113 protein-coding genes and 1 riboswitch (2 of these 114 cut by a window edge) are annotated in these 111,129 nt (G+C 70.7%); of the genes, 81 read left to right on the top strand and 32 right to left on the bottom strand.

The window, feature by feature from the left end:
* Positions 1–173, top strand: the 3' portion of a protein-coding gene (locus IW245_RS31090; protein WP_197006677.1) for an adenylate kinase. 481 nt of this gene lie to the left of the window's left edge; the window shows 173 of its 654 coding nt (coding positions 482–654); its start codon lies off the left edge, out of view; it ends in the stop codon at positions 171–173.
* Positions 174–204: 31 nt separating this feature from the next.
* Entirely contained in the window at positions 205–1,026 is an 822-nt protein-coding gene (gene map, locus IW245_RS31095; RefSeq protein ID WP_197006678.1) for a type I methionyl aminopeptidase, read from the top strand.
* 326 nt (positions 1,027–1,352) lie between these two features.
* Here map and IW245_RS31100 read toward each other — a convergent pair whose 3' ends face one another.
* Positions 1,353–1,862 (bottom strand): DUF1707 SHOCT-like domain-containing protein, encoded by a 510-nt coding sequence (locus IW245_RS31100; RefSeq protein ID WP_231398993.1) that lies wholly within the window; start codon positions 1,860–1,862, stop codon positions 1,353–1,355.
* Between the two features lie 140 nt (positions 1,863–2,002).
* Here IW245_RS31100 and IW245_RS31105 point away from each other — a divergent pair, with 140 nt between their 5' ends.
* From IW245_RS31105 to truA, 9 genes are all read left to right on the top strand, one after another.
* Positions 2,003–2,779, top strand: a complete 777-nt coding sequence (locus IW245_RS31105; RefSeq protein ID WP_197006679.1) for a class I SAM-dependent methyltransferase — start codon at positions 2,003–2,005, stop codon at positions 2,777–2,779.
* Positions 2,780–2,961: 182 nt separating this feature from the next.
* A complete protein-coding gene (infA, locus tag IW245_RS31110; RefSeq protein WP_007073013.1) occupies positions 2,962–3,183 on the top strand; it encodes a translation initiation factor IF-1 in 222 nt (73 codons plus the stop codon).
* Positions 3,184–3,227: 44 nt separating this feature from the next.
* Entirely contained in the window at positions 3,228–3,341 is a 114-nt protein-coding gene (gene rpmJ, locus IW245_RS31115; protein ID WP_197006680.1) for a 50S ribosomal protein L36, read from the top strand.
* Between the two features lie 180 nt (positions 3,342–3,521).
* Entirely contained in the window at positions 3,522–3,902 is a 381-nt protein-coding gene (gene rpsM, locus IW245_RS31120; RefSeq protein WP_197006681.1) for a 30S ribosomal protein S13, read from the top strand.
* A 36-nt stretch (positions 3,903–3,938) separates the two neighbouring features.
* The gene (rpsK, locus tag IW245_RS31125; RefSeq protein WP_197006682.1) at positions 3,939–4,343 is read left to right on the top strand and encodes a 30S ribosomal protein S11; all 405 of its coding nucleotides are present in this window, start codon (positions 3,939–3,941) and stop codon (positions 4,341–4,343) included.
* Between the two features lie 19 nt (positions 4,344–4,362).
* The gene (gene rpsD / locus IW245_RS31130) at positions 4,363–4,989 is read left to right on the top strand and encodes a 30S ribosomal protein S4 (protein WP_197006683.1); all 627 of its coding nucleotides are present in this window, start codon (positions 4,363–4,365) and stop codon (positions 4,987–4,989) included.
* An 83-nt stretch (positions 4,990–5,072) separates the two neighbouring features.
* The gene (locus IW245_RS31135) at positions 5,073–6,161 is read left to right on the top strand and encodes a DNA-directed RNA polymerase subunit alpha (RefSeq protein ID WP_197006684.1); all 1,089 of its coding nucleotides are present in this window, start codon (positions 5,073–5,075) and stop codon (positions 6,159–6,161) included.
* A 30-nt stretch (positions 6,162–6,191) separates the two neighbouring features.
* The gene (gene rplQ / locus IW245_RS31140) at positions 6,192–6,716 is read left to right on the top strand and encodes a 50S ribosomal protein L17 (RefSeq protein WP_197006685.1); all 525 of its coding nucleotides are present in this window, start codon (positions 6,192–6,194) and stop codon (positions 6,714–6,716) included.
* Positions 6,717–6,875: 159 nt separating this feature from the next.
* The gene (gene truA / locus IW245_RS31145; RefSeq protein ID WP_197006686.1) at positions 6,876–7,835 is read left to right on the top strand and encodes a tRNA pseudouridine(38-40) synthase TruA; all 960 of its coding nucleotides are present in this window, start codon (positions 6,876–6,878) and stop codon (positions 7,833–7,835) included.
* Positions 7,836–7,865: 30 nt separating this feature from the next.
* Here truA and IW245_RS31150 read toward each other — a convergent pair whose 3' ends face one another.
* A complete protein-coding gene (locus tag IW245_RS31150) occupies positions 7,866–9,005 on the bottom strand; it encodes a hypothetical protein (protein WP_197006687.1) in 1,140 nt (379 codons plus the stop codon).
* 113 nt (positions 9,006–9,118) lie between these two features.
* On the opposite strand from IW245_RS31150, the gene IW245_RS31155 reads away from it, so the two are divergent.
* A complete protein-coding gene (locus IW245_RS31155) occupies positions 9,119–9,673 on the top strand; it encodes a class I SAM-dependent methyltransferase (RefSeq protein WP_197006688.1) in 555 nt (184 codons plus the stop codon).
* Between the two features lie 16 nt (positions 9,674–9,689).
* Complete coding sequence (locus tag IW245_RS31160; RefSeq protein WP_197006689.1) at positions 9,690–11,366, top strand: ABC-F family ATP-binding cassette domain-containing protein; 1,677 nt, start codon at positions 9,690–9,692, stop codon at positions 11,364–11,366.
* Between the two features lie 233 nt (positions 11,367–11,599).
* Here IW245_RS31160 and IW245_RS31165 read toward each other — a convergent pair whose 3' ends face one another.
* Positions 11,600–11,947, bottom strand: a complete 348-nt coding sequence (locus IW245_RS31165; RefSeq protein WP_197006690.1) for a hypothetical protein — start codon at positions 11,945–11,947, stop codon at positions 11,600–11,602.
* Positions 11,944–12,120, bottom strand: a complete 177-nt coding sequence (locus IW245_RS31170; protein ID WP_197006691.1) for a hypothetical protein — start codon at positions 12,118–12,120, stop codon at positions 11,944–11,946. The genes IW245_RS31165 and IW245_RS31170 overlap by 4 nt, the downstream gene beginning before the upstream one ends.
* A 211-nt stretch (positions 12,121–12,331) precedes the next feature.
* Between IW245_RS31170 and IW245_RS31175 the strand changes: the two genes are divergently transcribed.
* The 9 genes from IW245_RS31175 to IW245_RS31215 all read left to right on the top strand — a co-directional run bounded on the left by IW245_RS31175 (position 12,332) and on the right by IW245_RS31215 (position 19,233).
* Positions 12,332–13,201, top strand: a complete 870-nt coding sequence (locus IW245_RS31175) for a hypothetical protein (RefSeq protein WP_197006692.1) — start codon at positions 12,332–12,334, stop codon at positions 13,199–13,201.
* Positions 13,202–13,278: 77 nt separating this feature from the next.
* Positions 13,279–13,388, top strand: a riboswitch (TPP riboswitch).
* Entirely contained in the window at positions 13,383–13,991 is a 609-nt protein-coding gene (thiE, locus tag IW245_RS31180; RefSeq protein WP_197006693.1) for a thiamine phosphate synthase, read from the top strand. Its footprint overlaps the riboswitch before it by 6 nt.
* Entirely contained in the window at positions 13,988–15,016 is a 1,029-nt protein-coding gene (locus IW245_RS31185; protein ID WP_197006694.1) for an FAD-dependent oxidoreductase, read from the top strand. The genes thiE and IW245_RS31185 overlap by 4 nt, the downstream gene beginning before the upstream one ends.
* Complete coding sequence (gene thiS, locus IW245_RS31190) at positions 15,013–15,195, top strand: sulfur carrier protein ThiS (RefSeq protein ID WP_197006695.1); 183 nt, start codon at positions 15,013–15,015, stop codon at positions 15,193–15,195. The genes IW245_RS31185 and thiS overlap by 4 nt, the downstream gene beginning before the upstream one ends.
* A complete protein-coding gene (locus IW245_RS31195) occupies positions 15,188–15,955 on the top strand; it encodes a thiazole synthase (RefSeq protein WP_197006696.1) in 768 nt (255 codons plus the stop codon). The genes thiS and IW245_RS31195 overlap by 8 nt, the downstream gene beginning before the upstream one ends.
* A 108-nt stretch (positions 15,956–16,063) precedes the next feature.
* The gene (locus IW245_RS31200; protein WP_197006697.1) at positions 16,064–16,603 is read left to right on the top strand and encodes a thiamine phosphate synthase; all 540 of its coding nucleotides are present in this window, start codon (positions 16,064–16,066) and stop codon (positions 16,601–16,603) included.
* Positions 16,600–17,373: a bifunctional hydroxymethylpyrimidine kinase/phosphomethylpyrimidine kinase gene (gene thiD, locus IW245_RS31205; protein WP_197006698.1), complete on the top strand. Its 774-nt coding sequence runs from the start codon at positions 16,600–16,602 to the stop codon at positions 17,371–17,373. Before IW245_RS31200 ends, thiD begins: the two co-directional genes overlap by 4 nt.
* A gap of 1 nt (position 17,374) precedes the next feature.
* On the top strand, positions 17,375–18,985 hold the full coding sequence (thiC, locus tag IW245_RS31210) for a phosphomethylpyrimidine synthase ThiC (RefSeq protein ID WP_197006699.1): 1,611 nt from the start codon (positions 17,375–17,377) through the stop codon (positions 18,983–18,985).
* Positions 18,986–18,993: 8 nt separating this feature from the next.
* Entirely contained in the window at positions 18,994–19,233 is a 240-nt protein-coding gene (locus tag IW245_RS31215; protein ID WP_197006700.1) for a DUF397 domain-containing protein, read from the top strand.
* Between the two features lie 71 nt (positions 19,234–19,304).
* Here the strand turns inward: IW245_RS31215 and IW245_RS31220 are convergent, their stop codons facing one another.
* On the bottom strand, positions 19,305–19,448 hold the full coding sequence (locus IW245_RS31220) for a hypothetical protein (RefSeq protein WP_197006701.1): 144 nt from the start codon (positions 19,446–19,448) through the stop codon (positions 19,305–19,307).
* Between the two features lie 393 nt (positions 19,449–19,841).
* Between IW245_RS31220 and rplM the strand changes: the two genes are divergently transcribed.
* From rplM to glmS, 4 genes are all read left to right on the top strand, one after another.
* Positions 19,842–20,285 carry a 50S ribosomal protein L13 gene (rplM, locus tag IW245_RS31225; protein ID WP_197006702.1) on the top strand — a complete coding sequence of 148 codons (444 nt, stop codon included), beginning with the start codon at positions 19,842–19,844 and terminating at the stop codon, positions 20,283–20,285.
* A gap of 14 nt (positions 20,286–20,299) precedes the next feature.
* Positions 20,300–20,797: a 30S ribosomal protein S9 gene (rpsI, locus tag IW245_RS31230; protein ID WP_197006703.1), complete on the top strand. Its 498-nt coding sequence runs from the start codon at positions 20,300–20,302 to the stop codon at positions 20,795–20,797.
* A 75-nt stretch (positions 20,798–20,872) separates the two neighbouring features.
* Complete coding sequence (gene glmM, locus IW245_RS31235) at positions 20,873–22,213, top strand: phosphoglucosamine mutase (RefSeq protein WP_197006704.1); 1,341 nt, start codon at positions 20,873–20,875, stop codon at positions 22,211–22,213.
* Positions 22,214–22,489: 276 nt separating this feature from the next.
* The gene (glmS, locus tag IW245_RS31240; RefSeq protein WP_197006705.1) at positions 22,490–24,337 is read left to right on the top strand and encodes a glutamine--fructose-6-phosphate transaminase (isomerizing); all 1,848 of its coding nucleotides are present in this window, start codon (positions 22,490–22,492) and stop codon (positions 24,335–24,337) included.
* Between the two features lie 182 nt (positions 24,338–24,519).
* Here glmS and IW245_RS31245 read toward each other — a convergent pair whose 3' ends face one another.
* Positions 24,520–24,903 carry a DUF5615 family PIN-like protein gene (locus IW245_RS31245; RefSeq protein ID WP_197006706.1) on the bottom strand — a complete coding sequence of 128 codons (384 nt, stop codon included), beginning with the start codon at positions 24,901–24,903 and terminating at the stop codon, positions 24,520–24,522.
* Positions 24,900–25,322 (bottom strand): hypothetical protein, encoded by a 423-nt coding sequence (locus IW245_RS31250; protein ID WP_197006707.1) that lies wholly within the window; start codon positions 25,320–25,322, stop codon positions 24,900–24,902. The genes IW245_RS31245 and IW245_RS31250 overlap by 4 nt, the downstream gene beginning before the upstream one ends.
* 128 nt (positions 25,323–25,450) lie before the next feature.
* Here IW245_RS31250 and IW245_RS31255 point away from each other — a divergent pair, with 128 nt between their 5' ends.
* From IW245_RS31255 to tsaB, 7 genes are all read left to right on the top strand, one after another.
* On the top strand, positions 25,451–25,825 hold the full coding sequence (locus IW245_RS31255) for a holo-ACP synthase (RefSeq protein WP_197006708.1): 375 nt from the start codon (positions 25,451–25,453) through the stop codon (positions 25,823–25,825).
* Between the two features lie 88 nt (positions 25,826–25,913).
* Positions 25,914–27,344, top strand: coding sequence for an NAD(P)H-hydrate dehydratase (locus IW245_RS31260; protein ID WP_197006709.1), 1,431 nt, complete (start codon positions 25,914–25,916; stop codon positions 27,342–27,344).
* A gap of 4 nt (positions 27,345–27,348) precedes the next feature.
* Complete coding sequence (gene alr, locus IW245_RS31265; RefSeq protein ID WP_197006710.1) at positions 27,349–28,458, top strand: alanine racemase; 1,110 nt, start codon at positions 27,349–27,351, stop codon at positions 28,456–28,458.
* Positions 28,459–28,540: 82 nt separating this feature from the next.
* Positions 28,541–29,608, top strand: a complete 1,068-nt coding sequence (locus tag IW245_RS31270) for an alpha/beta fold hydrolase (protein WP_197006711.1) — start codon at positions 28,541–28,543, stop codon at positions 29,606–29,608.
* Positions 29,598–30,170, top strand: a complete 573-nt coding sequence (locus IW245_RS31275; RefSeq protein WP_197006712.1) for a uracil-DNA glycosylase — start codon at positions 29,598–29,600, stop codon at positions 30,168–30,170. The genes IW245_RS31270 and IW245_RS31275 overlap by 11 nt, the downstream gene beginning before the upstream one ends.
* Positions 30,167–30,634, top strand: coding sequence for a tRNA (adenosine(37)-N6)-threonylcarbamoyltransferase complex ATPase subunit type 1 TsaE (tsaE, locus tag IW245_RS31280; protein WP_233472766.1), 468 nt, complete (start codon positions 30,167–30,169; stop codon positions 30,632–30,634). Before IW245_RS31275 ends, tsaE begins: the two co-directional genes overlap by 4 nt.
* Positions 30,615–31,259 (top strand): tRNA (adenosine(37)-N6)-threonylcarbamoyltransferase complex dimerization subunit type 1 TsaB, encoded by a 645-nt coding sequence (gene tsaB, locus IW245_RS31285; RefSeq protein WP_197006713.1) that lies wholly within the window; start codon positions 30,615–30,617, stop codon positions 31,257–31,259. The genes tsaE and tsaB overlap by 20 nt, the downstream gene beginning before the upstream one ends.
* Here tsaB and IW245_RS31290 read toward each other — a convergent pair.
* From IW245_RS31290 to IW245_RS31300, 3 genes are read right to left on the bottom strand one after another with little or no spacing between them, the layout of a single operon-like run.
* Positions 31,240–31,494 (bottom strand): hypothetical protein, encoded by a 255-nt coding sequence (locus tag IW245_RS31290; RefSeq protein WP_197006714.1) that lies wholly within the window; start codon positions 31,492–31,494, stop codon positions 31,240–31,242. The genes tsaB and IW245_RS31290 overlap by 20 nt on opposite strands.
* Positions 31,495–31,505: 11 nt before the next feature.
* Positions 31,506–31,943, bottom strand: a complete 438-nt coding sequence (gene rimI, locus IW245_RS31295; protein WP_197006715.1) for a ribosomal protein S18-alanine N-acetyltransferase — start codon at positions 31,941–31,943, stop codon at positions 31,506–31,508.
* A gap of 2 nt (positions 31,944–31,945) precedes the next feature.
* Complete coding sequence (locus IW245_RS31300; protein WP_197006716.1) at positions 31,946–32,860, bottom strand: NADP-dependent oxidoreductase; 915 nt, start codon at positions 32,858–32,860, stop codon at positions 31,946–31,948.
* Positions 32,861–32,944: 84 nt separating this feature from the next.
* Between IW245_RS31300 and IW245_RS31305 the strand changes: the two genes are divergently transcribed.
* The 3 genes from IW245_RS31305 to IW245_RS31315 all read left to right on the top strand — a co-directional run bounded on the left by IW245_RS31305 (position 32,945) and on the right by IW245_RS31315 (position 36,850).
* Positions 32,945–33,334, top strand: a complete 390-nt coding sequence (locus IW245_RS31305; protein WP_197006717.1) for a winged helix-turn-helix transcriptional regulator — start codon at positions 32,945–32,947, stop codon at positions 33,332–33,334.
* A 76-nt stretch (positions 33,335–33,410) separates the two neighbouring features.
* Positions 33,411–35,105 (top strand): ABC transporter transmembrane domain-containing protein, encoded by a 1,695-nt coding sequence (locus tag IW245_RS31310; RefSeq protein ID WP_197006718.1) that lies wholly within the window; start codon positions 33,411–33,413, stop codon positions 35,103–35,105.
* Positions 35,102–36,850 (top strand): ABC transporter ATP-binding protein, encoded by a 1,749-nt coding sequence (locus tag IW245_RS31315; RefSeq protein WP_197006719.1) that lies wholly within the window; start codon positions 35,102–35,104, stop codon positions 36,848–36,850. Before IW245_RS31310 ends, IW245_RS31315 begins: the two co-directional genes overlap by 4 nt.
* A gap of 225 nt (positions 36,851–37,075) precedes the next feature.
* On the opposite strand, the gene IW245_RS31320 is transcribed toward IW245_RS31315, so the two are convergent.
* A complete protein-coding gene (locus IW245_RS31320; protein WP_372445273.1) occupies positions 37,076–38,272 on the bottom strand; it encodes a THUMP-like domain-containing protein in 1,197 nt (398 codons plus the stop codon).
* 168 nt (positions 38,273–38,440) lie between these two features.
* Between IW245_RS31320 and groES the strand changes: the two genes are divergently transcribed.
* From groES to IW245_RS31340, 4 genes are all read left to right on the top strand, one after another.
* Entirely contained in the window at positions 38,441–38,749 is a 309-nt protein-coding gene (gene groES / locus IW245_RS31325) for a co-chaperone GroES (RefSeq protein ID WP_497198472.1), read from the top strand.
* 63 nt (positions 38,750–38,812) lie between these two features.
* Entirely contained in the window at positions 38,813–40,441 is a 1,629-nt protein-coding gene (gene groL / locus IW245_RS31330; RefSeq protein ID WP_197006722.1) for a chaperonin GroEL, read from the top strand.
* A gap of 114 nt (positions 40,442–40,555) precedes the next feature.
* A complete protein-coding gene (gene shbA / locus IW245_RS31335; protein WP_197006723.1) occupies positions 40,556–41,128 on the top strand; it encodes an RNA polymerase sigma factor ShbA in 573 nt (190 codons plus the stop codon).
* Complete coding sequence (locus IW245_RS31340) at positions 41,125–42,204, top strand: hypothetical protein (RefSeq protein ID WP_197006724.1); 1,080 nt, start codon at positions 41,125–41,127, stop codon at positions 42,202–42,204. The genes shbA and IW245_RS31340 overlap by 4 nt, the downstream gene beginning before the upstream one ends.
* Positions 42,205–42,325: 121 nt before the next feature.
* On the opposite strand, the gene IW245_RS31345 is transcribed toward IW245_RS31340, so the two are convergent.
* Positions 42,326–42,709, bottom strand: coding sequence for a DUF5319 domain-containing protein (locus tag IW245_RS31345; protein ID WP_197006725.1), 384 nt, complete (start codon positions 42,707–42,709; stop codon positions 42,326–42,328).
* 185 nt (positions 42,710–42,894) lie between these two features.
* Here IW245_RS31345 and guaB point away from each other — a divergent pair, with 185 nt between their 5' ends.
* The 6 genes from guaB to guaA all read left to right on the top strand — a co-directional run bounded on the left by guaB (position 42,895) and on the right by guaA (position 51,019).
* Complete coding sequence (guaB, locus tag IW245_RS31350; protein ID WP_231398995.1) at positions 42,895–44,397, top strand: IMP dehydrogenase; 1,503 nt, start codon at positions 42,895–42,897, stop codon at positions 44,395–44,397.
* Positions 44,398–44,407: 10 nt separating this feature from the next.
* Complete coding sequence (locus IW245_RS31355; RefSeq protein WP_197006726.1) at positions 44,408–45,520, top strand: GuaB3 family IMP dehydrogenase-related protein; 1,113 nt, start codon at positions 44,408–44,410, stop codon at positions 45,518–45,520.
* Between the two features lie 76 nt (positions 45,521–45,596).
* The gene (locus IW245_RS31360) at positions 45,597–47,252 is read left to right on the top strand and encodes a GMC oxidoreductase (RefSeq protein ID WP_197006727.1); all 1,656 of its coding nucleotides are present in this window, start codon (positions 45,597–45,599) and stop codon (positions 47,250–47,252) included.
* 84 nt (positions 47,253–47,336) lie between these two features.
* On the top strand, positions 47,337–48,875 hold the full coding sequence (locus IW245_RS31365; protein WP_197006728.1) for a DHA2 family efflux MFS transporter permease subunit: 1,539 nt from the start codon (positions 47,337–47,339) through the stop codon (positions 48,873–48,875).
* Positions 48,872–49,471, top strand: a complete 600-nt coding sequence (locus IW245_RS41110; protein ID WP_197006729.1) for a TetR/AcrR family transcriptional regulator — start codon at positions 48,872–48,874, stop codon at positions 49,469–49,471. Before IW245_RS31365 ends, IW245_RS41110 begins: the two co-directional genes overlap by 4 nt.
* 9 nt (positions 49,472–49,480) lie before the next feature.
* Positions 49,481–51,019, top strand: a complete 1,539-nt coding sequence (gene guaA / locus IW245_RS31375; protein ID WP_197006730.1) for a glutamine-hydrolyzing GMP synthase — start codon at positions 49,481–49,483, stop codon at positions 51,017–51,019.
* Between the two features lie 221 nt (positions 51,020–51,240).
* Here the strand turns inward: guaA and IW245_RS31380 are convergent, their stop codons facing one another.
* On the bottom strand, positions 51,241–52,365 hold the full coding sequence (locus IW245_RS31380; RefSeq protein ID WP_197006731.1) for a PspC domain-containing protein: 1,125 nt from the start codon (positions 52,363–52,365) through the stop codon (positions 51,241–51,243).
* 308 nt (positions 52,366–52,673) lie between these two features.
* Between IW245_RS31380 and IW245_RS31385 the strand changes: the two genes are divergently transcribed.
* From IW245_RS31385 to IW245_RS31395, 3 genes are all read left to right on the top strand, one after another.
* Positions 52,674–53,606: an NUDIX domain-containing protein gene (locus IW245_RS31385; protein ID WP_197006732.1), complete on the top strand. Its 933-nt coding sequence runs from the start codon at positions 52,674–52,676 to the stop codon at positions 53,604–53,606.
* On the top strand, positions 53,603–54,520 hold the full coding sequence (locus tag IW245_RS31390) for an NUDIX domain-containing protein (RefSeq protein ID WP_197006733.1): 918 nt from the start codon (positions 53,603–53,605) through the stop codon (positions 54,518–54,520). Before IW245_RS31385 ends, IW245_RS31390 begins: the two co-directional genes overlap by 4 nt.
* Before the next feature lie 311 nt (positions 54,521–54,831).
* A complete protein-coding gene (locus tag IW245_RS31395) occupies positions 54,832–55,713 on the top strand; it encodes a CDP-alcohol phosphatidyltransferase family protein (RefSeq protein ID WP_197006734.1) in 882 nt (293 codons plus the stop codon).
* A gap of 194 nt (positions 55,714–55,907) precedes the next feature.
* Here the strand turns inward: IW245_RS31395 and IW245_RS31400 are convergent, their stop codons facing one another.
* The 3 genes from IW245_RS31400 to IW245_RS31410 form a co-directional block, all read right to left on the bottom strand.
* Positions 55,908–57,113 carry a phosphatidylserine decarboxylase gene (locus tag IW245_RS31400; RefSeq protein WP_197006735.1) on the bottom strand — a complete coding sequence of 402 codons (1,206 nt, stop codon included), beginning with the start codon at positions 57,111–57,113 and terminating at the stop codon, positions 55,908–55,910.
* 85 nt (positions 57,114–57,198) lie between these two features.
* Positions 57,199–57,423, bottom strand: coding sequence for a hypothetical protein (locus IW245_RS31405; RefSeq protein ID WP_197006736.1), 225 nt, complete (start codon positions 57,421–57,423; stop codon positions 57,199–57,201).
* Positions 57,420–58,631: a PspC domain-containing protein gene (locus tag IW245_RS31410; RefSeq protein WP_197006737.1), complete on the bottom strand. Its 1,212-nt coding sequence runs from the start codon at positions 58,629–58,631 to the stop codon at positions 57,420–57,422. The genes IW245_RS31405 and IW245_RS31410 overlap by 4 nt, the downstream gene beginning before the upstream one ends.
* 135 nt (positions 58,632–58,766) lie before the next feature.
* On the opposite strand from IW245_RS31410, the gene IW245_RS31415 reads away from it, so the two are divergent.
* The 3 genes from IW245_RS31415 (at position 58,767) to IW245_RS31425 (ending at position 61,911) form a co-directional block, all read left to right on the top strand.
* The gene (locus IW245_RS31415) at positions 58,767–60,002 is read left to right on the top strand and encodes an ATP-binding protein (protein ID WP_197006738.1); all 1,236 of its coding nucleotides are present in this window, start codon (positions 58,767–58,769) and stop codon (positions 60,000–60,002) included.
* Positions 60,003–60,007: 5 nt separating this feature from the next.
* Entirely contained in the window at positions 60,008–60,649 is a 642-nt protein-coding gene (locus IW245_RS31420; RefSeq protein WP_231398996.1) for a response regulator, read from the top strand.
* A 143-nt stretch (positions 60,650–60,792) separates the two neighbouring features.
* Complete coding sequence (locus tag IW245_RS31425) at positions 60,793–61,911, top strand: thioester domain-containing protein (protein ID WP_197006740.1); 1,119 nt, start codon at positions 60,793–60,795, stop codon at positions 61,909–61,911.
* Between the two features lie 64 nt (positions 61,912–61,975).
* Here IW245_RS31425 and IW245_RS31430 read toward each other — a convergent pair whose 3' ends face one another.
* From IW245_RS31430 to IW245_RS31445, 4 genes are all read right to left on the bottom strand, one after another.
* Positions 61,976–63,127, bottom strand: coding sequence for an epoxide hydrolase family protein (locus tag IW245_RS31430; protein ID WP_197008777.1), 1,152 nt, complete (start codon positions 63,125–63,127; stop codon positions 61,976–61,978).
* 144 nt (positions 63,128–63,271) lie between these two features.
* A complete protein-coding gene (locus IW245_RS31435) occupies positions 63,272–63,565 on the bottom strand; it encodes a chorismate mutase (protein WP_197006741.1) in 294 nt (97 codons plus the stop codon).
* 226 nt (positions 63,566–63,791) lie between these two features.
* Positions 63,792–65,135, bottom strand: a complete 1,344-nt coding sequence (locus IW245_RS31440) for a M28 family peptidase (RefSeq protein ID WP_197006742.1) — start codon at positions 65,133–65,135, stop codon at positions 63,792–63,794.
* 68 nt (positions 65,136–65,203) lie between these two features.
* Positions 65,204–67,198, bottom strand: coding sequence for a M4 family metallopeptidase (locus IW245_RS31445; protein ID WP_233472758.1), 1,995 nt, complete (start codon positions 67,196–67,198; stop codon positions 65,204–65,206).
* 131 nt (positions 67,199–67,329) lie between these two features.
* Here IW245_RS31445 and IW245_RS31450 point away from each other — a divergent pair, with 131 nt between their 5' ends.
* The 3 genes from IW245_RS31450 (at position 67,330) to IW245_RS31460 (ending at position 71,427) form a co-directional block, all read left to right on the top strand.
* Positions 67,330–68,484 carry a helix-turn-helix domain-containing protein gene (locus IW245_RS31450; protein WP_197006743.1) on the top strand — a complete coding sequence of 385 codons (1,155 nt, stop codon included), beginning with the start codon at positions 67,330–67,332 and terminating at the stop codon, positions 68,482–68,484.
* A gap of 32 nt (positions 68,485–68,516) precedes the next feature.
* Complete coding sequence (pcrA, locus tag IW245_RS31455; protein WP_197006744.1) at positions 68,517–70,817, top strand: DNA helicase PcrA; 2,301 nt, start codon at positions 68,517–68,519, stop codon at positions 70,815–70,817.
* 199 nt (positions 70,818–71,016) lie between these two features.
* Positions 71,017–71,427 carry a ribosomal maturation YjgA family protein gene (locus tag IW245_RS31460; RefSeq protein WP_197006745.1) on the top strand — a complete coding sequence of 137 codons (411 nt, stop codon included), beginning with the start codon at positions 71,017–71,019 and terminating at the stop codon, positions 71,425–71,427.
* A 203-nt stretch (positions 71,428–71,630) separates the two neighbouring features.
* On the opposite strand, the gene IW245_RS42435 is transcribed toward IW245_RS31460, so the two are convergent.
* The gene (locus tag IW245_RS42435; protein ID WP_197006746.1) at positions 71,631–72,428 is read right to left on the bottom strand and encodes a M23 family metallopeptidase; all 798 of its coding nucleotides are present in this window, start codon (positions 72,426–72,428) and stop codon (positions 71,631–71,633) included.
* A 56-nt stretch (positions 72,429–72,484) separates the two neighbouring features.
* On the opposite strand from IW245_RS42435, the gene IW245_RS31470 reads away from it, so the two are divergent.
* The 5 genes from IW245_RS31470 to IW245_RS31490 all read left to right on the top strand — a co-directional run bounded on the left by IW245_RS31470 (position 72,485) and on the right by IW245_RS31490 (position 77,126).
* Complete coding sequence (locus tag IW245_RS31470) at positions 72,485–72,661, top strand: hypothetical protein (RefSeq protein ID WP_197006747.1); 177 nt, start codon at positions 72,485–72,487, stop codon at positions 72,659–72,661.
* Positions 72,662–72,674: 13 nt separating this feature from the next.
* On the top strand, positions 72,675–73,079 hold the full coding sequence (gene icmB, locus IW245_RS31475) for a coenzyme B12-dependent isobutyryl CoA mutase small subunit (protein WP_197006748.1): 405 nt from the start codon (positions 72,675–72,677) through the stop codon (positions 73,077–73,079).
* A 564-nt stretch (positions 73,080–73,643) separates the two neighbouring features.
* Positions 73,644–74,822, top strand: a complete 1,179-nt coding sequence (gene sucC, locus IW245_RS31480) for an ADP-forming succinate--CoA ligase subunit beta (protein ID WP_197006749.1) — start codon at positions 73,644–73,646, stop codon at positions 74,820–74,822.
* Positions 74,823–74,824: 2 nt separating this feature from the next.
* A complete protein-coding gene (gene sucD / locus IW245_RS31485) occupies positions 74,825–75,712 on the top strand; it encodes a succinate--CoA ligase subunit alpha (protein WP_197006750.1) in 888 nt (295 codons plus the stop codon).
* A gap of 154 nt (positions 75,713–75,866) precedes the next feature.
* The gene (locus IW245_RS31490; RefSeq protein WP_197006751.1) at positions 75,867–77,126 is read left to right on the top strand and encodes a cell division protein PerM; all 1,260 of its coding nucleotides are present in this window, start codon (positions 75,867–75,869) and stop codon (positions 77,124–77,126) included.
* Between the two features lie 49 nt (positions 77,127–77,175).
* Here IW245_RS31490 and IW245_RS31495 read toward each other — a convergent pair whose 3' ends face one another.
* The 3 genes from IW245_RS31495 to IW245_RS31505 all read right to left on the bottom strand — a co-directional run bounded on the left by IW245_RS31495 (position 77,176) and on the right by IW245_RS31505 (position 78,786).
* Positions 77,176–77,889: a DUF4190 domain-containing protein gene (locus IW245_RS31495; protein ID WP_197006752.1), complete on the bottom strand. Its 714-nt coding sequence runs from the start codon at positions 77,887–77,889 to the stop codon at positions 77,176–77,178.
* 87 nt (positions 77,890–77,976) lie between these two features.
* Complete coding sequence (locus IW245_RS41120) at positions 77,977–78,426, bottom strand: CD225/dispanin family protein (protein WP_231398997.1); 450 nt, start codon at positions 78,424–78,426, stop codon at positions 77,977–77,979.
* Between the two features lie 81 nt (positions 78,427–78,507).
* Positions 78,508–78,786, bottom strand: a complete 279-nt coding sequence (locus IW245_RS31505) for a CD225/dispanin family protein (protein WP_197006753.1) — start codon at positions 78,784–78,786, stop codon at positions 78,508–78,510.
* Between the two features lie 100 nt (positions 78,787–78,886).
* On the opposite strand from IW245_RS31505, the gene purN reads away from it, so the two are divergent.
* From purN to IW245_RS31530, 5 genes are read left to right on the top strand one after another with little or no spacing between them, the layout of a single operon-like run.
* The gene (gene purN / locus IW245_RS31510) at positions 78,887–79,516 is read left to right on the top strand and encodes a phosphoribosylglycinamide formyltransferase (RefSeq protein WP_267919962.1); all 630 of its coding nucleotides are present in this window, start codon (positions 78,887–78,889) and stop codon (positions 79,514–79,516) included.
* The gene (gene purH / locus IW245_RS31515) at positions 79,513–81,057 is read left to right on the top strand and encodes a bifunctional phosphoribosylaminoimidazolecarboxamide formyltransferase/IMP cyclohydrolase (protein WP_197006755.1); all 1,545 of its coding nucleotides are present in this window, start codon (positions 79,513–79,515) and stop codon (positions 81,055–81,057) included. The genes purN and purH overlap by 4 nt, the downstream gene beginning before the upstream one ends.
* Before the next feature lie 10 nt (positions 81,058–81,067).
* Positions 81,068–82,642 carry a Na+/H+ antiporter gene (locus tag IW245_RS31520; RefSeq protein WP_197006756.1) on the top strand — a complete coding sequence of 525 codons (1,575 nt, stop codon included), beginning with the start codon at positions 81,068–81,070 and terminating at the stop codon, positions 82,640–82,642.
* Complete coding sequence (locus tag IW245_RS31525) at positions 82,632–82,895, top strand: UBP-type zinc finger domain-containing protein (protein ID WP_197006757.1); 264 nt, start codon at positions 82,632–82,634, stop codon at positions 82,893–82,895. The genes IW245_RS31520 and IW245_RS31525 overlap by 11 nt, the downstream gene beginning before the upstream one ends.
* 2 nt (positions 82,896–82,897) lie before the next feature.
* Positions 82,898–84,046: a DNA glycosylase AlkZ-like family protein gene (locus IW245_RS31530; RefSeq protein ID WP_197006758.1), complete on the top strand. Its 1,149-nt coding sequence runs from the start codon at positions 82,898–82,900 to the stop codon at positions 84,044–84,046.
* Here the strand turns inward: IW245_RS31530 and IW245_RS31535 are convergent.
* Complete coding sequence (locus IW245_RS31535) at positions 84,043–84,903, bottom strand: bifunctional methylenetetrahydrofolate dehydrogenase/methenyltetrahydrofolate cyclohydrolase (protein ID WP_197006759.1); 861 nt, start codon at positions 84,901–84,903, stop codon at positions 84,043–84,045. The two genes, IW245_RS31530 and IW245_RS31535, sit on opposite strands and share 4 nt — an antisense overlap.
* A 119-nt stretch (positions 84,904–85,022) precedes the next feature.
* Here IW245_RS31535 and IW245_RS31540 point away from each other — a divergent pair, with 119 nt between their 5' ends.
* From IW245_RS31540 to IW245_RS31565, 6 genes are all read left to right on the top strand, one after another.
* A complete protein-coding gene (locus IW245_RS31540; protein WP_197006760.1) occupies positions 85,023–86,615 on the top strand; it encodes a peptide ABC transporter substrate-binding protein in 1,593 nt (530 codons plus the stop codon).
* Between the two features lie 400 nt (positions 86,616–87,015).
* The gene (locus IW245_RS31545; protein WP_197006761.1) at positions 87,016–88,617 is read left to right on the top strand and encodes a peptide ABC transporter substrate-binding protein; all 1,602 of its coding nucleotides are present in this window, start codon (positions 87,016–87,018) and stop codon (positions 88,615–88,617) included.
* A 97-nt stretch (positions 88,618–88,714) separates the two neighbouring features.
* Positions 88,715–89,641, top strand: a complete 927-nt coding sequence (locus IW245_RS31550) for an ABC transporter permease (protein ID WP_197006762.1) — start codon at positions 88,715–88,717, stop codon at positions 89,639–89,641.
* Between the two features lie 84 nt (positions 89,642–89,725).
* Positions 89,726–90,688 carry an ABC transporter permease gene (locus IW245_RS31555; RefSeq protein ID WP_197006763.1) on the top strand — a complete coding sequence of 321 codons (963 nt, stop codon included), beginning with the start codon at positions 89,726–89,728 and terminating at the stop codon, positions 90,686–90,688.
* A 2-nt stretch (positions 90,689–90,690) separates the two neighbouring features.
* Positions 90,691–91,674 carry an ABC transporter ATP-binding protein gene (locus IW245_RS31560; protein WP_197006764.1) on the top strand — a complete coding sequence of 328 codons (984 nt, stop codon included), beginning with the start codon at positions 90,691–90,693 and terminating at the stop codon, positions 91,672–91,674.
* Positions 91,667–92,668 (top strand): ABC transporter ATP-binding protein, encoded by a 1,002-nt coding sequence (locus tag IW245_RS31565; RefSeq protein WP_197006765.1) that lies wholly within the window; start codon positions 91,667–91,669, stop codon positions 92,666–92,668. Before IW245_RS31560 ends, IW245_RS31565 begins: the two co-directional genes overlap by 8 nt.
* Positions 92,669–92,738: 70 nt before the next feature.
* Here IW245_RS31565 and IW245_RS31570 read toward each other — a convergent pair whose 3' ends face one another.
* The gene (locus tag IW245_RS31570; protein WP_197006766.1) at positions 92,739–96,668 is read right to left on the bottom strand and encodes an endo-alpha-N-acetylgalactosaminidase family protein; all 3,930 of its coding nucleotides are present in this window, start codon (positions 96,666–96,668) and stop codon (positions 92,739–92,741) included.
* Between the two features lie 174 nt (positions 96,669–96,842).
* Here IW245_RS31570 and IW245_RS42440 point away from each other — a divergent pair, with 174 nt between their 5' ends.
* Complete coding sequence (locus IW245_RS42440) at positions 96,843–97,958, top strand: peptidoglycan DD-metalloendopeptidase family protein (RefSeq protein WP_197006767.1); 1,116 nt, start codon at positions 96,843–96,845, stop codon at positions 97,956–97,958.
* Positions 97,959–97,972: 14 nt separating this feature from the next.
* On the top strand, positions 97,973–98,923 hold the full coding sequence (gene mdh / locus IW245_RS31580; RefSeq protein WP_197006768.1) for a malate dehydrogenase: 951 nt from the start codon (positions 97,973–97,975) through the stop codon (positions 98,921–98,923).
* A gap of 79 nt (positions 98,924–99,002) precedes the next feature.
* Here the strand turns inward: mdh and IW245_RS31585 are convergent, their stop codons facing one another.
* Positions 99,003–99,941, bottom strand: coding sequence for a GlxA family transcriptional regulator (locus IW245_RS31585; protein WP_197006769.1), 939 nt, complete (start codon positions 99,939–99,941; stop codon positions 99,003–99,005).
* Between the two features lie 75 nt (positions 99,942–100,016).
* Here IW245_RS31585 and IW245_RS31590 point away from each other — a divergent pair, with 75 nt between their 5' ends.
* Positions 100,017–100,610 carry an MBL fold metallo-hydrolase gene (locus IW245_RS31590; protein WP_197006770.1) on the top strand — a complete coding sequence of 198 codons (594 nt, stop codon included), beginning with the start codon at positions 100,017–100,019 and terminating at the stop codon, positions 100,608–100,610.
* Positions 100,611–100,673: 63 nt separating this feature from the next.
* On the opposite strand, the gene IW245_RS31595 is transcribed toward IW245_RS31590, so the two are convergent.
* On the bottom strand, positions 100,674–101,246 hold the full coding sequence (locus IW245_RS31595; RefSeq protein WP_197006771.1) for a TetR family transcriptional regulator: 573 nt from the start codon (positions 101,244–101,246) through the stop codon (positions 100,674–100,676).
* 54 nt (positions 101,247–101,300) lie between these two features.
* On the opposite strand from IW245_RS31595, the gene IW245_RS31600 reads away from it, so the two are divergent.
* From IW245_RS31600 to IW245_RS31630, 7 genes are all read left to right on the top strand, one after another.
* Complete coding sequence (locus IW245_RS31600) at positions 101,301–102,479, top strand: MFS transporter (RefSeq protein ID WP_197006772.1); 1,179 nt, start codon at positions 101,301–101,303, stop codon at positions 102,477–102,479.
* Positions 102,480–102,570: 91 nt separating this feature from the next.
* Positions 102,571–103,785, top strand: a complete 1,215-nt coding sequence (locus tag IW245_RS31605; RefSeq protein ID WP_197006773.1) for an NADP-dependent isocitrate dehydrogenase — start codon at positions 102,571–102,573, stop codon at positions 103,783–103,785.
* A gap of 183 nt (positions 103,786–103,968) precedes the next feature.
* Positions 103,969–104,427 (top strand): LppU/SCO3897 family protein, encoded by a 459-nt coding sequence (locus IW245_RS31610; RefSeq protein WP_197006774.1) that lies wholly within the window; start codon positions 103,969–103,971, stop codon positions 104,425–104,427.
* Positions 104,428–104,494: 67 nt separating this feature from the next.
* Positions 104,495–105,586: a hypothetical protein gene (locus IW245_RS31615; protein WP_197006775.1), complete on the top strand. Its 1,092-nt coding sequence runs from the start codon at positions 104,495–104,497 to the stop codon at positions 105,584–105,586.
* Positions 105,587–105,636: 50 nt separating this feature from the next.
* A complete protein-coding gene (locus tag IW245_RS31620) occupies positions 105,637–105,954 on the top strand; it encodes a PadR family transcriptional regulator (protein ID WP_231399000.1) in 318 nt (105 codons plus the stop codon).
* Positions 105,951–106,766, top strand: coding sequence for a hypothetical protein (locus IW245_RS31625; protein ID WP_197006776.1), 816 nt, complete (start codon positions 105,951–105,953; stop codon positions 106,764–106,766). Before IW245_RS31620 ends, IW245_RS31625 begins: the two co-directional genes overlap by 4 nt.
* A gap of 35 nt (positions 106,767–106,801) precedes the next feature.
* Complete coding sequence (locus tag IW245_RS31630; protein WP_197006777.1) at positions 106,802–107,317, top strand: NADPH-dependent FMN reductase; 516 nt, start codon at positions 106,802–106,804, stop codon at positions 107,315–107,317.
* Between the two features lie 57 nt (positions 107,318–107,374).
* Here the strand turns inward: IW245_RS31630 and galK are convergent, their stop codons facing one another.
* The 4 genes in view from galK to IW245_RS31650 are tightly spaced (at most 34 nt apart) and all read right to left on the bottom strand, a layout consistent with a single transcriptional unit that may run on beyond the window.
* Positions 107,375–108,445 (bottom strand): galactokinase, encoded by a 1,071-nt coding sequence (gene galK / locus IW245_RS31635; protein ID WP_197006778.1) that lies wholly within the window; start codon positions 108,443–108,445, stop codon positions 107,375–107,377.
* Positions 108,429–109,388 carry a UDP-glucose 4-epimerase GalE gene (galE, locus tag IW245_RS31640; RefSeq protein WP_197006779.1) on the bottom strand — a complete coding sequence of 320 codons (960 nt, stop codon included), beginning with the start codon at positions 109,386–109,388 and terminating at the stop codon, positions 108,429–108,431. Before galE ends, galK begins: the two co-directional genes overlap by 17 nt.
* The gene (galT, locus tag IW245_RS31645) at positions 109,385–110,416 is read right to left on the bottom strand and encodes a galactose-1-phosphate uridylyltransferase (protein ID WP_197006780.1); all 1,032 of its coding nucleotides are present in this window, start codon (positions 110,414–110,416) and stop codon (positions 109,385–109,387) included. The genes galE and galT overlap by 4 nt, the downstream gene beginning before the upstream one ends.
* Positions 110,417–110,450: 34 nt before the next feature.
* Positions 110,451–111,129, bottom strand: partial view of a DeoR/GlpR family DNA-binding transcription regulator gene (locus tag IW245_RS31650; protein WP_197006781.1) — the 3' portion only. The gene runs 95 nt beyond the window's last position; the window shows 679 of its 774 coding nt (coding positions 96–774); its start codon lies off the right edge, out of view; the stop codon is at positions 110,451–110,453.

Consider the following 111,129-nt stretch of genomic DNA (forward strand, 5'->3'; position numbering starts at 1 on the left):
ACGACGACAATCCGACGACGATCGCCAACCGGTTGCGGGAGTACGCGGAGAAGACCGCGCCACTGGTCGACTTCTACGGCGCCCAGGGCAAGCTGGTGGGCATCGACGCGACCGGACCGGTCGAGGACATCACGAACCGGGCGATCGACGCGCTCCGGTCCTACGGGGGCTGACCAGCCTCCGCCAAGTAGCGGGGATTCGAACTTGTACGGCGACGATATCCAGATCAAGTCCGTCGAGCAGTTGCACAAGATGCGGGCGGCTGGCCTGATCGTTGCGGACACGCTCGCGAAGCTGCGGGCGGCGGTGCGCCCGGGGATCTCGACCGGCGAGCTCGACGCCATGGCGGAGGAGCACATCCGGTCGGTGGGCGCGGTCCCGTCGTTCAAGGGGTACCACGGCTTCCCGGCCACGATCTGCGCCTCCGTGAACGAGCAGGTCGTGCACGGCATTCCGTCGACGAAGCAGGTCCTCCGCGAGGGGGACCTGGTGTCGATCGACTGCGGGGCGATCCTCGACGGCTGGCACGGCGACTCGGCGATCACGGTCCCGGTCGGCGAGGTCCGCCCGGAGTTGCTCACGATGATCGAGGCCGCCGAGTCGGGCATGTGGGCCGGCATCGCCGCCGCCCAGGCCGGCGCCAGGCTGTCGGACATCGGGCACGCGGTGGAGACCGGCGTCCGCAAGGTCGGCCGGTACGGCACGGTGCGCGGCTACGGCGGCCACGGCATCGGCACCGAGATGCACCAGGACCCGCACGTGCACAACTACGGCCGTCCGGGCCGCGGTCCGGTGCTCACGGCGGGCATGGCGCTGGCCATCGAGCCGATGATCACCGAGGGTTCCGCGAAGGTGGTCGAGCTGAACGACGGTTGGACCGTCGTCACCAAGGACGCCTCGATGGCGGTGCATGTGGAGCACTCGATCGCGATCTTCGACGATGGGGTGTGGGTGTTGACGGCGCATGACGGCGGGGTGGGCAAGCTCCCGGCCGAGGCGCTGAGCGCCGCCGCTACCAGCGCCTGAGCCGCTGGTCGGGGACTCTGGCCTGTCGGCCGGCGGTGGACCCGCCGGAAGGTGGTCGGACCCGGCGTGACGCCGCACCGGCCGAGGACCCTCATGGGTCCGGGTCAGCTGTTCCTCGGAACTGGTCGCCGCTCCCCCGGAAGAGTCCGCCGGCGCGCGGACGGGTCCGGACCTTCTCGCCGAGGTGCCGCCTGGCGGGGAGCAGTGGCGCGGCGTAACCAGATAATGTTCTTGAATGTCCGCTGAGGGCACCCGTGCGCCGGCCTCAGGGGGACACAGAAGGGCCCCGGGGCCCTGACGGGACTCCAGGGCACGGTCCGGGCGGATCAGTCGCGACGCTCCCGGCGGTGCTCGTCGCGGAGGGCCCGGCGCTGTTCGCGCTCGCTGCGCTCCCGCTCCTCGTGGTCACTGCCCTTGATCAGCTTGGCGACGACCGCCGCGCCCATCGGGATGATCACCCAGATCGGCCAGAAGTAGGACGGGTGGCCGCTCGAGATGCTCGTCGCGGCCCAGATCCCGGTCGTGATCATCGAGGTGCTGGCCCAGCCGGCGATCGCGTTCCTGGCGAAACCCGATTTTCTGGGTACGACCGGGGCGCCCAGCGGCACCGGCGCACCCGGCTGCGGAACGGCCAGCTGTGCCTGGGCCACCGGCACCGGTCCGGGCAGGTCCGCGGTGATCGGGGCGAGCTCCGCGTAGGTCTTCGCCGCGTAGACGGCCTGGAGGCGCTCGTCGAACTCGGAGAGGTCGAGCCGCCCCTCGTTGAGGGCGGTGCGAAGTTTCTCGGCGACCCGCTCGCGGTCCGCGTCGGCGGCGCGCAGCTCCGGCTGCTCCAACGTGTGCTCCTTCGTGACTTCCGCCGGCCGCCGGGGTCGATCCGGACGGTGGGCGCGGGAACGCGACAGGCGCCCCCACACAGGATGCACCGTGCTCGTCGGTGGCGGCAACCGTGGGGCCGCTGGCAGGATCGGGTTCCATGAGCGCACTGACGAGTAGGGACCTCAACGCCGGGCAGTATGCGGACAAGGGCAATCTCGCCGCCCGCCAGTCGGTCTGGGAGTACCGGTCGGGACCGGCGATCTTCGACGTCGCCCTCGACCTGGCGGACCTGGCCGGCGACGAGTCGGTCCTGGAGGTCGGGTGCGGGAACGGCCGCTACCTCCAGACCCTCGGCGAGCGCGGCCACCGGGGCCGGGTGCTCGGCCTGGACTACTCGCCGGGGATGGCGGCCGAGGCCGGGCGGTTCGCGTCGACCCTGGTGGCGGACGCGCAGCGGCTTCCGATGGCCTCCGGACAGTTCGACCTCGTGCTGTGCATGCACATGCTCTACCACGTGCCGGACGTGTCGATGGCCGTCGCCGAGCTGGCCCGGGTGCTCCGGCCGGGTGGGACGGTGCTCGTGGCGACCAACGGGCTCGCGCACTGCCAGGAGACGATGGGGATCCTCCGGCGGGCGACCGAGCTGGTCGGGGTGGCCCACTGGCCGCTCTGGAACCGCGAGTCGTTCACTGCCGAGGCCGCCCCGGCGCACCTCGCCCCGGTGTTCTCGTCGGTGGTGGCGCACCCTGAGCTGGAGGAGGTGCTGATTCCGGACGTCGACGCCGTTCTCGGCTACCTCGCGAGTCTCGCGTCGACCCAGAGCTACGGCCCTGAGGTCATGAGGGCGGCAGAAGTGCTGGTCCGGGAGGAGTTCGACCGTCGCGGGCATTTCGCCCTGACGCGCTCGATGACCGTCTTCGCGTGTAAGCCTTGACACGCCCGACCCCGGGTGTCGGCCCCGGTTTGGTGTTACGCCCCGGTGGTGGGTAGACTCATCAATCGGCGCGTCGCGTCCACCCTGCCATGTCTTCGAGCGCTTCTGAGGACATGAGGGGCCGCGGCTGGCAGGACAGGCGTGCCACCTGCAGTAGACCCTACGTCACGTTAGCGGAGGACATGCCGAAGAAGGACGGGGCCATCGAGATCGAGGGCCGAGTCATCGAGCCACTGCCGAACGCCATGTTCCGGGTGGAGCTCGCGAACGGTCACAAGGTACTGGCTCACATCAGCGGCAAGATGCGGCAGCACTACATTCGTATTCTGCCGGAGGACAGGGTTGTCGTGGAGCTCTCGCCCTACGACCTGACCCGTGGTCGCATTGTCTACCGTTACAAGTGACGTGCGGTTGAATTCCGTGTCCGTCTTTGAAGTAAGGCGCAGCCGTGAAGGTTAAGCCGAGCGTTAAGAAGATCTGCAACAAGTGCCGCGTCATCCGCCGCCACGGCCGGGTCATGGTCATCTGTGACGACCCGCGCCACAAGCAGCGCCAGGGCTAAGCACCAGATTCTTCTACCGCCAAGGTAGTAAAGGCTCGTCCCAGCCGCGGGGGACCATCGAAGCGCATTGCGTGACGACTCCTCGTGGCCGAACCCCCGGTCGGAGGCCGGGGCCCCGCCCGGGCAGGTGGGGATGGGATGGGCGCAGACCTCCGAGACTGACGAGGAGCACGCCCACATATGGCACGTCTAGTCGGCGTCGATCTCCCCCGCGACAAGCGGCTCGAGATCGCGCTCACTTACATTTACGGGGTTGGTCGCACCCGCGCTATCGAGCTCTGCTCGGCGACGGGTATCGACCCCAACAAGCGGACCAAGGACCTCACGGACGAAGAGGTTCTCGCTCTCCGCGATCACATCGAGCAGAACTTCAAGGTCGAGGGTGACCTCCGCCGCGAAGTTGCGGCCGACATTCGCCGTAAGATCGAGATCGGCTGCTACCAGGGTATCCGGCACCGTCGCGGCCTCCCCGTGCGTGGTCAGCGGACCCGCACCAACGCTCGTACCCGCAAGGGTCCGAAGCGCACCGTGGCTGGCAAGAAGAAGCCGGGCAAGAAGTAACCCTTAGCAGTTCGAGTCTCTAGGAGCGCATAGCTAATGCCGCCGAAGGCACGCGCTGGGGCCGTCAAGAAGGTCCGGCGCAAGGAAAAGAAGAACGTGGCCCACGGCCACGCCTACATCAAGAGCACGTTCAACAACACGATCGTGTCGATCACGGACCCGAACGGTGCCGTCATCTCCTGGGCCTCTTCCGGCCAGGTGGGCTTCAAGGGTTCGCGTAAGTCGACCCCGTTCGCCGCGCAGCTGGCCGCCGAGGCCGCCGCTCGTCGGGCGATGGAGCACGGCATGCGCAAGGTCGACGTGTTCGTCAAGGGACCCGGCTCGGGCCGCGAGACGGCGATTCGTTCGCTGACTGCCGCAGGCCTCGAGGTCGGCACGATCTCCGACGTGACGCCGCAGCCGCACAACGGTTGCCGTCCGCCGAAGCGTCGTCGGGTCTAGGTAGCGGAGGAATAGGTCAATGGCTCGTTACACAGGTGCTGACTGCCGCCGCTGCCGGCGCGAGAAGGTCAAGCTGTTCCTCAAGGGCAGCAAGTGCGATGGTCCGAAGTGCCCGCTGGAGTCGCGGCCGTACCCGCCCGGCCAGCACGGGCGCGGTCGGCCGAAGGAGACGGAGTACCTGCTCCAGCTCCGTGAGAAGCAGAAGGCCCGCCGCATCTACGGCGTACTGGAGAAGCAGTTCGTCCGGTACTACGAAGAGGCCAACCGGCGCACCGGCAAGACCGGTGAGAACCTGCTGCAGATCCTCGAGACCCGTCTCGACAACGTCGTGTTCCGCGCGGGCCTGGCCCAGTCGCGTGACATGGCGCGTCAGGTCGTCAAGCACGGCCACGTGCTCGTGAACGGCAAGAAGGTCGACATCCCGTCGTACCGGGTGGCCGAGCACGACATCGTCGAGATCCGCGCGAAGTCCCGCGAGCTCACCCCGTTCGTGGTGGCCCAGGCCCAGGCCGGCAGCAAGACCGTGCCGGCGTGGCTCGAGGTCATCCCGGCCGCGCTCAAGGTCCTCGTGCACAACCTCCCGGTCCGTCAGATCATTGACACCCAGGTCCAGGAGCAGCTCATCGTCGAGCTCTACTCCAAGTAGCAGCTCAACAGGCCGGCCCGGGCAACCGGGCCGGCCACCCCAACATTCGGCGTCAAATAGCGGACGCCCGTTTTGGAGGCATAGTGCTTATCACCCAGCGGCCGACCCTCTCCGAGGAGTCGATCACCGAGGCGCGGTCGAAGTTCACGATCGAGCCGCTCGAGCCGGGTTTCGGCTACACGCTCGGCAACTCGCTCCGGCGTACGCTGCTGAGCTCGATCCCGGGCGCGGCGGTCACGAGCATCAAGATCGACGGCGTGCTGCACGAGTTCACCACGATCCCCGGTGTCAAGGAGGACGTGGTTGAGCTGGTGCTCAACGTCAAGCAGCTCTGCGTGAGCTCCGAGCACGACGAGCCGGTCACCATGTACCTGCGCAAGCAGGGCCCGGGCCCGGTCACCGCTGGGGACATCCAGCCGCCGGCCGGCGTGTCGGTCCACAACCCGGACCTGCACCTGGCGACCCTGAACGGCAAGGGCCGGCTCGACATCGAGCTGACCGTCGAGCGGGGCCGCGGCTACGTCAACGCGGCGCAGAACAAGCAGGCCGGACAGGAGATCGGGCGCATTCCGGTCGACTCGATCTACACCCCGGTCCTGAAGGTCACCTACCGTGTCGAGGCGACCCGTGTCGAGCAGCGGACCGACTTCGACAAGCTGATCATCGACGTCGAGACGAAGAACTCGATCAGCCCCCGCACGGCGCTGGCCTCGGCCGGCTCCACCCTCGTCGAGCTGTTCGGCCTGTGCCGCGAGCTGGACGAGACCGCCGAGGGCATCGACATCGGCCCGTCGCCGCAGGACGCGCAGCTCGCTGCCGACCTGGCGCTGCCGATCGAGGAGCTGGACCTCACGGTCCGGTCCTACAACTGCCTCAAGCGCGAGGGCATCAACACGGTTGGTGAGCTGATCGGCCGCACGGAGGCTGACCTGCTCGACATCCGCAACTTCGGTCAGAAGTCCATCGATGAGGTCAAGCTGAAGCTCATCGGCATGGGCCTCGGCCTGAAGGATTCCGCGCCGAACTTCGACCCGTCGACCATCGTGGGGGACTACTCCGACGATGACTACGACGAGGAGCTCGACGAGGACGCCGCCGGTTCTGTCGCCCCCGTGGCGGCCGACGACTCCGACGACGACGGCAACGACTACCGCGAGACCGAGCAGCTCTAAGCGCTGCGGCTTACCTGAGGAGCTACACCGATGCCCACGCCCACTAAGGGTGCCCGCCTTGGCGGCAGCCCCGCGCACCAGCGGCTGATCCTGGCCAACCTGGCGACGCAGCTGTTCCAGCACGGCAAGATCCAGACGACTGAGGCCAAGGCCCGTCGCCTGCGCCCGTACGCGGAGACGCTGATCACCAAGGCCAAGCGCGGCGATATCCACGCGCGCCGCCTGGTCGCGCGGGTCGTCCGGGACAAGGACGTCGTCTACCGCCTGTTCGACGAGCTGGCCCCGACCTGGTCCGAGCGTCAGGGTGGCTACACCCGCATCATCAAGAACGGTCTCCGCAAGGGCGACTCCGCCCCCATGGCGATCATCGAGCTGGTGCTCGAGCCGGTCTCGCCGAAGGCGAACAAGAAGACCGCCGCCCGCAAGGCCGCCAAGGTCGAGGCCGTCGCGGCCCCGGTCGAGGACGCCCCGGTCGCCGAGAACGTCCAGCACGCCGACGACGCGCCCGCCGACGAGGCTCCGGCCACCGAGGTCGCTGAGAAGGACGAGAAGTAATTCTCGAGTTCGACACCGACGAGCCCGCTCTTCCCCCTGGGGAGGGCGGGCTCGCCCGTTTCCGCCAGGGAGGCCGATGTGGTCCAGACGCCAGCTGAGGTTCCGGCTCCGGACCCGGTGACGGGTACCGGGGAAGCCGGGTCGTCCGGGGTCGCCCGGATGACCGGGAGCGCAGGTCCGGCCGGGGCCAGCGGGGCGTCCCGGCATCCTGGTGACCCGGAAGGCCCGGCTCCCGTCGGGACGCCGCCCGGCGCGCCCCGCATCCCGCAGGACTCCGTCCGGCTGCGGCTGTCCGTTTCCTACGACGGGACCGACTTCTCCGGCTGGGCGCACCAGCCGACCCGGCGCACCGTCGCCGGGGTCCTGCTCGGCGAGCTGACCCGGGTGTTTCGGACCGTGGACAACCTGACCGTCGCCGGGCGGACCGACGCCGGGGTGCACGCCACCGGCCAGGTCTGCCATGTCGACGTGCCGGCCGCCGCGTGGGAGGCGCTCGCGCCCAGCATCGTCCGCAGGCTCGCCGGGCTGCTGCCGGGGGACGTCCGGGTGCTGGCGGTCGAGGTGGCGCCCGAGCACTTCGACGCGCGATTCGCCGCCCTGCGCCGGAGGTACGAGTACCGGGTCTGTGACGGCCCCAGCGGGCCCGCGCCGCTCGCGCGGCGTAACACCCTCGGGTGGCCCCGGCCGTTGGACCTGGAGGCTCTCAGTGCCGCCTCGCGCGGGCTGCTGGGCGAGCACGACTTCGCCGCGTACTGCAAACGCCGCGACGGCGCGACGACCATCCGCAACCTGCTCCGCCTGGACTGGCGGCGCGACCCGGACGAGGTGCTCGTCGCCACGGTCGAGGCCGACGCCTTCTGCCACTCGATGGTCCGCAGCCTGATCGGGGCGCTGATCGCGGTGGGCGAGGGACGGCGGCCGGTCGGGTGGCCCGGGGAGCAGTTGACCAGCGCGGTGCGGGTCGACGCGGTGGGGGTCGCGCCGGCGCACGGGCTGACCCTGGTGAACGTGGACTATCCGGCGCCGGGGGAGTACCTGGCCCGGATGGCGGTGACCCGCAATATGCGGGCGCTCACCCCGCAACCTCCTGAGGTTCACGCCGGGCCGCCGGCTCCCTGACGCGGACCCCTGGGGCGGGCCGGGTGCGGCTCAGGCCTCCGCGCGGAGCTTCAGTTGGCCCTTGAGATAGGTCTCGGCGGTGTCGGTGAGCACCTGCTGTACCGCCGGGTCCGCCGGGTCCGGCTTCTTGCCGTCGGCGCGGGCCACCACGCAGTACGCCAGGTAGTGGCCGACCGGCAGCCACGACAGGTAGGTCTCCGAGGCGGCGATCACGTCGGTGCCGTTGCCCACCGCCCAGCCGGCGATCGCGCCCTTGCCGGAGCCCAGCAGGGTTTTCGTGTCGGCCTTCGCGCTCGCGGCAGCCGTGGCGTCCTTGAAGTTGAGCACGCCGATCGTCGCCACGAACGTCTTCCCCGGGGTGAACAGGGTGGCCCGGACGAGCTGGGTGCACCCCCCCTTGGTGTACGCCGGCCCCAGGTCGCCCGTCGTCGCCAGCTTGCAGTCGGTCAGGGACTGGGTCTTCTGAATCGCGTACGCCCGGCCGTCGATGGAGACCGTGGCCGCCGGGAACAGCTCGACCTCCGTGAGCGGCAGCGGGTCGGTGGCCTGGGAGTTGATGTCCTTCTTGCCGGCGACCGGGGAGGCAGTGGCGCTCGGGTCGGCCGGGGCTGACGCCGGCGCGGACGGGGCCGGCTCCTTGGCCGCCGGCTTCTCGTCCTCGATCAGGAAGAACGCTCCGACTCCGAAGCCGAGCAGCAGGAGCACGGCGAGCACCCCGGCGAGCGCGCCCAGCCAGCCCTTGGAGGACCGCCGGCGGGTCGGGGGCGGCGGGTCGAGGACCGGCGGCGGGGCGGAGACGGGCTCGTAGGCCGGCTGGGGATACGGATCCTCGACCGGCGGGGGCTGCTCCCAGCCGTACGACGCGTACGGGTCCGCGTACGGATCGGTGGTCTGCTGGCCGAACGGGGTGCCGCCCGGCGGGGGGCTGTAGGCCGGCTCGGTCCGGTAGTCCGGGGCGGCGTGGCCCGGCTCGGTCCGGAACAACGAGTCGATCTGGAAGTCGTCGGTGCCGATGCCGGTCGGATAGCCCGGCTCGGGGCTGTAGCCGCCCTGTTGGCCATACTGACCGGGGACATACTCGTAGGAGTCGTCCGGCTCAGCGGCTCGCCGCCGCCGGGGCTGGCGCTGACCGGGGTCAGGGTCGTCGTAGCCTCGGTCGCCGTAGGTCATGCCCGCCAGGTTACCCAAGTGGTGCCACGGACAGCATCAGCCGAAGATGTCGGGAGAATAAGCGCGTGGACCATTTCTTCAGCGAGACACCCGCTACGCCGGATAAGCGTCGGATGATTGACATTTCGGTGGACTCGACGGCGTACCAGTTCACGGTGTCTTCAGGGGTTTTCTCCGCCAATCGCCTCGACCCCGGCACCGCCGTGCTGTTCCGGAAGGCACCCCGCCCCGGTCGCGGGGTGTTCCTCGACCTCGGCTGTGGCTATGGCCCGATCAGCTGTGTGTTCGCTCACCAGTCACCCAAGGTGACCATGTACGCGGTGGACGTGAACGAGCGCGCGCTGGAGCTCGTACACGAGAATGCTCTCGCTCTGGGGGTCACCGACCGGGTGATCGCGGCCAAGCCGGACGACGTGCCCGCCGACGTGGTGTTCGACGGGATCTACAGCAACCCACCCATCCACGTGGGCAAGGAGGCGCTACACGAGATGCTGCTGCGCTGGCTGCCCCGGCTCGGGCCCGACGCCGAGGCGTGGCTGGTCGTCGCCCGGCACCTCGGTGGGGACTCGCTGCGCGACTGGCTCGTCGCCCAGGGTTGGTCGGCGGAGAAGCACGCCAGCCAGAAGGGCTACCGCATCCTGAAAGTCGGTCGCGCGGAGACCGAGTAGGCCGGAGGATGCCACCGTGGGATACATAGACGTCGCAGGGGTCGGGTACACGCTGCCGGACGGCCGTGAGCTGTTCAAGGACGTGTCCTTCCGGGTCGGCGAGGGCGCCAAGGTCGCGCTCGTCGGGCCCAACGGGGCCGGCAAGACCACGCTGCTGCGGATGGTCGCCGGGGACCTGCCCTCCCAGGAGGGCGGGATCGCCAGGGTCGGCGGGCTCGGCGTGATGCGGCAGTTCTTCCGGCCCGTCGCCGGCCGGTTCGACGACGACGTGCCGTGGAGCATGGTCGACCGCGAGGACGCCACCCTGGCCGAGCTCGCGATGACCCTCGCCCCGGTCCGGGTCCGCGCGGCGGGCCTCGCGCTCGCCCGCGCGGAGGCCGCGCTGTCGGAGACCGAGAAATCCCAGATGAGGTACGCCACGGCGCTGTCCGCCTGGGGCGAGGTCGGTGGGTACGAGGCCGAGGTCGCGTTCGACACCGCGAGCGTCTCCGTCCTCGACCTCGACTGGGAACGCGCCCGGCACCGGCTCGTCCGCACCCTGTCCGGCGGCGAACAGAAACGTTTCGTCCTCGAACTGTTGCTCCGCGGCCCCGACGAGGTGCTGCTGCTCGACGAGCCCGACAACTTCCTCGACGTGCCCGCGAAACGCTGGCTCGAACAGCGGCTCAAGGAGTCCCCGAAGAGCGTCCTGTACGTCAGCCACGACCGCGAACTCCTCGCCAACACCGCCGACCGGGTGGTCGCCGTCGAGGGCGGGTCCGCGTGGACGCACGTCGGCGGCTTCGCCAGCTGGCACGACGCCCGGGTCAACCGGCACGACAGCATGGAGGAGACCCGGCGGCGCTGGGACGAGGAGCACCAGAAGCTCAAGGACCTCGTGCTGATGTACAAGCAGAAGGCCGCCTACAACGACGGTCTCGCCTCCCGCTACCAGGCGGCGAAGACCCGGCTCGCCAAGTTCGAGGGCGACGGGCCGCCACCGCTGCCGCCCAAGGACCAGGACATCAAGATGCGCCTCGACGGCGGGCGCACCGCCAAGCGCTCGGTGATCTGCGAGCAGTTGGAGCTCGACGACCTGACGTTCCCGTTCGACTTCGAGGTCTGGTACGGCGACCGGGTCGCCGTCCTCGGCGCCAACGGCACGGGCAAGTCCCACTTCCTGCGGCTCCTCGGCCGCGGTGGCACCGATCCGCTCGAGGTGCCCCTGGTCGACCTCGCCCCGGTCGCGCACGGCGGGGTCGCCCGGCTCGGCGCGCGGGTCCGGCCCGGCCACTTCTCCCAGGTCCACGACCGTCCGGAGCTGCACGACAAGACCCTCGTCGAGATCCTCTGGCGCGGGGACGACTACCGCACCGGCAAGACCCGGCACGACGCGATGAAGGTCCTCGACCGGTACGAGCTGGCCGGGCAGGGCGACCAGACCTTCGGCACCCTGTCGGGTGGCCAGCAGGCGCGGTTCCTCGTGCTGATGCTGGAGCTGTCCGGGGCCACGTTGCTGCTGCTCGACGAGCCGACGGACAACCTGGACCTGGCCTCGGCCGAGGCGCTCGAAGAGGGGTTGAAGGGCTTCGAGGGGACGGTGATCGCGGTGACGCACGATCGGTGGTTCACGCGGGGGTTCGATCGGTTCCTCCTGTTCGGGACGGACGGCGAGGTCACCGAGGTGCCTGAGCCGGTGTGGGACGTGCGCTGACTGCTCCGTGACGCTCCGACGTGCGATGACGCGGTGACCCGGCGGGGCCGCCCGTGACGCTCCGACGTGCGCTGCCTTCCTCGACCGGTGGTGACCCGGCGCGGGTGACCCGCGCTGCCTTCCGACCGGTCCGGTGACCCGGCGCCGCGACGCGTGACGTGCTGGCCCGCGCTGCCTTCCGCCGCGCGGTGACCGGCCGCCCCCGCTCGGGGTCGGGGGCGACCGGTCGGTCGTCAGTTCAGGCGCCAGAGTTCCCAGCACTCCGGGCCGTGGTGGGCGATGTAGGCGCACTCCGGATCCAACGGCTCGTCGCCGTGCAGCATCGGCACGGCCGTCGCCGGGTGACCGTCGTCGAGCAGGCGGTAGGTGTGGCCGGGCTCGGTCCACGCGCCGCCCGCCACGGTCCAGGTCACCCCGTCGTGGTGGATGCCGTAGGTCTCGCCGGGGACGAGCCAGTAGGCGTACACCCCGTCGCCGTCGGCGCAGAACTCGTCGTGCAGGCAGAGGCCGATGATCCGGTACAGCCCGTCGGCCTCGTGGGTGTCCAGCGTGCCCAGCGCCGTCGCGGTCTCCCCGGTCACCGGTACACCGCCAGCACCTTGACCCGCGCCGTGCCGTCGCACACCGCCTGGCAGGCCGACCACTCCCTTGCGGTGGTCAGCGCCTGCACGCGGGTGTCGAAGACGGCCATCCGCGTGACCGGCTCGGGAAACTCCCCGGTCACCTTCGACATCAGGACTTGAAAAGTCGTCATGGATTCACCCTGCAACACAATGGGGTGACATAGCTACGTCATAGGGGGCGACATTGGGACGACATTGCCACGCCTCTTCATGTCCACCATGGTCGGAGGAATGTCGCGCCGGGTAATGTCCGATGCGGCGGCTACGGAAGGCGGGGCGGTGGACCGGACTCGACTCGAATATCTGATTCGTCGAAGCGAGAACACGCTCGAGGAATGGTGCGTGCGGTTCCGCAGCGAGGCGCGGATGCTGGGCCAGGAGACGACCCTCTCGGTCCGCCAGCTCCAGCGGTGGATGTCCGGACGGACCGGCAACGCCCGGCCTGGAGCGCGCCGCGTGGCCGCCTCGCTGTGGAAACAGCCCTTCGCGTCGCTCGTCGGGCCGCCTGTCCCGGTGTCGCCGACCGGTCCGGTGCCGCCGCGCACCGCGGTGCACGAGGCGGCCGGGGAATCCGCGGCCCACGCCGGCCGGACCTGGGCCCGGGTGGACGACTGGAGCATCGAACACCTCCGTGCGGAGGTGCGCCGACTGGCCTACGGCTATGTGGAGATTCCGCCGCTGTACTTTCTCGAAGAGGCGCGTCGTGCCCGCGACTCCGCTTACACACTTCTAGAACGTACGCACCGGCCGGCCCAGTTGTCGGACCTGTATCTCGTCGCCGGTCAACTCTGTGGGCTCATGTCGTCGGCGTCGTTCGACATGGCGGCGTGGGATCCCGCGGTCGCCCAGGTCAGGGCCGCCTGTTCCTACGCGGACCTGATCGACCACCCGGCACTGCGTTCGTGGGCTCGGGGGAACCTGGCGCTGATGGCCTACTGGACCGGCGGCCCCGACCAGGTGGTCGTACCGATCGACGCTGCCCTGGCGCGCAGCCCGGTAGGAACCGCGGCCGCCGGGCTGCGATGCGTCGAGGCGCGCGCCTGGGCCTTCCCCGACGCCGCCGACCGGGCGCCGCTCGCGATCGCGGAGGCCGAGCCGCTCCTGCGTCTCCGGCAGGCGCTGGGCGGCGCGCGCTGGCTCCACGACCGGCGGGCGACGGAACTCCGGGACCGGGTGCTCGCCTTCCATCGCGGGCTGCCCGAACCGTGGTGAACGGGACGTAGCCGTGCAGTGAGGCATCAGTTACGCGGTGCTTCCCTCTGCGCGTGAGGTGCGCTAACGTGTGCGGCAAGAGAACCCACGGGAGTCCGGTAGACCGGGCTGAGAGGGCGGATGTGAGCCGCCGACCGTAGAACCTGATCCGGATCATGCCGGCGCAGGGAGGAGATTCACCATGCTCGGTCGCCTCCATGTCCTCACCGACGCCCGCCCCGGGCGCGACGCCGTCGCCGTCGCGCGGGCGGCGTTGGCCGCGGGTGCACCCCTTTTCCAGGTACGGGTGGAAGACGGCGTGCACGACCGCGACTTCCTCGACTTCGCCGCGGAGGTCCGCGCGCTGTGCCGGGTCTACGGCGCGACCTGCCTGATCAACGACCGGGTGGACATCGCGCTGGCCGTGCAGGCCGACGGCGTCCACCTCGGCGCGTTCGACCTGCCGGTTTCCGTCGCGCGCCGGCTGCTCGGCTCCTCGGCGATCATCGGGGCCACGTCCCGGGACGCCGCCGGGGCGCGTGCGGCCCTGGTCGACGGGGCCGACTACGTGGGAGTGGGGCCCTGCTACCACACGTCCACGAAGGACGGTCTGCCCGACCCGATCGGCCCCGCCGGGCTGGAGTTGGCCGCGCACGTGGGCCTGCCGGCCATCGCGATCGGCGGCGTGACCCTCGAACGGGTCCCCGAGCTGTTGGAGGCCGGGGCCTACGGTGTCGCGGTGGTGGGCGCGGTCAACTCCGCCGACGATCCCGGCGTGGCGACGAAGGCGCTGCTGAAGGCCCTGTCATGAGGGTCGCGGTCCAGGGGGCCGGGATCATCGGGCTGTCGATCGCGTGGCGCGCCCTGTCGGCCGGGCTCGATGTCACCGTCCACGACGACAACCCCGCCCGGGGTGCCTCGAACGTCGCGGCCGGCATGCTCGCCCCGGTCGCCGAGGCGTACTTCGGCGAGGCCGACCTGCTCCGGCTGTCGCTCGCCAGCGCAGCCCGGTGGCCGGAGTTCGCCGCGGGGCTCGGCGAGGTCGGCTACCGCGACGACGGCACGCTGCTCGTGGGCCGGACAGGCGATGACCTGCGGGAACTCGCCCGACTCTTCCAGTTGTACGCCGACTGGCGGCTGCCTGCGGAAAAGGTCGACCCCCGCGCGCTGGAGCCGGCGTTGACGCCCCGGCTGCGGGGTGGCCTGCTGACGCCCGGCGACCATCAGGTGGACCCCCGGCGGGTGCTGGCCGCGCTGCGCGAACGGGTGCCCGTGAGTGCGACGCCGCCCGGGAAGGTGGACGTCACGGTCGTCGCGACCGGCGCCTGGACCGGTCAGCCGCGCGGTTCGGCCATCGGGCTGCCCGGCGGCGGGGCGGTGGTCGGGTTGCCCGTGCGGCCCGTGCACGGCGAGGTGCTGCGCCTGCGGGGCGAGCCGTCGATCCGGCACGTGGTCCGCGGCTACATTGACGGGAAATATGTCTATATTGTGCCGCGAAAGGACGGGGAGGTCGTCGTGGGCGCCACCACCGCCGAGCGCGGCTTCTCCACCCGGGTCACGGCCGAGGGGGTCCGCGACCTGCTGGACACCGCGATCGAGGTCCTGCCGGAACTGGCCGACTACGAGCTGGTGGAGGCGCGGGCGGGGCTGCGGCCCGGTACCCCGGACAACGCCCCGCTGATCGGCCGGCTCGACCCCCGCACGATCGTGTCGACCGGCCACTACCGGCACGGCGTCCTGCTCGCCCCCATCACCGCAGAGGTGGTCACGTCGCTGCTCCTCGACCGGGAGCCCAGCGTCGACCTCGCGCCCTTCGCCCCAGGGAGGTTCTCGTGAAGATAGTCGTCAACGGCGTGGAGACGGAGTTCGAGGGGACGGTCTCGGCGCTCACCGGGGACCGGCGCGGGGTCGCCGTCGCGGTCAACGGGACCGTGGTGCCCCGCAGCACGTGGACGTCGACGGCGCTGGCCGACGGCGACGTGGTCGAGCTGCTCACGGCGGTGCAGGGTGGATGAGTTCACCATCGCCGGCGAGACGCTCTCCTCCCGGCTGATCCTCGGCACCGGCGGCGCGGCCAGCCTGACGGCGTTGCGGGAGGCCGTCGAGGCCTCCGGGACCTCGATGGTCACCGTCGCCCTCCGCCGCCTCGACCCCGACGCCCCCGGCGGCCTGCTGGAGATGCTCGACGGGACCGGGGTGCGGATCCTGCCGAACACCGCCGGCTGTTACACCGCCACCGAGGCCGTCAAGCTCGCCCACCTCGCCAGGGAGGCGTTCGAGACGCACTGGGTGAAGCTCGAGGTGATCGGGGACGACCGGACCCTGCTGCCCGACGCCGTCGAGCTGGTGGCCGCGGCGGCGAGGCTGGTGGAGGACGGGTTCGTGGTGCTGCCGTACACGACGGATGATCCGGTGCTCGCGCGGCGGCTCGTCGACGTCGGGTGCGCGGCCGTGATGCCGGCCGGCGCGCCGATCGGGTCGGGGGCCGGGATCCGCAACCCCTACAACCTCGCGCTGATCCGGGAGCTGGTGTCCGTACCCGTCATCCTCGACGCCGGGATCGGCACCGCCTCGGACGCGGCCCTGGCCATGGAGCTGGGCTGCGACGCCGTGCTGCTGGCCAGCGCCGTCACCCGGGCGGCGGACCCGACCCGGATGGCAGCGGCGATGCGGCACGCGGTGCTCGCCGGCCGGTTGGCGGCCGGTGCCGGGCGGATCCCGCGCAGGGACTACGCGACCGCGTCCACCAGCCCGGAAGGGCTCCCGTCGTGGTGAGCCGGCGGCACCACGTGCCGGGCTCGCGGCGCGCGACCGCTTCTTCGCGCACGTGCCACCCGGGCTCCCGGCCCGCGACCCGAGCCCACCTGTTGATGGAGGCGTCCGATGAGTGACCGGCTGATCGTCGTCCTGGAGACCCCCGACCTGGAGCTCGCCCGCGTCGTGATCGGCGCCGGCGCGACGCTGCTCGCCGGGACCTTCTTCGACCTGGAGTTCGACTGGCGGGTGGAGGAGTTCGGCGGTCGGGTGCTCACCCTCGGGCCGGCAGCCACCCCGGTGCACGGCCGCCGGGACATGCTCTGGCGCTGCCACGGCCTCGACGAGCTGCCGACGGCCGCCGACGCGGAGTTCGTCAGCCTGTCCCCGATCTTCGAGACCGCGACCAAGCCCGGCTACGGCCCGCCGCTGGGCGTGGACGTGCTCGGCCGCGCCGGCCGTCCGGTCTACGCCCTCGGCGGCGTGGACGGGCCGGCGCGCGCCGCCGAGTGCGTGGCCGCCGGTGCGTACGGGGTCGCCGTCCTGGGCGCGGTGTCGCGGTCGAGCGACCCGGCGCGGGCCGTGCGAAACCTGCTCACCGCGGTCGGCACCCCGCCGGCCTCGGGGCCGGTCGAGCCCGGCCCGGTGCCCCAGGGTGGCCACCGGTGAAGCAGCCGCCGATCGCGCTGACCATCGCAGGCTCCGACTCCGGCGGCGGCGCGGGCATCCAGGCCGACCTGAAGACGTTCGCCGCGCACAAGGTCTTCGGCACGTCGGTCGTCACCGCCTTGACTGCACAGAACACCTCGGGGGTACTCGGCGTGCACGCCACCCCCCTGCACTTCCTCGCTCTCCAGCTCGACGCGGTCCTGTCCGACCTGCCCCCGGTGGCGGTGAAGACCGGGATGCTGGCGAGCCCGGAGGTGATCGCGTACCTGGCGACCCGGGACCTGCCCAACCTGGTCGTCGACCCGGTGATGGTGGCGTCCACCGGGAAGCCCCTGTTCACGGGTGCCGCCGACGCGTACCGGGAGCTGTTCGCCCGGGCGCTGGTCGTCACCCCGAACCTGCCGGAGACCCGCGAACTCCTCGACCGCGACGTCGCCACCGTCGAGGACATGGCCGCCGCGGCCCACGAACTCGCCGCGCTCGGCCCGCGCTGCGTCGTCGTCAAGGGCGGGCACCTCGCCGGGGACGCCGTGGACGTGGTCTGGCACGGCGGGGAGCTGTCGTATCTGCGGGGGGCCAGGGTCAGTACCCCCAACAACCACGGCACGGGCTGCACCTTCGCGGCCGCGGTGACCGCGCATCTCGCACTCGGGTCCTCGTTGCCGGCCGCGTTGCGGGCAGCGAAGACCTACGTCACCCGTGCCCTCGCCGGCTCGGCCGACTGGCGGCTGGGCTCGGGACACGGTCCCCTCTCCTGGAAGGAAATCTGATATGCGTCGCAAGGTCTATGTGGAGGGTTCTCGTCCCGACATCCAGGTGCCGTTCGCCGAGGTGCACCTGACCAACGACGACCCGCCGGTCCGGCTGTACGACACCTCGGGCCCCGGCTCGGACCCGGAGGTCGGCCTGCCGCAGCTCCGGGCGCACTGGATCATGGAGCGGGGCGACGTCGAGGAGGTGCCCGCCGAGGGCACCGCCACGGTCGGCCAGACGGTCCGCAAGGCCAAGGACGGCAAGCGCCCGACCCAGCTCTACTACGCGCGCCAGGGCACGGTCACGCCGGAGATGGAGTTCGTGGCGATCCGCGAGGGCGTCACGCCGGAGTTCGTCCGGGACGAGATCGCGGCCGGCCGGGCGATCATCCCGAACAACGTGAACCACGCCGAGAGTGAGCCGATGATCATCGGGTCGGCGTTCCTGGTGAAGATCAACGCGAACATCGGCACCTCGGCCGTGTCCTCCTCGATCGCCGAGGAGGTGGACAAGCTCACCTGGGCCACCAAGTGGGGCGGCGACACCGTGATGGACCTGTCCACGGGCAAGCACATCCATGCCACCCGCGAGGCGATCGTGCGCAACTCGGCGGTGCCGATCGGCACCGTGCCGATCTACCAGGCCCTGGAGAAGTGCAACGGCGACCCGCTGGGCCTGACCTGGGAGCTGTACCGCGACACGATCATCGAGCAGGCCGAGCAGGGCGTCGACTACATGACGGTGCACGCCGGGGTGCTGCTCGCCCACGTGCCGCTGGCGGCCGACCGGGTGACCGGCATCGTGTCCCGCGGCGGTTCGATCATGGCAGCGTGGTGTCTGGCCGGGCACCGGGAGAACTTCCTCTACACCCGCTACCGGGAGCTGTGCGAGATCTTCGCCCAGTACGACATCGCGTTCTCCCTGGGCGACGGCCTGCGCCCCGGCTCGATCGCGGACGCCAACGACGAGGCCCAGTTCGCCGAGCTGAAGACCCTGGGCGAGCTCACCAAGATCGCGTGGGAGTACGACGTCCAGGTCATGATCGAGGGCCCCGGGCACGTCCCGATGCACAAGATCAAGGAGAACATGGACCTGCAGAAGGAGTGGTGCATGGACGCCCCCTTCTACACCCTCGGCCCCCTGACCACCGACGTCGCGCCCGGCTACGACCACATCACCTCCGCGATCGGCGCGGCGATCATCGGCAGCATGGGCACGGCGATGCTGTGCTACGTCACGCCCAAGGAGCACCTGGGCCTGCCGAACCGCGACGACGTGAAGGCAGGCGTGATCGCGTACAAGATCGCCGCGCACGCCGCCGACCTCGCCAAGGGGCACAAGGGCGCACAGGACTGGGACGACGCGCTGTCCAAGGCCCGGTTCGAGTTCCGCTGGGAGGACCAGTTCAACCTGTCCCTGGACCCGGACACCGCCCGGGCGTTCCACGACGAGACGCTGCCGGCCACCGGGGCCAAGACGGCGCACTTCTGCTCCATGTGCGGCCCGAAGTTCTGCTCCATGAAGATCAGCGCGGAACTGAAGGAATACGCGGCGAAAGGCATGGCGGACAAGTCGGTAGAGTTCGTCAACAGCGGCGGAAAGGTCTACCTGCCGGTGGTGGCGAGCTAGGAGCTCACATGGTGGAACATCCCCTGAAGGGGCAGTTTGACGAGACCCGTGCGGTCTGGCAGCGCGCCGAGAATCCGGACGGGTCGCCCGGCCGGATCGGGGTCGCCTTCGTGGACGACCTGATCGGCATGCGCGACATGGCGGAGGAGAACGGGCCGATCTTGGTCTTCACGCCGGCGGAATGGGACGCGTTCATCGGCGGGGTGCAGGACGGCGAGTTCGACATCGAGATCGACGACGAGCAGTAGTCGCCCCGCAGGGCGACAGGCGGGAAAAAAGGAATGCCCCACCGAGGGGGTGGGGCATTCCTTCGCGTCGTTCAGTCCTGGGAGTCCTGATCCAGGACCATGTCTAGTGCCTCTTCGCGGCTACGACCCTCGACCGTGTGCAACCACACCCGGGTGAGGAAGTCGAGCCGGATCTCCTGGTCTTCGTCACGTAGCGCGACCGCCAGCTTCTCCACGATGCCTCCTGATCGCTGCCGCCGTGTTCCAGAGTAGTCGGGCGGGGGCTTTCCGGGGGAGGGTGCGAGCGGTTGAGTCGCAGGTCACCCTTACGGTCAAATCGGGTTAATTTATGCGAGGGTCCTGTGAATCCGCTCCCATCGGCGCGCACGGGTGCTCCTCGATACGTCATACTGGCAGCCGTGCGCGGCCCCCATGGCGCGTTCGGAAACTCCGGGTGCGGCGGCTCGTTTTGACCAATGCGGAGCCCGCCCGATATCATCAGCGACTGTTGTGCGACAGTTGCAAGGCGGACCCCCACGGGTACGCTTGTCGCCTATGCGCCGCCGCCGGGTCTCACGCCGGGCCAGCGGTACCCAGGCCCTAGACCCACGACGAGACAAGGTAGACCTGTGCGTACGTACAGCCCGAAGCCGGGTGAGATCGAGCGTCAGTGGCACATCATCGATGCAGCTGACGTCGTGCTTGGCCGTTTGGCGACCCACGCCGCCACTCTGCTGCGCGGCAAGCACAAGCCGACTTTCGCGCCGCACGTCGACACCGGCGACTTCGTGATCGTCATCAACGCAGGCAAGGTTGCCCTGACGGGCAACAAGCGGGCGACCAAGGTCGCCTACCGCCACTCGGGTTACCCGGGCGGTCTGCGCAAGACCTCCTACGAGGAGCTGCTGACGAAGCGCCCCGACCGGGCCGTCGAGCTCGCCGTCAAGGGCATGCTCCCGCACAACAAGCTCGGTGCGAAGCAGATCAAGAAGCTCAAGGTCTACGCGGGCGACGTGCACCCGCACGCCTCGCAGCAGCCCGTGCCTTTCGAGATTAAGCAGATCGCGCAGTGACCGAAGGAAGCAGCATGACCGAGAGCGTCGACACCGTGCTCGAAGCGGTTGTCCCGGAAGCCGTTGTCGCTGAGGCCGTTGTGGCCGAGGCCGTCGTGTCCGTGCCGAAGGCCGCCCCGCGTGGCGACCGCCCGGTGCAGACCGTGGGCCGCCGCAAGCAGGCGATCGTCCGCGTCCGCCTGGTGCCGGGCACCGGCAAGGTGACCTGCAACGGCCGCGCTCTGGAGGAGTACTTCCCGAGCAAGGTCTCCCAGCAGCTCGTCAAGGAGCCGCTGGTGATCACCGAGCGTCTCGAGAGCTTCGACGTGATCGCCAACCTCAAGGGCGGCGGCATCACCGGTCAGGCCGGCGCGCTGCGTCTCGGCATCGCCCGGGCCCTGATCGAGGTCGAGCCCGACGACCGTCCGGCCCTGAAGAAGGCCGGCTTCCTGACCCGTGACGCCCGCGTCACCGAGTCGAAGAAGTACGGTCTGAAGAAGGCCCGTAAGGCTCCGCAGTACTCGAAGCGCTAAATCTTTCTCACCACGGCCGGGCCGCCTTTTCCAAGGTTGCCCGGCCGTGGCATTTGTGTACCAGGGGAGATGTCTATGGGACGGCTGTTCGGCACCGACGGGGTTCGCGGTCTGGCCAATGCCAGCCTCACGCCCGACCTGGCTCTGCGGCTGGGCGCGTCCGCCGCGCACATCCTGAGCCAACGGGACCGGACCCATCCGCCGGTGGCGATCGTCGGCCGTGACCCCCGGGCGAGCGGGGAGATGCTGGAGGCCGCCGTCGTGGCCGGCCTGACCAGCGCCGGTGCGACCGTGGTGCGGGTCGGCGTGCTGCCGACCCCGGCCGTGGCGTTCCTGGTGGGCCAGACCCGTGCGGACCTGGGCGTGATGATCTCCGCCTCGCACAACCCGATGCCGGACAACGGGATCAAGTTCTTCGCCGCCGGCGGCCACAAGCTCGCCGACGAGCTCGAAGACGCCATCGAGGCGCACCTCGAGGAGGACTGGGTCCGGCCTACGGGTGCGAACGTGGGGCGGGTGCACGACCTGCTCGACGGGGCCGAGGCGTACATCACGCACCTGGCCGGGTCCGTGCCCGTGTCGTTGGAGGGCCTCAAGGTCGTCATCGACTGCGCGAACGGGGCGGCGTTCGAGGTGGCCCCGGAGGCGTACCGGCGGGCCGGTGCCGAGGTGATCGTCATCCACGGCGAACCCGACGGGCTGAACATCAACGAGGACTGCGGGTCGACGCACCTGGCGGACCTGCAGGCCGCCGTCCTGGAGCACGGCGCGCACGCCGGGGTCGGCCTCGACGGCGACGCCGACCGCTGCCTGGCCGTGGACGCGGACGGCACCGTGGTCGACGGCGACCAGCTGATGGCGATCATGGCGCTGTCGATGCGCGACGCCGGCACCCTGGTCAAGGACACCCTGGTCGCGACAGTGATGAGCAACCTCGGGCTGCGGATCGCGATGCGCGAGCACGGCATCACGCTGCTGGAGACCAAGGTCGGCGACCGGTACGTGCTGGAGGAGCTGCGCAACAGCGGACTGTCCCTCGGCGGCGAGCAGAGCGGACACGTGATCGTGCCGGAGTACGCGACGACGGGTGACGGGTCGCTGACCCTGCTGCAGGTGCTGGCCAGGATGGCCTCGACGGGCCGGACGCTGGCCGACCTGGCCTCGGTCGTGACGCCGCTGCCGCAGGTCCTGATCAACGTGCCGGTGGCCGACCGGGCCGCCGCCGCCGTGCACGCGGACGTGCTGGCCGCCGTGGCGGTGGCGGAGGGCGAGCTGGGCGAGTCCGGCCGGGTGCTGCTGCGCCCGTCGGGTACCGAGCAGCTGGTCCGGGTCATGGTCGAGGCGCCCAGCGCCGAGGTGGCCGGCGAGGTCGCCGAGCGGATCGCCGCCCTGGTGCGGACGTCCAGCCCGGTCTGACCCGCTGTCGGGGGCTCCGAGAACCGGCCGGTGCCGGGGCAGGTGCCACTCGTAACCGCATAGTCCTTCAGACGTCGCTCCTTCCGGGAGCGGCGTCTGTTTTGTCTCGCCAGACGGTTTCAGCCGCCTTAGCGAATGAGCAGATGAATGATGGGGATATCTGATGATCCTCGGGCGCGGAGGTGGCCGGAGTGGCTCCATTTCAATCACATGCTCTGCGCAAAGGTGCACCATTCGAGCATGCATTTTGCTTGAAACTCGGCTAGGCTTCCGGGCATGTGTGGCATCGTCGGTTATGTAGGGGGCCGTTCGGCCCTGGGTATCGTGGTGGACGGCCTGCGACGGCTGGAGTACCGGGGTTATGACTCCGCCGGCGTCGCGATCATCGAGGGCGACGTCCTCCGGTCCGTCAAGAAGGCCGGCAAGCTGGCCAACCTGGAGAAGGAGCTCGGCGAGGTCGAGCTGACCGGCTCCACCGGCATCGGGCACACCCGCTGGGCCACCCACGGCGGGCCCACCGACCGCAACGCGCACCCGCACCTGTCGACCGACGCCCGGGTCGCCGTCATCCACAACGGCATCATCGAGAACTTCGCCCACCTGCGCGCCGAGCTGACCGCCGCCGGGATCGAGTTCGCCTCCGACACCGACTCCGAGGTCGTCGCGCACCTGCTCCAGGCCGCGCTGGCCGATGGCGCCACGGACCTGACCCACGCGATGCGGACCGTCGTCGCCCGGCTGGAGGGCGCGTTCACGCTGCTCGCGGTGCGGGCCGAGGAGCCCGGCGTCGTCGTCGGGGCCCGGCGCAACTCGCCGCTCGTCGTCGGCCGGGGCGTCGGGGAGAACTTCCTGGCTTCCGACGTGTCGGCGTTCATCGAGCACACCCGCGACGCCGTCGAGCTGGGCCAGGACCAGGTCGTCACGATCACGGCCGACTCGATCGAGATCACCGACTTCGACGGTGCGGCCTCCACGGGCACCGACTTCCACGTCGACTGGGACGCCAGCGCCGCCGAGAAGGGCGGCTACGACTGGTTCATGCTCAAGGAGATCGACGAGCAGCCGCACGCGCTCGCCGACACGCTCCGGGGCCGGCTGACCGACTCGGGCGAGATCATGCTCGACGAGGTCCGGCTCACCGACCAGGACCTGCGCGACGTGGACAAGATCTTCATCGTGGCCTGCGGGACGTCGTTCAACACGGGGCTGGTCGCGAAGTACGCGATCGAGCACTGGACCCGGATTCCGTGCGAGGTGGAGCTGGCCAGCGAGTTCCGGTACCGCGACCCCGTCCTCGACCGGTCCACGCTGGTGATCGTGATCTCCCAGTCCGGCGAGACCATGGACACGATCATGGCGCTGCGGCACGCGAAGGGCCAGAAGGCCCGGGTGCTGGCCATCTGCAACACAAATGGGTCGACCATCCCGCGCGAGTCCGACGCCGTGCTCTACACCCGGGGCGGGCCCGAGGTGGCCGTCGCGTCCACCAAGGCGTTCCTCACCCAGCTCGCCGCGTGCTACCTGGTCGGGCTGCACCTGGCCCAGGTCCGCGGGGTCAAGTACGCCGACGAGGTCGGGGCCGTGCTCGCCGAGCTGCAGGCCACCCCCGACAAGGTCGCGCGGCTGCTCAGCGAGATGACCCCGGTCCGCCAGCTCGCCCGGGACCTGTCCGCCGCGCCGACCGTGCTGTTCATCGGCCGGCACGTGGGCTACCCGGTGGCGCTGGAGGGCGCGCTGAAGCTGAAGGAGCTCGCGTACATCCACGCCGAGGGCTTCGCGGCCGGCGAACTCAAGCACGGCCCGATCGCCCTGATCGACGAGGGCACCCCGGTGATCTGCGTCGTGCCGTCGCCCCGCGGCCGGAGCATCCTCCGCGACAAGATCGTGTCGAACATCCAGGAGGTCCGCGCCCGCGGCGCGCGGACGATCGTCATCGCGGAGGAGGGGGACCTCGACGTCGCCCAGTTCGCCGACGACCTGATCTACGTGCCGGCCACGCCGACCCTGCTCGCGCCACTGATGACCGCGGTGCCGATGCAGGTCCTCGCCGCCGAGATCGCCGCCACCCGGGGGCACGACGTCGACCAGCCCCGGAACCTGGCCAAGTCGGTCACCGTCGAGTAGCACGCGCTGATCGGGGCCCCGCACGCGTGACGTGTGCGGGGCCCCGTCGTGTGCGGCCCGGGCGTTCGGTCGGCAGGTCAAGAACGAAGAAACTTCAGACGGTTACGCCGCGCACCTGGGCCGGCGCGCATCGGCACTTCCGCGAGGCCTCCCAGCCCGGCCAGGGCGGGGTGCTGGGCCGGTCAGGCCGGGTCGGTGGAGGGGGCCGGGCGGGGCGGTTTCAGCCAGGCCTCCGAACCGGCCGCGTGCGGCGCCCCGATCCACGCCACCAGCGCCTCGATGAACGGCGTGAAGTCCCGCCGGCTCCGCTTGAACGTCCGACTGCTCGTGTACAGCAGCCGGGTCCTGGGCGCCCCCGTCTCCTCGGCCCGCGCGTGCAGCCGCCGGAAGTCCTTCACGTTCTCCGTGACGATGCACCGGTCGTGGGCGACCGCGTACAGATACACCTCGTCGTCGGGGAGGGACCGCAGCTCCGGGTGCTCGGCGATCGCGATGGCGTCGTGGTGCAGGGCGCGCAGGGCCCGCGCGACGGCCGGGGAGTGCATCTCGTCGAGGAGGATCTTCACGCGAGCAGCCGCTGCTCGGCCTCCCAGGCTGCCTGGGCCGCTGCGGACTCTGCGTCTGCCTGGGCGATCTCCGCGTCGATCTCCGCGGTGTGGTCCGCGTAGTACCGGATGGCTGTTCTGATCTGGGGTTGCTGCAGCGACAGGATCTCCGCGGTGGCCGTGACGGCGGCCGGGCCGCGCTCGTCGACCTCGCGGAGGACCTGGATGACCTCCCAGACGTCGGGGCCGGCGACGAGGGCCGCGCGCCGCCCGCTGGGGCCGTCCTTGAACACGATGCCCGGGTGTTCGGCGAGCCGGAGCCCCTCGTCGACGAGCCGTTGGACCAGCCCGGACACGCTCGCACCGGGGGTGCCGGCGGCGCGGCGGCGCAGTCGGGTGAGGAGCTGGTCCTCAAAACGCACAGAGAGAGGCGTGGACATGCACTACACCGTAGCGCGTTCACTACATCGCTGACCACCCTGGGCGGCGTGAGTGAAGGTCCCACCAGATGGCGCGGGGGCCACACCGGCCCCTCCCGCGACGAGGCGGAAGCAATAGGGTGAACGGCATGATTGTCGGGGTTGGGATAGACGTCGTCCTGGTCGAGCGGTTCACCGCCGCGCTGCACCGCACACCCCTGCTCGCTGAGCGGCTGTTCACCGAGTCCGAGCGGCTCACCTCCTCCGGCAATCCGCGGGCCCCGGAGTCCCTCGCCGTCCGGTTCGCCGCCAAGGAGGCTGTGGCCAAGGCGCTCGGCGCGCCGAGCGGGCTGATGTGGCACGACTGCGAGATCGTCACCGATCCCGACGGCCGGCCCTGGCTGACCGTGTCGGGGACCGTCGCGGCGGCGGCCACGGCGCGCGGGGTCGCCCGCTGGCACCTGTCCCTGTCGCACGACGGGGGGATCGCGTCGGCGATGGTGGTCGCGGAAGGGGAGCTGTGACCGGCCGGGGTGGTGGGTCGACAGGGGCGGGGCGGTCCCGTGCCCTGGGCCTGCGGCCCGGGGTTTCCGCCGGCTGCGGCGGTGCGGCGTGAGGGGCGTCTGGGGGGTCGCCGAGGTGCGGGCCGCCGAGGCCCCGTTGCTGGCCGCCGGGGTGCCGTTGATGGCCCGGGCCGCCGCCGGCCTCGCCCGCCGCTGCGCCGGGATGCTGCCGCGGGTGTACGGGGCGCGGGTCCTCCTCCTCGTCGGCTCCGGCGACAACGGCGGCGACGCGCTGTTCGCCGGCGCGCTGCTGGCCCGGCGGGGTGCGCAGGTGTCGGCGCTGCTGCTGGGCTCCCCGCTGCCGACGGGCGCTGGCGGTGCTGGGGTGGTGGGTGTGCGGGTGCATGAGGCCGGCCTGGCGGCGTTCCGGGCGGCCGGCGGCCGGGTGGTGACCTCCCCCGGCCGGCCCGACCTGGTTGTGGACGGGATCGTCGGGATCGGCGCGTCCGGCCCGTTGCGGGTCGAGCTGCCGGAGCTGCCGGACGTGCCGGTGGTGGCCGTCGACCTGCCGAGCGGGGTGGACGCCGACACCGGGCACGTGCCCGGCCGGGCGCTGCGCGCGGACGTGACCGTGACCTTCGGGGGCCTGAAGCCGGGCCTGGTGGTCGGCGAGGGCGCGCGGTACGTGGGGCAGGTCGAGGTGGTGGACATCGGGCTGACCCTGCCGCCGACCGACCTCAATATCGCGGACATGGCGGATATCTGCGCCCACTGGCCCCGGTCGCGCAGCTACGACGACAAGTACACCAGGGGCGTGGTGGGCGTGGCCGCCGGTTCGCGGCGGTACCCGGGGGCCGGCGTCCTCGCCGTCGCCGGTGCGTCGGCCGGCCCGACCGGCTACATCCGGTACGCGGGGGCAGGGGCGCACGCCGTCCGCGACCGGCACCCGCACGTCGTGGTCACCGACCGGGTGTCCGACGCCGGCCGGGTGCAGGCGTGGGTGGTCGGCCCCGGGCTGAGCCTGGACTCGCCGGCCCAGGCGGACCTGCGCACGGCGATCGCGGAGCGGGTGCCGATGTGCCTCGACGCCGACGCGCTGACCCTGGTCTCGACCCACCCGGACTGGCTCGCCGGCCGGGAGGAGCCGCTGGTGCTGACCCCGCACGACGGGGAGTACGAGCGGCTGGCCGGTGCCCCGCCCGGCCCCGACCGGGTGGCCGCCGCGCGGGGCCTGGCGAAGGCGATGGACGCCACGGTGCTGCTCAAGGGCCCCCGGACCGTCATCGCGGCCCCGGACGGCACGGCGTTCGTCAACCCGACCGGCACCCGGGCCCTGGCCACGGCAGGTACGGGCGACGTCCTGGCCGGGCTGCTGGGTTCGCTGCTGGCCGGCGGGGTGGAGCCGACATGGGCGGCGGTGTGCGCGGCGTACGTGCACGGACTCGCCGGGCAACACGCCGCGCGCGGCGGCCCGGTGACGGCGTCCGACGTGGCCGGCGCGCTCCGGGAAGTGGTCGCCGAGGTGCTCAGCTACGGTTAACGGCATGTGGCAGGCCGAGGCGAGCATCGAGTTGGGCGCGATCCGGGCCAACGTGGCGCGGGTGTGCTCCGGCACGTCGGCGGAGGTCATGGCGGTCGTGAAGGCCGACGGGTACGGGCACGGGGCCGTCCCGGTGGCCCGCGCGGCCCTGGAGGCCGGCGCGACCCGGCTGGGCGTCGCCACCCTGTCCGAGGCCCTGGAGCTGCGCGACGCCGGGATCACGGCCCCGGTCCTGGCCTGGCTGCTGGCCCCCGGTCAGCCCCGGGAGCAGGCCGTCGCCGCCGACGTCGAGCTGTCGGCGGCCTCTCTGACGGAGCTGGCCGAGGTGGCCGCCGGGGCCGTGACGGTCGGCCGGACCGCCCGCCTGCACCTGAAGGTCGACACCGGGCTGGGCCGGGGCGGCGCGCAGCCCCGCGACTGGCTGGAGCTGGTCGAGGCGGCGGCGAAGGCCGAGGCCACCGGGTTCGTCGAGGTCGTGGGCGTGTGGAGCCACTTCGCGTGCTCGGATGAACCCGAGCACCCGGCGAATGATTCCCAGCTCGAACGGTTCGCCTGGGCACTGGACGTCGCGGCCACCGCCGGCCTGCGCCCCACCCAGCGGCACATCGCCAACTCGGCGGCGATCCTGACCCGGCCGGACGCGCACTACGACGTGGTCCGCCTGGGCGTCGCGATGTACGGGCTGACCCCGATCGCCGGCCGGGACTTCGGCCTGCGCCCCGCGATGACCGTGCGGGCCAGGGTCGCGCTCACCAAGCGGGTACCGGCCGGCCACGGGGTGTCCTACGGCCTGACCTACACCGCGCCGGCGGAGACGACGCTGGCGCTGGTACCCCTCGGATATTTCGACGGGTTGCCCCGGGCCGCGTCCAACGTCGGTCCGGTGCAGCTCGGCGGGGTCCGGCGCACGATCGCCGGCCGGGTGGCGATGGACCAGTTCGTGCTCGACTGTGGCGACGACGACGTGCACGCCGGGGACATCGCGGTCCTGTTCGGACCGGGCGACGACGGTGAGCCGACGGCCGACGACTGGGCCGACGTCCTGCACACGATCAACTACGAGGTGCTGACCAACTTCGGCAGCCAGCGCCGCATCCCCCGGGTGTACAGGTGACCCCGCGCGACCCGGCAGCGCCGCGCCTGCCGGCCGTCCCCTGTGGGGCGCCCGCCCGCGCCCGGACCACCGGGGTGCCCGCATGAGCCGGAAGAACAAGGTCGGGGTCATCGGCGCGCTCCTCGGTGTCGCCGCCGCCGGTGTCGCCGCGGGGGTGGCCGCCGAGCGCGTCCTGGTCCGCCGCACGCGCCGGGTGGCGGAGGACCCGTGCGCCGGCGAGCCGTTCGACCGGCTGCCGTTCGACGAGCAGCGCACGATCGTCACCGAGGACGACGTCGACATCTACGTGGAGATCTGCAAGGCGGACAAGCCCCGCAAGGGCGAGCCGACCCTCCTGTTCGTGCACGGCTTCTGCCTGGACATGGGCACGTTCCACTTCCAGCGCAGGGCGCTGTGGCGGCGGTACCGGATGGTGTTCTTCGACCAGCCGGGGCACGGCCGTTCCGGGCGGCTCGCCGCTGGCGACTACGACCTGGCCGCGCTGGCGGCGACCCTGCGCCGGGTGATCGAGGAGACCGTGCCGACCGGCCCGGTCGTGCTGGTCGGGCACTCGATGGGCGCGATGGCCATCATGGCGCTGGCGGAGCAGTGGCCGGAGCTGATCCGGAAGCGGATCGTCGGCGTGGCCCTGGTCAACACGTCGTCCGGCAAGTTGGACGAGGTGACGTTCGGGCTGCCGGCATTGCTCGGGGTGCTCCGCAAGCCGATCCTGCCGGTGATCTCGACGGCCGGCCGGCTGACCCCGGGTGCGATCGACAAGGCCCGCCGGGCGTCGACGGACCTGTTCTGGCTGCTGACCCGCAAGTACGGCTTCGGGAGCGCCAAGCCCAGCCCGGCCCTGGTCTCCTACGTGGAGCGGATGATCTCCCGCACCTCGGTGGAGATCATCGCCGGGTACCTCAAGACGCTGATGAGCCACTCCCGGGCCGAGGCGCTGGTCGCCTTCGCCGACAAGGAGGTGCTGGTCGTGGCGGGGGACAAGGACCTGTTCACGCCGCGTACCCATGGGGAGGAGATCGTGAGGCTGCTGCCGCACGCCGAGTTCGTGGCGATCGCCGACGGCGGGCACCTGGCGCTCCTGGAGCACCCGGTGCCGGTCACCGAGGCCCTGACCGAGCTGCTGAGCCGGGTGTCGCGGCGTGACCGGTGACTGGGACGACCTGACGGCCCGGATCAGGGCCTGCGTCCTCTGCAAGGATCTCGTCGCCTCCCGCAACACCGTCGTGCCGGGCGAGCCGGGCATGTTCACCCGCCGGCTCGCCGTCGTCGGCGAGGCCCCCGGGGCCCAGGAGGACGCCGCCGGCCGGCCGTTCGTCGGCCTGTCCGGCCAGCTCCTCGACCAGTTGCTCGCCGACGCCGGCCTGGCCAGGCACGAGACGGCGGTCCTCAGCGCGATCAAGTGCCGGCCGCCGGGCAACCGCACGCCCCGGGCCGCGGAGGTGGACAACTGTCGGCCCTGGTTGGCGGCCCAGCTGGACCTGCTCAACCCCCGTCTGATCGTGGCGCTGGGGCTGACCGCGGCGACATGGTTCCTGGGACCCAGGACTACCCTGGCTGGGGTGCGTGGAGTGGTGCACGAGGTCGACGGGCGTTCCGTGGTCGCGACCTACCACCCGTCGGCCGCCATCCGGTTCGGCCCGAACGGCAAGCCCCTCGCCGCGCTCCGAGACGACCTGGCCCTGGCCGCCCGACTGCTGGGAGACGCGCTGTGAGCGAGCACGTTCTGGTGAAACTTCCGACCGTGGACGACACCCGGGCGTTCGGCGTCCGGTTAGCCCTCTACCTCCAGCCCGGTGACCTGCTCGTGCTCACCGGGCCGCTCGGCGCGGGCAAGACGGCGCTCGCCCAGGGCGTCGGTACCGGGCTCGGGGTGTCCGGCGCGGTGACCAGCCCGACGTTCGTGATCGCCCGGGTGCACCCGGGGCCGCTGCCGATGGTGCACGTGGACGCCTACCGGCTCGGCTCGATCGGCGAGGTGGACGACCTGGACCTCGATGCCACCCAGGAGGAGGCGGTCACCGTGGTCGAGTGGGGGCACGGGCTGGTGGAGCGGATGGTCGAGGAGTACCTGGAGATCCGGATCGACCGGCTGGACGACGACACCCGGATCATGACGCTGGAGCCGCACGGCGACTCCTGGACGGAGAGGCTGACCAGTGCTGACCTTGGTGATTGACACGGCGACCCCGGCGGTGACGGCGGGCGTGCTCGAGGTCGGGGAGTCGGTGACCGTGCTGGCCGAGAAGGTCACGGTCAACGGCAAGGCGCACGGCGAGCTGCTCGCCCCGTCGATCCGGCTGGCCCTGTCCGAGGCCGGGTTCGTGACGAAGGACCTGAAGGCGATCGTCGCCGGGGTGGGTCCGGGGCCGTTCACCGGTCTGCGGGTCGGGCTGGTCACGGCGACGGCCCTGGGCCACGCGCTGGGCATCCCGACCTACGCCGTCGGCACCCTCGACGCGTTGGGCCACGGCACCGCCGGCCGCCTGCTGGTGGCGACCGACGCGCGCCGCAAGGAGCTCTACTTCGGGGTGTACGCCGACGGCGTCCCCGTCTCTGGCCCCTCCGTCGCCAAGCCGGCCGACATCTCCGGCGACTACGAGGCCGCGGTGGGCGCTGGCGCGCACCTGTACCCGCTGGGCGTGCCGGTGCTCGACGAGCCGCTGTACCCGTCGGTGCGCGCGTTCGGCGAGCTGGCCGCCGAGCGGATCCGGTCGGGGGCGCCGGACGAGAAGCTGACCCCGCTCTACCTGCGCCGGCCGGACGCCGTGCCGCCCGGTGCGCCTAGAACTCCACGGGGGTGAAGTCCCACGAGTGCGGCGGCCGGGCCACGAGTCGGGCCGGCGGGCTCGGCAGCGGGGCCGGCAGTCCGCGCCACCGCGACAGCCACACGATCCGGTCGTCGGTGGAGCTGAACACCTCACTGTCCAGATGGGACGGGTGGTGCTCGACGTTGGGGACGGCGTACTCACAGATCCAGGCCAGCAGCTCCTCGAACCCGTCCGGCTGGGCCCTGACCTCCCACATGCGCACCATCACGTCTGTTGACACTAGGGCCGCCCCCTCAGCATGACCAGAGCGTCTTTGCCGCTCGGCTGGTAGTAGCGTTTGCGGACCCCGACGGTCTCGAAGCCGTACTTCGCGTAGAGGTGCTGGGCCGGGTTGTCCGAGGCGACCTCCAGGCCCACCGTCCGGTCGCCGGCAGCGGCGAGCAGGTCCTCCAGGAGCAGCCGGCCGACCCCCTGGCCCTGACTCGCCGCCCGGACCGCGATGTTCTGCACCCAGGCCTCGGTCTCGTCGACGACGGCCAGCCCTGCGTACCCGATCAGCTCGCCGTCGCGGATCGCCGCCCGGTAGTGGTGGTTCTCGTCCAGCTCGCTCTGCACCATCCAGCGGCTCCAGGCCTCCGCTCCGAACAGCTCCTTCTCGATGACGAGAACGGCCGGCACGTGGTCGCGGGTGAGTGGTACGAGGTGCACTGGTCCCATCCTCAGATCGTAAGCACCACCTTGCCCCGGGTCCGACCGGTGGCCACCAGCTCGTGCGCCTTGGTCACATCCTCCAGGGCGAGCACCTCCGCGACCTCGACCCGCAGCGCCCCGGCGTCGACCAGCGCGGTGAGGCGGCGCAGCCCGGGGCCGTCGGGGAACACCAGGTGCCCGGTGGCGCGGACCCCGGCCCTGTCCGCGGCCTCGGCCATCTCGGCGGTCAGCCCCGCGGGCAGGGTCACCAGGACGCCGCCCGGGGCGAGCGTCGCGACCAGGGCCGGGTCGTTCATCCCGTCGAGGACCACGTCGACGGTGATCCGGTCCAGCCAGCCGGGTTCGGTGTAGTCGACGGGCTCGTCCACGCCGATCGAGCGGAGGAAGTCGTGGTTGGCGGCCCGGCCGGTGCCGATCACGTACGCGCCCCGCGCCTTCGCCAGCTGCACGGCGAGGTGACCGACCCCACCTGCGGCGGCGTGCACGAGCACCCGGGTTCCGGCGGTGACTCCGGCCAGGTCGAGGGACTGCTGGGCCGTGAGCCCGGCCAGGGGCAGCGCGGCGGCGGCCGTGTGGTCGAGCCCGGCCGGCCGGGCCGCGATGGTGTCGACCGGGGCGGTGACGTACTCCGCGTAGCCGCCGACCAGGTCGGGGAACCGGGGCATGCCGTAGACCTCGTCGCCGGGCGCGAATGCCGTGACCCCCTCGCCGACGGATTCGACGGTGCCGGAGACGTCCCAGCCCCACACGTACGGGCCGTCGTCGAACCAGTCGGGGATGTGGCCGGCGTGCGCCTTCCAGTCGACCGGGTTCACCCCGGCCGCCGCCACCCTGATCAGCACCTCGCCGGCGGCGGGGGTGGGGACGGGCAGGTCCACCAGGGTGATCGTCTCGCCGTACTTCCGGGCCTGCATCGCACGCATCTCGTGCTCCTCTCGTTCCGAACCCATCCTGATTGAGCAGGTTTCCGTTGGGAAGTAGGCAGCTTTTTGTGCTATAGGTACCTGATGGAAACCGACTGCGGAGTGACCTGGCACGACAGCTTCCTCAAGGCGTGCCCCTCGCGACAGGTGCTCGACATGATCGCGGACAAGTGGGCGCTGCTGGCGATCTGCGCGCTCACCGACGGCCCGATGCGCTTCGGCGAGCTGCGCCGCCGGCTCGACGGGATCAGCCAGAAGGTGCTCACCCAGACGCTGCGCACCCTGGAGCGCGACGGCCTGGTGCACCGCCGGGTGTATCCGACCACCCCGCCCAAGGTGGAGTACTCGCTGGCGGCCCTCGGCCACAGCGTGCTCGGCCTCACGGTCCAGCTGCGGGCCTGGGCCGAGGAGCACACGTCCGCCGTGGAGGCGGCGAGGGTGGCGTACGACGAGCGGGAACTGGTAGCGGTGTAACCGCCGTTCGCTCCTTACGCGTCACACCAAAAACCGGAGGCGATCACGGGCGGCGCCGCGTAGCGTCGGGAACGCCATGCGAAAACTTCCCGAAGCCGATCCCGGCGAACCCGATGTCCGTTCGGCCACCCGCTACCTCTGGTGGGTGGTCCGTATGCAGGGCTCGGCGATCGCCGGCCTGGTGGCCTTCGGCATCGTCTGGATGGTCGCCCAGTCCCTGCTGCCCTACACCGTCGGCAAGGCCATCGACAAGATCGGGGCCAAGGACATGTCCGGCCTCCTGACCTGGACCGGCATGATCCTGGCCCTCGGCCTCGTGGTCGTGTTCTCCGGCCTGGCCAGGCACCGGTTCGCCGTGACGAACTGGCTGTCGGCCGCCTACCGCACGATCCAGGTCACCGGCCGGCAGGCCACCCGGCTCGGCGCGACGCTGCCGAAGCGGCTCGCCGCCGGCGAGGTCGTCGCGGTCGGCAACTCCGACGTGTCCCGGATCGGCAGCGCGATCGACGTGCTCGGCCGGGGCAGTGGGGCCGTGATCGCCATCTTCGTGGTCGCGTCGATCATGCTCAGCACCTCGGTCAAGCTCGGCCTGCTGGTGCTCGTCGGGGTGCCGCTGCTGTTGTCGCTGATCGGGCCGCTGTTCCGCCCGCTGCACCGCCGGCAGAGCGCCCAGCGCGAGCTGTACGGCGGCCTGACCTCCCGGGCCAACGACATCGTCGCCGGGCTGCGCGTGCTGCGCGGGGTGGGCGGCGAGCAGGCGTTCAACGAGCGCTACCGGGCCGAGTCCCAGCGGGTCCGGCACTCCGGGGTCCGGGTGGGCAGGGTCCAGTCGCTGCTGGAGGCCGCCCAGTTCCTGATCCCCGGCGTGTTCCTGGTGGTCGTCACCTGGGTGGGGGCCCGCCTGGCCCTCGCAGGCGACGTGACCCCTGGCCAACTGGTCTCCTTCTACGGGTACGCGGCGTTCATGGTCACGCCGATGCGCACCCTGACCGAGGTCGCCGACAAGATGATCAAGGCGAATGTCGCGGCCAAGCGGGTCGTCCGGATCCTCAGCCTCGAGCCGGAGATCGTCTCCGGCGGTGACGCCGTCCTGCCGACCAGCGGCGAGTTGCACGACCCCGAGTCGGGCACCGTCGTCGGCCCCGGCCGGTTGACCGCGATCGCCGCGGCGACACCGGAGGAGGCCGCTGCGATCGCCGACCGGCTCGGCCGGTACACGGACAGCGCCGCGACCTGGGGCGGCGTCCCCCTCCGCGACGCGCCCCTCGCCGCGGTCCGGGAGCGGATCCTTGTCGCCGACAACGAGTCGTTGATCTTCGCGGGTGAGCTGCGCGCCGAGCTGGACCCGACCGGCACGGCCGACGACGCGACCCTCGACGACGCGCTGCACGTGGCGAGCGCCGCCGACATCGTCGAGGCGCTCCCCGGCGGCCTGACCGAGGACGTCGCCCAGCGCGGCCGGTCGTTCTCCGGCGGCCAGCAGCAGCGGCTCCGGCTGGTCCGGGCCCTGCTCCTCGATCCGGACGTCCTGCTCCTGGTCGAGCCGACCAGTGCGGTCGACGCGCACACCGAGGCCAGGATCGCCGACCGGCTGCGGGGCGCCCGCGAGGGCCGCACGACCGTGGTGTGCACGACGAGCCCGCTGATGCTCGACCGCGCCGACCGGGTCCTCTACGTGGAGGACGGCAAGGTGGTCGCCGAGGGCGCGCACCACGAGCTGCTGAAGACCGAGCCCAGGTATCTGGCGACTGTGACGAGAGGTGAGGCGTGAAACAGCTCCTGCCGATCGCGGACGGTCCCGAGGTCCGGCGCTACGCGCTGGTCCTGATGCGCCGGCACCCGGGCGACCTGCTCCTGACCGTCGGGCTCTACGCCGCGGCGGCCGTGTCGGGCCTGTTCGCGCCCCGGCTGCTCGGCGACCTCGTGGGCGAGGTGTCGAAGCACGGCAGCAAGGTCACCGTGGACAGGATCGCGATCGCCATCGCGGCGTTCCTCGTGGTCCAGGCCCTCCTGATCCGGTACGCGCGGCTGGCCAGCGCCAAGTTCGGCGAGAAGATGCTCGCCGAGCTGCGCGAGGACTTCATCGAGCAGACCCTGGCGCTGCCGCTGTCCACGGTCGAGAAGGCCGGCTCGGGCGACCTGCTGACCCGCAGTTCGCGGGACGTGGACGAGATGTCGGAGGCCGTGCGGTACGCGGTGCCGGCCACCCTCGTCGCCATCGTCACGGTGCTGCTCACGATCGGCGCGCTGGCCCTGGTCAGCCCGATCATGGCCCTGCCCTGGCTGGTCACGGTCCCGCTGCTGTACTTCGGCACCCGCTGGTACCTCAAGCGGGCCACCCCGGGCTACCTGCGCGAGAACGCGGCGTACGCGGCGATCAACGACAACCTCGCCGAGACCGTCGAGGGCGCGCGCACCGTCGAGGCCCTGCGCCTCGCCGACCGGCGCCGCGACAGGCTGGACGACGCGCTGAAGGAGTCCTGGGCGGCGGAGCGGTACACGCTCTGGCTGCGCAGCGTGTGGTTCCCGATCGTCGAGTTCGGTTACGTGCTGCCGGTCGCGGCCACCGCGTTGGGCGCCGGCATCTTCTACGTCAACGACCTGGTCACCCTGCCGCAGGCCGTGGCCGGCGTGCTCTACATCCAGCAGCTGATCAACCCGCTGGACGAGCTGCTCAGCTGGCTCGACCGGCTCCAGGTCGGCGGCGTGTCCCTGGCCCGGCTGCTCGGCGTCGCCCAGGTGCCGGCCGACCGGGAGGCCACCGGCAAGGTCCCGATCGGCTCGGACATCGAGGCCCGCGACGTGCGGTACTCGTACGGCACCCGCGACGTCCTGCACGGCATCGACCTGGAGGTCCGCCCCGGCGAGCGGCTGGCCATGGTCGGCCCGTCCGGGGCCGGCAAGTCGACCCTCGGCCGGCTGCTGGCCGGCATCCACGGGCCCCGGACCGGCTCGGTGGACGTCGGCGCCGTGCCGCTGATCGAGCTGCCGCTGAACGAGCTGCGTGGCCAGGTCGCCCTGGTCACCCAGGAGCACCACGTCTTCCTCGGCACGGTGTCGGAGAACGTGGCGCTGGCCCGCCCCGACGCCGGCGACGACCAGATCAACGCCGCGTTGGCCGCCGTCGACGCCCTGGACTGGGTGCGCGCGCTGCCCGACGGGCTGGAGACCAAGGTCGGCTCCGGGGAGCACGCCCTGTCCCCTGCGGAGGCCCAGCAGATCGCGCTGGCCCGGCTGGTGCTGGCCGACCCGCACACCCTGGTGTTGGACGAGGCGACCTCGCTGCTCGACCCGAGGGCGGCCCGGCACCTGGAGCGCTCGCTGGCGGCCGTGCTGGAGGGCCGGACCGTGATCGCCATCGCGCACCGGCTGCACACCGCGCACGACGCCGACCGGGTCGCGGTGGTCGAGGACGGCCTGATCTCGGAGCTGGGCAGCCATCATGAGCTGGTCGCCGCCGACGGAGCGTACGCGGCGCTGTGGAGTTCCTGGCACGGCGGCAAGAACGGCGGGTAGGCCGCTACGCTGTGTCCCGCCGGGGGTTGCGCGACACAGGAGGCATGATGCGACGGTTGGCGCTGAGCGTGGCGGCTGTCGTGCTGTTCGTTGGCGTGCTGGCCGTGCCGGCGGCGGGCATCGCCGCGCGGGAGCTGTCGGACTGCAAGCGGCACCGGTTCGTCACGGCCGAGTCGTGGCGGGCCCGTGCCGTGGACGACGCGGGCTGCCGGACGTGGGAGCGGTTCACGAAACGTCGGCCGGCTGGCAGAGCAACGTCACCGGAGCCCCTGCCACCCGGGTCAGGATCACCGTCGCCTCGTTCGGTCCGTCGAGTCTGAGCTGTTTGCGCAGGCTCTCCGGCTCGAGCGCCGAGCCGCGCTTCTTGATGGTCAGTCGGCCGACGCCGCGCTCCCTCAGCGTCGAGCGCAGCCGTTTGAGGCTGAAGGGCAACACCAGATCGATCCGGTACGCCCTGGCGAAGCGCGTCGCGCGCACCTCGTCGGCGTACAGGTACGCGATCGTCGGGTCGGCGATGTTCGCCCCGAGCGTGTCGGCGAGCTCGGCGACCAGGTGCGACCGGATCACGGCCCCGTCGGGGTCGTAGACGAACGCCCTGGTCGGCCCGACCTCTGCCTCGCGGGTGCCGCCCCCGGTCAGCTGCGCGGCCCCGCCGGGCGTCCCGTCGCCCCGGCCCGAGCTCCGTCCGGTGTCCCCGGGGAGCACCGTGGCCCGCCGGGGCACCTCCGCGAGCCGGTCGCACCACAGGGCGGCCTCCACCACCTCGCCGCCGACGCTGACCCACTCGGCCTCCGCGGTGCCCGGCAGCAGCGCGTGGTCGATCCCCGGCCCCAGCTTGATCACGGCCGGCCGCCGGGTCAGGCTCTCGATGAAGTCCCACGGCGGCGAGTACGACCGGGGGTCGAACACCCGCCGGTTGCCGGCCCGCCGCGCCGGGTCGCAGAACACCGCGTCGAAGGCGGTCAGGTCCACCGACTGGGCGTCGCGGTGCTCGACGGTCACGGGCAGCCCGGCGGTGTTCGCCGCGGCGATCTCGGCGGTGCCGGGGTCGGCCTCCACCGCGTACACCGTGATGCCGGCCCGCGCGAACGCCCGGGCGTCGGCGCCGATCCCGCAGCCCAGGTCGGCGATGGTCCGGACCCCGGCGGCGGCGAGCCGGGCGGCCCGCCGGTCGGCCACGGTCAGCCGGGTGGCCTGTTCCAGCCCGGCCCGGGTGAAGAACATCTGCCCTGCGTCCGGCCCGAACTTGGCCACGGCCTTCGCCCGCAGCGTGGCCTGGGTGAGCGCCTCGCCGGCCAGCTCAGCGCCGGCCCCGGTGGCCCGGAGCGCCTCGACGGCCTTGAGCTGGTCGCCGTCCACGAGCCCCGCGGCGAGGGTCAACAGGGCACTTCCGGCGGGACTTCGCAGCTCGGTGAGACTCACCACGACAGCTTACGGCTGGCACTCTGGTTGACGGAGTGCCAGCCACGACATAACCTTCGGTTAGCACTCTCCACCCGAGGGTGCCAGCACTCGGCGGTCCCGGACCCGCGACGACGGTTCCGTCGGTGGAGTTGGCATACACACCAAGTACCCCAGGAGGGTATGTCCATGAGCACCGCGACCAAGGTTGCGATCAAGCCTCTCGAGGACCGCATCGTGGTCCAGGCGAACGAGGCTGAGACCACGACCGCATCTGGCCTCGTGATCCCCGACACCGCCAAGGAGAAGCCCCAGGAGGGCACCGTCCTGGCCGTCGGGCCCGGCCGCTTCGACGACAACGGGGCCCGCGTGCCCGTCGACGTCCAGGTCGGTGACGTGGTGATCTACTCGAAGTACGGCGGCACCGAGGTCAAGTACGCCGGCGAGGAGTACCTGATCCTGTCCGCCCGCGACGTTCTCGCGGTCGTCGAGAAGTAGTCGTGAAGTGATGGGTCACCCCTCGTGGGGTGGCCCATCACTTTTTTCGAAAGGGATTCACACATGTCGAAGATCCTCAGCTTCTCCGACGACGCCCGCAAGAGCCTCGAGGCCGGCGTCGACCAGCTCGCCAACGCGGTCCGCGTGACGCTCGGCCCCAAGGGCCGCAACGTCGTGCTGGACAAGAAGTTCGGCGCCCCGCTCATCACCAACGACGGTGTCACCATCGCCAAGGAGATCGAGCTCACCAACCCGTACGAGAACCTCGGCGCTCAGCTGGCCAAGGAGGTGGCGACGAAGACCAACGACGTCGCCGGTGACGGGACCACCACCGCGACCGTGCTCGCCCAGGCCATGGTGCACGAGGGCCTGCGCAACGTGGCCGCCGGCGCGAACCCGAGCGGCATCAAGCGCGGCATCGACGCGGCCGTCGAGGCGGTCTCCGGCGTGCTGCTCGACCGCGCCGTCGAGGTGTCGACCAAGGAAGCCATCGCCAACGTCGCGACGGTCTCCGCGCAGGACGCCACGATCGGCCAGCTGCTCGCCGAGGCCATGGACCGGGTCGGCCGCGACGGTGTCATCACCGTCGAGGAGGGCTCGACCCTGACCACCGAGCTCGAGGTCACCGAGGGCCTGCAGTTCGACAAGGGCTTCGTGTCTCCGCACTTCGTCACCGACCCCGAGGCCGGCGAGGCGGTGCTGGAGGACCCGTACATCCTCATCACCGGTCAGAAGATCTCCGCGCTCGAGGAGATCCTCCCGCTGCTCGAGAAGATCATCGGCGCGAACAAGCAGCTGCTGATCATCGCCGAGGACATCGACGGCCAGGCGCTGTCGACCCTCGTCGTCAACGCGGTGCGCAAGACGTTCAAGTCCGTGGCCGTCAAGGCCCCGGGCTTCGGCGACCGGCGCAAGGCGATGCTCGAGGACATCGCGGTCCTGACCGGCGGCACGGTCATCACCGCGGACCTCGGCCACAAGCTGTCCGACGTGACCCTCGAGATGCTGGGCACCGCCCGGCGGGTCGTGGTCACCAAGGACAACACCACGGTCGTGGAGGGCGGCGGCGACGCCGACCAGGTCAAGATCCAGGCCAACAAGATCAAGGCCGAGATCGAGGCTTCGGACTCCGACTGGGACCGCGAGAAGCTCCAGGAGCGGCTCGCGAAGCTCGGCGACGGCGTGGCGGTCATCAAGGTGGGCGCCGCGACCGAGGTCGAGATGAAGGAGAAGAAGCACCGGATCGAGGACGCGATCGCCGCGACCAAGGCCGCTGTCGAGGAGGGCATCGTGCCCGGAGGCGGCGCGGCGCTGGTCCAGGCGACCGAGGTGCTCGAGAAGGACCTCGGCCTCACCGGCGACGAGGGCGTCGGCGTGCGGCTCGTCCGCAAGGCGCTCGACGAGCCGCTGCGCTGGATCGCCCAGAACGCCGGCCACGACGGCTACGTCGTCGTCGGCAAGGTCCGGGCGCTGCCGTGGGGCCAGGGCCTCAACGCGGCCACGGGTGAGTACGTCGACCTGCTCGCCGCCGGCATCGTCGACCCGGTCAAGGTCACCCGCAGCGCGGTCGCCAACGCGGCCAGCATCGCGAGCCTGCTCCTCACGACCGAGACCCTGGTCGTCGAGAAGCCGGAGAACGACAGTGACGCAGGTCACGGCCACTCTCACGGTGGCCACGGGCACGCGCACTAGCAAAACCGTGCACAGTGGACGGGCACCCGGCTCCTGCCGGGTGCTCGTTTCTTTGCCACAAGTCCGTTACGGTGCGAATACACGGGCACCGTAACGGAGGGTCTTTCTTCAACGATGGTCGAAGAGGATGAGCTCACCGGGCTCGCGGTCCGCGCGGCGGCTGGCGATCAGCACGCCCTGTCGGAGCTGCTGGTCAGGCTGAGACCGCTGATCCTGCGCTACTGCCGGGCGCGGCTCGGGCGGGTCGGTGGTGGCTATCTGACCGCCGACGACGTGGCCCAGGAGGTGTGCCTCGCAGTGCTGGCCGCGCTTCCCCGGTACCAGGACATGGGCCGCCCCTTCGCCGCCTTCGTGTTCGGGATCGCCGGACACAAGGTGACCGACGCGCACCGCGCCGCCCAGCGGGCCCTCACGGTCGCCCCCGTCGAGCAGGTGCCCGAACGCCCCGACCCGGGGGCCGACCCCGAGGCGCAGGCCGTGGCCGCCGACCTGTCCCGCCAGCTCGCCGGCCTGCTCGAACGGCTCACCCCCGTGCAGCGGGAGATCATCCTGCTGCGGGTTGCCGTCGGCCTCTCGGCGGAGGAGGTCGGCACGGTGCTCGGCATGACGGCCGGGGCGATCCGGGTGGCCCAGCACCGGGCACTGGCCCGGTTGCGCACGTTCGCGGACGAGGAGGTGTCGGCGTGACGTCGTTCGATGAGCTCGCGAGGACCGACGCCCTGCTCGACGCGCTCGGCAGGGGCGATGCGGCGCCGGCCGGGGATCCGCTGTTGGCGGCGTTGGCGGGGTGGCGCGAGGACGTGGCGTCGGGTGGTCCGGGACTTCTGATGGCGTCCGATCACCTGGCGGCGTCCGGCCACGCGGCTGCGGGCGACGACCACGAGCCCGGGGCGGAGCCGGAGTTCGGCGCAGCTCCCGCTGCCAAGGCGCTGGTCGGCTCCGGTGACACCGCCGCACCGAGCAATGCTTCCGCCGACGGCGAAGCCGCCGCCCCAGGCGCGGCCCCGGCGCGCAACGGCACCCCCCGGCGGCTGCCGCACGCCCGACAGGCCCCCGGCACGCTCCGGCGGGCAGCCCCGGCGGCGCTCCCCGAGAAGAAGGACCCGCGGGTCGGGTTCCGGCGGCCGAGGTCGCGGCGGCGGCTCGCCCTCGCTGCGGCGGCCGTCATCGTCCTGGCCGCTGGCGGTGCCGGGGTGGCCGCGTCGGCCAGCGCGCGGCCGGGCAGCGCGCTGTGGCCGGTCACCCGGCTGGTGTACGCGGACCGGGCCGCCTCCACGCTCGCGGAGACCGAGGCCGAGAACTCCCTGAACCTGGCGACCCAGGCGCTGGACACCGGCCGCCCCGAGGACGCGTCGCGACACCTGGCCGACGCGGAGAAGTGGCTGTCCCGGGTCCGGTCGGACGGCGCGGTCCGCCGGCTGCGGGAGCGTACGGAGGACCTGCGGGGGCGGGTCGGGGAGAACGGGGAGGGGCACGCCGATCCGCGGTTCGTGCCGACGCCGACATCGACGAAGAAGCCTGTGGATAAACCTGGGGACAACTCGAAGCCGACCCCGAAGTCGACCAGCGGCGGTGCCGGGACGTCGGGCGGCGGGGGCGGCACCGGGGGCGGGACGTCGGGCGGCGGCGATGACGGGGACAAGAGTGGCGACGGCGGGGACAAGAAGGACGACGGCAAGGGCGGGAACAAGGGCGCCCACCCGCCGACGCCGAAGCCGACGAGGCACGGGGGCCAGGAGCTGAAGGACTCGCGGCAGCGGTAGTCGAGGGAGCCCGGGCCGCCCGTCAGCCCGGGCCGCAGATCAGCCCGAAAGGGACGCCCGTGCCGTGTGCCCTCAGGCCGGGGCGTGTCGGGTCGGGGACCTCCGTACCCGGAAAAAGGGTTTAGGGGGTGTCTTCCGCCGCGAGGGTGTCCTGGACGCCGTCGGTGTAGCCGCGGGCGTAGTCCCAGGTCACGTAGTGCTCGGGGTCGGGGTTGAATGCCGGCTCGTGCACGCGGGGGCGGCCGTCGTCGAGGAGGTGGCGCAGGTTGGCGCGCAGCAGCTCCCAGTTGAAGTAGTGCGGCTCGCGGCAGTCCTCGCAGTCGACGACGAGGCCCTTGACGCCGGACGGCTCCAGGAGGGTCTGGTAGAGCTCCAGATCCTCGAGGTCGTCGAGGACGTCCTGCTTCTCGTCCTCGGACAGCGGATCGGTCGGCTCCTCGGGGTCGAGCCCCGCGGAGGGGTCGCCCGGGTCACCGGCGAAAGGGTCGATCGGCTCGTCGTGCACGCCTCCTACCGTATCGCTCCGGGGGCGTTTCGCGCTCGACCCGCTCGCTGGCGCGCGCGCCGACAAAGATCAAGATCTTTCGACGGGTACGCCGCGCACATCACCCGGCGCGCCGCGGCCGAAGCGCAGCCCAGATCACAGAGGGTGCGCGGTGGGCACGTGTTTCCCGCTGGGTAGGATTGCGTATGCCGCAGCATCTGGAATCGGACACCGCCATGAACACCCTGCCACTGGGTCTGACCTTCGACGACGTGCTTCTCCTGCCCGCCGAAGCCGACATCGAACCGGGGTCCACGCGGACCACGACCCGGCTCACCAAGAACATCACGCTGGAGATCCCGTTGGTCTCCAGTGCCATGGACACGGTGACCGAGGCCCGGATGGCCATCGCGATGGCCCGCAACGGCGGCATCGGCGTGCTGCACCGCAATCTCTCCGTCGAGGACCAGGCGACCCAGGTCGACCTGGTGAAGCGGTCCGAGTCCGGCATGATCACGAACCCGGTGACCTGTTCGCCGAACGACACCCTCCGCGACGTCGACGCGCTGTGCGCGAAGTTCCGGATCTCCGGTGTCCCGGTGACCGACGCCCAGGGCACGCTGGTCGGCATCGTGACCAACCGCGACATGCGCTTCGTCACCGACGGCGCGACCCCGGTCGCCGAGATCATGACGAAGATGCCCCTGGTCACGGCCCCGGTCGGGGTGTCGAAGGACGACGCGCTCGCCTTGCTGCGGCAGCACAAGATCGAGAAGCTCCCCCTGGTCGACGGTGCGGGCGCGCTGCGCGGGCTGATCACGGTCAAGGACTTCACGAAGAGCGAGCAGTTCCCGAACGCGACGAAGGACGACGCGGGTCGGCTGCGGGTCGCCGCCGCCGTCGGGGTCGGCGAGGACGGCTACAAGCGGGCCCGGGCACTGATCGACGCCGGCGTCGACGTGATCATGATCGACACGGCGCACGGGCACAGCCGGGCGGTGATGGACCTGGTCAAGCTCATGAAGAAGGAGACATCGGTCGACATCGTGGCCGGCAACGTCGCTACGTACGCCGGGGCGCTCGCCCTGGCCGAGGCCGGCGCGGACGCGGTCAAGGTCGGGGTCGGCCCCGGCTCGATCTGTACGACCCGGGTCGTCGCCGGCGTCGGCGCCCCCCAGGTCACGGCCATCATGGAGGCGGCCCGCGCGTGCCGCCCGCTCGGCGTGCCGGTGATCGGCGACGGCGGGATGCAGTATTCGGGAGACATCGCCAAGGCCATCGTCGCGGGCGCGGACACCGTGATGCTCGGTTCGCTGCTGGCGGGCTGCGAGGAGTCCCCGGGCGAGCTGATCTTCATCAACGGCAAGCAGTTCAAGTCGTACCGGGGCATGGGTTCCCTGGGCGCGATGCAGTCCCGCGGCGACCGGCGCTCCTTCTCCAAGGACCGGTACTTCCAGCAGGACGTCTCCGAGGACAAGCTGGTCCCGGAGGGCATCGAGGGCCAGGTTCCGTACCGTGGCCCGCTGTCCGCCGTCGCCCACCAGTTGGTGGGTGGCCTGGGGCAGGCGCTGTTCTACTGCGGTGCCGATAGCATCAGTGAGCTACAGCGGCGGGGCAAGCTCATCCGGATCACGTCGGCTGGCCTCAAGGAGAGCCACCCGCACGACATCCAGATGACCGTCGAGGCACCCAACTACCACTCCCGTTAAGGAGCGCGCCGTGCGAGACGTCGTCGAGATCGGGCTGGGCAAGGTCGCCCGGCGGGGATATCACCTGTCGGACGTCGCGATCGTGCCGAGCCGCCGAACCCGGGATGTCGACGACGTCTCCACGGCCTGGCAGCTCGACGCCTACCGGTTCGAGATCCCCTGTGTGGCCCACCCCACCGACGCCACGATGAGCCCCGCCTCTGCGGTCGCCCTCGGCCGGCTCGGCGGGCTGGGCGTGCTGAACGCCGAGGGCCTGTGGTGCCGGTACGAGGACCCGTCCAAGCTCCTCGCCGAGCTGGCCGACCTCGACCAGCCCGCGACGGCCCGGCTGCAGGAGATCTACGCCGAGCCGATCAAGCCGGAGCTGATCGCCGAGCGGGTGCGCGAGATGCGCCTCGGCGGCGGCACGGTCGCCGTCCGGGTCTCCCCGCAGCACACCCTCGCCCTCGCGCCGGTCATCCTCGACGCGGGCGTGGACCTGCTGGTCATCCAGGGCACCCTGGTCTCCGCCGAGCACGTGTCCACCACGGACGAGCCGCTGAACCTCAAGGAGTTCATCGCGGACCTCGACCTGCCGGTGATCGTCGGCGGCTGCACGAACTACCAGACCGCCCTGCACCTGATGCGCACCGGCGCGGCCGGCGTGATCATCGGGATCGGCGCGGACGACTTCTCGACCACTGACCAGGTGCTCGGCATCCGGGTCCCGATGGCCTCGGCGATCGCGGACGCCGCCGCCGCCCGGCGCGACTACCTGGACGAGACCGGCGGGCGGTACGTGCACCTGATCGCCGACGGCGACATCGGCACGTCCGGCGACATCGCCCGCGCGCTGGCCTGCGGCGCGGACGCCGTGATGCTCGGCCAGCCGCTCGCGCACGCCGCCGAGTCCCCGGCCGGCGGGGCGTGGTGGCACTCGTCTGCGAGCCATCCGAAGCTGGCCCGGGGCATGTACGTGCCAGGGGACGAGCCGCTGGGCACCCTGGAGGAGCTGCTGTACGGCCCGTCGGACGACCCGAGTGGGGCGCTGAACCTGTTCGGTGGCCTGAAGCGCGCGATGGCCAAGTGCGGCTACCGCGACCTGAAGGAGTTCCAGAAGGTCGACCTGAGCCTCGACATCTGATCCACCGCGGAAGGCCCGACCGGCACGCCGGTCGGGCCTCTTCCGTCGGAAGCTACCCGCGAGTAGCATCCCCGGCATGGCGGACTTCGATGTCATCGTGATCGGCTCCGGGTTCGGGGGCAGCGTCTCCGCGCTCCGGCTCGTCGAGAAGGGCTACCGCGTCGCCGTGCTGGAGGCGGGCCGGCGGTTCGCCGACGATGAGTTCCCCAAGACCTCCTGGCGACTGCGCAGCTTCCTCTGGGCCCCCAAGGTGCGGTTCTTCGGCATCCAGCGGATCAACCTGCTCCGCGACGCGCTGATCCTGTCCGGCGCGGGCGTCGGCGGCGGCAGTCTCGTCTACGCGAACACCCTGTACGAGCCCCTGCCGGCCTTCTTCGCCGACCGGCAGTGGGCGCACATCACCGACTGGAAGGCCGAACTCGCCCCGTACTACGACCAGGCCAAGCGGATGCTGGGCGTCGTCACGTACGAGCGGATGACCAGCGCCGACCTCATGATCAAGGCGGTGGCCGACGACATGGGGGTCGGGGACACGTTCCACCAGACCCCGGTCGGCGTGTACTTCGGCGAGCCCGGCGTCGACCCCTTCTTCGGCGGGGCCGGGCCGGACCGCGACCCGTGTCGGGAGTGCGGGGCGTGCATGACGGGCTGCCGGTACAACGCGAAGAACACCCTGGTCAAGAACTACCTCTACCTCGCGGAGCAGGCCGGCGCCGTCGTGCACCCGCTGACGACGGTCACCTCGGTCCGGCCGCACGAACGGGGCTACGAGGTGCGGACGCGCCGCACCGGCGGGTACCGGAAGAGGGTCTTCACCGCCGACCAGGTCATCTTCGCGGCCGGCGCGCTGGGGACGCAGCGGCTGCTGCACACGTTCAAGGCGCGGGAGCTGCCGAGGCTGTCCGACCGGCTCGGCTACCTGACGAGGACGAACTCGGAGTCCATCATCGGCGCGCGGTCCTTCGCCAAGGACGCCGACTACACCGACGGGGTGGCGATCACCAGCTCGTTCCACCCGGATGCCGACACCCACATCGAGCCGGTGCGCTACGGCAAGGGCTCCAACGCGATGGGCCTGCTGCAGACCGTGCTCACCGACGGCGGCTCGCGGTGGCCGCGGTGGATGGTCGGGCTCGGCACCCTGATCCGCGAGCCCAGGACGCTGCGCGCGCTGTCGATCCGCAAGTGGTCCGAGCGGACGATCATCGCGCTCGTCATGCAGACCCGGGACAACTCGCTGACCGTGAGCCTGAAGCGCACCTGGTACGGCCGGCGCAAGCTCACCTCCCGCCAGGGTCACGGCGAGCCGAACCCGTCGTGGATCCCGGCCGGCAACGAGGCGGTCCGCCGGCTCGCGGAGAAGATGGGTGGCGTGGCCGGTGGCACCTGGAACGACCTGTTCAACATCCCACTGACCGCGCACATCCTCGGCGGCTGCGCGATCGGCGACTCGCCGGCGACCGGGGTGATCGACCCCTACCACCGGGTGTACGGCTACCCCGGCCTGCACGTCGTCGACGGCGCGGCCGTGAGCGCGAACCTGGGCGTGAACCCGTCGCTGACCATCACGGCGCAGGCGGAGCGGGCGCTGTCCTTCTGGCCGAACCTCGGCTCGCCCGATCCCCGGCCGGCCCTGGGCGGTGCGTACGAGCAGGTGAACCCGGTCGCCCCGGACAGCCCCGTGGTCCCCGAGCGGGCCCCGGCGGCGCTGCGGCTGACGGTCCGCCCGTGATCTGAGCCACTGGGGAGATGCTTTCCGATACCGGCGGGTCTAGTTTCTATTTACTGGACTCATCGGTATCGGAAAGAGGCTGCCATGGACTCCGCCGTCATCCACCGCCGACGCTGGGCCACCCTCGGCGTCCTGTGCGTCTCCCTCCTGATCATCGGCCTGGACAACACCGTCCTGAACGTCGCGCTCGCGACCCTCCAGCGCGAACTCGACGCCACGGCCGGCCAGCTCCAGTGGATCGTCGACTCCTACACCCTGGCCTTCGCCGGGCTGCTGCTGCTGGCCGGCGCGTGGGGGGACAAGTACGGCCGGCGGAAGGCGCTGCTGATCGGCCTCCTGATCTTCGGCGGCTCCTCGCTCTGGGCCGCCCTCTGCGAGACCCCCACCCAGCTGATCGCCGCCCGCGCCGTGATGGGCGTCGGCGCGGCCCTGATCATGCCGAGCACCCTGTCGATCCTCACGAACTCGTTCACCGACCAGAGGGAACGCAAGTCCGCGATCGGGATCTGGGCCGGCGTCTCCGGGATCGGGATCGCCGCAGGGCCGGCGCTCGGCGGCTACCTGCTCGACCATTTCAGCTGGTCCAGCGTGTTCTACATCAACGTGTTCGTGGTGGTCGCAGGCCTGGCCGGCACGCTGTTCATCGTCCCGGAATCCCGTGACGCCGGCGCGCCGAAGCTCGACCTGGTCGGCGGGCTGCTCAGCGTCGTCGGCCTCGTCGCCCTGGTCTGGGCGATCATCGAGGCCCCGGGCGCCGGCTGGGGAGCCACCAAGGTCGTCGTCGGCTTCGGGGTGGCCGCCGTGACCCTGCTGGCCTTCGCCGGCTGGGAACTGCGGCACCGCAACCCCATGCTCGACATGCGGTTCTTCGCCAACCGGCGGTTCTCCGTACCCGCCATCGCCGTCACCCTGGTCTTCTTCGTCCTGATGGGCTCCGCGTTCTTCCTGTCGATCTACCTGCAGACCGTCATGGGGTACGACGCCCTCGAAGCCGGCCTGCGGATCATGCCCATCGCCGCGGGGCTCGTCTTCGGCGCCCCGCTCGCGATGGGCATCGCCCAGCGGATCGGCGAGAAGGTCCCGGTCGTGTTCGGGCTGGTCCTGCTGGCCGCCTCCTTCGTCGTGATCGCCGGCACCGAGGTCCACTCGGGCTACGGCCGGGTACTCACCAGCGTCCTGATCATGGGCTTCGGAATGTCCTTCGCGATGGCCCCGGCCACCGAGGCCGTGATGGGTTCCCTGCCGGTCGAGAAGGCCGGGGTCGGCTCGGCCGTCAACGACGCCGTCCGCCAGATCGGCGGCGCGCTGGGCGTCGCGGTCCTCGGCTCGATCATCAACTCCGTGTACCGGCATAGGATGGTCGACGCCGTCGCAGGCCTGCCCGCGCAGGCCCGGGACGCGGCGAAGGACAATGTGCAGGGCGCGATGCACGTCGCGGCCGGCCTGCCCCCGCAGGCGGGCGGGCCCCTGACCGGCACGGCCTTCGACGCGTTCGTCAACGGGCTGCACGTGGTGGCGTGGGTCTCGGTGGCGCTGTGCGTCGTCGGGGCGGTCGTGGCGGCGGTCTGGCTGCCCGCGCACGCGGCCGTCGCGGAGGAACCGGAGCTCGTGGAGGCTAAGTGAAGGACGCGCGCCGGGGACGCCCCCGCGACCCCGAGGTGGCCGAGCGGGTCCGCCGCGCCGCCGCCGAACTCCTCTTCGAGGTCGGTTTCGAGGGCACCACGGTCGACGAGGTCGCCAAACGGGCCGGCGTCGCCAAGGCCACCCTCTACCGGCGCTGGGCCAGCAAGGACGAGCTGGTCCTGGAGGCGTTCGAGTCCCTGATCGACTACCGGGTCCCGCTCCCGGACACCGGGGACGTCACCGAGGACCTGCGCACCGTCTACACCTCGGCGATCGACATGTTCTCCACCGAGCAGGGCGCCGGCTGGATCCGGACCGTGGCCATGGAGGCCGCCCGGAACCCGAAGGTCGCCGCCCTGCTCGTCGCCGGCATGGAGACCAGGATCGCCATGGCCCGGGCCCTGCTCGACAAGGCGGTGGCCCGGGGCCAGGTCCGGCCCGGGGTCGACCCCAAGCTGGTCATGGAGCTGTTCAACGGGGTCACGGTCAACCGGGCCCTGGCGCACCAGCCGATGCCCGGCCCGGCGGAGATCGACCAGCTGGTCGAGCTCACAGTCCGGGGGATCGCCGCCCGGCCCTCCGACGGGGATGACTAGGCTCTTGACATGCAGCCCGTCCTCGTAGTTGATTTTGGGGCGCAGTACGCCCAGTTGATCGCCCGCCGGGTCCGCGAGGCCCGGGTGTACTCCGAGATCGTCCCGTCCTCGATGCCCGTGGCCGAGATGCTCGCGAAGAACCCGGCCGCGATCATCCTGTCCGGTGGGCCCTCCTCCGTGTATGAGCCCGGCGCTCCGCAGGTCGAGGATGCCCTGTTCGAGGCCGGCGTGCCGGTCTTCGGCATCTGCTACGGCTTCCAGGCGATGGCCCGCGCGCTCGGCGGCACCGTGGCCCGTACCGGCCTCCGGGAGTTCGGCGGCACCCCGGTGTCCGTGGTGACCCCCGGTGTCCTGCTCGCCGACCTGCCGACCGACCTGTCCGTCTGGATGAGCCACGGCGACAGCGTGTCCGAGGCCCCCGCCGGGTTCACGGTCACCGCCACCTCCGAGGGCGCCCCCGTGGCCGCCTTCGAGGACGTGTCGCGCCGGTTCGCCGGGGTGCAGTACCACCCGGAGGTCAAGCACTCCGCGCACGGCCAGACGGTCCTGGAGCACTTCCTGTACGACATCGCGGGCCTCGCCCCCGACTGGACCTCGGCGAACGTCATCGAGGAGCAGGTCGCGGCGATCCGCGCCCAGGTCGGCGACAAGCAGGTGCTCTGCGCGCTGTCCGGCGGGGTGGACTCAGCGGTGGCCGCGGCCCTCGTGCACAAGGCCGTGGGCGACCAGCTGACCTGCGTGTTCGTCGACCACGGCCTGCTGCGGGCCGGCGAGGCCGAGCAGGTCGAGAACGACTACGTGGCCGCGACCGGGATCAAGCTGCGGGTCTTCAACGCGCAGGAGCAGTTCCTGGGCGCGCTGGCCGGGGTCACCGACCCCGAGGAGAAGCGCAAGATCATCGGCCGGGAGTTCATCCGGTGCTTCGAGGCCGCGGCCCGGGACCTCGCGGCCGAGGGCGTCGAGTTCCTGGTGCAGGGCACGCTGTACCCGGACGTGGTCGAGTCGGGCGGTGGCACCGGTACCGCGAACATCAAGTCGCACCACAACGTCGGCGGCCTGCCGGACGACATCAAGTTCGCCCTGGTCGAGCCGCTGCGCACCCTGTTCAAGGACGAGGTCCGCACCATCGGGCTGGAGCTCGGCCTGCCGCCGGAGATGATCTGGCGGCACCCGTTCCCGGGCCCGGGCCTCGCGATCCGGATCATCGGCGCCGTCGACCGCGAGCGGATCGACATCCTCCGCCAGGCGGACCTGATCGCCCGCGAGGAGCTGACCGCCTCCGGCCTCGACCGCGACGTCTGGCAGTTCCCAGTCGTGCTGCTCGCAGACGTCCGCTCGGTCGGCGTCCAGGGCGACGGCCGCACCTACGGCCACCCGGTCGTCCTGCGCCCGGTCTCGTCCGAGGACGCCATGACCGCCGACTGGTCCCGGCTGCCCTACGACCTGATCGCGAAGATCTCGACCCGGATCACCAACGAGGTCGCGGAGATCAACCGGGTCACGCTCGACGTGACGAGCAAGCCCCCGGGCACCATCGAGTGGGAGTAGCTCACCGGGTTCACCTGGTGAAATCGGGAGTAAACTGAGAGTTCTGCGGGACCCGCCACGCTTGCATGGACGCCGTGGCGGGTCCCGCATCTCTGCGCCCCCAAAACCAAGATCAACTTCATCGGAAGATTACGGTGACACCTGCTCCGGCAGCGTCGGCCGGAATGCCACACGGCGATCGCCGCCCCGGACGTCCGGAGCGGCGATCAGCGTGCGTGGTGTTACTTCTCCGCGTCGGCCGGCAGGGTCTCCGTCCCGCCGTCGCCCTTCTTCGCCTTCTTCGCGGGCAGCACGGTCGTGTCGTCCGAGGCGCCGGCCGGCACCGTCGGGTCGCCGGGCAGCACCGTGGTGTCGTCGGACGTGCCGGACAGGTCCGTGGTGTCAGCGTCCGTGGTGGGCAGAAGCGTGGTGTTGCTGGACAGGTCCGTGGTGTCAGTGTCCGTGACGGGCAGCACCGTGGTGTCGTCGGACGTGCCGGACAGGTCGGTGGCGTCGCTGTCCGTGGCGGGCAGCACCGTGGTGTCGGTGGCCGGGATGGCCGTGGTCTCGGAGTCCGTCGGGAGGACCTTCGTCACCGAGTCGGCCGGCAGCACCGTCGTCTCACCCGGCAGCACCCTCGTCGAACCCGGGTTCGTCCGGACGATCTCCGTGGGCTCCACGGCCTGGTCGATGACGTCGTCAGCCCGGTGGGCCGTATCCGTCGAGTCGGCGCCGGCCGGCTCCGGGAGGTGCGCGGCGTCGGTGAGGCCGGCGTCGTCGGCCGTTTCCGGGACGTCCAAGGTCTCCTGGTCGGTGGAGTCCGTTGTGGTCGGCGCCGCGTCCGCCGGGATCTCGTCGGCCGGCTCCTCGTACGGCTCCTCGATCACCGTCTCCGGGATCACCGGGGCCGGCGGGGCGGTGGAGGCGAAGGCCTGCGGGGCGGGCTGGGTGGCCGCGTCACCGGGCGGCGTGACCACGGTGAACGGGGCGGGCTGGGTGGCGTAGGCGGGCGGGGTGTAGCCGCCGGCCGCCGGGTAGCCGGCGCTCGGGGTCCACGTCGCGCCGGCCGGGGTCCAGCCGGGCGCGCCCGGAGCGCCGGGGCCGCCCGGATAGCCGGGGGCGCCGGGGTAACCAGGGGCACCGGGGTGTCCGGGATAGACCGGGTACGTCTCCTCCGGCATGATCGCCCACGCCGCGGCGTACGCGAGGAGCGACCAGCCGCCGCTGAAGAAGATCGAGATGACGAAGAGAACCCGGACGAGGGTCGGGTCGAAGTCGAAGTACCGTGCCGTACCGCCGCAGACGCCCGAGATCTTCCGGTCGGTGCGGGAGCGGCGGAGCTGCTTGATGGCGGTGTGCTCAGTCATGCGTCCAGGGTGGCCGACCCGGGCCCCCGACGACATCGGTGACCGCCCTGATCGTGCCCCTGAGCCTCCCCTGATCCGGGGACCCTGAGGACTGGACCCGGGACCCCGGGCCCGGGCGACCGTGCGGGGCGTCGAGCTCCGGCGACCGCTGGAAACCGGGACAGGGGTCGCCGTAACCCCATATTGGTATTGATCTTGGGTTTGGCGACCTCCGCTCGAACACCGTCCAAACAGAACCGGGCAATCGTTGTCAAATGTCCGGCAAACTCTTGACCTTGAAGCGCGGACCCTCGTCACACTTGTGATTCATGACCCCCGCGCTAGAGCCGCTGCGCCGCATCGCCGCGTACGGCATATGTACCGACTCCGCCGGCAACATCCTGCTGGTCCGCGCCTCGGCCGCCGCGGCGAACCCGGGTTCGTGGTCGTTGCCGGGCGGTGGGGTCGACCACGGCGAACACCCCGAGGCCGCCGTGATCCGCGAGACGGTCGACGAGACCGGGCTCGCCGTGGTGGTCACCGACCTGCGCGACGTGCTCTCCGACCTGCGCGCCCTCCCGCACCGGGGTCTGGCGCTGCACACCGACCGGCTGCTCTACACGGTCAAGGTCACCGGTGGCGGGCTGCGCGACGCGCTGGCCGGCAGCACGGACCTGGCCCGTTGGGTGTCGTTGCGGGAGGCCGAGCAGCTGGCGTTGCGCCCGTTCACGGCGACGGCCCTCGGGCTGCCCGGCACGGGCGACCTGCGGCCGGACGATCCGCCGGAGCTGCCGTCGTTCCTGCTGGTCCCGGGGCCGGACGGTCGGCCGCGCGCCCAGCGGTTCGCCGCCTACGCCGTGGCGACCGATCCGGCCGACCGGGTGCTGCTGACCCGGGTGTCGGCCGGCTACCCGGGCGCCGGGCGCTGGCACCTGCCCGGCGGTGGGATCGACTTCGGGGAGCAGCCCGACGCGGCGCTGATGCGGGAGCTGTCCGAGGAGACCGGCCAGCGCGGCCGGCTGCTGGCCCTGCTGGGCGTCGCGAGCCACCGGGACACCGCCCAGGTCGGCCCCGAGGGGTACCCGATCGACTGGCACGGGGTGCGGGCCTTCTACAAGGTCGTGGTCGACAACCCGAAGCCCCCCAGGGTGTACGACACGGTCGGCTCCACCTGCGAGGCACGGTGGTTCACCCGGGCGGAACTCGCCGGGCTGCCGTTGACGGAGGTGACGGAGGAGGCGCTGGCTAAGGTCAGTACATGACCTTGAGGCAGGAACGTCGGATCGCAGCGTACGGGGTGTGCAGGGACGACTCCGGGCGGGTTCTGCTCGTCCAGATGTCGCCGAGTTCGGCGCACTACGGAAGCTGGAACCTGCCCGGGGGCGGCATCGACCACGGGGAGGATCCGGCGGACGCCGTGGTCCGGGAGTTCCTGGAGGAGACCGGGCTCGTCGTCGAGATCACCGGTCTGCGCGCGGTCTCCTCCGAGGTGGTCCCCCTGCCGCACATCGGGGTCCTCCGGCACCAGGACCAGATCGTGTACGACGTCCGGATCACCGGCGGTGAGCTGACCCCGGAGGCGGACGGCACCTCGCACCGGGTGGAGTGGCTGTCCGACGCGGAGATCGAGCGGCTGCCCCTCTTCGACCGGGTCCGCGACGCCCTCGCCGTGACCGGCCAGCCGATGGTGGCGCACCCGAACCCGCCGGCCGACCCGCCGGCGGAGCAGCACCCGGACAGGGGCCAGCGCTTCAGCGCGTACGGCGTCGTCACCGACCCGGCCGGTCGGCTCCTGCTGACTCTGATCTCGGACGGCTATCCGGGCGCCGGCACCTGGCACCTCCCGGGTGGCGGCACCGACTTCGGTGAGGACCCGGCGACGGCCGTGCTCCGGGAGTTGAGCGAGGAGACCGGCCAGACAGGGCGCATCACGGAGTTGCTTTCCGTGACTAATATGCATAATCCTGCTGCTTGGGGTCCAGAGGGGCGCGCAATGGACTGGCATGGGGTCCGCGTCACGTACCGGGTGATTATTGACACCCCCTCGGATCCGGTGGTCGGCGAGGTGGGGGGATCGACGGCCGCTGCTGGCTGGTTCACTCCGAAGGAGGCGATGACACTTCGCCTGAACAGGCCCGCTTTGGAGGCGTTGACCCGTGCGGGAGTATTGAGTTGATCTCTGTCTCACCGGCCGTGAACATCGACTACCGCGAGTAACATCAATCGCGGAGGGTCCATATGCCGACACTGTAAGTAGCGTCGCTTCATTACCATTTGGTAGTTTTGCCCGTAATCGACGGAAAGTTTATGCGGACGGCCGTCGCCAAGGGTGGCTTCCATATGCCATCGTTTAACGCATTGGCTTGGCGGCCGCCGAGGTGGCGGAGATATCCGACCCGGCCATTTGGAGGGACTGGAGTGCCGAGAGCACCCTGGCGGCGTAGTGGTGACACCCCACGACCCGCCGGCCGTCGATGGACCGGCGCGATGCGCCGCAGTGGCACGCTGGCGCGTAGCGTGCTCGTCCGTACGGCCCTGGTTGGCCGCCGTCGTCGCGACGGCGGAGACCTGCTGACCACCACCGGCTCCGCCAACGTCGTCCCCGACGACCTCGCGAGCCTGGGCGGCCAGGTCGAGTTCATCGCCCCGCGCGGTCCGGCCGTGGCGGGTCCGATCTCGATCCCCCTCCTGCCCGGCGAGCGCACCCTCGACCGGCGGATCAAGTTCGGCCTGGTCAACGCCTGCACCATCTCCAGCATCATGTGGGGGATGTTCGCGGTGTTCCTGAGCATGCAGGGCCACGTGCCGTGGGCCGCGGCCTGCATCCTGGCCTGCGTCACGTTCGATGGGCTCGACGGCGCGCTGGCCCGCAAGTTCGGGGTCGCCAGCCCGTTCGGCGCCCAGATGGACTCGATGGCCGACATGTCCTCGTTCGGGCTCGCGGTCCCCGTGGTCCTGTTCAGCTGGCTGCACCCGGTCGCCCCCGTCTGGCTGCTGGCCCCGGCCTGCGCCCTGATCGCCGTCTGCTCGGCGATCCGGCTGGCCCGGTTCAACGTCTCGCCCAAGGACGGCCGGTTCTTCTGCGGCGTCCCGACCACGATGGCGGCCACGATCCTCGCGCTGTCCGTGCTGCTGGTGAAGCCGACCATGGGCCTCGCCGTCGCCGTCGCCGCCATCGCGCTGCTGATGGTCAGCACGTTCCCGTACGCGAAGCTGGCCCGGGTGCTGCGCCTGCCGCGCTGGCTCCTGGTCGTGCCGGTGCTCGGCGGGCTCGCCGACTACCAGATCACGTTCATGGTCCTGATCGGCGCGTACCTCGTGTCGGGTCCGATCATCTGGCTCCGCCACCGCGAAGCGGCCATGCTGTAGAACACGCGAAGATGCCCCGCACCTAATGGGTGCGGGGCATCTTTTGTTCTTGATCTAAGGCGAAGTGGCCCGGCGAGGGCGGCGGGGCTGGCAAGCAGCCCGTGAAGGCGCCAGGGCGGGCCCTGCGCCTTTGCGGGCTGCGCCGTCCAGCGTCGTCCTCGCCGGGTCCAAACGGCCCAAGGGGCCAAACGGTCTTACAGCCAGCGGGCGACGACCGTCGAACCGCCGACCACGCGGTCGCCCGGGGCCACCAGGGGCTCCGCCATGTCGGCCGGCAGATAGACGTCCGTGCGGGAGCCGAACCGGATCAGCCCGTACCGCTCGCCCTTGGCCAGCATCGAGCCGACCGGCGCGCGCCGGACGATCCGCCGGGCGATCAGCCCGGTGCGCTGGGCGACGACGACCCGGCCGTGCGTGCTGTCCAGCACGGTGTAGGCCGCGACGTTGTGCTCGGCCTCCGGCTTCATCGCCGCGGCGAACCCGCCGTCCTCGACGAAGGAGTCGACGACCCGGCCGGCGACGGGCGCGCGGTTGACGTGCACGTCGAGCACGGACAGGAACACGGCGATCCGGAGCCACTCGACCTGCTCGCCGAACCGGTCGTCGGTGAGCCGCTCGACGGAGAGCACCTTGCCGTCAGAGGCGGCGACCACGGCCGACGGGTCCTCGGGGATGGCGCGCTCCGGGTCGCGGAAGAACGCGGCCACGGGCAGCGCGAGGGCCGCCGGCACCATCCACAGCTTCGTGCGCGGCGCGATGACCTTGGCGGTGGCGGCCAGGCCGACGCAGATGCCGAACGCCGCCACGCCGTTGGAGTCGATGTTCATGTCGCCGGCGAGCGGCACGCTGCTCGTCCGGAACGCCGGGGCCAGGTCGGCCGCGGCCTCCACGCTGCCCGGGGTGAACCGCAGCCGGTGCACCCGCAGCGGCGGGGTGGAGCGCAGGACGAGGTCGCTGCCGACCCCGTACGCGGTGACCTGGCGGGCGATCTCGTCGTTGGCCTGGCTGCCGGTACCCGGAAGGACCGGCACGGCCAGGGACAGCACTCCGCCGGGGTTGAGCAGGGCCCGCAGCGCCGCCAGGGTGTCGTGCGCGTCGTCGGCGCTCCCGACGATCTGGCCGGCCACGATCACCACGTCAGCGGGCTTGGCCGCCGACAGCTTCTCGATCACCTCGACGCCCGGGGCGCTGAACGTGTCCTCGCTGAGCACCGTGAGGGTGTCGTCCGGGCCGAGCGCGTCGAGCACCGCGGCGAGGAGGGGTGAACCGACCTCCGCGCCGACCAGCAGGCCCGACTTGGGGCCGGGGTGGCGGGTGAACTCGGCGGCGAGCGCGCGGGCGGTCCGGTCGTTGATCCTGGCCGGGACGAGCGCGAGCTCGGTGGTGACTGACTGGGTCATGGTGTGAGGCTCTTCTCGACGGGCTGGGCCTGTTCCAACAGCCAGCATATGCGGCGGCCGGAACAGGCCCTGGTGCCGACCTGGCTCAGATATCGACGGGTTCGTCGGGACGGTCCTCCGGGCGGGTCCGGTTGCCGATGATCGAGGTGGCGATGCCGAGGACGCCGATACCGACCAGGCCGGCCGCCCCGGTCCACGCGAGGGTGGAACCGGACACGTGCGCGACCTGTCCGAGCACCCACCAGCCGGTCAGGGCGAGGAACAGCACCCCGAAGACGAGCGAGACGGAGTCGAGCCGGTGCGGCTTCACCGGGTCACCGTCGCGGTGCCGAATTTCACGTTCAGGTTGATGATCAACTTGCCGCCTCCAGTTCCGTCGGCGCCCAGGTCCGTGATGGTCGAACGATCGCTGTCCGGGTCCAGGTGGTGATCGAGGACGGTGGCCTCGCCGTTGCTGATCACAGGGTGCACCTCCACGTCGACCGTGGCGGGCAGCAGCACCCGCATCTCACCGGCCGACGAGCTGACGGAGACGGTCACCGTGTGGTCGGTGAAGTCGACACCCCGCAGGTCCAGGGTGCCGAGGCCGACCCGGATCGAGTAGTCGGGGTCGATCACGCCGACGCTCTGCGGGATCCAGGTGCGGGTGCCGCCGTCGCGGACCACGGACGTACGGACCTCCGACGCCGACGCGGACACCGCCAGCCCGAAGGCGAGCACGAAACCCAGGACGATCAGCTTGTACCCGCGGCCCAGGAACGTCCCGACCACCAGTCCGAGCCCCACGACGCCCAGCGCGACGCCGAAGTACGTGGCGACGGACACGTTCCGGCCGGACGCGTCGAGGATGCCGAGCACGCCGACGGCGATCAGGGCGGCGAACACGGTCAACCGGCTGAGGATCGACTTCTCCCGGGGCCGCTTCGGGGGCCGGGGCGGCTGCATGGGGCGCGGCGGCGGCGGGGTCCACCCGGTCTGCTGGTACGGCCCGTGCGGCGCGAACGGCACACTCCCGGCCGGCGGGGCCTGGGGGACGGTCGGGGCGTCCGGGGCGGTCTGGGTGGCCTGTGCCGGCATGTAGAAGGGCACGGGTGGCGGTGGGTAGCCGGCCGGGCGCTTGTTCACCAGGAGCACCACGCCGACGACGATCAGCGCGAGGATCGCGGCGAACTCGAAGTTCGTGTCCGCGACGGCGATCGCCCCGGTGACGGCGCCGATGGCGACCAGGATCGTCACGAGCGGCGAGGTGCTGGACTGGCCGCGGCCGAGGAGCGCCTCGACCGGGGAGGCGGAGTCGCCGTCCTCGGGCAGGAGCAGCCACCCCGCGGCGTACGCCACGAGCCCCGCGCCGCCGAACAGCGCGAACACGGCGAACACGACCCGCCACAGCACCGGATCGGTGTTGGTGGCCCTGCCCAGCGCGGCACACACGCCGGCAAGCTTGCGGCCCTCCTTGGGCCTGCTGTACCGAGAGCGGAAGTCCGCCGTCGGGGGCGGAACATGGGACGGAGTGGTCATGGTGTCGATCCTGTCGGGTGCCGGCCGTTTCCGCGTCGGGGATGCCACCCTGAGTCGACCCTGAACTTCCTCAGGGTTGCCGCCGCCGAAAGATCCGGTGGTCGTCGGGTGACGGGGCGTGTGACGATCAACGGCATGGAGACAGCCGCCAACAAGCTGCACCGCCGGTCCGAGGGCCGGGTGCTCGCCGGGGTCGCCGCGGGGATCGCGGACCACCTCAGGGTGCCCCCGCTCGCCGTCCGCGCGGTGTTCATGGTGCTGCTCACCTTCTCCGGCCTCGGCGCCGTGCTGTACGCCGTGTTCTGGATCGTGCTGCCCGCCTCGCGTCCCGTGGCCGGCATCCGGCGGCGCAAGGGCCGCGACAGTGCCCAGTTGGTCGCTTTCGCCGCCCTCGCGCTCGGCATCCTGTTGTTGGCCAACCCGGGCGGGGCCGCCGGGGTCCGGATGCTGATCGGCTGGGTCGTCGCGCTGGTCCTGGTCGGCGCGGGCATCATCTGGCACCAGGCCGAACCGGACCGGTGGCGGCAGTGGAACAGCGGCGGCCAGGGCATGCCGTGGCTCGCCCGGTTCCTCACCCACAACGACCGGCGGATGCTGCTGCTCCGGCTGGTCGGCGGCGGCGTGCTCGTCATCGTCGGCATCATCGGCGTCATCGCCCTGACCGGCATCATCCCGGGCGGCAGCGTCCTGGCGCTGGTCAACGGCGCGCTGTTCGCCCTGATCGCCCTCGCCGGCCTGGCCCTGGCCACCGGGCCGCTGCTGTGGAAGATGTGGGTCCAGCTCCGCGACGAGCGCGAGGGCCGGATCCGGGAGACCGAGCGCGCCGAGTTCGCCGCGATCGTGCACGACCAGGTGCTGCACACCTTGGCGCTCGTTCAGCGGCACGCCGAGGACCCGAAGATGGTCCTCCGGCTCGCCCGGGGCCAGGAACGCACCCTGCGCAACTGGCTCTACAAGCCCTCCGGCTCGCCCGACGAGCGGTTCGCCGCGGCGCTGGAGGCCGCGGCCGCAGAGGTCGAGGACAGCTTCACCCTCGTCGTCGACCTGGTCGTCGTCGGGGACTGTGCCGTGGACGACCAGGTCAGGGCCCTGGTGCAGGCCGCCCGCGAGGCGATGGTCAACGCCGGCAAGCACGCGGGCGTCGACACCATTTCCGTGTACGCCGAGGCGGAACCCACCGAGCTCAGCGTCTTCGTGCGCGACCGGGGCGTCGGGTTCGACATGGCGGGCGTCGGCGAGGACCGGCACGGGGTGAAGGGCTCGATCATCGGCCGGATGGAACGGCACGGCGGCAGGGCGGAGATCAGGAGTACGCCGGGAGATGGCACCGAGGTGCGGTTGACCGTGAAGCGACGGGGAGAAGGAGAATGAGTGGCATGGACGCGCTGAGGGTGTTTCTGGTCGACGACCACGCCATGTTCCGGGCAGGCGTCCGGGCGGAGCTGGGCAAACGGGTCAACGTGATCGGCGAGGCCGGTACGGTGGCCGCCGCCGTGGCCGCCATCAACACCGAGAAGCCCGACGTCGTCCTCCTCGACGTGCACATGCCCGACGGCGGTGGCCGGGCCGTGCTGGAGGCGGTGCGCCGCGTGAGCCCCGACGTGAAGTTCCTGGCCCTGTCGGTGTCGGACGCCGCGGAGGACGTGATCGGGCTGATCAGGGCCGGCGCCCGGGGCTACGTCACGAAGACGATCTCGCCGGACGAGCTGGCCGACGCCGTCCGCCGGGTCGCCGAGGGGGACGCTGTGTTCAGCCCCCGGCTGGCCGGGTTCGTGCTGGACGCCTTCGCGTCGCGGTCCGAGGCGCCGGTCGCCGACCCGGAACTCGACCAGCTGACGAACCGGGAGCGCGAGGTGCTGCGGCTGCTGGCCCGGGGGTACGCGTACAAGGAGATCGCCAAGGAGCTGTTCATCTCCATCAAGACCGTGGAGACGCACGTGTCCAATGTGTTGAGAAAGCTCCAGATGTCAAATCGGTATGAGTTGTCCCGTTGGGCCGCAGATCGGCGTCTCGTCTAGAGAATTGTTCGGCGTGTCACTGCGGACATAAACGGCGATTCTTGGGTACGGCTCGGGATTCCGCCTTTCAGGGGGATGTGTTGATCTCCTTTGGGGACCAATAATGCTGCGTCGCCTGCCCTTGAACGTCGGAAGGACCCGCAGTGCTCGTTACCAAGCTCCGCCCCGCCCTGGTGGCTGCCGCTATCGGCGCCGCAGTGCTGGGCCTGACCACCCCGGCCTTCGCTGCGGATCCCGCCAAGGGTCAGGTCGTGACCGTCCCGCACGCCGACGGTTTCGCGATCAGCTATGTCAACGGCTCGGTCGATGGCGGGAAGGCCGATGACTACTCGACCGGCCTGATCGGCATCAAGCTCGCCGGCACCGACAAGGCGAAGCTGGCCTACTGCATCGACATCAAGCACCCTCTGGCCCAGTACGCGACGTACAAGGAAGCCGCGTGGGAGACCGCCTCCGTCGGCAACCTCGACCGCATCAACTGGCTGCTGCACAACAGCTTCCCCGCCAAGCCGGCGGGTGAGGTGCTGACCAAGGCCGGCGTCCCGACCGCCTCCGAGGCCGCGTACGTGGACGGCGCGACCGTCCAGAAGAACCAGTACCTGGTCTACGCGGGCACCCAGGCCGCGATCTGGCACTTCAGCGACAAGTTCTCGCTGCTGGGCGACGCCGCCAAGGGCGGGTTCGGCGCTGCCGACTTCGCCACGGTGAAGAAGGTCTACGACTTCCTGGTCGGCGTCGGCGACGCCGTCCCGGCGCACGCCACCCTGGGGATCACCCCGGCCTCCTCGACCGCCAAGGTCGGCGACAAGGCCGGCCCGTTCACGGTCGCCAGCAGCGTCGGTGAGGCCACCCTCGCCGTCACCGGCGGCAAGGCCGTCGACAAGGACGGCAAGGAGATCACCAAGATCGGTGACAAGGGCCAGTTCTGGCTGACCGCCACCGAGGCCGGCACCGTGAGCGTCACCGCGACCGCCACCGGCAACACCGACCTCGGTCGGGTGTTCGTGTTCGACTCGTGGCCGAACCCGGACCTGAAGAAGGAGTTCGCCGCCAAGGCCGTGGCCGGCGAGCAGAAGGTCATCATCCCGGGCAACAAGACGGAGACCGTCACCGCCAAGGTCGGCGCGACGTTCACCGCGACCCCGACCCTGCCGGTCACCGGTGCGGCCGCCGCTGGCATCGCCGGCGCCGGTGTGCTGCTCCTCGGTGCGGGCGGTGCGCTGGTGCTGATGCGCCGCCGTCGGATCAAGTTCGAGGCGTAACCACCTGAGTCAGGCGGAGGAGGCACCCCGGTCGGGGTGCCTCCTCTGGCGTTTCCGGCGGCGGTCAGCGCAGGGTGCGGAAGAACCTGCGGATGTCCTCGACGAGTACGGCCGGCTGCTCCATCGCCGCGAAGTGCCCGCCCCTGTCGTAGGACGTCCACTGCACCAGGTTGTTGGTGCGCTCCGCGATGTGTCGCAGCGGGATGAAGTTCTCGCTCGCGAAGTCGGCCAGGGCGGTCGGCGTGGTCGACGGCTCGGGCGGCGCGCCCCAGTACGGGGCGTGGGCGCGCTCGTAGTAGAGCCGGGCGGAGGAGCCAGCGGTGCCGGTCAGCCAGTACAGCGTCACATTGGTCAGCAGGTGGTCGCGGTCGACGGCGTCGCGCGGGTCGGACCATTCGGCGAACTTCTCCGCGATCCAGGCCAGTTGGCCGACCGGGGAGTCGGTGAGCGCGTACGCGAGGGTCTGCGGGCGGGTGGACTGGAGGTCGGCGTAGCCCTGCTTCTCGCGGAGCCAGTGCCGCATCCGGTCCCAGGAGGCGTGGGTGCGGTCCCGTTCCGCCTGGCTCAGGTCGGCCAGGTCCTCGTGGGTCGGCTCGGCGGTGGCCGCCGCCCCGGGCAGCAGGTTCAGGTGCACGCCGAGCACCCGGTCGGGGTGGGTGCGGCCGAGTTCACGGGAGATGACGGAGCCCCAGTCGCCGCCCTGCGCGCCGTAGCGGTCGTAGCCCAGGCGGGACATCAGTTCGGCGAACGCCGCGGCCACCCGGCGGTACTCCCAGCCGGTCTCGCGGGTCGGCCCGGACAGGGTGAAACCGGGGATGCTCGGCAGCACCAGGTGAAACGCGTCGGACGGGTCGCCGCCGTGCGCGCGCGGGTCGGTCAGCGGGCCGGCGACCTCGGTGAACTCGGCGAACGAGCCCGGCCAGCCGTGCGTCATGACGAGCGGGGTGGCGTCGGGCTCCGGGGACCGGACGTGCGCGAAGTGGACGTTCGCCCCGTCGATCGTGGTGGTGAACTGGGGCCACTCGTTGAGCTTCGCCTCGGCGGCGCGCCAGTCGTAGCCGTGCCGCCAGTGGTGTGCGAGGTCGCGCAGGTGATCACGGGGGACGCCGTAGGACCAGCCGACGCCGGGGAGTTCGTCGGGCCAGCGGGTGCGGTCGAGGCGCTCGTGCAGGTCGTCGAGGTCGGACTGCGGAAAGGCTAACCGGTACGCGCGCATCGGGCTGGTCACCCGCCCGATGCTAGAAGACCGATGATCTTCATGCACCCGGGCGGTCGCGGGAACCGAGGCGCATGAAGAGCACGGGAAGGGCCGTCGGATATCGGGGGAGGGACCTCCGTACCCGAAAAATGGGGTTGAACCTCAGAGCCGCCCGCGGCCGGCGCGGAGGATGAGGAGCGCCAGCTGGGTGCCGTCCTCGCCGAGCTCCGCCTTGAACTGCTCCAGGATCTCCCGCTCGCGCGACAGCATCAGCCTGGTCCCGCCGGCCGCGACCCGCACCGAGCCGACCTCCTGGGACAGGCTGGCGCGTTCGCGCCAGAGTCGGATGATCTCTTCGTCGATGCTGTTGATCCGGGTGCGCAGTTCCGAGATGCGGTCGGCGGACTCGCCGGTGGCACCGGTGGTGTTGGCGGGGGCGATGGCTGCGGCGTTCATCGGGTTTCTCCTGGGTGTGAGGTGGTGGCCTGGCCCGGGAAACGCAAAAACGCCCCAGGCGGTGAGCCCGAGGCGTTGGTAGGTCAGTTACACGCGACCTACGGCTGCCGGGACCCCGGTGCCGTAGTAAAAAAATCGCGCACAACGCTGCATGGAACCGAGTATGCCACAGGATCGGGGAGATGGAAGTGGCCCCGACCGGAAATGGTCGGGGCCACCCTGTGATCTAGACCGTCAGCGTCCAGCTGTCGATCTTGCCGGTGTCGGCCGAGTACATGTCCTGCACCTTGAGGGTCCAGGTGCCGTTGGCGGCCTGGGTCGAGACGTTCACGGTGTACGTCGTGTTGATGTTCGCCGCGCTGTCGTTGCTCTCCGTCTTCAACCGGTACGAGGTGCCGTTCGGCGCGACCAGGTCGATCCGGATGTCGCCCCGGTAGGTGTGCGGGATGACCACGGCGACCTTGGTGCTGGCCGACGCGTTGCGGTTGCAGCCCGAGATGGTGACCGTGCTGGTCACGGCCGCGCCGTGGTCCGGGATCGCGACGTCCGTCCCGTTCGTCACCGGTGCGCAGCTCCCGCCGGTCGGGGTGGCGGTCGGGGTCGGCGACGGGGACGACGCCGGGCCCGTCAGCGCCCACAGCGCGTAGGAGATGGCGTCGGAGTGCCGGTCCAGCGAGGTGTCGTCGATGTTGCTCGACGTGTCGCAGGAGCGGTGGTAGCACGGGTCGAACGCCTGGCCGGACGTGCCGCCCCACTTCTGGGCCTGGGCGGCCGTCTTGATGTAGTCGGCGCCGGAGAAGGTGCCGCCGACCCGGATGCCGGCGTTCTCGAACGGGGCGTGGTCGCTGCGGCCGTCGCCCTCGGTCTCGATCTCCGTCGGCACGTTGATCAGGGCGAAGTACTCCTTGATCAGGGACTCGTAGCCGGCGTCGTTGCGGTAGACGAAGTAGCCCGGGTTCGGCGAGCCGACCATGTCGAAGTTCAGGTAGCCGACGATGCGGGCCTTCTCGGCGGCGCTGAGGTGGCTCACGTAGTAGTTCGAGCCGACCATGCCCTGCTCCTCCGAGCCCCACCAGCCGAAGCGGACGGTGATGCCGGGAACGGCGCGGGCCGCCTTGAACGCCGCGGCCACGGCCAGGTTGGCGGCGCTGCCGGAGCCGTCGTCGTTGACGCCCGGCCCGGCGCAGACGCTGTCGAGGTGCGCGCCGAGCATGATGACCTTGGTGGTGTCCGCGCCCGGCAGCTCGGCGAGCACGTTGTACGAGGTCTTCCCGCCCGACGTGAACGACTGCTCGGACACGGTGAAGCCGGCGGCGGTGGCCTGCTGCTTCACGTAGTCCACCGAGGCCCGGTAGCCGGTGCTGCCGAGGCACCGGTTGCCGCCGTTGTTGTTCGCGATCGTCTGGAACTGTGTGAGGTGCGCCTTGACGCTGGCGACGGCGATGTCGGGCGCACCGTTCGGCAGACTCGCGAGGGTGGGGGTCGGTGCGGCATTGGCCAGCGGGCTGACCAGGGCCGCACCGACGGCCAGGATGGCGGCCGTTGCCGCCGTGAGGGGTAGCTTGCGCATCGGAACTCTCCCAGGAAAGAGGAAGGGCCGGCCACCCGAAGAGTGGCCGGCCCCGTGCTGACTGGCCTTTAGACCGTCAGCGTCCAGCTGTCGATCTTGCCGGTGTCGTACGAGTACATGTCCTGGACCTTGAGGGTCCAGGTGCCGTTCGCCGCCTGGGTGGAGACGTTGACGGTGTACGTCGTGTTGATGTTCGCGGCGCTGTCGTTGATGCTCTCGGTCTTGAGCCGGTACGACGTGCCGTTCGGGCCGACCAGGTCGATCCGGATGTCACCGCGGTAGGTGTGCGGGATGACCACGGCGACCTTGGTGGTGGCCGAGGCGTTGCGGGCACACCCGGTGATGGTGATGGTGCTGGTCACGGCCGCGCCGTGGTCCGGGATCGCGACGTCGGTGCCGTTGGTGACAGCGGCGCAGGTGGTCGGCGAGCCGGTCGGCGACGCGGTCGGGGACGAGGTCGGCGAGCTGGTCGGGGTGCCGCCACACGGGGTGTCGCTACCGGCCACGTTCACCGCGGTCCAGGCCGCCTGGACGGCTTTGTACTCGGTCGAGCAGTTGCCGTACAGGTCCGACGCGGCGGTCAGGCTGTACGCGCGGGCGGTGTTCGACGGGTTGCTCGTGTTGACGTACGAGGTGTTCGACGTGAAGTACGCGTCGAGCGCCTTGAACCAGATCTTCTCGGCCTTGGCGCGGCCGATGCCCACGACGGCCGGAGCCGAGCCGCAGACCGGCGAGGTGCCGTACGCGGTGGCGCCGGTGCCCTCGGCGAGGTTGAAGTAGAAGTGGTTCGCGACACCGGACGAGTAGTGCACGTCGACGTTCTTGGTGCTGGTCGACCAGCAGCCGTGCGACGAGCCGTCCAGGGCCGGGTTGTACATGTACCGCAACGGGGTGCCGTTGCCGTTGATGTCGATCTTCTCGCCGATGTCGTAGTCACCCGGGTCCGAGGTGGTGTTCGCGTAGAACTCCACCATGGTGCCGAAGATGTCCGAGGTCGCCTCGTTCAGGCCACCGGACTCACCGGAGTAGGTGAGGCCACCGGCGACCACGTTCTCGGTGACGCCGTGCGACATCTCGTGGCCCGCCACGTCGAGGGAGACGAGCGGCTTGCCGTTGCCGTCGCCGTAGGTCATCTGGGCGCCGTCCCAGAAGGCGTTGACGTAGTTGGAGCTGTAGTGCACCCGGCTCGGCACGCCGGTGCCGTTGCCGAAGATGCCGTTGCGGCCGTGCACGTTCTTGTAGTAGTCGAACGTCACCGCGGCACCGAAGTGCGCGTCGACGCCGGCCGACTGCCGGTTGGCGTTGGTGCCGGTGCCCCACGTGTTGTCGGCGTCCGTGAAGTTGGTGCACGTCGAGGTGCCGTTGTTCATGTCGCAGGTGTTGTTGTTGCCGTGCGACGGGTCGATCATCGTGTACGTGCTGCCCGACTGGGTGGTGTCGACAGTCACCGTGCCCGAGTAGAGGCTGTTGCCCGTACCGTTGATCGTCTCGATCTCGTCGAACGAGCCGCGCACCGCGCCCGTGCGGGCGTCGCTGATGACGTGCAGCTTGCTCGGGGTCGCGCCGTTCATTCCTTCGACGACAGTTTCGAAGGCCAGAACGCCGGTGCCGTCAGCGGCGTCGATCATCAGCTCGGGCGTGCCGACGCGGGCGACAGTTCCCACGAAGGCGTGCTCGGCGGACGACTTCGCGGCGTCGGCGGTGATGGCGGGGGTGGTGCTGACGTTCAGCGGGGCGTTCAGCGCGTTGGACACGCTGGACAGGGCGCCGCCGGGGGCGTTGTGCACGACGAAGTCGCCGCCGTAGACGCGCAGACCGTTGTACTGGCGGGTGTACCGCACGTGTGTGGCGCCGGTCGCGGCGTCGACGCGCGAGCTGTAGACCTTGTACTGGTCGTTCGCCGTGCCCCGGATCGCCGCGCGGTTGCTCAGGACCGAGTTGGCCTGCGCGATCGCCTGGGTCTGGTTCGGGATCTGCGGGGTCGCGCTGGCCATGCTGGCCACGCCCACCGCCATCCCGGCGAACAGCGCTACGGCTCCTGCCGCGGCTAGAGTCCTCTTCACCCGGTGCCTCCCATTCACTGAGGGGAATGTGACTGCTGTCACGAACGCATGTATAACAGTGTGCGTAACTCGAGTAAAGGGTCCTGTAACACCTTGGCCGTGATCAACGGCGATGGGTTACGGTGTGTGTTATGGCGGGTGCAGTGAGCAGTCGGGAGTCCCTGGGCGCTCGGTTATACCGACTTCGTACACATAAGGGCCTCACTCAGAAGGAGCTCGCGGGGGACAGGTACACCGCGGCCTACATCTCCACGGTCGAGGCCGAGCGGCGCACCCCCTCCACCGACGCGCTGGCGTACTTCGCGTCCAGGCTCGGGGTCTCCCCGGCAGAGCTGAGCACCGGGCGGCCCACCGAGCTGCCCTGCGACCTGCTCATCTCCCTCGCCGAGGCGGACCTGGCCGGCAAACCGGGCGCGTACGGGCGGATCAGGACCCGGGCCGCCGAGCACGGACTGACCCGGATCGAGGCGCTCGCGCTCACCGGCATGGGCGAACTCGACGGGGCCGAGGAACTGCTCGCCGCCGAACCGATCACCATCCGGGTGCCACTGCTCACCGCGCGCGCCGCGGCGATGCGGCCGGCGGAGGCGGCGTACCTGCTGGAGAGCGCCCTCACCCAACTGCACGCCGAAGGCCTGCCGGACCCCGACGCCGAGGCGGACCTGCGCTACGCCCTCGTGCGCACCTACACCGACCTCGGCCTCACCGAACGGGCTGCGGCCGAGGCCGACGCCGCAGCGGCACTCGTCGGACCGGCCGCTGCGGCCAACGCGGTGGTCGACCGGTATCTTCGCACTGCCCGCACCCTGCGCGACCAGGGCCGGTGGGCCGACGCCGAGGCCGCGGCCGAACGGGCCAGGGCCGCGTGCCGCCGCCGCGAACGACGGCACGCCGCCGCCGTCGGCCAGTGGGCGCGCGGCCGGCTGCTCGCCCGGTCCGGGGACCACGCCGCGGCCGTCACCGAACTCACCGAGGCCAGGGAACTGCTCGGCGCCGCCGTCGCGGGGGAACTCGCCGAGGCGCTCTGGCGGACCGGCCGGACCGGCGAGGCGCTCGGGGTGGCCGCGGAGGCTGAGCCGGCCGTGGCGTACCGGATCAAGGGCCTGATCGCGCGCGACTCCGGCGACCTGTCCGGGGCCGAACGCGAGCTGGGGGCCGCCCTGGGCGCTTCCGTCGGGCTGGAGGCCTGCACCGTGGCGCGTGAGCTGGGCGATCTGCTGCGGGCCGTTGGTCGGGAGGCCGAGGCGATCGACGTGTACCGGAGGGGGCTGGAAGCCGTCGAGTGATTTGTCAGGGGCGAGGCCTAGACTTCGAGGCGATGGACACGTTGTTTGACACCTCGCCCCTGCTCGACGGACTCAACGACCAGCAACGTGCGGCGGTGGAGCACGCCGGCACGCCGCTGCTGATCGTCGCCGGGGCCGGCTCCGGCAAGACCCGGGTCCTCACCCACCGGATCGCCTACCTGCTGGCCAACCGGGGGGTGCAGCCCGGCGAGATCCTGGCCATCACCTTCACCAACAAGGCGGCCGGCGAGCTCAAGGAGCGGGTCGCGCACCTGGTCGGCGGCCGGGCCAGGATGATGTGGGTGTCGACGTTCCACTCGGCCTGCGTGCGGATCCTGCGCGCCGAGCACGTCCACGCCGGCCTCAAGTCCACCTTCTCGATCTACGACGCCGACGACTCCCGCCGCCTGGTCACCCTCGTGGCCCGCGAGCTGGACCTCGACCCGAAGCGCTACCCGGCCCGGGGCCTGGCCGCCCAGATCAGCAACCTGAAGAACGAGCTGGTCGACCCGGAGGACTTCTCGACGAAGGCCGAGGGCCCGGCGCAGCGCACCCTGGCCGAGGTGTACGCGCTGTACCAGCGCCGGCTGCGCGAGGCGCACGCCCTGGACTTCGACGACATCATCATGACCACGGTGCACCTGCTCCAGGCGTTCCCGGACGTGGCCGAGCACTACCGGCGGCGGTTCCGGCACGTGCTGGTGGACGAGTACCAGGACACGAACATCGCGCAGTACACCCTGGTGAGGGAGTTGGTGGGGGACACCGGCGAGCTGTGCGTCGTCGGTGACGCCGACCAGTCCATCTACGCCTTCCGGGGCGCGACGATCCGCAACATCCTGGAGTTCGAGCGGGACTACCCGCAGGCCAGGACCATCCTGCTCGAGCAGAACTACCGGTCCACCCAGACCATCCTGTCGGCAGCCAACGCCGTCATCTCCCGCAACTCCGACCGCCGGGCCAAGCGGCTGTGGAGCGACGCCGGCGACGGCGAGCAGATCGTCGGGTTCGTCGCCGACACCGAACACGACGAGGCCAGCTGGGTGTCCCGCGAGATCGACCGGCTCGTGGACACCAAGGAGGTCCGCCCCGCCGACATCGCGCTGTTCTACCGGACCAACGCCCAGTCCCGGGTGTTCGAGGAGGTGTTCATCCGCGTCGGCCTGCCCTACAAGGTCGTCGGCGGCGTCCGCTTCTACGAGCGCAAGGAGGTCCGCGACGCGCTGGCCTACCTGCGCGCGATCGCCAACCCCGACGACCTGGTCAGCATCCGGCGGATCCTGAACACCCCCAAGCGCGGCATCGGCGACCGGGCCGAGGCGTGCGTGGAGGCACTGTCCTTCCGGGACCGGATCTCCTTCGGCGCGGCCCTGCACCGCGCCGGTGAGGCGCCCGGCATCGCAGCCCGGTCCGCCAACGCCATCGCCGGCTTCGTCGACCTGATGGACGAGCTGCGGGCCCTCGCCGAGGTCGCGCCCCCGGAGGAGGTGCTGGAGGCGGTGCTGTCGCGCACCGGGTACCTGGAGGAGCTGGAGAACAGCGAGGACCACCAGGACGCCGGGCGGGTGGAGAACCTGCAGGAGCTGGTGAGCGTGGCCCGGGAGTACACGGAACGGGTCGAGGCACTGCAGGAGGACGTCGACGCCGACGCCGGCGGGCCGGTGGTCGCCGCCACGCTCGCCGGGTTCCTGGAGCAGGTCGCGCTCGTCGCCGACGCAGACCAGATCCCGTCCGACACCGACGACGCCGGCGTGGTCACCCTGATGACCCTGCACACCGCCAAGGGCCTGGAGTTCCCCGTCGTGTTCCTCACCGGCCTGGAGGACGGAGTGTTCCCGCACATGCGGGCGCTCGGCGAGCCCAAGGAACTCGAAGAGGAGCGCCGGCTCGCCTACGTGGGCATCACCCGGGCCCGCCAGCGGCTGTACCTGTCGCGTGCGGTGACCCGCAGCGCGTGGGGGCAGCCGCAGTACAACCCGGCGTCGCGGTTCCTGGAGGAGTTGCCGCCGGACCTGCTGCGCTGGGAGTACGGCACGGGCACCACCGGGATCGGGATCGGCGCCGGGGTGACGGTGAGCGGCGGGGGCTCGGGATCCACCGGGGCGCGCGGGATCGCAGCCCGGCTCGGGCTCGACTCCGGGATGCTCAAGTCGGCCAGTGACCTGGCGAAGGTGCCGAACCTGGTGCCGGGGGACCGGGTCAACCACGACAAGTACGGGCTGGGGCGGGTGCTGGCCGTGGAGGGCATGGGGGCGAAGGCCCGGGCCCAGATCGACTTCGGTAACCAGACCCTGTGGCTGATGCTCCGGCACGCTCCGGTCGCCAAGCTCTGACCGGGTTCCCCGACCATCGTGGTTGTGCCGCTGGCCTGGCCGGGGCTTTGCTGCCCTGACCGGGACGGTGCGGCCGTGGCCGGGGCTGCGCGGGCCGGTGAGGCGGGCGCTTCCGGAGGTGTGGAGGACCTGTGGCGGGCCTGGTTCGATCTGGTGCGAGGCTTCCGGCTGCCGTCGTCGGTGCGCCTAGCCTCTGGGCATGACACCGAGATGGGCCAGGGTGGCGGCCGTGGGGTCCGGCGCCGGGTTCCTGGCCGTCGCGCTCGCGATCCGCGCCGTCGACGACGGGGCGCTCCGGCAGTACTCCGGCACGGCGCTGTACGCGTCGATCGTGTACGCGGCCGTGCTGTTCTGCCGGCCGGGGATGGCCCCCGTTCCGGCGGGTGCCGTCGCGGTGGTGTTCTGCTGGCTGGTGGAGTTCTTGCAGCTCACGCACATTCCCGCGGAGTTGTCGCAGCGTAGTCTGCTCGCGCGGCTGGTGCTGGGCGTGCAGTTCGACCCGGTGGACGTGGCCTGGTATCCGGTGGGGGTGGTGCCGTTGGTCGCGCTGCACAGGCTGGTCCGGGCCCGGGCCGGGCGGGCGTCGGGTCGCGCTGACGAAGGTGCCTGACCACGGAAAAGCCACGAGGGTCGCCCCCGGTGGGGCAACCCTCGTGTTGACCGGAGACACGGCGCGGGCCGGACATCCCGTGCTCGCGTGTGTCTGGGTCGGTGCGTTCCGCCGACGCGCTCGCCTCGCCGAGGTCGGGCCGGCCGTTCCTGAGCCGCGCTGTGACGCGCCGGGCCGAGAAGGGCCGAGCCGGGCCGGGCTGGTCAGTTCAGTTTGACGCCGCGTTCGGCCATGAACGGCAGCGGGTCCACGGCGTTGCCGTTGTTCGCGCTGTCGCCGCCCAGGTGGACCTCGAAGTGGCAGTGCGAGCCCATCGAGTTGCCGGTGTTGCCCATCAGCGCGATGGTCTGGCCAGCCTCGACGTGCTGGCCGACCTGCACCTTGACGACCGAGTTGTGGCCGTAGAGGGTGCGGACCCCGTCGCCGTGGTTGATGATCACGGCGAAGCCGTAGCCACCGTAGTCCCAGGTGGCGGCGAGTTCGACGGTGCCGGCGGCCGCGGACCGGATTACGGTGCCCTCGTTGTTGGCGAGGTCGACCCCCGCGTGCATCGCGCCCCAGCGCATCCCGAACTCACTGGTGAAGGTGTAGTCGGCCACGGGGGAGACCCAGGCGGGCTTCGGCGGCGGGGGAGGGGGCGGCGGCGCGGCCGGGGAGGGAGTGGCCGCGGCCAGGGAGGGGGAGGCCGGCGCGGACGGGGTCGACGCGGCGGCGGTGGGCTGGTCGCGGTGCGCGCGGTCTGCCCGGGCCGAGACATTTCGGTCACTGTCCGTGAGGGCGTTCGCGGCGGTGGCCGGCTTGCCGGAGTTCACGAGGATCAGGGAGGCGACGGCGGCGAGGGCGACGGTCGCGACGGCGAGCGAGGCTCCGACGTACGGGTTGCGCAGGGCTCCGGGCAGTGCGATCCGGGGCCACGAAATCTTGCGGGATCTGGCTTCATCCTGCTGAATGGCGGGTTCCGAGGGCTCGAACCGATCTTCAGCGTCCTTGGTATGTCGCACGCGACTACCTCCGTAGCTAGCGAATTGGCCGTCGCTAAGGCTGGACCCTGACATCGATGACTGCCAAGGCTGATCATGGTTTCCGGTCCTTTCGCTCGCGGGTGCTGACCGTCCGGCTGGAAAATCAGGTGAGAGTCGTAACAGAAAGTGAGATTGATGTGACGTCGCACACGGTGGATGCGGTGTGGGTCACCCCCGGCGCGCTGCGGTACGGTCAGCGGCAGGACGCGTGACAAGGGAGTCTCGATGAGTGCACGGATTCGGGTGGTCGTCGCCAAGCCTGGCCTCGACGGTCACGACCGCGGTGCGAAGGTGGTGGCCCGGGCGTTGCGTGACGCCGGCATGGAGGTCATCTACACCGGTCTGCACCAGACTCCCGAGCAGATCGTCGAGACCGCCATCCAGGAGGACGCCGACGTCGTCGGGTTGTCCGTGCTCTCCGGCGCGCACATGACCCTGTTCGCCAAGGTGCTCGAGCTGCTCCGCGAGCGCGGGGCCGACGACATCGTCGTGTTCGGTGGCGGCATCGTGCCGGACGACGACCTGCCGGAGCTCGAGCGGCTCGGTGTCGCGAAGATCTTCACCCCGGGCGCGACCACGACGTCGATCGTCGAGTGGGTGCAGGAGCGGTTCGCCCAGACCTCGGCCTGACGGAACGACGGAAGTGCCGCCGCGCGCCGGATGAGGTGCGCGGCGTAACCGTCAAAAAGGTCTTAGGTTTTTGATCTAACGTCTTGGCCCGCTGAGCGCGGCGAGGCGAAGGCGGAGATGGTTCCGCATACCGGTGTTGTATGCGGGGCCGTCGGCAACGCGCGCATCGTCGCGCTCAGCGGGCCCACCCACAAACGCAAAAAGGTGGGGTGCCGGACACACCCCTCACATGTCCGGCACCCCGTGCACAATGCCCCGCCGCCACCCCTCGACCGACGAGGCATCGGCCGCTTTCATCAGTGCCCGGTTTCTTGTGTTTCGTCCCCCGGGTCTGACAACCAGTTCAACGACGCCCCGAGCCGGGGGTAACGCCCTGACGAGGGAGTTTTCGCAGTATTTTGTGAGGAGGCCCGCCCCGCCCGCTTCGGGAGGGAACGGTCGGCTGTGGATTAGCGCACAACGCGTACCCGCGTGTTCACCCACGCGGGCGCGCACGACTAGTCTGCGGCGTTAGGCCCGTCAATCCGGCGGGCGCGTCAGGACGACGGAACGGGACGCGCAAACGTGGACCTGTACGAGTACCAGGGGCGCGAGCTGTTCGAGCGGCACTCGTTGCCGGTCTTGAGCGGCGACGTAGCCACCACCCCTGAAGAAGCCCGCGAGATCGCCGAGAAGCTCGGCGTCCGGGTCGTAGTGAAAGCCCAGGTCAAGGTGGGCGGCCGAGGCAAGGCGGGCGGCATCAAGCTGGCCGACGACGCCGCGGAGGCCGAGACCCACGCCCGGGCCATCCTCGGCATGGACATCAAGGGTCACACTGTCGAGAAGGTCATGGTCACGACCACGGCCGACATCGTCGAGGAGTACTACTTCTCGTACCTGCTCGACCGGGCCAACCGCACCTTCCTCTGCATCGCCAGCGTCGCCGGCGGCATGGAGATCGAGGAGGTGGCGCACTCGGCACCGGAGAAGGTCGCCAAGGTCGCCATCGACGCGAGCAAGGGCGTCGACCTGGCGAAGGCCAAGGAGATCGTGGCCCTGGCCCAGTTCCCGGCCGAGGTCGCCGACCAGATCGCCGACATCGCCGTGAAGCTGTGGGCGGCGTTCGTCGCCGAGGACGCGACCCTGGTCGAGGTCAACCCGCTGGCGAAGCTCAGCGACGGTCGGGTCCTGCTGCTGGACGCGAAGGTCACCTTCGACGGCAACGCGGACTTCCGGCAGGCCGGGCACGAGGCGTACGAGGACAAGGACGCCGTCGACCCGCTCGAGCAGGCGGCCAAGGCCAAGGGCCTCAACTACGTCAAGCTCGACGGCCAGGTCGGCATCATCGGCAACGGCGCGGGTCTGGTCATGTCGACCCTCGACGTCGTGTCGTACGCGGGTGAGGAGTTCGGCGGCGTCAAGCCGGCCAACTTCCTCGACATCGGCGGCGGCGCCTCGGCCGAGGTCATGGCCGACTCGCTGGAGATCGTCATGTCCGACCCCGCCGTGAAGAGCATCTTCGTGAACGTGTTCGGCGGCATCACCGCGTGCGACGCGGTCGCCAACGGCATCGTCTCCGCCCTCGCGCTGCTGCACGAGCGCGGCGAGGACGTCACCAAGCCGCTCGTCGTCCGGCTGGACGGCAACAACGCCGAAGAGGGTCGCCGCATCCTCGACGAGGCGAACCACGCGCTGGTCCAGCGCGTCGACACGATGGACGGAGCGGCCCGCAAGGCCGCCGAGCTCGCGGCTGCGGGGGTCTGACAATGGCTATCTGGCTGACTGAGGACTCCAAGGTCATCGTGCAGGGCATGACCGGCTCCGAGGGTATGAAGCACACCCGGAAGATGCTGGCCGCCGGTACCAAGATCGTCGGTGGCGTGAACCCGCGCAAGGCCGGCACCACGGTCGACGTCGACGGCGTCTCGCTGCCGGTGTTCGCCAACGTGGCCGAGGCCATGGGGCAGACCGGGGCCGACACCACGGTCATCTTCGTCCCGCCGGCGCACACCAAGAGCGCCGTCCTCGAGGCGATCGACGCGGGCATCGGCCTGGCCGTCGTGATCACCGAGGGCGTTCCGGTGCACGACACCGCCGAGTTCTGGGCGCACGCGGTCGCCACGGGCAACAAGACCCGGATCATCGGGCCGAACTGCCCCGGCATCGCCTCCCCGGGCGCGTCGAACGCCGGCATCATCCCGGCGAGCATCTCCGGCTCCGGCCGGATCGGTCTGGTGTCGAAGTCGGGCACGCTGACCTACCAGATGATGTACGAGCTGTCCGACATCGGCTTCACCACGGCCGTCGGCATCGGTGGCGACCCGATCATCGGCACCACGCACATCGACGCGCTCGCCGCCTTCCAGGAGGACCCGGCGACCGAGGCGATCGTGATGATCGGCGAGATCGGTGGCGACGCCGAGGAGCGGGCCGCCGCGTACATCAAGGAGCACGTGACCAAGCCGGTCGTCGCGTACATCGCGGGCTTCACCGCCCCCGAGGGCAAGACGATGGGCCACGCCGGCGCGATCATCTCCGGCTCGTCCGGGACCGCCGACGCGAAGAAGCTGGCCCTGGAGGCCGTGGGCGTGAAGGTCGGCAAGACGCCGTCCGAGACCGCCCGGCTGATGCGCGAGGTTGTGCAGGGTCTGTAAGGTTTGAGGAGGCCCGCCCCGGTTCGGGGCGGGCCTTTTCGCGTTCCGGGGCCACAATCAAGATCCGCAAAACCCCAAATGCCCTTTCCTGGTACGTCCGGAGCCACCTCGCCGCGCGGCGTGACCTCCACCTCTTCGCCTAGAGTGGACAGCGATGGACGAGGAGACCTATACCGCCGCGCAGCGCGACACGGTGCTGGTCCGCACGGGTGCCCCCGCGAAGCCGGCCCGGAAGCGGCAGCGGCCGGTCTCCGTGCTCACCGCGGCCGTCGTGACCAGCGGCTGGGCGGCGCTGATCTCGTTCGCGCCCGTGATCGTGCTGGTGGCGGCCGGCTGGCTGCTCGACGGGAGCAGCGCGGCGTCGGTGACCGCGACCGTCCGGTTCGCCGCGGTGGCCTGGCTGCTCGGCCACGGGGTGCCGGCCCAGGCCGGGGACGTCACGATCAGCCTCGCCCCGCTCGCCCTGACCGGCCTGATCCTCTACCGCCTGGTCCGGGCCGGCGCGCACACCGCGCGGGGCATCGGCCTCGGATCGTCCATCACGGATGCCCCGACCGATCCGCGCGAGGTCGCCCGGCTGCTCGCACCGGTGATCGGAGCGGTCGCGGGGGTGTACGCGGTGATCGGCGGCCTGACCGCCGCCGTCGCGAGTACCAGTGGACTGACCGTCTCCCCGTTGCGCGCGGCGCTCACCACCGGCCTGCTCGCCGCGGTGACGGCCGGCGGCGGGGCGCTCGCGGAGTCCGGGCTGTTCGGCGGGGTGTGGCGGCGGGTGCCGCGCCAGTCCCAGCACGCGCTGCGGACCGCCGTCGTCGGGGTGCTGCTCCTGTTCGGGACGGGCGCGGCTGCGGCCGGGGTGGTCACCGCCGTCACCGGGGGCGCGGCGGGCGGCATGTTCCGGTCGTACTCGACCGGGGTCGCCGGGCAGGCCGGCCTCACGGTGCTGTGCCTGGTGTACGCGCCGACGGTCGCGATCTGGGCCGTCAGCTACCTGGTCGGCCCCGGGTTCGCGTTCGGGGTGGACACCGTGGTCAGTCCGCTGCGGGTCGAGCTCGGCGCGCTGCCCGGCTTCCCGATCCTGTCCGGCCTGCCCGATCAGCCGGTGAGCTGGGTCGGCGGGCTGGCCGTGCTCCTTCCGCTGCTCGCGACGGCGTTGGCGGGGGCGCTGCTGGCGCGGCGCTCGGAGCTGCGTACCCCGCGGTTGGCGAAGGCGGCGATGCTGGCCGGCGTGCCGGCGGCCGTGATCTGCGCCGTGCTCGCGTTCGCGGCCAGCGGCTCACTGGGTGCTGAGCGGTTGACGGAGATCGGGCCGAGCTGGTGGAGGTTCGGGCTGTTCGGCGGGCTGGCCGTCGCGATCGGCGCACCGCTGGGCGCGGTGGGCTACCGGCTGCTGCGGTCGTTGCGCCGGCGGTAGCGGGGTCCGCGCGGCCGGCTCCCCTGGACAGGGGGCCGGCCCGAACGTCCTAGTAGGTGTTGGAGTTGGTGTACTTGTCGAAGTTGCCGCTCCAGTCGAACGTCGCGCAGAACACGATGCCGATCAGGATGCCGACAACGCCCAGGATCAGGCCGACCATCGCCAGGGTCTTGTTGGTGGCCTCGCCGGACTGGGCCTTGCGCATCCCGATCACGCCGGTGACGACCGCCGGGATACCGGCGAGGATGCCGAGCCCGCAGCACCAGGACAGCACGATCGAGGCGATCCCGAAACTCAGCGCGAGGATGCCGTAGATGTTGCCCTTCGGCTTGGGCCCCTCGACCGGTGCCGCGCCGTAGGGCGGCATCGTCGGGGGCATGCCTCCGCCGGGTGCGCCGGGTGGTGGCATGCCGGGCGGCGGCGGGTAGCTGTAGCCCTGCGGCACGCCGCCCGGGGGCGGTGGCGGCGGGATGTCGTCACGGGACGGTGGGGGCATGCCGCTCGGGGAGGAGCCGTAGGTGCCAGGGGGATAGGCACCGGGCTGCGGGGAGCCGTAGGCGCCCGGGGTCCCGTACGTGCCGGGCGGCGGGGCCGGGGGCACCGTGCCGTAGGGCGGCGGTGGCGGCGGCGTGTTCGCGGGATCGGCCCCCAGTGGCGGTGGCACGGTCGGCGGCGGGACGATCGAGGGCACGTCGTCCGGCGGTCGGGGCGTCTCCGGGTAGTCGTCGGGCCCGCCCGGAGGGGGCGGCGGTGGCATCGTCATGTGCTGATCGTATGCACCGATGAGCGTTTTTCGGGTACAAACGGACGGGCCCGACCCCGGTGAGGGGGTCGGGCCCATGGCCGGTCCTTAGTACGTGGTCGAGCTGCCAGCGTTGAGAACGAGGCTGCCGATGCAGCAGATCGCGTAGAGGCCGTAGAGGCAGCCGCCCACGATCGTGGCGATCTTGGCCCACTTCTTCGCGCCCTCGGACGCCTGCTGGGCACTGGCGTAGTCGCCGGTGGCCAGGAAGCCGTTGACCTTCGCCGCGTTCATGATCGCCGGGATCGCCAGCGGCCAGAACAGGAAGATGGTCAGGATCGACCACACCATGTGGTTCTTGATCTCGCCGGTCGGCGCGGGCTGGCCGTAGGCGGGCTGGCCGTAGGGCTGGCCGTACTGCGGCTGCTGCTGCGCGGCGTACGGGTCCTGCCCGTACCCGGGCTGCGGCTGGCCGTACTGCGGCTGCTGGCCGTACGGGGGCTGCTGCGGCTGCTGGCCGTACGGCGGCTGGTTCGGGTCCTGGTTGGGGTAACCCATGGGGGTTGGACTCCTCGTGCAGATGACAGGGGTTGCGACGTGCGCAGCGTACCCGCACGTCGCCAACCCCTACTAGCCGCTTTAGCTGGTCGAGCCCGAGAGCATGCTCATGCCGCTCCCGAAGATGCAGCAGATCAGCCAGATGCCGATCCAGACCAGACCGATGATGATCGCGAGCTTCGACCACTTCTTCGAGTCGGTGGCGGCCTGCTGCGCGCTGGCGTAGTCACCCGCCGCCAGGAAGCCGTTGACCTTCGAGGCGTTGATGATCGCCGGAATCGCCAGCGGCCAGAACAGGAAGATCGAGACGATCGACATGGTCATGTTGTTGTCGATCTGCGGGGGCTGGTTCGGCTGCATTGTTACTCCTTGTGGGGCGTTCGGTGAATACAAGGTAGGGACATGTCGGCCCTGGGTCCGGGTTCGGTCAGCAACCCGACTAGGGTGAGGACGAACCGACGTGTCACCTGCGAGGAGTCCTGCTGTGGCCGCCCGTCTCGTCCTCCTGCTGTCCGGAACAGGCAGCAACCTGGCCGCCATGATAGAGGCCTGCGACAACCCCGCGTACGGTGCGCGGATCGTCGCTGTCGGTGCCGACCGTCCCGGGGCCAAGGGGCTGGAGATCGCCGCCGCCGCCGGTATCCCCACCTTCGTCGAGGTCGTGAAGAACCACCCGACCCGCGAGGACTGGGACGCCGCCCTGACCGGCCACGTCGCCGGGTACGAGCCGGACCTCGTCATCTCCGTCGGCTTCCTCAAGCTCGTCGGCAGGTCCTTCCTGGAGCGCTTCGGCGACCGCTACATCAACACGCACAACGCGCTGCTGCCGGCCTTCCCCGGCATCCACGGCCCGCGCGACGCGCTCGAGTACGGCGTCCGGCTGGCCGGCGCGACACTGTTCTTCGTCGACTCCGGCGTCGACACCGGGCCGATCATCGCCCAGGTCGCCGTGCCGGTCGAGCTCGACGACACCGAGGACACCCTCACCGAGCGGATCAAGGTCGCCGAGAGGGCGCAGCTCGTTGAGTACGTAGGAAGGCTGGTCCGCGAAGGCTGGACCATCTCAGGCAGAAAGGTGTACATCCCGTGAGGCAGCCGATCCGTCGGGCACTCATCTCCGTCTACGACAAGACCGGCCTCACCGAGCTGGCCCAGGCGCTGGGCGCGGCGGGCGTCGAGATCGTCTCGACCGGTTCGACGGCGAACACGATCGAGGCGGCAGGGGTCGCCGTGACCCGGGTCGAGGAGCTGACCGGCTTCCCCGAGTGCCTCGACGGCCGGGTGAAGACCCTGCACCCGAAGGTGCACGCCGGCCTGCTCGCCGACCGGCGGCTGCCGTCGCACGTCCAGCAGCTCGAGGACCTCAAGATCGAGGCCTTTGACCTTCTGGTCAGCAACCTGTACCCGTTCGCGCAGACCGTGGCCTCCGGCGCGAGCCCGGACGAGTGCATCGAGCAGATCGACATCGGCGGCCCGGCGATGGTCCGCAGCTCGGCGAAGAACCACGCGAACGTGGCCGTCGTGACCTCCCCGGCCTTCTACCCGCGGCTCATCGAGGCCGTGGCCGCCGGCGGGCTCACCCTGGTCGAGCGCCAGCAGCTCGCCGTCGAGGCGTTCCGGCACACCGCGTCCTACGACGTGGCCGTCGCCTCCTGGATGGGCAGCGTCGTCGCCCCGCCGACCGACACCGCGTTCCCGGCCTGGATCGGCGGGACCTGGGACCGCCTGGCCGTCCTCCGCTACGGCGAGAACCCGCACCAGCACGCCGCCCTCTACTCGCACGGCGACGGCGGCCTCGCCAACGCCGAGCAGTTGGCCGGCAAGGAGATGTCCTACAACAACTACCTGGACACCGACGCCGCCTGGCGGGCGGCGAACGACCACGCCGCGCCGTGCGTCGCGATCATCAAGCACCAGAACCCGTGCGGGATCGCGGTCGCCGACGACGTGGCCACCGCGCACGCGCTGGCCAACGCGTGCGACCCGATGAGCGCGTTCGGCGGCGTGATCGCCGTGAACCGCCCGGTCACCGAGGCGATGGCCCGGCAGGTCGCCGACGTGTTCACCGAGGTCATCGTGGCCCCGGCGTTCGACGACGCGGCCCTGGAGCTGCTGAAGGCCCGCAAGACGCTGCGGATCCTCGTGATCGACGGGACCCCGGCAGCGCCGGTGGAGTCCCGGCCGATCTCCGGCGGGGTGCTGTTGCAGGTCGCCGACCGGATCGACGCCCCGGGCGACTCCCCGGAGAACTGGACCCTGGCCACCGGTGCGCCGGCCGACGCCGAGACCCTCAAGGATCTCGAGTTCGCCTGGCGGGCCGTGCGGGCCGTCAAGTCCAACGCGATCCTGCTCGCCAAGGGCGGCGCGACCGTCGGCGTCGGGATGGGCCAGGTCAACCGGGTCGACTCGGCGAAGCTGGCCGTCACCCGGGCCGGTGACCGGGCCGCCGGTTCCGCCGCGGCCTCCGACGCGTTCTTCCCGTTCCCGGACGGCCTGCAGGTGCTGCTCGACGCCGGGATCACGGCCGTCGTGCAGCCGGGCGGCTCGAAGAACGACCCCGCGGTGATCGCCGCGGCCGAGGCAGCGGGGATCACCCTCTATCTCACGGGGACCCGGCACTTCTTCCACTAACCTCGATCATGTGGAAGAGCTGCTCCTGATCGTCGGGCTGGTCGCGACCGTCGTCGCGACCACCGCCCTGGCCCGACGGCTCGGGGTGCTCTCGCCGATCATGCTGCTCGTGGTCGGCATCGTGATCTCGTTCGTGCCGGGGCTGCTGGACATCAAGCTGGCCCCGGAGATGGTGCTCGTCGGCATCCTGCCGCCCCTGCTGTACGTGGCGGCGGTCGAGACCTCGGTGCCGGACTTCCTCCGGAACCTGCGCCCGATCCTGATGCTCGCGGTCGGGCACGCGCTGTTCATCGCCGCCGCGGTGGGCTTCACCCTGCACTGGATCGTGCCGGAGGTGCCGCTCCCCGCGGCGTTCGCGTTGGGGGCGATCGTCGCCCCGCCCGACGCGGTGGCCGCCACGTCGCTGGCCAGCCGGATCGGCCTGCCCCGGCAGACCGTGACGATCCTGGAGGGCGAGAGCCTGGTCAACGACGCGACGGCCCTGGTCACGCTGCGGGTCGCCGTCGCGGCGGCCACCGGACAGGCGCTGTCCGGGCTCGACATCACCCGGACGGCCACGGTCGCGGTGCTGGGCGGCCTGGCCGTGGGGTTCGTCGGGGCGTACCTGATCAGTTTTCTGCACCGCAGGATCACCAACCCGATCCTGGACAACTCGCTGTCGCTGCTCACCCCGTTCCTGGTCTTCATCCCGGCGGAGAAGGTGCACGCCTCCGGTGTCGTCGCGGTCGTCGTCACCGGCCTGGTCGTCGGGCACCGCTGGCCCACTCTGATGTCCGCGGCGTCCCGGTTGCAGATGGAGGCCTTCTGGCGGATGGTCCGCTTCCTGCTGGAGGGCTCCGTCTTCCTGCTCGTCGGCCTCCAGCTGCGCCTGATCATCGAGCGGCTGAACACCCCGGTCGGGGTGGTGGTCGAGGCCACCGTCGCGGTCGTCGCGGTCGTGATCGCCGGCAGGTTCCTCTGGGTGTACGCCGGCACCTACCTCAGCCGCCTGCTGCCCCGGGTGCGCCACCGCACCCCGATGCCCAGCTTCTCGGTGCTCGCCGTGCTGTCCTGGGCCGGCATGCGCGGCGTCGTCACGCTCGCCGCCGCGCTGAGCCTTCCGGCGCTGACCTCCGCGACCGGGGACGACTACAACCCGCTGCTGACGTGGCTGGCGTTCGCGGTGATCGTGGTGACGCTGTTGTTGCAGGGGCTGACCCTGCCGCCCCTGGCCCGGCGGCTCAAGCTGCCCCGCGACGATCCGCGCGCCGACGCGCTGGCCGAGGCCGGGGTGCAGCACGAGGCGGGCAAGGCGGCCCTCGACCGGCTGTACGCGCTGTCGGAAAGCGCCCCGGTGCACGTCATCGAGCGGCTGCGCGGGGTCGTCGACTACCGGACGAACATGGCCTGGGAGCGGCTCGGCAACTCCGATGGCGAGACCCCGAGCCAGGCGTACTCGCGGCTGCGCCGTCAGATGCTCGACGCCGAGCGGGAGGTGTTCCGGATCGCCCGGGACCAGGGCAGGGTCCCCGAGGAGGTCCTGCGCGCCGCCCAGCGCGACATGGACCTCGAAGAGTCACTCCTCGAACGGAGACATGATGAATAGCTGCCCGCACCTGGCCGCCCTGGGCGAGCCGATGCCGCTCGCGGTCGACTTCTGCGAGGAGTGCGTCGCGGTCGGCAATTCCGACTGGGTGCACCTGCGCCAGTGCATGGAGTGTGGGCACGTCGCGTGCTGCGACTCCTCGCCGTACCGGCACGCGACGGCGCACTACCAGGGCACCGGCCACCCCGTGATGCGGTCGGCGCAGCCTGGCGAGACCTGGCGCTGGTGCTACAAGGACGAGGTGCTGGGGTAGCCGTGGACAAGCTGCGCGCGTGGTGGTCGGCCCGGCAGGGCCTGGACGGTTCGCTGGCCGGGGCCACCCCGGCGGCGGTGCTGGAGCGTTCCGGCTGGGCGCGCTCGGTCGGCGGCGTGAGCCCCTATCTGACCCTGTTCTCCCGGGCCGGGATCTCCCGCCCCGACGCGGACGCCGCCGCCGACCGGCGGGAGGTCTACGAGCTGCCGTGCGTGCGGGGCTGCACGTACGTCGTGCCGGCCGCCGACTTCGCCCTGGCCAGGTACCTGGGCCGGCACGGCGGCGAGGCGGAGCTGAAGGTGCTCGGCCGGCTCGGCGTGGACCGGGCCGAGGTCGACAGGCTCTGCGAGCGGGTGCTCGACGCGCTGGCCGGCGGTCCGCTGGACCCCGCGGAGCTGCGCGACCGGTTGGGCGGGGCGGTGCGCAGCCTCGGGGACGAGGGCCGGAAGAGGGGCTCGTCCACGACTCTCCCGGCGGCGCTGGGCCTGTTGCAGGCGGAGGGCCGGATCCTCAGGATGCCGCTGAACGGGCGGTTGGACACCCAGCGGTACGCGTACACGCTGTGGTCCGCGCCGGTCTTCGACGGGGACGAAGCGGACGCGCGTCGGGAGCTGGCCCGGCGGTACTGGACCTGGACCGGGGCGGCCACGATGGCCCAGTTCCGGGAGTTCAGCCTGTTCGCGGTGCGCGACCTGAAGACGGTCGCCGCCGAGCTGGGGCTCGTGGCCCTGGACGGGGATCTGCTGGCGTTGCCGGAGCTGGCCGGGGAGTACGCGGTGTTCACCCGCCCGAGGAAGCCGGACTACCGGCTGGTGGGGAGCATCGACTCGCTCGCGCTGCACCGGCGGGACGCCGCGAGCCTGATCGAGCCGGCGGACCAGGTCGCGCTGGGCGACCAGGGCGGTCTGGGGGAGGTCACCCACAACCTGATCGTGGACCGGGGGCGGGTGGTCGGGCTCTGGCAGTTCGACCCGGACGCCGGTGAGCTGGTGTGGTGGGCGTTCGGGGCGAAGCCGGACGCGGCGCTGCGCGCGGCCGTGGCGGACACCGAGCGCTACGTCCGTGACGACCTGGGCGACGCGCGGACGTTCAGCCTGGACAGCCCGAAGTCCCGGGCGCCCAGGCTGGCGTTCCTGCGCTCGAAGGCCTAACCGCGCTCGGCGCGCTCCACGACATTGGTGACGAGCAGCGCCCGGGTCATCGGGCCGACGCCGCCGGGCATCGGGGCCAGGAAGCTGGCCACGTCCCGGACGCCGGGGGCCACGTCCCCGGTGTAGCGACCCTTGCCGTCGGAGCCGACGACCCGGGTGATGCCGACGTCCACGACGACGGCGCCGGGCCGGACCATGTCCGCGGTCAGCAGCCCGGGGTTGCCGGCGGCGACGATCACGATGTCGGCCTTCGCGGTGTGCGCGGCCAGGTCCTGGGTGCCGGTGTGGCACAGGGTGACCGTGGCGTTCTCGCTCTTGCGGGTGAGCAGCAGGCCGAGCGGCCGGCCGACCGTGTTGCCCCGGCCGATCACGACGACCTCGGCGCCCTTGAGCGGCACGTCGTAGCGGCGCAGCAGCTCCACGATCCCGCGCGGGGTGCACGGCAGCGGCCCGTCGAAGCCGAGCACGAGCCGGCCGAGGTTGACCGGGTGCAGGCCGTCGGCGTCCTTGTCCGGGTCGATCAGCTCGAGGATTCGCTGGGTGTCGATCTGCCTCGGCAGCGGGAGCTGCACGATGTAGCCGTGGCAGGTCGGGTCGGCGTTCAGCTCGGCGACGACGGCCTCGACCTGTTCCTGGGTGGCGTCGGCCGGCAGCTGGCGGGCGATGGACGCGACGCCGACCTCGGCGCAGTCGCGGTGCTTGCCCGCCACGTACGCGTGCGAGCCGGGGTCGTCGCCGACCAGGATCGTCCCGAGCCCGGGGACGACGCCCCGCTCGGCGAGCTTCGCCACCCGCTGGCGGAGTTCTTCCTTGATCGCCGTGGCGGTGGCCTTGCCGTCCAGAATTGTCGCGGTCACACCGGTGATTCTTCCACGGCGTACCGCCTGGCGAAAACTGGCGTTCTGCCCAGATCAGTCCGCATTTCGGCCTAGCCTGGAAACGCCATGTTCTCTTCCCGTTCTCGAAGCGAGGCATCATGCGGGTCCGCAGAGTCGCCGCCCTGGTTGTCGTACCCGTTATCGCCAGTGTGGCCCTCGCGGCCTGTGGCGGCGGCGGCTCCGGCAGCAGCGGAGGTACCGTCAGCATCGGGATCGGTGAGCCGAGGTTCATCGTCCCGACGAACACGAACGACACGGCCGGTGGCTCGGTGGTCGACGCCCTGTTCACCAACCTGGTGAAGTTCGACGCGAGCAACAAGGCGGTCGAGGACGCGGCGGAGAAGATCAGCACCACCGACAGCAAGGTCTGGACGATCAAGCTGCGGGACGGCTGGACGTTCCACAACGGGGACAAGGTCACGGCCGACGACTACATCGCGGCCTGGAACTACGGCGCCTACGCCCCCAACGCCCAGCAGAACAACACCTTCTTCGCGTCCATCGAGGGGTACGCGGCCCTGAACCCGGCCGACAAGAACGCCACCCCGGCGGTCAGGGAGCTGTCGGGTGTGAAGAAGGTCAGCGACACCGAGTTCACGGTGACGCTGACGGAGCCGTACGCGGACTTCCGCTCGGTGCTCGGCTACACCGCCTTCAACCCCATGCCCAAGGTGGCGTTCACCAGCATGGACACCTACAAGGAGGCCCCGATCGGGCAGGGCCCGTTCAAGATGAAGGGCACCTGGGTCCACGACCAGAAGATCGAGGTCGAGGCGTACGACGGCTACAAGGGCACCAAGCCCAAGATCAAGGGCGTTACCTTCAAGGTGTACCAGCAGCCCACAGCGCAGTACTCCGAGCTGCTCGCCAACACCGTCGACGTCATGACGTCCCTGCCGACCTCGGTGCTGTCCAGCGCGAAGGCCGACCTCGGTGACCGGTACAAGACGAGCCCGAGTTCCTCGTTCACCTTCATCGCGCTGCCGCTGTACAACGCGAAGTTCACGAACGTGGACGTCCGCAAGGCGATCTCGATGGCGATCGACCGCGAGGAGATCACCAGGGTCGTCTTCAAGGGCGCGCGCACCCCGGCGCACGCGTTCGTGTCCCCGGTGGTGCCCGGCTACCGGGCCGACGCCTGCGGGGAGGGCTGCAAGTTCGACCCGACGAAGGCCAAGGATCTGCTGACCAAGGCCGGCGGGTTCCCGGGCGGGGCGCTGACGATCACGTACAACGTGGACGGCGACCACAAGGAGTGGGTCGACGCGGTGTGCAACCAGCTCATCAAGAACCTGGGTATCCAGTGCGCGGGAGCCGGCGAGCCGAAGTTCGCGGACCTGCGGACGAAGGCGCAGGCCAAGCAGGACATCGGGGCGTTCCGGCTGGGCTGGGCGATGGACTACCCGTCGATGGAGAACTACCTGACGCCGCTGTACTCCTCGACCGGCTCCTCCAACTACTACGGCTACGCGAACAAGGAGTTCGACGACCTGGTCGCGGCGGGTAACCGGGAGCCGACGGCGGACGGGGCGATCAAGAAGTACCAGGACGCGGAGAACCTGCTCGCCCGGGACATGCCGGTGGCCCCGCTGTTCTACGGCCAGAACGTCTTCGGCTACTCGACCAAGGTCACCAACGTCGAGGTGAACCCGTTCACTCGGGTCGACCTGCTGAAGATCGAGAAGAAGTAGCCGGTCCGGGGCCCGGCTGACCGGCCGGGCCCCGGGGCGACCGTCGATGTCGTGGCATTCATCACTCTGCGTAGCGGTTGGTCTGCAGTAACTCCCCGCCATCCCTTCTTATCCGCATATGTGTGAGTTACTTATGATAGAAAATGCTCAATCTTGCGACCTCCGCCACACTATGGGGTATAGCTTCAAACCACGCAATCTTGTACAAAAAGTCCAAGATCACGAACAGATTCCAATAGCATCTCGAAGGAGGTTGTGCAAATAGCTACCCAGATCATCGTTACGGTCCCGTAACCGTTCTGGTTTGCCGGTGCAGTGGAGTGGACTTTACGTTTGCTTGGCTGTCCATCGGCCCATCCATGGCGACGGTGGCACAGCGTGATGGAAACGAGGAGGATCAATGCAGGTACGCAAGTTTGCCGCACTGGTTGCCGTTCCCGTCGCAGCTGCCATCGGCCTCACGGCTTGCGGCGGCGGCGGCACGGGCGCCGGCAAGAGCGGCGGGACGGTGAGCATCGGCATCGCTGAGCCCAAGTTCCTGACGCCCACCAACACGAACGACAGCTCCGGCAGTCAGGTTCTGGAGTCGCTGTTCGCCGGTCTGGTGGACATCAACTCGACCAGCAACAAGCCCGAGCTGGACGTCGCCGAGAAGATCGAGACCAAGGACAGCAAGACCTGGTCCGTCAAGATCAAGGACGGCTACACCTTCCACAACGGTGAGAAGGTCACGTCCGACAGCTTCATCGACGCCTGGAACTACGGCGCGTACGGCCCGAACGGCCAGGAGAGCAACAACTTCTTCGCCAAGATCAAGGGCTACGCCGACCTGAACCCGGCCGACACCAAGGCCGTGCCGACCGCCAAGACCCTCACCGGTCTGAAGAAGGTCGACGACCTCAACTTCTCCATCGAGCTGGACGCCCCGTTCGCCGACTGGCTGTCGGTCATCGGCTACACCGCGTTCTTCCCGATGCCGAAGGCCGCCTTCGCCGACGTCAAGGCGTACAACAACGCGCCGATCGGTAACGGCCCCTTCAAGATGAAGGGCACGTGGACGCACGACCAGAAGATCGAGGTCGAGGCGTACGACGGCTACAAGGGGACCAAGCCCAAGATCAAGGGCGTCACCTTCAAGATCTACCAGCAGGCCACCGCTCAGTACTCCGAGCTGCTCGCCAACACCAACGACATCATGACGACGATCCCGACGTCCTCGCTGGGCAGCGCGTCCGCGGACCTGGGTGACCGGTACAAGACCAGCCCGAGCTCGAGCTTCACGTTCATGGCTCTGCCGGTCTACAACCCGAAGTTCGCCAACGCCGACGTGCGCAAGGCGATCTCGATGGCCATCGACCGCGAGGAGATCGTGAAGACGATCTTCAAGGGTTCGCGCAAGGCCGCCGACTCGTTCGTCTCGCCGGTCGTCCCGGGCTACAAGCCGGGTGCCGGTGGCGACGCCGTCAAGTACGACCCGACCAAGGCGAAGGCCCTGCTCGACGCGGCCGGTGGCTTCCCGGGTGGCGCCCTGACGATCACGTACAACGTCGACGGCGACCACAAGGAATGGGTCGACGCGGTCTGCAACCAGCTCATCAAGAACCTGGGCATCAAGTGCGTCGGCGCCGGCGAGCCGAAGTTCGCCGACCTGCGGACCAAGGCCAAGGCCAAGCAGGACATCGGCGCGTTCCGGATGGGCTGGTCGATGGACTACGCCTCGATGGAGAACTACCTCGACCCGCTGTACGGCACCGGCGGCTCCTCCAACTACTACGGCTACGACAACAAGGCGTTCAACGCCCTGGTGGCCGCTGGTAACCAGGAGGCGACCACCGACGGCGCGATCAAGAAGTACCAGGAAGCCGAGGCGCTCCTCGCCAAGGACGTCCCGGTCGCGCCGCTGTTCTTCGGCCAGAACGTCTACGGCTACTCGACCAAGGTCAAGGACGTCTTCGTCGACGCCCGCGGCCACGTCGACCTGCTGAAGCTCGACACCAAGTGATCACCGACGCTGCCCGGTCGGCTCGCGCACTCCGCGGGCTACCGGGCAGCGTCGTCTGCCGTTGCCCAGGCCGGACCCGGCTCCCGTCGGAGGAACCATGCTCCGTTACATAGTTCGACGCCTGCTCCAGATGGTGCTGGCGTTCTTCTGCACAACATTCATCGTGTATTCGATGATGTTCGCCACCGGCGACCCTCTGACGTCGCTGGCGGGCGAGGGCAAGGAGCTCAATGACGCCGTGAAGGCGAAGCTCACCCGGGACTTCCATCTCGACGAGCCCTTCCTGGTCCGGTACTGGTACTACATCAAGGGTCTGCTGACCTTCGACCTGGGCGACTCGCTCTCCCAGCGGCCGATCGCCGAGATCCTGAGCGAGGCCTGGGGCTACACCATCCAGCTGGCCTCGATCGCCTTCGTCTTCGTGGTGATCCTCGGCGTGGTGGGCGGCGTGATCGCCGGCATGCGGCGCGGCGGCGTGTTCGACAACGTGACGCTGTTCCTCACCCTCGTCGTGATCGGCATCCCGAGCTTCGTCATCGGTCTGATGCTGAGCACGTTCCCCGGCGGCAAGTGGGGCTGGTTCACCCCCGGCTACAACGCCGACCAGGGCATCGCCACCCTGATCGTGCCCGGCTTCGTGCTCGGCGCGCTCGCCCTGGCCACCGCCGTCCGGCTCACCCGGACCTCCGTCGCGGAGAACCTGCGCTCCGACTACGTGCGCACTGCCAAGGCCAAGGGGCTGAAGAAGACCCGGATCATCGGCGTGCACGTGCTGCGCAACTCGCTGATCCCGGTCGTCACGTTCCTCGGGATCGAGATCGGCAACCTGATGGGTGGCGCGATCGTCACCGAGCGGATCTTCAACATCCCGGGCGTGGGCTTCCAGCTCTTCAAGGGCATCCAACTGTCCGACGGCCCCATCGTGGTCACCATCGTCAGCGTGCTGGTCGTCGTCTACCTGCTGGCCAACCTGCTCGTGGACATCCTGTACGCCGTCCTCGACCCGCGCATCCGTTACTCGTAGAGGGGCCGGGCATGAGAGAGCGAAGCGAACGAATCAATGGCTCAGAGTGCCGCGAACGCGGTACCGAGCGGAGCGAGGTGCCGGGTGAGTGATTTCGAGACCATCGCCGCGTCGGAGAACCACGCGGCCGTGCCCGGCCCGTCGGGCGAGAACAACGCGCCCAACCAGCCCGACAACTCGGGCAAGGTCCGCAGCCTGGCCGGCGACGCCTGGCGCGACCTGCGGCGCAGCCCGGTCTTCATCGTGTCGTCGATCGTGATCGCGTTCATGGTGTTCATGGCGGCGTTCCCGACCCTGTTCACCTCGGCGGACCCGCGATCGTGCGAGCTGTCCCGGTCGATGGCGGGCCCGAGCGGCGACGCGATCTTCGGGTACAACCTGCAGGGCTGCGACGTGTACGCCCGCACGGTGCACGGCGCCAGTACCTCGATCCAGGTCGGGTTCTACTCCGCGCTGCTCGCCGGCCTGATCGCCGTCGTGATCGGCATGCTGGCCGGCTTCTACGGTGGCCTGCTCGATGCGATCCTCGCCCGGATCATCGACATCGTGCTCGGCATCCCGCTGCTGCTGGCCGCGATCGTGGCCCTGAAGGCCCGGTCGAGTTCCAGCGACGGGTACTGGGGCCAGCTCATCCTCGTCGTCGTCGTGCTGAGCATCTTCGGCTGGACCACGGCGGCCCGGATCGTCCGGTCGTCGGTGATCTCGGCCAAGGGCCAGGACTACGTGCACGCCGCGCGGATGCTCGGCGCGAACAACGGCCGGATCATGCTCAAGCACATCCTGCCGAACGCGATGGCCCCCGTGATCGTGGTGATGACCATCGCCCTGGGCGCGTTCATCACGGCCGAGGCCACGCTGTCCTTCCTCGGGGTCGGGCTCAAGGACCCGATCATCTCGTGGGGCAAGGACATCTCCGAGGCCACCCAGCGGGTCCGGGAGAACGCGATCCCGCTGGTCGCCCCGTCGGCGTTCCTGTCCCTGACCGTGCTGGCGTTCATCATGCTCGGCGACGCCGTGCGTGAGGCCTTCGACCCGAGGCTCCGGTGACCATGAGCAACCATCTTCTCGAAGTCGACGACCTGCACATCGAGTTCCGGACCAGGGACGGGGTGGCCCGGGTCATCAACGGCGTCTCGTACCACCTGGACGCCGGGGAGACCCTGGCCGTGCTGGGCGAGTCGGGCTCCGGCAAGTCCGTGACCGCCCAGGCGATCATGGGCATTCTGGACATGCCCCCGGGGTTCATCACGAAGGGCGAGATCCGGTACAACGGCCGGAACCTGCTCACGATGCCCGAGGAGGAGCGGCGCAAGCTGCGCGGCAAGGAGATCGCCATGGTCTTCCAGGACGCGCTCTCCGCCCTCAACCCGGTGTTCACGGTCGGCTTCCAGATCTCCGAGGCGCTGCGGAAGAACGACGGGCTCAGCAAGAAGGACGCGTACAAGCGGGCCGTCGAGCTGATGGAGCTCGTCAAGATCCCGGCGGCCAAGGAACGGCTGCACAACTACCCGCACGAGTTCTCCGGCGGCATGCGTCAGCGGGTCATGATCGCGATGTCGCTGGCCCAGGACCCGAAGGTGCTGATCGCCGACGAGCCGACCACCGCGCTCGACGTGACGGTGCAGGCCCAGATCATGGACCTGCTCGCCGAGCTGCGCCGCGACCTCAACATGGGCCTGATCCTGATCACCCACGACCTGGGTGTCGTCGCGGACGTGGCCGACCGGATCGCTGTGATGTACGCCGGCCGGATCGTCGAGCACGCCGACGTGCACGACATCTACGCCAAGCCGGCGCACCCGTACACCAAGGGATTGTTGGAGTCGATTCCCCGGCTGGACTCGAAAGGTCAGGAACTGGCCACGATCAAGGGCCTGCCGCCGAACCTGATGCGCCCGCCGACGGGCTGCGCGTTCCACCCGCGGTGCCCGATGGTCCAGCAGGTCTGCCGGGACGTCGTGCCGCCGCTGATGGTGCTGGACAACGGGCGCACGAGCGCGTGCCACTTCGCCGAGGAGGTCCTTCATGGGTGAGCCGATCCTCCAGGTGGACAACCTGGTGAAGCACTTCCCGATCAAGCAGGGCATCCTGTTCCAGTCCCAGGTCGGTGCGGTCAAGGCCGTCGACGGGGTGTCCTTCGAGCTGAACAAGGGCGAGACCCTCGGCATCGTCGGCGAGTCCGGCTGCGGCAAGTCCACGCTGGCCAAGTTGATCATGCAGTTGGAGACGCCGACCGCCGGCTCCGTCACCTTCAAGGGCGAGAAGATCTTCGGGATCAAGGGCGACAAGCTCCGCCGGATCCGGCGCAACATCCAGATGGTGATGCAGGACCCGTACACCTCGCTGAACCCGAGGATGACGGTCGGCGACATCATCGGCGAGCCCTACGAGATCCACCCCGAGGTGGCGCCGAAGGGTGACCGGGAGCGCCGGGTCAAGGAGCTGCTGGAGCTGGTCGGGCTGAGCCCCGAGCACATCAACCGGTACCCGCACCAGTTCTCCGGCGGCCAGCGCCAGCGGATCGGGATCGCCCGGGCCCTGGCCCTGCGGCCCGAGGTGATCGTGTGCGACGAGCCGGTGTCGGCCCTGGACGTGTCCATCCAGGCCCAGGTGATCAACCTGCTCGGCAAGTTGCAGCGCGAGATGGGGCTGTCCTACATCTTCATCGCGCACGACCTGTCCGTGGTCCGGCACATCTCCGACCGGGTCGGGGTCATGTACCTCGGCAAGATGGTCGAGATCGGCACCGAGGACGAGATCTACGAGCGGCCGACGCACCCGTACACCCAGGCGCTGCTGTCGGCGGTGCCCGTGGCCGATCCGTCGGCGCGGCGGAACCGGGACATCATCCGGCTGGAGGGCGACGTGCCGTCGCCGGCCAACCCGCCGTCGGGGTGCCGGTTCCGGACCCGGTGCTGGAAGGCGCAGGAGATCTGCGCGACGGAGGAGCCGCTGCTGATCGGCCGCGCGCCGGATCCGCACCCGTCCGCGTGTCACTTTGCGGAGCTCAAGCACGTCGTCGCGTAGCGCAGCGGAGCCGCTGAAGCACGTAGAGGGCCCACCCCCGCACAGGGTGGGCCCTCTTTCCGTGTACCGGCTAGGCCGGCACGCCCGAGACGTTCAGTTCCGCCACTGACGTCCAGGCAGCTCCGTTCACCTCACTCGTGGCCCGCAGCTTGACGTATCTCCCGGTCTTGGCCGTGAAGCACGCCGACTGTTCGGTGCCGGTGTTGGTCCAGGTGCCCGTCGCCACGGCGGAACCCCAGGTGGAGCCGTCGGTGGACACGTACACCTCGTAGCCGGCGATCCGGCCGTTCACGCCGCTCTGCCGGGGGAGCTGGTACAGGCAGCTCACGGCGTAGTTGGCGCCCAGGTTGAGCACGATCTCGTGCGGGGGCGGCGGGGAGCTGGCCGACCATGCGGTGTGCCAGATCGTCGCGGAGTCGCCGTCGAGCACGTTGGTCGCCACGCCGTTCTCGCCGGCCGTCTCCTGGCTGTCGTAGGAGGCGACGGACATCGTGGACTGCGCGATCCGGGACGGCGTGCTCGGTGCTACCCCGATGTTGAGTTCCGCTACGGCGGTCCACGGGTTGCCGCCGACCTCGGAGGTGGCCCGGAGCTTGACGTAGCGGCCGGTCTTCGCCGTGAAGGTCGCCGCCTGCTCGGTGGTGTTGTTGGCGAACGTGCCGGTCTTCACCGCCGTGCCCCAGGTGGTGCCGTCGGTGGAGACGTAGACCTCGTAGTTGGCGATCCGGCCGTTGGCCTGCGACTGGCGGGGCAGGTAGTACAGGTCGGTGACCGGGTAGCTGGCGCCGAGGTCGAGCTGGATTTCGTGCGGCATCGCGGCGACCGGGCTGGACCACTGGGTGTGCCAGATGGTCGACGAGTTGCCGTCGAGCACGTTGGTGCACGGGGCCTGCTCGTTCGTAGTCTCCTGGCTGTCGCAGGACCTCACCGTCATCGCCGACTGGCTGAGCCGGGTGGAGCCGCCGCCGGTGGCCGGGCCGATGTCGTCCACCACGATGTCGTCGACCACCAGGTCGTGTTCGTCCGTGGTGACGGTGCTGACCTTCTGCATCCCGATCCAGGTCTCGCCGGTGGACGAGGCGTCGAACGTCTTCGTGAACGCCGTGCCCGTCCGGGCCTGCGCCAGGTTGTCCGTCGACACCGTGGTGGACCCGTCGCCGACCACGAAGGCGTGGTCCCCGGCGAAGGCGCTCTCGAACTTCAGACTCACCGTGTACCTGCGCCCCGGCGTGAACCGCAGCGTCTGCGGCAGCGTCCGGTAGAGCAGCCCGGTGGACTCCTGGTGGGTCTTCAGCGCGTTGTTGCCGCTGATCACGTCGTCGATCAGCTTCCCGTTCCAGCCGGCCTGGGTGTACGGGGCGTGCAGCTGGGCGACGTGGCTCTGCGGGTCCTTGTCGTGCCCGGGGGCGCTGATGAACGGGCCCCAGCCGCCGTTGGTGTTCTCGAAGTCCTCGACGAAGTAGTGCGTACCCTGCGGGCTACGGGCGGTCTTGAAGATCCGCACGTCGTCGAAGGTCACGGCGGCGGTGCCGGCCGCCGCGCTCAGGGTCAGGGTCGGGGTGCCCCCGGCAGCCACGTCGAAGAGCACCTGCATCTTCTGCATCGTGGTGCCGTACTTGTCGTCCGCGCCGATCGTGTTCGTCGCCGTCGAGGAGGTGGTCCAGTTGGACACCCCGCCGACGTCGAGCGTGGCCTTCCGGCCGCCGGAGGTCGACACGTTCACGCTGGCCGCGTAGGTGCCGGCCGCGAGCCCGGTCAGCGGCTGGGCGACACTGGCCGCACCGGAGCCCATGACGAGCTCGTTCTGCCCCTTGGCGTTGCGCACCACCGACGGCGTGCCCGTGGTGGTCCAGTTGGTCAGCGAACCCGAGTAGAACCGGGGGTCCTTCAGCGCCTGGGTCTCGCCGTACTTCACGTCGGCCTGCACGGGCGCCGCCGTCGGGTACACCACGTAGGCGGTCTTCGCCGTCGCGGTGATGTTCACCTGGCCGGACGTCACGGGCAGGTCCTGGACGAACACCCGGCCGGCGTCGGTGAGCTTGTACAGCTTGACCGTGGTGTTGGAACCCCACGAGGATGGCAGCGACCAGGTGGACGAGCCGCCCGCGTCGTTCCAGTGGTAGAGCTTGGTCTCGCCGCTCTGGTCCCAGGGCAGCAGGTAGTTCTTGCCGACCAGCACCGGGTGGCCATCCTTGCTGATGGTCCGGGTGCCGCCCGACAGGGTCACGTTCACGCCCGAGGTCAGGTCGATCCGGTTCGCGGCCCACTTCTGGATCTGAAAACCCTGCAGGTACTTGGTCGGCAGGTCAGTGCCGAACGTCGTGTTCAGGAACGCGGTGAAGTCGTTCTTGCCCTGCCAGCCCTCGTAAGCCTCCACCTCGGAGCCGCCGAGCATCGAGTCGCGGGCGATCCAGCTGTCCCGCTGGTGGTTACGGATGAACCGGGCCACCTGGGAGTTGACGCCCTTGGTGTCGCCCTGCGCCCCGCCGTAGTTGACGTCGTTGGCCCAGTGGTTCCACAGCGTGCTCTCCTCGAAGGAGTACGGCCACTCGGTACCCATCTGGAAGCCCAGGCCGTTGATCTCGCTCGCGAACTTGTGGCTGTCCCAGCCGTCGTTGTTCCACACGTCCACATAGACGAACTTCAGGCCGGGGGCCGCCGTCCTGAGCTGCTGGAGCCGGGCCAGCCGGTTGCCGGACGTGCCGTCGTCGCGGACCCGGATGCCGTAGGACTGGTCGAGCCAGTTCCAGCCCTTGCTGGCCGGGTCGACGAGGGTGTCGGAGAAGGACTGCGCGACCGGGTAGGCCTCGAAGCCGTTGATGTGCACCCCGAAGTCCGCGTTGTACTGCCCGCCGATCGACGTCAGCGTGTTCAGGTCCGTCGCGCCGCCCTGCCGCGCGCCGACCTGCCCGTAGTCGGGGTGCGCGGAGTCGTGCCCTTCCGAGGCGTACCCCTTGAGCAGCACGAACTGGCCGAGCCCGTCGGTGGCCAGCGCCACCCGCTTCGTCTCGTCCAGGGTCTGCTGGAACGGGTGGGTGGCCTGCGAGGCGAAGTTCATCGGGATCCGCTGCACGACCCGGTCCTTGGTGTCCTCCCAGCCCTGCGGGTTGGTCATGATGTCGCGGAACGCCACGGCGCCGTCCTGCCAGTCGACGACCGAGTCGGCGTTGCGGTCCCCGGTGACGACGATCTTGGCGAACGGCAGCGGGTCGTTGCTGGTCGCCCCCGTCGCGCGGACCAGCCAGTCGCCGCTCCACAGGCCGGCGCGCCGGTAGCCGCCCTTGTCCACGACCTGCTTGTAGATCCGGGCGCTCTCGTTGCCGGTCGGGCCGCCCGCCTGGTCGTACACCGAGTTCGTCGCGATCGAGGCGGCGAGCTGGCCGGTGTTGACGACCGCGTACATCTGGCCCTGCTGGGTGGCGTCGGTGGCCGTCGTCGCGGTCACCGGGGTGAAGGTGTCCCCGGAGGCCGTCGCGGCGTTGCACGTCGACACGGTGTGGGTGGCCAGGTAGACCGGGTGCGCGTTGCACATCCGGGTGGTGGTGACCGCCGCGCCGGTCTGGCTGCTGCGCACCGACACCAGGTTGTGGTTCGGCACCGCGAGGGTCTTGATGGTCGCGGCGGGATCGGTGATTCCGGTCACCCGGAACTCCACCGTCGAGCCGGCCACCGAGATCCGCGCGGCGACCGAGACGCCCGCGCCGAGGTCGAGCGTGTAGTCGACGTGGTCGGCGGCGACGGTACTGGTCACGGTCGGCGTCTTCGCCGTGCCGTTGACGGAGACCTGGGTCAGGGTGTCCTCGTTGCCGTTGAGGACGAAGCCGCTGGCGGTATCGGTGTAGTCGATCACCCGGGGGAAGGCGTTGTCGACCCGGACGGACAGTGCGGTCGACGCGATCGTGACGGGGGTGCCGGCCTGGGCGGCCGAGGCGAGGAAGGGAACGGAGAGCGTCGCGCCGGCTAAGGCTGCCGCGAGAACCAGAGGGGGATGGCCGCGCATGGAGACTCCTGTGTCCGAGCCTGATGAAGTAGGTCGATTTTTAGCGTGTTCAAGCTCACAAGTCAACAAGTTCAAGCAACTTCAATCACCGAACGCGACACGCCGAGCTAATTCCCCCCTGAACACGCCGGAATTGTCCATGATCTGACGATGCGGAAGATTGCGTATTTTGCAGTGTTAACGCTAATCCTCGCGCCGGCCGCCCCCGTCCGTGCCGCCGACTCCCTCGAAGACACCGTCGCGGCCCGGTTGCGGGCGAAACTCACCCTGGAGAGCGACCGTCCGGTTCGCGTCTCTGTCCTGCGCGGCACCCCCGACACCGGCGTCCTCGGCGCGGCCGTCCTGCCCGGCGGGAAGGGCTACCCGGAGGGCTGGCTGTTCCTGCACGCCGGCGGGGAGACCGCCTTCGAGGGCGACCCGGCCTTCGCCGCGCTGGCCGCGAAGGTGAGCGTCCTGTCGGCCGAGGAACACCGGGTGTTCGGCCAGGCCAGGGCGTACACGCCCCCGCAGCCGTCGAAGCATCCGGCCAAGTCCACGGCCGACTACCGCACGGCGCTGCGGCTGCCGTACGCGCTCGGCCAGGCCTGGTCCTACACCGGCGGGCCGCACCCGATGTCCGGCAGCGCCCGCAGCTCGATCGACCTGGCCGGCGGCGACGGCCGGGTGCTCGCCGCCGGCTCCGGGCTCGCCTACACGATGTGCGACTCGAAGAAGGGCTGGCTGCGGGTCGTGCACGACCGGGGCCTGGCCACCGACTACTACCACCTCAGTGGCAACATCGCGGCCAACGGCGACCGGGTGGCCGAGGGCGACTTCCTCGGCGACATCGGCACCGACGTGTCCTGCGGCGGGTCGGCGTCCGGGGCGCACGTGCACTTCTCGCTGCGCAGGGACGGGGCCTACGTGCCCATGGACCACTATGTGTTCGGCAAGTGGGTGATCAGAGCACAGGGCGACCCCTATGACGGGTTCGCCATGCACGGCTCCACCAGGGTCGACATCGACGGCAAGCTGCCCAACTACGGCCCGCTCGGCCTGGACCAGGGCCTCGTCGACACCGACGGCGGCACGGCGCTCAACCGGCGCGCCGGCCCCGGCACCGCCCAGCCGGTCGTCGGCACCGTCGCCGACGGGGAGACGGTCACGATCCAGTGCTCCGCGACGGGTACCGAGCACACGGGGCGTGACGGTTACCGCAGCACCCTGTGGGACAAACTCGCGGACGGCACCTGGGTGAGTGACGTGTACGTCTGGACGGGCACGGGAGAACCGGTCGACGGGACCTGCTGATAACGTCCGATGCTATGGGAAAAAAGGTCACCGTCGTCGGCGCCGGTTTCTACGGATCCACGACCGCGCAGCGGCTCGCTGAGTACAACATCTTCGACACCGTCGTCCTGACGGACATCGTCGAGGGCAAGCCCGAGGGTCTGGCTCTCGACCTCAACCAGTCCCGGTCGATCGAGGGCTTCGAGACCAAGGTCGTCGGCCAGACCACCGGCCTGGACGGCTCCGGCTACGAGGCCATCGCGGGCTCCGACGTCGTCGTGATCACCGCCGGTCTGCCCCGCAAGCCGGGCATGAGCCGGATGGACCTGATCGAGGTCAACGCCAAGATCGTCCGGAGCGTGGCGGAGAACGTCGCCAAGCACGCCCCCGAGGCCGTCATCATCGTCGTCTCCAACCCGCTCGACGAGATGACCGCGCTGACCCAGCTCGCCAGCCAGTTCCCGAAGAACCGGGTCCTCGGCCAGGCCGGCATGCTGGACACGGCCCGGTTCACCCACTTCGTGGCCGAGACCCTCGCGGTCCCGGTCTCCTCCGTGCAGACCCTCACCCTGGGCTCGCACGGCGACACGATGGTGCCGGTGCCGTCGCGCTGCACCGTCAACGGCCAGCCGCTGTCCGAGCTGCTCCCGGCCGAGAAGATCGAGGAGCTCGTCGTGCGCACCCGCAACGGCGGCGCCGAGGTCGTGGCCCTGCTCAAGACCGGCTCGGCGTACTACGCGCCGTCCGCCGCCGCCGCCCGGATGGCCAAGGCCGTCGCCGAGGACTCCGGCGCGGTCATGCCGGTGTGCGCGTGGGTCGACGGCGAGTACGGCATCGAGGGCGTCTACCTGGGCGTCGAGGCCGAGCTGGGCGCGACCGGCGTCCGCAAGGTCGTCGAGACCGCGCTGACCGAGTCGGAGCTGGCCGGGCTCAAGGAGGCCGCCGAGGCGGTCCGTGCGAAGCAGGCGGACGTCGCCGCCCTGTAGCTCCACCAGTCCAGAGAGGGCCCGCAGCCATTCGGCCGCGGGCCCTCCGCCATTCCGGCCCGCCCCTGGTTGCCGGGAGTTAGTCGCGGGTGGCGAACGTGCGGCGGTACGTACTCGGCGGGACGCCCCGGCGGCGGACGAACTGCTCGCGGAGCACGGCCGCGCTGGCGTACCCGACCTGGTGGGCCACCTCGTCCATCGGCAGGTCCGTGCTCTCCAGCAGTTCCTCGGCCCGCCGCAGCCGCTGGCCGATCAACCATGCCCCGGGCGACACCCCGGTCATGGCCCGGAACCTGCGGATGAACGTCCGCCGGCTGAGCAGCGCCCTCCGCGCGAGGTCGTCGACGGACAGGGCCCGGTGCAGCTGCCCGCACGCCCAGTCCAGCACCTCGGCGAGCGGATCGCCCCCGGCCGCCGGCATGGCCACGGCCGCGTACTGCGCCTGGCCGCCCTCCCGGTGCGGTGGCACGACGAGCTCCCGGGCGATCAACGCCGCGACGGCCGCGCCGTGCTCGCGGCGGATCAGGTGCAGGCACATGTCCAGCCCGGCCGCCGCTCCGGCCCCGGTCAGCACCCGGCCCTCGTCGACGTACAACTGGTCGGCCCGGACGTCCACTCCGGGGAACCGCGCCGCCAGCCGGTCGGCGAACCGCCAGTGTGTGGTGGCCCGCCGGCCGTCCAACAGGCCGGCGGTGGCGAGCAGGAACGCCCCGACGCAGTGCCCGGCGACCAGCGCTCCCCGCTCGGCGGCGGCCCGGAACGCTGCCACGGAGCCCGGTGACCACTCCTCGTAGCCGACGCCGGGCAGGGCGAGCACCAGGTCGGCGGACGCCAGCCGGTCGAGGCCGTGCTCGACGAGCACCGTGAGGCCCGGGTCGACGGCCACCGGCCCGGGGGTGTCGGTGCACAGCTGGAACTCGAACTCCGGACCGCCAGCCCGGGGCTGGAACAGCTCCGCGACCAGGGAGAGGCCGAAGGAGATGGTGCCGGGGGGAGCGTAGGCGGCCACAGTGCGCATCGTTGGCATGATAGCCGCGATGGATGGCAATCGTGCCAGTGGCCGTGGCGTACCCATGAAGGAAGGATCTTGGGTATGACCGACGCACCACGCGGCACCACCGCGAACTTCTGGATCCTGACCACCGGCTACACCCTGTCCACCGGGCCGGGCGTGGCCGCCACCGTGTCCTATGTGGCCGACGGCGACCGGCGGATCATCATCGACCCGGGCATGGTGGCCGACCGGTCCCGGATCCTCGACCCGCTCGCGGCCCTCGGCGTCGGCCCGGACGACATCACCGACGTGGTCCTGAGCCACCACCACCCGGACAACACCGTCAACGCCGGGCTGTTCAGCGGCGCCCGGATGCACGACCACCACGCGATCTACCACGGCGACCAGTGGATCGACCGGCCCGCCGAGGGCTACGAACTGACGGACTCGGTCCGGCTGATCGCCACCCCCGGGCACAGCCCGGAGGACATCACGGTACTGGTCGGCACGCCCGACGGCGTGGTCGCGTTCGTCGGGGACCTGTGGTGGCGGCCGAACGGCCCGGCCGACGACCCGGTGGCACCGGACCGGGCGTTGCTGCGGGCCAACCGGGAGCGGGTGCTGAGGGTCGCGGACCGGATCGTGCCGGGTCACGGCCCGGCCTTCGTCCCCGACGACACGACGGCCCGCTAGCCCGGCCCGGCCCAACGCCGCGCCAGCAGGCCCGGCCGCGAGCCAGCCCCGCTCGGCCCGCCGCTAGCCCGCCACCCGCCGCGCCGCCTCGGTGACGAACTCCCGCAGCTCCCGCTGCCCCGACTCCGTCGCACTCTCCCCACCCGTGACCAGCCCTGCCAGGGTCGGCACCGCGTGCGGCCAGGCCGCGAGCCCGATCAGCACGAGCATCATCCGCCCCGGATCCACCCCGGGCGGGGTGCCCAGCACCCGGGACAGTAGCGCCCGCCGCCCCTCGTAGAACTCGCCCCGGCGGGCGGCGTCGTGCACCTCGCCGCCGGGCGGGGTCTGGAGGGCCTCCCAGAGCAGGATGCGCAGCAGGTGCGGGTGTTCCCGGTGGAAGTCGAAGCATTTGCCGACGTACGCGCCGGCGTCCTCGCCCGGCAGGGGCAGGGTCGCGGCCCCGATCTCCTCGATGGCCTCGGCCAGCACGAGTTCGTAGAGCCTGTCCTTGTTGCCGAAGTTGGCGTAGATCCGCTCCTTGTTGCAGCCGGCCTCGGAGGCGATCCGGTCGATCCGCGCGCCGGCCAGGCCGTGGGCGGCGAACTCGGCCCGGGCTGCGGCCAGCAGACTCTCGCGGGTGTTCTTGGGAGGCATGGCTCACACGATACCCCATTGCCAACCAACTAGTTGGTTGGTTACGTTCAGCTCATGACCCAAGTGGCTCCTCCCCGGCCGGCAACGGCAGCCCCCACCGCCCCCTTCGGCCGCACCCTCGCGGCACTCGCCGTCGCCGGCGTCTTCGCCGCCGGCCAGCTCTACGTCGCCATCCCGCTCGTGCCGGCCATGGCCAGAACCTGGCAGGTCAGCCCCGGCTCCGCGACCGGAGCGGTCACGGCGTTCGGGCTGGCCTACGCCGTCGGCTTCCTGGTGTTCGGCCCGTTGTCCGACCGGTTCGGCCGGCGCAGGGTGCTGGTCGCCGGCCTGCTGGCCACGGCGGTCACCACGCTGGCCGTCGCGTTCGCCGGCAGCGTCGAGGCCGGCTACCCGCTGCGCATCCTCCAGGGCTTCACGACGGCCGCGTTCCCGCCGGTCGCGATGGCGTACCTCGGCGAGCGGATCACCCCCGCCCGGCGTGGCATCGCGATCGCGAGCCTGGCGGCCGCGTTCATCGCGGCCAGCAGCATCGCCCAGCTCGCCGGCCAGGCGGCCACGGCCGCGCTGGGCTGGCAGTGGGTGTTCGTCGGCGGCGCGGTCGCGTTGCTGCTGGTCGCGGCCCTGGTGCGCGTGACCCTGCTGCCCGACCCGACGCGGACCACCGCTGGCCCGTCCCCGCTGGCCGCCCTGAAGCGGCTGGCCAAGGACAGGACCCTGATCCTGCTGTACCTGCTCGCCGTCACCCCGCTCGCCGGGTTCGTCGCGATCTACACGGCGGTGCAGCTGTCCGGCCGGTTCTCCGGGCAGGAGATGTCACTGCTGCGGGCCGGCGCGCTGCCCGCGATCGTGGCGATCCCGTTCGCGGCCCGCTGGCTGGGCCGGATCCCCTCGGTGCGCCGATTCGGGTACCTGATGACGGTCGCGGGCCTGTCCGCCGGCCTACTGGCCCTGACGAAGCCCGGCGCGCTCGGCATCGGACTGGTGATGCTGGCCTTCGTGTTCGCGATCGGTACCGCGGCCCCGGCCCTGGTCGAGGCGATCGGCGCCCGGGCGGCCGAGGTACGCGGCGCCGCCGTCTCGGTGTTCACGGCCTTCCTCTTCCTCGGCGCGAGCGCGGGCGCGGCGATGGCCGGGGCGTTCGGTCCGGGCGGGTTCGGCACCGTGACGGTCGTGGTGACCGGGATCAGCCTGCTGGCCGGCGCGCTCGGACTGCTGACCGCCCGCAGGGTGTGAGTGTCATCCGTCACCCCGCCTGCCGGGGCCCCGCCGCTGGCAGTACGCTCGTACTGTTAAAGGCCACGCATAGACGAGGAGTGCGCCGACGATGGCGAAGATCAAGGTAACGAACCCGGTCGTCGAGCTCGACGGCGACGAGATGACCCGCATCATCTGGAAGCAGATCAAGGAAACCCTGATCCTGCCCTACCTCGACGTGGACCTCGAGTACTACGACCTGGGCATCGAGCACCGCGACGCCACCGACGACCAGGTCACGGTCGACGCCGCCAACGCGATCCTCCGGCACGGCGTCGGCGTCAAGTGCGCCACCATCACCCCCGACGAGGCCCGCGTCGAGGAGTTCGGCCTGAAGAAGATGTGGCGCTCCCCGAACGGGACGATCCGCAACATCCTCGGCGGCGTCGTCTTCCGCGAGCCCATCATCATGAGCAACGTGCCGCGCCTCGTGCCCGGCTGGACCAAGCCGATCGTCATTGGCCGTCACGCGCACGGTGACCAGTACAAGGCCACCGACTTCGTGGTCCCCGGCCCGGGCACCCTGACCCTGACCTACACCCCGGCCGACGGTTCCGCCCCGGTCGAGCACGTCGTCACGGAGTTCCCGGCCGGCGGCATCGCCATGGGCATGTACAACTACGACGACTCGATCCGCGACTTCGCCCGCGCGTCGTTCCGCTACGGCCTGGACCGCAACTACCCGGTCTACCTCTCCACGAAGAACACGATCCTGAAGGCCTACGACGGCCGGTTCAAGGACCTGTTCCAGGAGATCTTCGACGCCGAGTTCAAGGCCGACTTCGACGCCGCCGGCATCACCTACGAGCACCGGCTGATCGACGACATGGTCGCCGCCGCGCTGAAGTGGGAGGGCGGCTACGTCTGGGCCTGCAAGAACTACGACGGCGACGTCCAGTCCGACACCGTGGCCCAGGGCTTCGGCTCGCTCGGCCTGATGACCTCCGTGCTCCTGTCGCCCGACGGCAAGACCGTCGAGGCCGAGGCCGCCCACGGCACCGTCACCCGGCACTACCGCGCCTGGCAGCGGGGCGAGAAGACGTCGACCAACCCGATCGCGTCGATCTACGCCTGGACCCAGGGCCTGGCCCACCGTGGCAAGCTCGACGGCACCCCGGCCGTCACCGAGTTCGCCAAGACGCTGGAGCAGGTCTGCGTCGAGACCGTCGAGGGTGGTCAGATGACCAAGGACCTCGCGCTGCTCATCTCGAAGGACGCCCCGTGGCTGACCACGGACGAGTTCCTCGAGGCCCTCGCCACCAACCTGGCGAAGAAGCTCGGCTGAGTCCCACCTGAGCAGGGGGCCGGTGCGCTGAGGCGCGCAGGCCCCCTTTTTCAGATCAAGACCACTTTTTAGTTACGCCGCGCACATCACCCGACGCGCAACGGCCCTCCGCCGGGCCGCAGCGGTCGTCGATCTCCGCTAGATTCAACCGGCCCCGCCCCGCGCCGCCCCCTCGGAGACCCGATGACCGCCCCCACGCCGCCGTCCCCGCAGACCCCGCCGCAGCAGACTCCGCAGGAGCCCTTTCCTTCCGGCGACTTCACCACTCCGCAGCATCCGCCCCGGTTCACGCCACCGCCGGTGGTCGCCCAGCAGATCCGGAAGAACCGCCGGAAGACCCTGATCGGCGTCGCCGTCCTGGTGGTCACCGTGATCGGGTTCTACGTGATGCAGGTCCTCACCGGGGCCCCGGACCTGGCCAAGGTCGGCCAGTGCGCCACAGGACACAGCACCGACGGCCGCGACTTCAAGACGGTCGACTGCGCGGACCCGGCGGCCGAGTGGCGGATCGTCGGCAAGGTGAAATACAACTACGGAATCCCGGCGGACCAGATCTGTAAGGACTTCCCGACGGCGGAGAACACCTACGAGAAGACCGGTCGCAACAGCTACACGCTCTGCCTGGAGCCGCTCAAGAAGTAGTGGATCGCCGATCGCAGGGTCCGCGACGCCGTACCCGTCGGTTGATCGGTCCTGGTAGGACTGTGGGATGGAAACTTCGGGGCAGGGCGAGTTGCGGATGCCGGGGATCAGGGTCGCCATCGGCATCGGGCTCGGGATCGGTGTCCTTCTCGTCGGGGGCCTGGCGTTCGGCTCCTGGGCCGTCGCAGGCTACCCCGCGCTCAGGCGGGACCCGGAGGTCACCGCCGGCACCCTCTTCGAGCTGCTCAAACTCGTCTTCGCCGTGGTGGCCGGGGTGGGCGGCGTGGTCGCCCTGGTCGTCGCGTACCGCAAACAGAGGGTCGCCGAGGCCGCCGACCAGCGCGACGCGCTCGCCTCGGGGCGCGACGGTGTCCGGCTGTTCAACGAGCGGTTCGCCAAGGCGTCCGAGCAGCTCGGCTCGGACAAGGCCGCCGTCCGGCTCTCCGGGGTGTACGCCATGGCCGGGCTCGCCGACGACTGGCCGGCCGGGCGGCAGACGTGCGTCGACGTGCTGTGCGCGTACATCCGGATGCCCTATGCCACGCCGCTCGACGACGATCATCCCGACGGGGAGGACGACCGAGCCGCGTGGGTGAAGCAGCAGCACTGGGCGCGCGGGGAGCGGCAGGTCCGGCACACCGTGATCCGGGTGATCGCCGAACACCTGCGTGAGCGCGCCCGGGTGTCCTGGCGGGGCCACGACTTCGACTTCACCGAGGCGGTGTTCGACGGCGGCGAGCTGCACCGGGTGGTGTTCGCCGCCGGGCGGGTCAGCTTCCGGGGCGCGCGGTTCGTCGCCGGGCGGACGACGTTCGTGGGCAGCCGGTTCGACGGCGCGAACGTGGACTTCACCGGGGCCACGGTGTCCGGGGGCAAGGTGGCGATGAACGACGCCGTGTTCGCGGCCGGCCGGGTGGCGTTCCCGACGGCGGACTTCTCCGGTGGCGTGCTGCACTTCGGCAAGGCGGTGTTCGACGGGGCCGAGGTCATTTTCAACGGCGCGACGTTCGGGGCCGGCGAGGTGAACTTCGACGGCGCGGAGTTCCGGTCCGGGGTGGTGCGGTTCGAACGGGCGGTGTTCGCGACGCCGCTGGATCTGGGCGCGGCGACGGTCACCGGCACGGAGTTCCACGGCCTGCCGGCTGCTCCGAAGAAGTAATGGCTGGCGGAGGCTATGCAGAACTAGGAATAGCTATATAGAGTACGGTCATGGCTACGCTCAGGATGACGACGCCACGACTGTTGGCGCTACGCGCGCTGCTGGATGACCCCGACCGCGAGTGGTATGGACTGGAGCTCGCGACCCACGCCGGCCTTGAGCCGGGCACCATCTACCCGATCCTCGTCGCCTTCGAGAACTGCGGGTGGCTGCGCAGCCGTGAGGACGAGATCGACCCCCGGCTGGAGGGCCGCCCCCGCCGGAGGTACTACACGCTGACACCCGACGGGGCCGTCGGTGCCCGGGACGCGGTGGCCGGCGCCGACCGGCGGCGCAGCCGCACACTGAACCGGAAGCTCGCGTGGTGACCGCCTCGGCGGCCGGCGCGCACCGGTTGCCGGGTGCCGCGCGGTTCGTCGTCGGTCTGCTGTGCACCGCGCTGCCCGCGCACTTCCGGGCCCGCCAGCGCGCGGAGTGGACCGCCGACCTGATGCAGATCACCGGTCCGGCCCGGTGGCGGTACCTGTTCGGCGCCGCCTGGACCCTGCCGGCCCTGCGCCTCCTCGCCCGGCGGGCGCGGACCGACGGGTCGGGCATCGTGGCCCCGGCCGGGCCGCTGGTGGCGCTGACCGCGCGGACTCTCCTGGTCGGCCTCGGCTGGGCGGTGCTGTGCTGGGTGGTGATGCTGCCGGGTCGGTACCTGGTCCTGGACATCCCGGCCCGGATGGCGTCCGGTGCCCAGTTCGACCCGAAGTGGGTGTGGCCGATGTCTGACATGCCAGCCCTGCTGCCCGCCCAGATCGCGCTCTACTGGGGCGGGATGGCCGCCTCGATGGACTTCCCGTTCGTCTTCGGCCTCACGCTGATCGCGCTCGTGGTCATCGCCCTCGAACGGGGCCTGCCGTGGCGGGAACGCTTGTGGGTGGCCGCGCCCCGGATGGCGGTCGTCGCCTTCGCCGGGATCGTGATGACCGTCGCCGACGCGTTCCTGGCCATGGTCGTCGGGTTGGGCGTCGGCCTGGGGCTCGCCGCGCTCGTGGCGCTCTGGCTCGGATCGGCGGGGCACGGGTTGTCGACCGGCCGCCGGGTCGGACTCCGGGTGCTGGGGTTGGCGGCGCTCGCGGTGCTGATCGTGAACCAGACGGTCGGGCACGCCGTGGTGGTGTGGTTCATGGACTGACCGGCCGCGCGCCGGGCCTGGCTACCATTCGGACGGTGACGATCCTGTTGATCAGTGGGAGCCTGCGCGCCGGTTCCACGAACGCCGCCGTGCTCGCCACCGCGCACGACCTCGACCCGTACACGGTCGTCTACCCCGGACTGGCCAGCCTGCCGCACTTCAACCCGGATGACGACCGGCACCCGTTGCCCCGGCCCGTGTACGAGCTCCGCACGGCCATCAACGTGTCGGAGGCCGTGCTGTTCTGCACCCCGGAGTACGCCGGTGGCCTGCCCGGTTCGTTCAAGAACCTGTTGGACTGGACCGTGGGCGGGATGGAGATCAACGACAAGCCGTGCGGCTGGATCAACGCCTCGCACCGGGGCGCGGCCGGGGCGCACGACGCGTTGCGGACCGTGCTCGGCTACACGGGGGCGGACGTCGTGGCGGCGGCGTGCGGGCACGTGCCGGTGACCCAGGCCGATGTGGACCCGGACGGCGTGATTCGGGTGCCGGCGGTCCGGGACCGGGTGGCGCGGGTGGTGCGGGCGATGCGGCAGTACCTGAGCTGAGGGGCGCCGGACCAGCCGGCGCGGCCGGGGACGCCCCACCGTAACCGAATAATGGGGTTATTTCTCCAGATGGGCCCCTGCGGACGGGGCGGCCACGAAGGACCGCGGCGGTGTGAACTTCGACCGGGCGAAGGCCGCCTCCACCGACTCCGTCACGAACGCGACGTCGCGGGGCTCCACGAGGGCGATCACGCAGCCGCCGAAGCCGCCGCCGGTCATCCGCGCGCCGTAGGCCCCGGCCTCCAGAGCCGCGGCGACCGCGACGTCGAGCTCCGGCACCGTGACCTCGAAGTCGTTCTTCAAGGAGGTGTGCGAGTCGGTCATCAACGGGCCGATCTCGTGCACCTTGCCCGCGGCCAGCAGCGCGACGGTTTCGAGCACCCGGGCGTTCTCCGTGACCACGTGCCGGGCGCGGCGGCGCATGACGGGGTCGGTGAGCCGGTCCACGTCCGACAGGTCGGCGTCGCGCAGCGCCGGGACCAGCAGTTCCCGGGCCGCGGCCTCGCACGTGGTGCGGCGCAGGGCGTACTCGCCGTCGACGAGGCGGTGCGGGGCCCTCGTGTCGATCACCAGGATCGTGCCGTCGAAGGGGATGTGCTCGGTCTCCAGCGTGCGGCAGTCCAGCAGCAGCGCGTGGCCGGCCTCGGACAGCACCGACGCGGCCTGGTCCATGATCCCGCACGGCACGCCGACGAACGCGTTCTCGGCCCGCTGGGCGAGCGCCGGCCGGTCGGTGACCGGGATGTCGAGGTCGCTGAGTTCGATCAGGGCGGTCAGGACGGCGCACTCCAGGGCCGCCGACGACGACAACCCCGATCCGACGGGTACGTCGGAGCTGATGTGCAGGTCGGCGCCCGGCACCTCGTGCCCGGCGTCCTGGAGCGCCCAGACCACGCCGCGCACGTAGTCCACCCAGGTGGCCGAGCCCGCGGCGGACTCCGGCTTCCCGAACGACGTCGACTGCCCGGGGGCCCAGTCGGAGGTGACCGTCCACTTCTGCCGGAGGCTGCGCACCGCGTGCACGGTGGTGCGGTACGGCAACGCGAACGGCAGCACGAACCCGGCGTTGTAGTCGGTGTGCTCGCCGATCAGGTTGACCCGGCCGGGGGCGCTAGCCGAGACGCGCACTGTAGAACTCCCACGCGCTGCGGATGATGTCGTGCAGGTCGGGACGGCGGGGCTCCCAGCCCAGCTCGCGGCGGGCCTTGGCCGAGGACGAGATGCCGACCACGACGTCGCCGGGGCGACGGGCCTGCAGTTCGACGGGTACGGGATGCCCGGTCACCGCCCGGACCGCCTCGATCACCTCGAGGTTGCTGAACCCGTTGCCGTTGCCCAGGTTGTAGATCTCGTGCCGGCCCGGCTTGATCGCGTCGAGGGCGAGCAGGTGCGCGCTGGCCAGGTCCTCGACGTGGATGTAGTCCCGCACGCAGGTGCCGTCGGGGGTGTCGTAGTCGTCGCCGTACAGGGCGAGCTTGTCGCGCTTGCCGGCGGCGACCTGGAGCACGATCGGGATCAGGTGGCTCTCCGGGTCGTGCCGCTCGCCGAGGTGCCCCACCGCGCCGGCCGCGTTGAAGTACCGCAGGGTGACCGCGCCCAGCCCGTGCCCGGCCGCCTCGCCCGCGAGCATCAGGTCGACCATCAGCTTCGTCGCCGCGTACGGGTTCTGCGGCGCGACCTCGGTCTCCTCGGTCGACGGCTCGGCCGTGGCCCGGTACATCGAGCCGGTCGAGGAGAAGATGAACCGGGGCACCCGGGCCGCGCGGACCGCGTCGAGCAGGGTGAGCGTGCCGCGCACGTTGGTGTCCCAGAACCGCTCCGGGTACTTCACCGACTCGCCTACCTCGATCTTCGCCGCGAAGTGCAGCACCCCGTCGAAGCCGGCGTCCGGGGTGAGCACCTTCGCGACGTCGTGCACGTCCATCTGGTGGAACTCGACGCCGGCGGGGACCACGTCCGCGTACCCGCTGGACAGGTCGTCGATCACCGTCACCTCGTGGCCGGCGGCGACCAGCTGGTGGACGACCACGCCCCCGATATAGCCGGCGCCGCCCGTGACCAGCAGCTTCATAGCGAAACCCCCCGCAGTAGCCGCGCGGCCTCCTCGGGCCGCACGTCGTTGATGAACGCGCCCATCGCGGACTCCGAGCCCGCCAGATACTTCAACTTGCCAGGGGCGCGCTGGATGCTGAACAGCTGCAGGTGCAGGTAGGCCAGCTCCCGGTCCTGGCGCACCGGGGCCTGGTGCCACGCCGAGATGTACGGCATCGGCTGGTCGAACAGGCCGTCGAGCCGGCGCAGCACGTCGAGGTAGAGCGGCCCGAAGGAGTCCCGCTCGGCGTCGCTGAGGGCCGGCAGGTCCGGCACCCGGCGGCGGGGGAACAGCCGCACCTCGTACGGCCAGCGGCTCGCGAACGGCACGAACGCGATCCAGTCCTCGTTCTCGCCGACGATCCGGTCACCGGCGTTGGCGATCTCCTCCTCGAAGACCCGGGGGTTTCGTTTCGCCGCAGCGAGCATGGTTTTGGTGCGAGGGGTCACGAACGGGTACGCGTAGATCTGCCCGTGCGGGTGGTGCAGCGTCACCCCGATCTGCTCGCCCCGGTTCTCGAAGCAGAACACCTGCTCCACCCCCGGCAGCGCGGACAGCTCCGATGTCCGGTCGGCCCACGCCTCCATCACCGTCCGGACCCGCTGCGGGGTGAGCTGCGCGAACGCCGTGCCGTGCTCGTCGGTGAAGCAGACCACCTCGCACCGCCCCACGCCCGGGTTCTCGACCCCGGGGGAGACCCGGTGGCTGAAGGACGGGAAGCGGTTCTCGAAGACCACCACGTCGTAGGAGGACGCCGGGATCTCCGAGAGCCGGTCGGCGGTCGACGGGCACAGCGGGCACTCGTCGGCCGGCGGCAGGAAGATCCGGGACTGCCGGTGGGTGGCGATCGCGACCCACTCGTCGAGCAGCGGGTCGTAGCGCAGCTCGGACGCGTCGGGCGGGGTCGGCAGCCGCCGGCGGTCGGGCACGTCGCGCGTGCTGGCGTCCGACTCGTCGAAGTAGAGCAGCTCGCGGCCGTCGGCAAGGTGGGTGACGGTGCGCTTCACGCGACGACCGCCGTCAGGCCGAGGGGTGCGCCGGTCATGCCGTCACCACGATCAACTCGCCGACTTCCTCGGCCAACTGCGCCTGGGCCTCGGCGGACAGCCCGGAGTCGGTGATCACCACGTCGGCGTCGGCGAGCGGCGCGATGGTCGCGATGCCGACCATCTCCCACTTGGTGTGGTCGGCGATCACGATCAGCCGGCGCGCGGAGTTGACCAGCAGGCGGTTGGTCTCCGCCTCCATCAGGTTCGGCGTGGTCAGGCCGGAGCGGGCGCTCATGCCGTGCACGCCGAGGAACAGCAGGTCGACGTTGAGCGAGCGGATCGCGCTGTCGGCGAACGGCCCCGCGAGCGCGTCGGACGGGGTCCGGATGCCGCCGGTGAGCACCACGGTCTGGTCGGTGCGGCCGGACCGGTACAGCGCGTCGGCGACCGGCACCGAGTTGGTGACCACGGTCAGCCCGGGCACGTCGACCAGCCGCTCGGCGAGGGCGGCCGTCGTCGTGCCTGCGGACAGCGCGATCGCCGACCCGGGACGGACCAGCTCGGCCGCCCGGGCGACGATCGCGGCCTTCTCCGCCTGCTGCCGGACGGACTTGGCGGCGAAGCCCGGCTCGTCGGTGGAGCCGGGGCCGATGATCGTGGCCCCGCCGTGCACCTTGGCGAGCAGGCCGCGATCGGCCAGCGTCTCCAGGTCACGGCGGATCGTCATGTCG

This window comes from Longispora fulva (assembly GCF_015751905.1).
GTDB lineage: Bacteria > Actinomycetota > Actinomycetes > Mycobacteriales > Micromonosporaceae > Longispora > Longispora fulva.

What these genes read in the sequence shown, in the direction of transcription:
- IW245_RS31105 (WP_197006679.1), top strand. Translation starts at nt 2,003, where the DNA reads ATGAGCGCACTGACGAGTAGGGACCTCAACGCCGGGCAGTATGCGGAC.
- infA (WP_007073013.1), top strand. Translation starts at nt 2,962, where the DNA reads ATGCCGAAGAAGGACGGGGCCATCGAGATCGAGGGCCGAGTCATCGAG.
- rpsM (WP_197006681.1), top strand. Translation starts at nt 3,522, where the DNA reads ATGGCACGTCTAGTCGGCGTCGATCTCCCCCGCGACAAGCGGCTCGAG.
- rpsK (WP_197006682.1), top strand. Translation starts at nt 3,939, where the DNA reads ATGCCGCCGAAGGCACGCGCTGGGGCCGTCAAGAAGGTCCGGCGCAAG.
- rpsD (WP_197006683.1), top strand. Translation starts at nt 4,363, where the DNA reads ATGGCTCGTTACACAGGTGCTGACTGCCGCCGCTGCCGGCGCGAGAAG.
- rplQ (WP_197006685.1), top strand. Translation starts at nt 6,192, where the DNA reads ATGCCCACGCCCACTAAGGGTGCCCGCCTTGGCGGCAGCCCCGCGCAC.
- truA (WP_197006686.1), top strand. Translation starts at nt 6,876, where the DNA reads ATGACCGGGAGCGCAGGTCCGGCCGGGGCCAGCGGGGCGTCCCGGCAT.
- IW245_RS31150 (WP_197006687.1), bottom strand. Translation starts at nt 9,005, where the DNA reads ATGACCTACGGCGACCGAGGCTACGACGACCCTGACCCCGGTCAGCGC.
- IW245_RS31155 (WP_197006688.1), top strand. Translation starts at nt 9,119, where the DNA reads ATGATTGACATTTCGGTGGACTCGACGGCGTACCAGTTCACGGTGTCT.
- IW245_RS31170 (WP_197006691.1), bottom strand. Translation starts at nt 12,120, where the DNA reads ATGACGACTTTTCAAGTCCTGATGTCGAAGGTGACCGGGGAGTTTCCC.
- thiE (WP_197006693.1), top strand. Translation starts at nt 13,383, where the DNA reads ATGCTCGGTCGCCTCCATGTCCTCACCGACGCCCGCCCCGGGCGCGAC.
- IW245_RS31185 (WP_197006694.1), top strand. Translation starts at nt 13,988, where the DNA reads ATGAGGGTCGCGGTCCAGGGGGCCGGGATCATCGGGCTGTCGATCGCG.
- IW245_RS31200 (WP_197006697.1), top strand. Translation starts at nt 16,064, where the DNA reads ATGAGTGACCGGCTGATCGTCGTCCTGGAGACCCCCGACCTGGAGCTC.
- thiC (WP_197006699.1), top strand. Translation starts at nt 17,375, where the DNA reads ATGCGTCGCAAGGTCTATGTGGAGGGTTCTCGTCCCGACATCCAGGTG.
- IW245_RS31215 (WP_197006700.1), top strand. Translation starts at nt 18,994, where the DNA reads ATGGTGGAACATCCCCTGAAGGGGCAGTTTGACGAGACCCGTGCGGTC.
- rpsI (WP_197006703.1), top strand. Translation starts at nt 20,300, where the DNA reads ATGACCGAGAGCGTCGACACCGTGCTCGAAGCGGTTGTCCCGGAAGCC.
- glmM (WP_197006704.1), top strand. Translation starts at nt 20,873, where the DNA reads ATGGGACGGCTGTTCGGCACCGACGGGGTTCGCGGTCTGGCCAATGCC.
- glmS (WP_197006705.1), top strand. Translation starts at nt 22,490, where the DNA reads ATGTGTGGCATCGTCGGTTATGTAGGGGGCCGTTCGGCCCTGGGTATC.
- IW245_RS31250 (WP_197006707.1), bottom strand. Translation starts at nt 25,322, where the DNA reads ATGTCCACGCCTCTCTCTGTGCGTTTTGAGGACCAGCTCCTCACCCGA.
- IW245_RS31255 (WP_197006708.1), top strand. Translation starts at nt 25,451, where the DNA reads ATGATTGTCGGGGTTGGGATAGACGTCGTCCTGGTCGAGCGGTTCACC.
- alr (WP_197006710.1), top strand. Translation starts at nt 27,349, where the DNA reads ATGTGGCAGGCCGAGGCGAGCATCGAGTTGGGCGCGATCCGGGCCAAC.
- IW245_RS31270 (WP_197006711.1), top strand. Translation starts at nt 28,541, where the DNA reads ATGAGCCGGAAGAACAAGGTCGGGGTCATCGGCGCGCTCCTCGGTGTC.
- rimI (WP_197006715.1), bottom strand. Translation starts at nt 31,943, where the DNA reads ATGGGACCAGTGCACCTCGTACCACTCACCCGCGACCACGTGCCGGCC.
- IW245_RS31300 (WP_197006716.1), bottom strand. Translation starts at nt 32,860, where the DNA reads ATGCGTGCGATGCAGGCCCGGAAGTACGGCGAGACGATCACCCTGGTG.
- IW245_RS31305 (WP_197006717.1), top strand. Translation starts at nt 32,945, where the DNA reads ATGGAAACCGACTGCGGAGTGACCTGGCACGACAGCTTCCTCAAGGCG.
- IW245_RS31310 (WP_197006718.1), top strand. Translation starts at nt 33,411, where the DNA reads ATGCGAAAACTTCCCGAAGCCGATCCCGGCGAACCCGATGTCCGTTCG.
- groES (WP_497198472.1), top strand. Translation starts at nt 38,441, where the DNA reads ATGAGCACCGCGACCAAGGTTGCGATCAAGCCTCTCGAGGACCGCATC.
- groL (WP_197006722.1), top strand. Translation starts at nt 38,813, where the DNA reads ATGTCGAAGATCCTCAGCTTCTCCGACGACGCCCGCAAGAGCCTCGAG.
- shbA (WP_197006723.1), top strand. Translation starts at nt 40,556, where the DNA reads ATGGTCGAAGAGGATGAGCTCACCGGGCTCGCGGTCCGCGCGGCGGCT.
- guaB (WP_231398995.1), top strand. Translation starts at nt 42,895, where the DNA reads ATGCCGCAGCATCTGGAATCGGACACCGCCATGAACACCCTGCCACTG.
- IW245_RS31360 (WP_197006727.1), top strand. Translation starts at nt 45,597, where the DNA reads ATGGCGGACTTCGATGTCATCGTGATCGGCTCCGGGTTCGGGGGCAGC.
- IW245_RS31365 (WP_197006728.1), top strand. Translation starts at nt 47,337, where the DNA reads ATGGACTCCGCCGTCATCCACCGCCGACGCTGGGCCACCCTCGGCGTC.
- guaA (WP_197006730.1), top strand. Translation starts at nt 49,481, where the DNA reads ATGCAGCCCGTCCTCGTAGTTGATTTTGGGGCGCAGTACGCCCAGTTG.
- IW245_RS31380 (WP_197006731.1), bottom strand. Translation starts at nt 52,365, where the DNA reads ATGACTGAGCACACCGCCATCAAGCAGCTCCGCCGCTCCCGCACCGAC.
- IW245_RS31385 (WP_197006732.1), top strand. Translation starts at nt 52,674, where the DNA reads ATGACCCCCGCGCTAGAGCCGCTGCGCCGCATCGCCGCGTACGGCATA.
- IW245_RS31390 (WP_197006733.1), top strand. Translation starts at nt 53,603, where the DNA reads ATGACCTTGAGGCAGGAACGTCGGATCGCAGCGTACGGGGTGTGCAGG.
- IW245_RS31395 (WP_197006734.1), top strand. Translation starts at nt 54,832, where the DNA reads ATGCGCCGCAGTGGCACGCTGGCGCGTAGCGTGCTCGTCCGTACGGCC.
- IW245_RS31400 (WP_197006735.1), bottom strand. Translation starts at nt 57,113, where the DNA reads ATGACCCAGTCAGTCACCACCGAGCTCGCGCTCGTCCCGGCCAGGATC.
- IW245_RS31410 (WP_197006737.1), bottom strand. Translation starts at nt 58,631, where the DNA reads ATGACCACTCCGTCCCATGTTCCGCCCCCGACGGCGGACTTCCGCTCT.
- IW245_RS31415 (WP_197006738.1), top strand. Translation starts at nt 58,767, where the DNA reads ATGGAGACAGCCGCCAACAAGCTGCACCGCCGGTCCGAGGGCCGGGTG.
- IW245_RS31420 (WP_231398996.1), top strand. Translation starts at nt 60,008, where the DNA reads ATGGACGCGCTGAGGGTGTTTCTGGTCGACGACCACGCCATGTTCCGG.
- IW245_RS31430 (WP_197008777.1), bottom strand. Translation starts at nt 63,127, where the DNA reads ATGCGCGCGTACCGGTTAGCCTTTCCGCAGTCCGACCTCGACGACCTG.
- IW245_RS31435 (WP_197006741.1), bottom strand. Translation starts at nt 63,565, where the DNA reads ATGAACGCCGCAGCCATCGCCCCCGCCAACACCACCGGTGCCACCGGC.
- IW245_RS31440 (WP_197006742.1), bottom strand. Translation starts at nt 65,135, where the DNA reads ATGCGCAAGCTACCCCTCACGGCGGCAACGGCCGCCATCCTGGCCGTC.
- IW245_RS31450 (WP_197006743.1), top strand. Translation starts at nt 67,330, where the DNA reads ATGGCGGGTGCAGTGAGCAGTCGGGAGTCCCTGGGCGCTCGGTTATAC.
- pcrA (WP_197006744.1), top strand. Translation starts at nt 68,517, where the DNA reads ATGGACACGTTGTTTGACACCTCGCCCCTGCTCGACGGACTCAACGAC.
- IW245_RS31460 (WP_197006745.1), top strand. Translation starts at nt 71,017, where the DNA reads ATGACACCGAGATGGGCCAGGGTGGCGGCCGTGGGGTCCGGCGCCGGG.
- IW245_RS31470 (WP_197006747.1), top strand. Translation starts at nt 72,485, where the DNA reads ATGACTGCCAAGGCTGATCATGGTTTCCGGTCCTTTCGCTCGCGGGTG.
- icmB (WP_197006748.1), top strand. Translation starts at nt 72,675, where the DNA reads ATGAGTGCACGGATTCGGGTGGTCGTCGCCAAGCCTGGCCTCGACGGT.
- sucD (WP_197006750.1), top strand. Translation starts at nt 74,825, where the DNA reads ATGGCTATCTGGCTGACTGAGGACTCCAAGGTCATCGTGCAGGGCATG.
- IW245_RS31490 (WP_197006751.1), top strand. Translation starts at nt 75,867, where the DNA reads ATGGACGAGGAGACCTATACCGCCGCGCAGCGCGACACGGTGCTGGTC.
- IW245_RS31495 (WP_197006752.1), bottom strand. Translation starts at nt 77,889, where the DNA reads ATGACGATGCCACCGCCGCCCCCTCCGGGCGGGCCCGACGACTACCCG.
- IW245_RS41120 (WP_231398997.1), bottom strand. Translation starts at nt 78,426, where the DNA reads ATGGGTTACCCCAACCAGGACCCGAACCAGCCGCCGTACGGCCAGCAG.
- IW245_RS31505 (WP_197006753.1), bottom strand. Translation starts at nt 78,786, where the DNA reads ATGCAGCCGAACCAGCCCCCGCAGATCGACAACAACATGACCATGTCG.
- IW245_RS31525 (WP_197006757.1), top strand. Translation starts at nt 82,632, where the DNA reads ATGATGAATAGCTGCCCGCACCTGGCCGCCCTGGGCGAGCCGATGCCG.
- IW245_RS31540 (WP_197006760.1), top strand. Translation starts at nt 85,023, where the DNA reads ATGCGGGTCCGCAGAGTCGCCGCCCTGGTTGTCGTACCCGTTATCGCC.
- IW245_RS31545 (WP_197006761.1), top strand. Translation starts at nt 87,016, where the DNA reads ATGCAGGTACGCAAGTTTGCCGCACTGGTTGCCGTTCCCGTCGCAGCT.
- IW245_RS31550 (WP_197006762.1), top strand. Translation starts at nt 88,715, where the DNA reads ATGCTCCGTTACATAGTTCGACGCCTGCTCCAGATGGTGCTGGCGTTC.
- IW245_RS31560 (WP_197006764.1), top strand. Translation starts at nt 90,691, where the DNA reads ATGAGCAACCATCTTCTCGAAGTCGACGACCTGCACATCGAGTTCCGG.
- IW245_RS31565 (WP_197006765.1), top strand. Translation starts at nt 91,667, where the DNA reads ATGGGTGAGCCGATCCTCCAGGTGGACAACCTGGTGAAGCACTTCCCG.
- IW245_RS31570 (WP_197006766.1), bottom strand. Translation starts at nt 96,668, where the DNA reads ATGCGCGGCCATCCCCCTCTGGTTCTCGCGGCAGCCTTAGCCGGCGCG.
- mdh (WP_197006768.1), top strand. Translation starts at nt 97,973, where the DNA reads ATGGGAAAAAAGGTCACCGTCGTCGGCGCCGGTTTCTACGGATCCACG.
- IW245_RS31585 (WP_197006769.1), bottom strand. Translation starts at nt 99,941, where the DNA reads ATGCGCACTGTGGCCGCCTACGCTCCCCCCGGCACCATCTCCTTCGGC.
- IW245_RS31590 (WP_197006770.1), top strand. Translation starts at nt 100,017, where the DNA reads ATGACCGACGCACCACGCGGCACCACCGCGAACTTCTGGATCCTGACC.
- IW245_RS31595 (WP_197006771.1), bottom strand. Translation starts at nt 101,246, where the DNA reads ATGCCTCCCAAGAACACCCGCGAGAGTCTGCTGGCCGCAGCCCGGGCC.
- IW245_RS31600 (WP_197006772.1), top strand. Translation starts at nt 101,301, where the DNA reads ATGACCCAAGTGGCTCCTCCCCGGCCGGCAACGGCAGCCCCCACCGCC.
- IW245_RS31605 (WP_197006773.1), top strand. Translation starts at nt 102,571, where the DNA reads ATGGCGAAGATCAAGGTAACGAACCCGGTCGTCGAGCTCGACGGCGAC.
- IW245_RS31610 (WP_197006774.1), top strand. Translation starts at nt 103,969, where the DNA reads ATGACCGCCCCCACGCCGCCGTCCCCGCAGACCCCGCCGCAGCAGACT.
- IW245_RS31615 (WP_197006775.1), top strand. Translation starts at nt 104,495, where the DNA reads ATGGAAACTTCGGGGCAGGGCGAGTTGCGGATGCCGGGGATCAGGGTC.
- IW245_RS31620 (WP_231399000.1), top strand. Translation starts at nt 105,637, where the DNA reads ATGGCTACGCTCAGGATGACGACGCCACGACTGTTGGCGCTACGCGCG.
- galE (WP_197006779.1), bottom strand. Translation starts at nt 109,388, where the DNA reads ATGAAGCTGCTGGTCACGGGCGGCGCCGGCTATATCGGGGGCGTGGTC.